At 65.1% G+C, this 112,078-nt stretch carries 110 protein-coding genes, 4 tRNA genes, 3 pseudogenes and 1 CRISPR repeat array (2 of these 118 only partly in view); of the genes and pseudogenes, 52 read left to right on the top strand and 65 right to left on the bottom strand.

Translation table 11 applies throughout. From position 1 onward, the window contains the following. Positions 1-1,043, top strand: partial view of a glycerophosphodiester phosphodiesterase family protein gene (locus ABD719_RS14945; RefSeq protein ID WP_344694174.1) — the 3' portion only. The gene continues 130 nt to the left of window position 1, outside the view; the window shows 1,043 of its 1,173 coding nt (coding positions 131-1,173); its start codon lies off the left edge, out of view; it ends in the stop codon at positions 1,041-1,043. Here the strand turns inward: ABD719_RS14945 and ABD719_RS14940 are convergent. After that, complete coding sequence (locus ABD719_RS14940) at positions 1,029-2,537, bottom strand: AMP-binding protein (protein ID WP_344694173.1); 1,509 nt, start codon at positions 2,535-2,537, stop codon at positions 1,029-1,031. The two genes, ABD719_RS14945 and ABD719_RS14940, sit on opposite strands and share 15 nt — an antisense overlap. An 82-nt stretch (positions 2,538-2,619) precedes the next feature. On the opposite strand from ABD719_RS14940, the gene ABD719_RS14935 reads away from it, so the two are divergent. Further along, on the top strand, positions 2,620-2,883 hold the full coding sequence (locus ABD719_RS14935) for an acyl carrier protein (protein ID WP_344694172.1): 264 nt from the start codon (positions 2,620-2,622) through the stop codon (positions 2,881-2,883). A 16-nt stretch (positions 2,884-2,899) separates the two neighbouring features. Here the strand turns inward: ABD719_RS14935 and trxB are convergent, their stop codons facing one another. Continuing rightward, complete coding sequence (gene trxB, locus ABD719_RS14930) at positions 2,900-3,868, bottom strand: thioredoxin-disulfide reductase (RefSeq protein WP_344694171.1); 969 nt, start codon at positions 3,866-3,868, stop codon at positions 2,900-2,902. Between the two features lie 109 nt (positions 3,869-3,977). Here trxB and ABD719_RS14925 point away from each other — a divergent pair, with 109 nt between their 5' ends. The 3 genes from ABD719_RS14925 (at position 3,978) to fdhD (ending at position 7,569) form a co-directional block, all read left to right on the top strand. Beyond that, positions 3,978-6,260 (top strand): FdhF/YdeP family oxidoreductase, encoded by a 2,283-nt coding sequence (locus ABD719_RS14925; protein WP_344694169.1) that lies wholly within the window; start codon positions 3,978-3,980, stop codon positions 6,258-6,260. Further along, entirely contained in the window at positions 6,257-6,769 is a 513-nt protein-coding gene (locus ABD719_RS14920) for a molybdenum cofactor guanylyltransferase (protein WP_344694168.1), read from the top strand. Before ABD719_RS14925 ends, ABD719_RS14920 begins: the two co-directional genes overlap by 4 nt. A gap of 62 nt (positions 6,770-6,831) precedes the next feature. Beyond that, the gene (gene fdhD / locus ABD719_RS14915; RefSeq protein ID WP_344694202.1) at positions 6,832-7,569 is read left to right on the top strand and encodes a formate dehydrogenase accessory sulfurtransferase FdhD; all 738 of its coding nucleotides are present in this window, start codon (positions 6,832-6,834) and stop codon (positions 7,567-7,569) included. Here the strand turns inward: fdhD and ABD719_RS14910 are convergent. From ABD719_RS14910 to ABD719_RS14900, 3 genes are all read right to left on the bottom strand, one after another. Continuing rightward, positions 7,548-7,624, bottom strand: a tRNA-Met gene (locus tag ABD719_RS14910). The two genes, fdhD and ABD719_RS14910, sit on opposite strands and share 22 nt — an antisense overlap. Positions 7,625-7,670: 46 nt before the next feature. Next, positions 7,671-8,174 (bottom strand): 2'-5' RNA ligase family protein, encoded by a 504-nt coding sequence (locus tag ABD719_RS14905; RefSeq protein ID WP_344694201.1) that lies wholly within the window; start codon positions 8,172-8,174, stop codon positions 7,671-7,673. Between the two features lie 20 nt (positions 8,175-8,194). Beyond that, positions 8,195-10,207, bottom strand: coding sequence for a potassium transporter Kup (locus tag ABD719_RS14900; protein WP_425567181.1), 2,013 nt, complete (start codon positions 10,205-10,207; stop codon positions 8,195-8,197). A 95-nt stretch (positions 10,208-10,302) separates the two neighbouring features. On the opposite strand from ABD719_RS14900, the gene ald reads away from it, so the two are divergent. Continuing rightward, the gene (ald, locus tag ABD719_RS14895; protein ID WP_344694167.1) at positions 10,303-11,403 is read left to right on the top strand and encodes an alanine dehydrogenase; all 1,101 of its coding nucleotides are present in this window, start codon (positions 10,303-10,305) and stop codon (positions 11,401-11,403) included. Between the two features lie 49 nt (positions 11,404-11,452). Further along, positions 11,453-11,674 (top strand): DUF3072 domain-containing protein, encoded by a 222-nt coding sequence (locus ABD719_RS14890; RefSeq protein WP_344694166.1) that lies wholly within the window; start codon positions 11,453-11,455, stop codon positions 11,672-11,674. Positions 11,675-11,686: 12 nt separating this feature from the next. Here ABD719_RS14890 and ABD719_RS14885 read toward each other — a convergent pair whose 3' ends face one another. The 26 genes from ABD719_RS14885 to ABD719_RS14760 form a co-directional block, all read right to left on the bottom strand. Beyond that, entirely contained in the window at positions 11,687-12,316 is a 630-nt protein-coding gene (locus ABD719_RS14885) for a tetratricopeptide repeat protein (RefSeq protein ID WP_344694165.1), read from the bottom strand. Further along, positions 12,316-12,714, bottom strand: coding sequence for a cytochrome c-type biogenesis protein (locus tag ABD719_RS14880; protein ID WP_344694164.1), 399 nt, complete (start codon positions 12,712-12,714; stop codon positions 12,316-12,318). Before ABD719_RS14880 ends, ABD719_RS14885 begins: the two co-directional genes overlap by 1 nt. Beyond that, the gene (locus tag ABD719_RS14875; RefSeq protein WP_344694163.1) at positions 12,711-13,238 is read right to left on the bottom strand and encodes a redoxin family protein; all 528 of its coding nucleotides are present in this window, start codon (positions 13,236-13,238) and stop codon (positions 12,711-12,713) included. The genes ABD719_RS14880 and ABD719_RS14875 overlap by 4 nt, the downstream gene beginning before the upstream one ends. Next, complete coding sequence (locus ABD719_RS14870) at positions 13,235-15,148, bottom strand: heme lyase CcmF/NrfE family subunit (RefSeq protein WP_344694162.1); 1,914 nt, start codon at positions 15,146-15,148, stop codon at positions 13,235-13,237. The genes ABD719_RS14875 and ABD719_RS14870 overlap by 4 nt, the downstream gene beginning before the upstream one ends. After that, positions 15,138-15,572 (bottom strand): cytochrome c maturation protein CcmE, encoded by a 435-nt coding sequence (ccmE, locus tag ABD719_RS14865; protein WP_344694161.1) that lies wholly within the window; start codon positions 15,570-15,572, stop codon positions 15,138-15,140. Before ccmE ends, ABD719_RS14870 begins: the two co-directional genes overlap by 11 nt. A 97-nt stretch (positions 15,573-15,669) precedes the next feature. Beyond that, a complete protein-coding gene (ccmC, locus tag ABD719_RS14860; protein ID WP_344694160.1) occupies positions 15,670-16,419 on the bottom strand; it encodes a heme ABC transporter permease CcmC in 750 nt (249 codons plus the stop codon). A gap of 63 nt (positions 16,420-16,482) precedes the next feature. Further along, positions 16,483-17,532 carry a Glu/Leu/Phe/Val family dehydrogenase gene (locus ABD719_RS14855; protein ID WP_344694159.1) on the bottom strand — a complete coding sequence of 350 codons (1,050 nt, stop codon included), beginning with the start codon at positions 17,530-17,532 and terminating at the stop codon, positions 16,483-16,485. Positions 17,533-17,553: 21 nt separating this feature from the next. Continuing rightward, positions 17,554-17,630 (bottom strand) — tRNA-His (locus ABD719_RS14850). 48 nt (positions 17,631-17,678) lie between these two features. Beyond that, entirely contained in the window at positions 17,679-18,404 is a 726-nt protein-coding gene (gspN, locus tag ABD719_RS14845) for a type II secretion system protein N (RefSeq protein WP_344694158.1), read from the bottom strand. Next, positions 18,401-18,877, bottom strand: coding sequence for a type II secretion system protein GspM (gene gspM / locus ABD719_RS14840; protein WP_344694157.1), 477 nt, complete (start codon positions 18,875-18,877; stop codon positions 18,401-18,403). The genes gspN and gspM overlap by 4 nt, the downstream gene beginning before the upstream one ends. Further along, a complete protein-coding gene (gspL, locus tag ABD719_RS14835) occupies positions 18,874-19,959 on the bottom strand; it encodes a type II secretion system protein GspL (protein WP_344694156.1) in 1,086 nt (361 codons plus the stop codon). The genes gspM and gspL overlap by 4 nt, the downstream gene beginning before the upstream one ends. Beyond that, the gene (gspK, locus tag ABD719_RS14830; protein ID WP_344694155.1) at positions 19,956-20,924 is read right to left on the bottom strand and encodes a type II secretion system minor pseudopilin GspK; all 969 of its coding nucleotides are present in this window, start codon (positions 20,922-20,924) and stop codon (positions 19,956-19,958) included. The genes gspL and gspK overlap by 4 nt, the downstream gene beginning before the upstream one ends. After that, on the bottom strand, positions 20,914-21,609 hold the full coding sequence (gene gspJ / locus ABD719_RS14825; protein ID WP_344694154.1) for a type II secretion system minor pseudopilin GspJ: 696 nt from the start codon (positions 21,607-21,609) through the stop codon (positions 20,914-20,916). Before gspJ ends, gspK begins: the two co-directional genes overlap by 11 nt. Continuing rightward, a complete protein-coding gene (gspI, locus tag ABD719_RS14820) occupies positions 21,606-21,998 on the bottom strand; it encodes a type II secretion system minor pseudopilin GspI (protein ID WP_344694153.1) in 393 nt (130 codons plus the stop codon). The genes gspJ and gspI overlap by 4 nt, the downstream gene beginning before the upstream one ends. Beyond that, a complete protein-coding gene (locus ABD719_RS14815) occupies positions 21,988-22,470 on the bottom strand; it encodes a GspH/FimT family pseudopilin (RefSeq protein WP_344694152.1) in 483 nt (160 codons plus the stop codon). The genes gspI and ABD719_RS14815 overlap by 11 nt, the downstream gene beginning before the upstream one ends. Beyond that, on the bottom strand, positions 22,445-22,885 hold the full coding sequence (gene gspG, locus ABD719_RS14810) for a type II secretion system major pseudopilin GspG (protein ID WP_344694151.1): 441 nt from the start codon (positions 22,883-22,885) through the stop codon (positions 22,445-22,447). Before gspG ends, ABD719_RS14815 begins: the two co-directional genes overlap by 26 nt. Positions 22,886-22,896: 11 nt before the next feature. Beyond that, positions 22,897-24,120, bottom strand: coding sequence for a type II secretion system inner membrane protein GspF (gene gspF, locus ABD719_RS14805; protein ID WP_344694150.1), 1,224 nt, complete (start codon positions 24,118-24,120; stop codon positions 22,897-22,899). Between the two features lie 2 nt (positions 24,121-24,122). Then, positions 24,123-25,673, bottom strand: a complete 1,551-nt coding sequence (locus tag ABD719_RS14800; protein WP_344694199.1) for a GspE/PulE family protein — start codon at positions 25,671-25,673, stop codon at positions 24,123-24,125. A 62-nt stretch (positions 25,674-25,735) separates the two neighbouring features. Beyond that, positions 25,736-27,988, bottom strand: a complete 2,253-nt coding sequence (gspD, locus tag ABD719_RS14795; RefSeq protein ID WP_344694149.1) for a type II secretion system secretin GspD — start codon at positions 27,986-27,988, stop codon at positions 25,736-25,738. Continuing rightward, positions 27,985-28,872 carry a type II secretion system protein N gene (locus ABD719_RS14790; protein WP_344694148.1) on the bottom strand — a complete coding sequence of 296 codons (888 nt, stop codon included), beginning with the start codon at positions 28,870-28,872 and terminating at the stop codon, positions 27,985-27,987. Before ABD719_RS14790 ends, gspD begins: the two co-directional genes overlap by 4 nt. Before the next feature lie 130 nt (positions 28,873-29,002). After that, entirely contained in the window at positions 29,003-31,726 is a 2,724-nt protein-coding gene (locus ABD719_RS14785; RefSeq protein ID WP_344694147.1) for a TonB-dependent receptor domain-containing protein, read from the bottom strand. 72 nt (positions 31,727-31,798) lie between these two features. Continuing rightward, entirely contained in the window at positions 31,799-33,370 is a 1,572-nt protein-coding gene (locus tag ABD719_RS14780; protein ID WP_344694146.1) for a hypothetical protein, read from the bottom strand. A gap of 213 nt (positions 33,371-33,583) precedes the next feature. Further along, the gene (locus tag ABD719_RS14775; protein ID WP_344694145.1) at positions 33,584-34,078 is read right to left on the bottom strand and encodes a JAB domain-containing protein; all 495 of its coding nucleotides are present in this window, start codon (positions 34,076-34,078) and stop codon (positions 33,584-33,586) included. A 29-nt stretch (positions 34,079-34,107) separates the two neighbouring features. Further along, positions 34,108-34,608: a hypothetical protein gene (locus tag ABD719_RS14770; protein ID WP_344694144.1), complete on the bottom strand. Its 501-nt coding sequence runs from the start codon at positions 34,606-34,608 to the stop codon at positions 34,108-34,110. A 37-nt stretch (positions 34,609-34,645) separates the two neighbouring features. Beyond that, on the bottom strand, positions 34,646-35,017 hold the full coding sequence (locus ABD719_RS14765; RefSeq protein ID WP_344694143.1) for a hypothetical protein: 372 nt from the start codon (positions 35,015-35,017) through the stop codon (positions 34,646-34,648). A gap of 60 nt (positions 35,018-35,077) precedes the next feature. Then, the gene (locus ABD719_RS14760) at positions 35,078-35,593 is read right to left on the bottom strand and encodes a helix-turn-helix domain-containing protein (RefSeq protein WP_344694142.1); all 516 of its coding nucleotides are present in this window, start codon (positions 35,591-35,593) and stop codon (positions 35,078-35,080) included. 164 nt (positions 35,594-35,757) lie between these two features. After that, positions 35,758-36,884: direct repeats of the CRISPR family, unit length 29 nt; unit sequence GGGCCTATCCCCGCGGGTGCGGGGGAACC. Between the two features lie 36 nt (positions 36,885-36,920). On the opposite strand from ABD719_RS14760, the gene ABD719_RS14755 reads away from it, so the two are divergent. Beyond that, complete coding sequence (locus ABD719_RS14755) at positions 36,921-37,430, top strand: hypothetical protein (protein WP_344694141.1); 510 nt, start codon at positions 36,921-36,923, stop codon at positions 37,428-37,430. A 61-nt stretch (positions 37,431-37,491) separates the two neighbouring features. Here ABD719_RS14755 and ABD719_RS14750 read toward each other — a convergent pair whose 3' ends face one another. The 9 genes and pseudogenes from ABD719_RS14750 to ABD719_RS14710 all read right to left on the bottom strand — a co-directional run bounded on the left by ABD719_RS14750 (position 37,492) and on the right by ABD719_RS14710 (position 44,823). Further along, a complete protein-coding gene (locus tag ABD719_RS14750) occupies positions 37,492-38,262 on the bottom strand; it encodes a type I-E CRISPR-associated protein Cas6/Cse3/CasE (RefSeq protein WP_344694140.1) in 771 nt (256 codons plus the stop codon). Beyond that, positions 38,259-38,984 carry a type I-E CRISPR-associated protein Cas5/CasD gene (gene cas5e / locus ABD719_RS14745; protein ID WP_344694139.1) on the bottom strand — a complete coding sequence of 242 codons (726 nt, stop codon included), beginning with the start codon at positions 38,982-38,984 and terminating at the stop codon, positions 38,259-38,261. The genes ABD719_RS14750 and cas5e overlap by 4 nt, the downstream gene beginning before the upstream one ends. Then, positions 38,981-40,204, bottom strand: coding sequence for a type I-E CRISPR-associated protein Cas7/Cse4/CasC (cas7e, locus tag ABD719_RS14740; RefSeq protein ID WP_344694138.1), 1,224 nt, complete (start codon positions 40,202-40,204; stop codon positions 38,981-38,983). The genes cas5e and cas7e overlap by 4 nt, the downstream gene beginning before the upstream one ends. Then, on the bottom strand, positions 40,201-40,728 hold the full coding sequence (locus tag ABD719_RS14735) for a type I-E CRISPR-associated protein Cse2/CasB (protein ID WP_344694137.1): 528 nt from the start codon (positions 40,726-40,728) through the stop codon (positions 40,201-40,203). Before ABD719_RS14735 ends, cas7e begins: the two co-directional genes overlap by 4 nt. Then, entirely contained in the window at positions 40,725-42,269 is a 1,545-nt protein-coding gene (locus ABD719_RS14730; RefSeq protein ID WP_344694136.1) for a hypothetical protein, read from the bottom strand. The genes ABD719_RS14735 and ABD719_RS14730 overlap by 4 nt, the downstream gene beginning before the upstream one ends. A 154-nt stretch (positions 42,270-42,423) precedes the next feature. After that, positions 42,424-42,508, bottom strand: a tRNA-Leu gene (locus ABD719_RS14725). Positions 42,509-42,562: 54 nt separating this feature from the next. Next, positions 42,563-42,955 (bottom strand): annotated as a pseudogene (locus ABD719_RS14720) (magnesium chelatase subunit ChlI family protein); the annotation flags it as partial. 22 nt (positions 42,956-42,977) lie between these two features. After that, on the bottom strand, positions 42,978-43,295 hold the full coding sequence (locus ABD719_RS14715; protein WP_344694135.1) for a DUF6968 family protein: 318 nt from the start codon (positions 43,293-43,295) through the stop codon (positions 42,978-42,980). Positions 43,296-43,314: 19 nt separating this feature from the next. Beyond that, positions 43,315-44,823 carry a YifB family Mg chelatase-like AAA ATPase gene (locus tag ABD719_RS14710; protein ID WP_344694134.1) on the bottom strand — a complete coding sequence of 503 codons (1,509 nt, stop codon included), beginning with the start codon at positions 44,821-44,823 and terminating at the stop codon, positions 43,315-43,317. Positions 44,824-45,024: 201 nt separating this feature from the next. Here ABD719_RS14710 and rpmH point away from each other — a divergent pair, with 201 nt between their 5' ends. From rpmH to yihA, 5 genes are read left to right on the top strand one after another with little or no spacing between them, the layout of a single operon-like run. After that, entirely contained in the window at positions 45,025-45,159 is a 135-nt protein-coding gene (gene rpmH / locus ABD719_RS14705; protein WP_192124918.1) for a 50S ribosomal protein L34, read from the top strand. Between the two features lie 5 nt (positions 45,160-45,164). Beyond that, a complete protein-coding gene (gene rnpA, locus ABD719_RS14700) occupies positions 45,165-45,545 on the top strand; it encodes a ribonuclease P protein component (protein WP_344694198.1) in 381 nt (126 codons plus the stop codon). Further along, entirely contained in the window at positions 45,542-45,754 is a 213-nt protein-coding gene (gene yidD / locus ABD719_RS14695; RefSeq protein ID WP_344694133.1) for a membrane protein insertion efficiency factor YidD, read from the top strand. Before rnpA ends, yidD begins: the two co-directional genes overlap by 4 nt. A 54-nt stretch (positions 45,755-45,808) precedes the next feature. Beyond that, positions 45,809-47,512 (top strand): membrane protein insertase YidC, encoded by a 1,704-nt coding sequence (yidC, locus tag ABD719_RS14690; protein ID WP_344694132.1) that lies wholly within the window; start codon positions 45,809-45,811, stop codon positions 47,510-47,512. Next, on the top strand, positions 47,509-48,147 hold the full coding sequence (gene yihA / locus ABD719_RS14685) for a ribosome biogenesis GTP-binding protein YihA/YsxC (RefSeq protein ID WP_344694131.1): 639 nt from the start codon (positions 47,509-47,511) through the stop codon (positions 48,145-48,147). The genes yidC and yihA overlap by 4 nt, the downstream gene beginning before the upstream one ends. A 7-nt stretch (positions 48,148-48,154) precedes the next feature. Here yihA and ABD719_RS14680 read toward each other — a convergent pair whose 3' ends face one another. Continuing rightward, on the bottom strand, positions 48,155-48,955 hold the full coding sequence (locus tag ABD719_RS14680) for a TonB family protein (protein ID WP_344694130.1): 801 nt from the start codon (positions 48,953-48,955) through the stop codon (positions 48,155-48,157). A 103-nt stretch (positions 48,956-49,058) separates the two neighbouring features. On the opposite strand from ABD719_RS14680, the gene ABD719_RS14675 reads away from it, so the two are divergent. Continuing rightward, a complete protein-coding gene (locus tag ABD719_RS14675) occupies positions 49,059-49,730 on the top strand; it encodes a glutathione S-transferase family protein (RefSeq protein ID WP_344694129.1) in 672 nt (223 codons plus the stop codon). Then, a complete protein-coding gene (gene dapE, locus ABD719_RS14670) occupies positions 49,702-50,853 on the top strand; it encodes a succinyl-diaminopimelate desuccinylase (protein ID WP_344694128.1) in 1,152 nt (383 codons plus the stop codon). The genes ABD719_RS14675 and dapE overlap by 29 nt, the downstream gene beginning before the upstream one ends. On the opposite strand, the gene ABD719_RS14665 is transcribed toward dapE, so the two are convergent. Genes ABD719_RS14665 through ABD719_RS14655 form a run of 3 tightly spaced genes read right to left on the bottom strand, consistent with a single transcriptional unit; the run spans position 50,831 to position 53,381 of the window. Then, entirely contained in the window at positions 50,831-51,352 is a 522-nt protein-coding gene (locus tag ABD719_RS14665; RefSeq protein WP_344694197.1) for a Smr/MutS family protein, read from the bottom strand. The two genes, dapE and ABD719_RS14665, sit on opposite strands and share 23 nt — an antisense overlap. 25 nt (positions 51,353-51,377) lie before the next feature. Beyond that, positions 51,378-52,688: a murein transglycosylase A gene (gene mltA, locus ABD719_RS14660; protein ID WP_425567187.1), complete on the bottom strand. Its 1,311-nt coding sequence runs from the start codon at positions 52,686-52,688 to the stop codon at positions 51,378-51,380. 45 nt (positions 52,689-52,733) lie between these two features. Further along, the gene (locus ABD719_RS14655; protein WP_344694126.1) at positions 52,734-53,381 is read right to left on the bottom strand and encodes a Tim44/TimA family putative adaptor protein; all 648 of its coding nucleotides are present in this window, start codon (positions 53,379-53,381) and stop codon (positions 52,734-52,736) included. A 192-nt stretch (positions 53,382-53,573) separates the two neighbouring features. Here ABD719_RS14655 and secB point away from each other — a divergent pair, with 192 nt between their 5' ends. From secB to trpS, 3 genes are read left to right on the top strand one after another with little or no spacing between them, the layout of a single operon-like run. Next, positions 53,574-54,077, top strand: coding sequence for a protein-export chaperone SecB (secB, locus tag ABD719_RS14650; protein ID WP_192124902.1), 504 nt, complete (start codon positions 53,574-53,576; stop codon positions 54,075-54,077). 30 nt (positions 54,078-54,107) lie between these two features. Beyond that, positions 54,108-55,673 (top strand): murein biosynthesis integral membrane protein MurJ, encoded by a 1,566-nt coding sequence (gene murJ / locus ABD719_RS14645; protein WP_344694125.1) that lies wholly within the window; start codon positions 54,108-54,110, stop codon positions 55,671-55,673. 13 nt (positions 55,674-55,686) lie between these two features. Continuing rightward, entirely contained in the window at positions 55,687-56,694 is a 1,008-nt protein-coding gene (trpS, locus tag ABD719_RS14640) for a tryptophan--tRNA ligase (protein ID WP_344694124.1), read from the top strand. 39 nt (positions 56,695-56,733) lie between these two features. Here trpS and dnaA read toward each other — a convergent pair whose 3' ends face one another. The 3 genes from dnaA to mutM form a co-directional block, all read right to left on the bottom strand. Then, on the bottom strand, positions 56,734-58,182 hold the full coding sequence (dnaA, locus tag ABD719_RS14635; RefSeq protein ID WP_425567186.1) for a chromosomal replication initiator protein DnaA: 1,449 nt from the start codon (positions 58,180-58,182) through the stop codon (positions 56,734-56,736). A 419-nt stretch (positions 58,183-58,601) separates the two neighbouring features. Next, positions 58,602-58,865, bottom strand: coding sequence for a 30S ribosomal protein S20 (gene rpsT / locus ABD719_RS14630; RefSeq protein ID WP_192124894.1), 264 nt, complete (start codon positions 58,863-58,865; stop codon positions 58,602-58,604). Between the two features lie 112 nt (positions 58,866-58,977). Continuing rightward, positions 58,978-59,793: a bifunctional DNA-formamidopyrimidine glycosylase/DNA-(apurinic or apyrimidinic site) lyase gene (gene mutM, locus ABD719_RS14625; RefSeq protein ID WP_344694122.1), complete on the bottom strand. Its 816-nt coding sequence runs from the start codon at positions 59,791-59,793 to the stop codon at positions 58,978-58,980. Between the two features lie 56 nt (positions 59,794-59,849). On the opposite strand from mutM, the gene ABD719_RS14620 reads away from it, so the two are divergent. The 8 genes from ABD719_RS14620 (at position 59,850) to ABD719_RS14585 (ending at position 66,625) form a co-directional block, all read left to right on the top strand. After that, positions 59,850-60,581 carry a class I SAM-dependent methyltransferase gene (locus ABD719_RS14620; RefSeq protein ID WP_344694121.1) on the top strand — a complete coding sequence of 244 codons (732 nt, stop codon included), beginning with the start codon at positions 59,850-59,852 and terminating at the stop codon, positions 60,579-60,581. 8 nt (positions 60,582-60,589) lie between these two features. Next, on the top strand, positions 60,590-62,125 hold the full coding sequence (ubiB, locus tag ABD719_RS14615) for a 2-polyprenylphenol 6-hydroxylase (protein ID WP_344694120.1): 1,536 nt from the start codon (positions 60,590-60,592) through the stop codon (positions 62,123-62,125). A gap of 6 nt (positions 62,126-62,131) precedes the next feature. Beyond that, positions 62,132-63,217 (top strand): hypothetical protein, encoded by a 1,086-nt coding sequence (locus tag ABD719_RS14610; protein WP_344694119.1) that lies wholly within the window; start codon positions 62,132-62,134, stop codon positions 63,215-63,217. Continuing rightward, on the top strand, positions 63,214-64,413 hold the full coding sequence (coaBC, locus tag ABD719_RS14605) for a bifunctional phosphopantothenoylcysteine decarboxylase/phosphopantothenate--cysteine ligase CoaBC (RefSeq protein ID WP_344694118.1): 1,200 nt from the start codon (positions 63,214-63,216) through the stop codon (positions 64,411-64,413). The genes ABD719_RS14610 and coaBC overlap by 4 nt, the downstream gene beginning before the upstream one ends. After that, a complete protein-coding gene (gene dut / locus ABD719_RS14600) occupies positions 64,410-64,853 on the top strand; it encodes a dUTP diphosphatase (RefSeq protein WP_344694117.1) in 444 nt (147 codons plus the stop codon). The genes coaBC and dut overlap by 4 nt, the downstream gene beginning before the upstream one ends. Next, positions 64,850-65,272: a hypothetical protein gene (locus tag ABD719_RS14595; protein ID WP_344694116.1), complete on the top strand. Its 423-nt coding sequence runs from the start codon at positions 64,850-64,852 to the stop codon at positions 65,270-65,272. Before dut ends, ABD719_RS14595 begins: the two co-directional genes overlap by 4 nt. 266 nt (positions 65,273-65,538) lie before the next feature. After that, complete coding sequence (locus tag ABD719_RS14590; RefSeq protein WP_192125116.1) at positions 65,539-65,763, top strand: hypothetical protein; 225 nt, start codon at positions 65,539-65,541, stop codon at positions 65,761-65,763. A gap of 103 nt (positions 65,764-65,866) precedes the next feature. Continuing rightward, positions 65,867-66,625, top strand: a complete 759-nt coding sequence (locus ABD719_RS14585) for a HesA/MoeB/ThiF family protein (RefSeq protein ID WP_344694115.1) — start codon at positions 65,867-65,869, stop codon at positions 66,623-66,625. On the opposite strand, the gene ABD719_RS14580 is transcribed toward ABD719_RS14585, so the two are convergent. Next, entirely contained in the window at positions 66,610-67,611 is a 1,002-nt protein-coding gene (locus tag ABD719_RS14580) for an NAD-dependent epimerase/dehydratase family protein (RefSeq protein WP_344694114.1), read from the bottom strand. The two genes, ABD719_RS14585 and ABD719_RS14580, sit on opposite strands and share 16 nt — an antisense overlap. After that, on the bottom strand, positions 67,608-68,468 hold the full coding sequence (gene galU, locus ABD719_RS14575) for a UTP--glucose-1-phosphate uridylyltransferase GalU (RefSeq protein ID WP_192124873.1): 861 nt from the start codon (positions 68,466-68,468) through the stop codon (positions 67,608-67,610). Before galU ends, ABD719_RS14580 begins: the two co-directional genes overlap by 4 nt. A 129-nt stretch (positions 68,469-68,597) precedes the next feature. On the opposite strand from galU, the gene wecB reads away from it, so the two are divergent. Both wecB and ABD719_RS14565 read left to right on the top strand, forming a co-directional pair. Beyond that, on the top strand, positions 68,598-69,713 hold the full coding sequence (gene wecB / locus ABD719_RS14570) for a non-hydrolyzing UDP-N-acetylglucosamine 2-epimerase (protein ID WP_344694113.1): 1,116 nt from the start codon (positions 68,598-68,600) through the stop codon (positions 69,711-69,713). 126 nt (positions 69,714-69,839) lie between these two features. Continuing rightward, on the top strand, positions 69,840-70,601 hold the full coding sequence (locus ABD719_RS14565; protein WP_344694112.1) for a metallophosphoesterase family protein: 762 nt from the start codon (positions 69,840-69,842) through the stop codon (positions 70,599-70,601). A 61-nt stretch (positions 70,602-70,662) separates the two neighbouring features. Here ABD719_RS14565 and ABD719_RS14560 read toward each other — a convergent pair whose 3' ends face one another. After that, positions 70,663-71,253 (bottom strand): FKBP-type peptidyl-prolyl cis-trans isomerase, encoded by a 591-nt coding sequence (locus tag ABD719_RS14560; protein WP_344694111.1) that lies wholly within the window; start codon positions 71,251-71,253, stop codon positions 70,663-70,665. 123 nt (positions 71,254-71,376) lie between these two features. Further along, positions 71,377-71,583: a 30S ribosomal protein S21 gene (gene rpsU, locus ABD719_RS14555; RefSeq protein WP_192124865.1), complete on the bottom strand. Its 207-nt coding sequence runs from the start codon at positions 71,581-71,583 to the stop codon at positions 71,377-71,379. 151 nt (positions 71,584-71,734) lie between these two features. Between rpsU and cysS the strand changes: the two genes are divergently transcribed. Then, the gene (gene cysS / locus ABD719_RS14550) at positions 71,735-73,204 is read left to right on the top strand and encodes a cysteine--tRNA ligase (RefSeq protein ID WP_344694110.1); all 1,470 of its coding nucleotides are present in this window, start codon (positions 71,735-71,737) and stop codon (positions 73,202-73,204) included. Here cysS and ABD719_RS14545 read toward each other — a convergent pair. Beyond that, positions 73,197-74,213, bottom strand: coding sequence for a M48 family metalloprotease (locus ABD719_RS14545; RefSeq protein WP_344694109.1), 1,017 nt, complete (start codon positions 74,211-74,213; stop codon positions 73,197-73,199). The genes cysS and ABD719_RS14545 overlap by 8 nt on opposite strands. Positions 74,214-74,280: 67 nt before the next feature. Between ABD719_RS14545 and ABD719_RS14540 the strand changes: the two genes are divergently transcribed. The 7 genes from ABD719_RS14540 (at position 74,281) to ABD719_RS14510 (ending at position 79,321) form a co-directional block, all read left to right on the top strand. Next, positions 74,281-74,442 carry a hypothetical protein gene (locus ABD719_RS14540; RefSeq protein ID WP_344694108.1) on the top strand — a complete coding sequence of 54 codons (162 nt, stop codon included), beginning with the start codon at positions 74,281-74,283 and terminating at the stop codon, positions 74,440-74,442. 84 nt (positions 74,443-74,526) lie between these two features. Further along, a complete protein-coding gene (locus ABD719_RS14535) occupies positions 74,527-75,828 on the top strand; it encodes a UDP-glucose dehydrogenase family protein (RefSeq protein ID WP_344694107.1) in 1,302 nt (433 codons plus the stop codon). 2 nt (positions 75,829-75,830) lie between these two features. Next, on the top strand, positions 75,831-76,769 hold the full coding sequence (locus ABD719_RS14530) for a D-2-hydroxyacid dehydrogenase (RefSeq protein WP_344694106.1): 939 nt from the start codon (positions 75,831-75,833) through the stop codon (positions 76,767-76,769). A 40-nt stretch (positions 76,770-76,809) separates the two neighbouring features. Continuing rightward, positions 76,810-77,013 carry a hypothetical protein gene (locus ABD719_RS14525; RefSeq protein WP_344694105.1) on the top strand — a complete coding sequence of 68 codons (204 nt, stop codon included), beginning with the start codon at positions 76,810-76,812 and terminating at the stop codon, positions 77,011-77,013. A gap of 103 nt (positions 77,014-77,116) precedes the next feature. After that, the gene (locus ABD719_RS14520; protein ID WP_344694104.1) at positions 77,117-78,490 is read left to right on the top strand and encodes a class II 3-deoxy-7-phosphoheptulonate synthase; all 1,374 of its coding nucleotides are present in this window, start codon (positions 77,117-77,119) and stop codon (positions 78,488-78,490) included. Between the two features lie 70 nt (positions 78,491-78,560). Next, a tRNA-Glu gene (locus tag ABD719_RS14515) sits at positions 78,561-78,635 on the top strand. 95 nt (positions 78,636-78,730) lie between these two features. Further along, positions 78,731-79,321: a DUF6538 domain-containing protein gene (locus ABD719_RS14510; protein WP_344694196.1), complete on the top strand. Its 591-nt coding sequence runs from the start codon at positions 78,731-78,733 to the stop codon at positions 79,319-79,321. On the opposite strand, the gene ABD719_RS14505 is transcribed toward ABD719_RS14510, so the two are convergent. Beyond that, a complete protein-coding gene (locus tag ABD719_RS14505; RefSeq protein WP_344694103.1) occupies positions 79,318-79,626 on the bottom strand; it encodes a hypothetical protein in 309 nt (102 codons plus the stop codon). The genes ABD719_RS14510 and ABD719_RS14505 overlap by 4 nt on opposite strands. A gap of 668 nt (positions 79,627-80,294) precedes the next feature. On the opposite strand from ABD719_RS14505, the gene ABD719_RS14500 reads away from it, so the two are divergent. The 4 genes from ABD719_RS14500 to ABD719_RS14485 all read left to right on the top strand — a co-directional run bounded on the left by ABD719_RS14500 (position 80,295) and on the right by ABD719_RS14485 (position 83,612). Continuing rightward, complete coding sequence (locus ABD719_RS14500; RefSeq protein WP_344694102.1) at positions 80,295-80,984, top strand: hypothetical protein; 690 nt, start codon at positions 80,295-80,297, stop codon at positions 80,982-80,984. A gap of 1 nt (position 80,985) precedes the next feature. Beyond that, on the top strand, positions 80,986-81,189 hold the full coding sequence (locus tag ABD719_RS14495) for a hypothetical protein (RefSeq protein ID WP_344694101.1): 204 nt from the start codon (positions 80,986-80,988) through the stop codon (positions 81,187-81,189). After that, complete coding sequence (locus ABD719_RS14490) at positions 81,186-82,544, top strand: hypothetical protein (protein WP_344694100.1); 1,359 nt, start codon at positions 81,186-81,188, stop codon at positions 82,542-82,544. Before ABD719_RS14495 ends, ABD719_RS14490 begins: the two co-directional genes overlap by 4 nt. 369 nt (positions 82,545-82,913) lie before the next feature. Next, positions 82,914-83,612, top strand: coding sequence for a YoaK family protein (locus ABD719_RS14485; protein ID WP_344694099.1), 699 nt, complete (start codon positions 82,914-82,916; stop codon positions 83,610-83,612). A 17-nt stretch (positions 83,613-83,629) separates the two neighbouring features. Here ABD719_RS14485 and ABD719_RS14480 read toward each other — a convergent pair whose 3' ends face one another. From ABD719_RS14480 to ABD719_RS14470, 3 genes are all read right to left on the bottom strand, one after another. Beyond that, positions 83,630-84,226 (bottom strand): TMEM175 family protein, encoded by a 597-nt coding sequence (locus ABD719_RS14480; protein ID WP_344694098.1) that lies wholly within the window; start codon positions 84,224-84,226, stop codon positions 83,630-83,632. 143 nt (positions 84,227-84,369) lie between these two features. Continuing rightward, the gene (yghU, locus tag ABD719_RS14475; RefSeq protein ID WP_344694097.1) at positions 84,370-85,263 is read right to left on the bottom strand and encodes a glutathione-dependent disulfide-bond oxidoreductase; all 894 of its coding nucleotides are present in this window, start codon (positions 85,261-85,263) and stop codon (positions 84,370-84,372) included. Between the two features lie 46 nt (positions 85,264-85,309). Beyond that, positions 85,310-86,326: a histone deacetylase family protein gene (locus tag ABD719_RS14470; protein ID WP_344694096.1), complete on the bottom strand. Its 1,017-nt coding sequence runs from the start codon at positions 86,324-86,326 to the stop codon at positions 85,310-85,312. 418 nt (positions 86,327-86,744) lie between these two features. Between ABD719_RS14470 and ABD719_RS14465 the strand changes: the two genes are divergently transcribed. Next, positions 86,745-87,173: a PH domain-containing protein gene (locus ABD719_RS14465; RefSeq protein ID WP_344694095.1), complete on the top strand. Its 429-nt coding sequence runs from the start codon at positions 86,745-86,747 to the stop codon at positions 87,171-87,173. Beyond that, a complete protein-coding gene (locus ABD719_RS14460; protein WP_344694094.1) occupies positions 87,170-88,648 on the top strand; it encodes a PH domain-containing protein in 1,479 nt (492 codons plus the stop codon). The genes ABD719_RS14465 and ABD719_RS14460 overlap by 4 nt, the downstream gene beginning before the upstream one ends. Positions 88,649-88,825: 177 nt before the next feature. Here the strand turns inward: ABD719_RS14460 and ABD719_RS14455 are convergent, their stop codons facing one another. Then, on the bottom strand, positions 88,826-89,566 hold the full coding sequence (locus tag ABD719_RS14455) for an SDR family NAD(P)-dependent oxidoreductase (RefSeq protein WP_344694093.1): 741 nt from the start codon (positions 89,564-89,566) through the stop codon (positions 88,826-88,828). A gap of 166 nt (positions 89,567-89,732) precedes the next feature. On the opposite strand from ABD719_RS14455, the gene ABD719_RS14450 reads away from it, so the two are divergent. Then, positions 89,733-90,317, top strand: coding sequence for a TetR/AcrR family transcriptional regulator (locus ABD719_RS14450; RefSeq protein ID WP_344694092.1), 585 nt, complete (start codon positions 89,733-89,735; stop codon positions 90,315-90,317). Between the two features lie 207 nt (positions 90,318-90,524). On the opposite strand, the gene ABD719_RS14445 is transcribed toward ABD719_RS14450, so the two are convergent. Next, positions 90,525-91,097 carry a TetR/AcrR family transcriptional regulator gene (locus ABD719_RS14445; protein WP_344694091.1) on the bottom strand — a complete coding sequence of 191 codons (573 nt, stop codon included), beginning with the start codon at positions 91,095-91,097 and terminating at the stop codon, positions 90,525-90,527. Positions 91,098-91,214: 117 nt separating this feature from the next. On the opposite strand from ABD719_RS14445, the gene ABD719_RS14440 reads away from it, so the two are divergent. Next, entirely contained in the window at positions 91,215-91,913 is a 699-nt protein-coding gene (locus ABD719_RS14440; protein ID WP_344694090.1) for a glutathione S-transferase family protein, read from the top strand. A 104-nt stretch (positions 91,914-92,017) separates the two neighbouring features. On the opposite strand, the gene ABD719_RS14435 is transcribed toward ABD719_RS14440, so the two are convergent. Next, positions 92,018-92,587, bottom strand: coding sequence for a TetR/AcrR family transcriptional regulator (locus tag ABD719_RS14435; protein ID WP_344694089.1), 570 nt, complete (start codon positions 92,585-92,587; stop codon positions 92,018-92,020). A gap of 104 nt (positions 92,588-92,691) precedes the next feature. Here ABD719_RS14435 and ABD719_RS14430 point away from each other — a divergent pair, with 104 nt between their 5' ends. Further along, positions 92,692-94,098 (top strand): amidase, encoded by a 1,407-nt coding sequence (locus ABD719_RS14430; protein ID WP_344694088.1) that lies wholly within the window; start codon positions 92,692-92,694, stop codon positions 94,096-94,098. Between the two features lie 356 nt (positions 94,099-94,454). Here ABD719_RS14430 and ABD719_RS14425 read toward each other — a convergent pair whose 3' ends face one another. Then, on the bottom strand, positions 94,455-95,309 hold the full coding sequence (locus ABD719_RS14425) for an alpha/beta hydrolase (protein WP_192129941.1): 855 nt from the start codon (positions 95,307-95,309) through the stop codon (positions 94,455-94,457). 198 nt (positions 95,310-95,507) lie between these two features. Here ABD719_RS14425 and ABD719_RS14420 point away from each other — a divergent pair, with 198 nt between their 5' ends. After that, on the top strand, positions 95,508-95,762 hold the full coding sequence (locus tag ABD719_RS14420; protein WP_192129934.1) for a hypothetical protein: 255 nt from the start codon (positions 95,508-95,510) through the stop codon (positions 95,760-95,762). 19 nt (positions 95,763-95,781) lie between these two features. Here the strand turns inward: ABD719_RS14420 and ABD719_RS14415 are convergent, their stop codons facing one another. Next, positions 95,782-96,576 (bottom strand): hypothetical protein, encoded by a 795-nt coding sequence (locus ABD719_RS14415; RefSeq protein ID WP_344694087.1) that lies wholly within the window; start codon positions 96,574-96,576, stop codon positions 95,782-95,784. A 180-nt stretch (positions 96,577-96,756) separates the two neighbouring features. Between ABD719_RS14415 and ABD719_RS14410 the strand changes: the two genes are divergently transcribed. Beyond that, positions 96,757-97,155 (top strand): VOC family protein, encoded by a 399-nt coding sequence (locus ABD719_RS14410; RefSeq protein WP_192129933.1) that lies wholly within the window; start codon positions 96,757-96,759, stop codon positions 97,153-97,155. Between the two features lie 711 nt (positions 97,156-97,866). Here ABD719_RS14410 and ABD719_RS14405 read toward each other — a convergent pair. Genes ABD719_RS14405 through ABD719_RS14395 form a run of 3 tightly spaced genes read right to left on the bottom strand, consistent with a single transcriptional unit; the run spans position 97,867 to position 101,410 of the window. After that, entirely contained in the window at positions 97,867-99,747 is a 1,881-nt protein-coding gene (locus ABD719_RS14405) for a DUF3732 domain-containing protein (RefSeq protein WP_344694086.1), read from the bottom strand. Continuing rightward, positions 99,744-100,190, bottom strand: a complete 447-nt coding sequence (locus ABD719_RS14400) for a three component ABC system middle component (RefSeq protein ID WP_344694085.1) — start codon at positions 100,188-100,190, stop codon at positions 99,744-99,746. Before ABD719_RS14400 ends, ABD719_RS14405 begins: the two co-directional genes overlap by 4 nt. Next, positions 100,187-101,410, bottom strand: a complete 1,224-nt coding sequence (locus ABD719_RS14395) for a hypothetical protein (RefSeq protein WP_344694084.1) — start codon at positions 101,408-101,410, stop codon at positions 100,187-100,189. Before ABD719_RS14395 ends, ABD719_RS14400 begins: the two co-directional genes overlap by 4 nt. A 155-nt stretch (positions 101,411-101,565) precedes the next feature. Between ABD719_RS14395 and ABD719_RS14390 the strand changes: the two are divergent. Then, positions 101,566-102,571: pseudogene (locus ABD719_RS14390) on the top strand (IS481 family transposase). A gap of 166 nt (positions 102,572-102,737) precedes the next feature. Beyond that, positions 102,738-105,446 carry a hypothetical protein gene (locus ABD719_RS14385; RefSeq protein WP_344694083.1) on the top strand — a complete coding sequence of 903 codons (2,709 nt, stop codon included), beginning with the start codon at positions 102,738-102,740 and terminating at the stop codon, positions 105,444-105,446. A 74-nt stretch (positions 105,447-105,520) separates the two neighbouring features. On the opposite strand, the gene ABD719_RS14380 is transcribed toward ABD719_RS14385, so the two are convergent. Beyond that, complete coding sequence (locus ABD719_RS14380) at positions 105,521-108,499, bottom strand: TrlF family AAA-like ATPase (protein WP_344694082.1); 2,979 nt, start codon at positions 108,497-108,499, stop codon at positions 105,521-105,523. A 575-nt stretch (positions 108,500-109,074) separates the two neighbouring features. Between ABD719_RS14380 and ABD719_RS14375 the strand changes: the two are divergent. The 3 genes and pseudogenes from ABD719_RS14375 to ABD719_RS14365 all read left to right on the top strand — a co-directional run. Then, positions 109,075-110,210, top strand: a pseudogene (locus ABD719_RS14375) (IS3 family transposase). A 138-nt stretch (positions 110,211-110,348) separates the two neighbouring features. After that, on the top strand, positions 110,349-110,654 hold the full coding sequence (locus tag ABD719_RS14370; RefSeq protein WP_344694081.1) for a hypothetical protein: 306 nt from the start codon (positions 110,349-110,351) through the stop codon (positions 110,652-110,654). Positions 110,655-110,705: 51 nt separating this feature from the next. Next, positions 110,706-112,078, top strand: the 5' portion of a protein-coding gene (locus ABD719_RS14365; protein ID WP_344694080.1) for a DUF2254 domain-containing protein. It continues 34 nt past the right edge of the window; the window shows 1,373 of its 1,407 coding nt (coding positions 1-1,373); the start codon lies at positions 110,706-110,708; the stop codon falls past the right edge of the window.

The following is a 112,078-nucleotide window of genomic DNA, read 5'->3' as shown; positions in this document are numbered from 1 at the left end:
TCGCCTCCTACACGCTGGCGATCGAACAGGGCGCGGATTTCATCGAACCCGATCTCGTCTCGACCAAGGACGGCATTCTCGTCGCGCGGCATGAGAACGAGATCGGCGGCACCACCGACGTCGCGGACCGCCCCGAATTCGCCAGCCGTCGGACGACCAAGACGATCGACGGCGTCCGCATGACCGGCTGGTTCACCGAGGATTTCACGCTCGCCGAACTGAAGACGCTGCGCGCCGAGGAACGCATCCCCGGCACCCGTCCCGGCAACACCGCCTATAACGGCCAGTTCCAGGTGCCGACCCTGCAAGAGGTGATCGATCTGGTGAAACAGAAGGAGATCGAGACGGGTCGCAAGATCGGCATCATCCCCGAAACCAAGCATCCGACCTATTTCGACCGGCTCGGCCTGTCGATGGAGGAGCCGCTGGTCGCGACGCTGAACGCCAACGGCTATACCGGCAAGGACGCCAACGTCTTCATCCAGTCGTTCGAGGTCGCCAATCTGGTCGAGCTGAACAAGCTGACCGAGGTGCCGCTGGTCCAGTTGATGACCACGCGCGGCGGACGGCCGTGGGACTTCATCGCATCGGGCGATACCCGCACCTATGGCGACCTGCTGACCACCGCCGGACTGGCCGGGGTCAAGGCCTATGCCGATGTGCTCAGCACCGACAAGAGCGTGCTGATCCCGCGCAATGCGGCCGGGCGGCTTACCAATCCCACCTCGGTGATCGCGGATGCCCATGCGGCGGGACTGCTGGTGGTGCCCTACACCTTCCGTCCGGAAAATACCTTCCTGCCGACCAACCTCAGGAACGGCACCAGCGCCAATGCCTTTGGCAACGATCAGGCGGAATTCCTCGCCTTCCTGAACGCGGGCGTCGACGGATTGTTCGCGGATGCGCCGGACCGGGCACGCGCCGCCGTCACGCTGTTCGCCTCGATGGTGCCGGAGCCATCGAGCTGGGCGATGATCCTGGGCGGCTTCGCCCTGATCGGCGGCTCCTTGCGCCGCCGCGGCCGGGCGCTAGTCCGCGCCTGACAGCGCCGCCCGGATCGCAGCGCGATCCAGCTTGCCATTGGCATTCCGGGGCAAGACCGGGTGCCAGGCGTAGCGGACGGGTTGCATGAAACCCGGCAGGTCGATGCGGAGGCGGGCGCGCAACGCCGCCTCCGCCATCGGCTCGCCGGCCAGCGCCACCGCGATCACCTGCCCCTGCCGCTCGTCGGCGACGCCGACCGCCACCGCCTCGCGCGCCTCTCCACCCGCCAGGATCGCTTCTTCCACTTCCTGCGGGCTGATGCGGTGGCCGGCGCTCTTGATCATCTCGTCATCGCGACCGACGAAGCGGAACAGGCCGTCCGCATCCTCGGTCACGGTATCGCCTGACCATACCGCGACACCTCCAGAGCGTGCAAAGGCGGGGGCGGGGCGGAATCGCTGCGCGGTCCGCGCTGCATCGCGCCAGTAACCCTGCGCCACCAGCGGCCCGGCATGGACCAGTTCACCCGACTCACCTGCCCCGGCACGCGTTCCGTCGGAACGGACCGCCATCACCTCTGCAAACGGGATCGCCCGACCGATCGAATCGGGATGTGCATCGACCAGCGCCGGATCGAGATAGGTCGATCGGAACGCCTCGGTCAGTCCGTACATCGGATAGATGCCGGCCTCGGCGAATTGCTGTCGCAGCGCCCGTATCATCCGCGGTGTCAGCGCACCGCCAGAATTGGTCAGCCGGCGCAGCCGTGCGGCGGTCTCCGCCGGCCACTCCGCCTCCAGCAATTGCGTCCATAGCGGCGGCACACCCGCCAGCGTCGTCGCGCCGGTCCGCTCGACCGCCTTTACCACGTCACGCGCGGTCAGATAGTCGAGCGGCGCCACCGCCGCCCCCGCCGCCCATGTCGAGAACAACTGGTTCTGCCCGTAATCGAACCCCAGCGGCAGGACGCCCAGCACCCGGTCCGCAGGGGTCAGCCGCAGATAATGCGCCACCGCGATCGCCCCCAGCCACAGATTGGCATGGCTGAGCATCACCCCCTTGGGCCGGCCAGTCGATCCGGACGTGTAGAGAATCGCCGCCAGCATGGCCGGATCCGCATCGGACGGCGCCATCCCCCCGCCCGCCAACGGCACCGTCGCCTCAGCGACCACGGTGCAGGTCGCCGGCACGTCGTCCGGAACAAGGGTCGCCGCCCGTGACGGCTGGGTGACGAGCAGACCCGCACCGCTGTCGGCCAAGATATGCGCGACCTGCGCCCGGCGGAGTGCGGGATTGATCGGCACATGGACCAGTCCCGCCCGCACCGCGGCGAGTGGCATCACACAGGCGGTCCGCGTCTTGGGCAGCCACGTCGCCACCCGGTCGCCCGGCGTGATGCCCTGCCGGGCCAGCCATGCCGCAGCGGCGGCGACCGCATCCTCCAGCGCCGCGTACGTCAAGACGCCCGCCCGGTCGATCAGCGCCGTCGCTTCGGGCGCACCGCGCAGCGTCAGCCGGTCGAGCGGGCGGGGAACGGGATCAGGGTCGTTCATCACCGGGGACATAGCAGGGCCGTTGCCGTTTTCATCCCCGCACGCTACCGCGCCGCGCAACGAAGCCGGGGACAGGATGACGATGCGCAACCCAATCGACGATCAGGTTCGCGGCGTGCTGGCCGATACGCTCGGCCTGTCCGCCGACCGCGTCGCCGCCTTCACGGACGACACGCCGCTGTTCGGTGCGTTACCCGAACTCGATTCGATGGCGGTCGCAGGCGTGCTGACCGAACTGGAAGACCGGATCGGTATCCTGATCGAGGATGACGAAGTCGATGGCGACATGCTGGAGACGTTCGGCTCCCTGGCCGATTTCGTCCGGCGCAAGGCCACCGTCGCCTAATGGTTCGGCGGCGGCTTCACTCCGCCGCTTGTGCCAGTTCCTCGAATTCCGCTGCCGCAAGGAAGCGCTCGGCATCCAGTGCGGCCATGCACCCGGTACCGGCGGCGGTCACCGCCTGACGGTAGATCTTGTCCGCCACATCGCCGCACGCGAACACGCCGGCCACGCTGGTCCGGGTCGATCCGGTCTCGACCGCGATATAACCGTCGTCGTCGAGCGCGAGGTGGCCACGAAACAGCTCTGTCGCGGGATGATGACCGATCGCGACGAAGCCGCCCTCGACATCGAGACGACTATGCTCGCCGGTCACGGTATCTTCCAGATCAAGCGCCACGAGGCCGGCATTGCCGCCGCCGTCGACGAATTCGCGGACTTCCTTGTTCCACAGCACCGTGATCGCGGGATGGGCGTGGAGGCGTTCCTGCAGGATGCGTTCCGCGCGCAAGGTGTCGCGGCGGTGGATCAGCGTCACGTCGTCGCTGTGGTTGGTCAGGTACAGCGCCTCCTCGACCGCGGTGTTGCCGCCGCCGATCACCGCCACCTTCTTGCCGCGATAGAAAAAACCGTCGCAGGTGGCGCAGGCGGACACGCCCTTGCCCTTCATCGCGTCCTCGCTCTCCAGCCCCAGCCACTTGGCCTGCGCCCCGGTGGCGATCACCAGCACCTCACCCTCGTACACGTCGCCACCATCACCGATCAGACGGAACGGGCGGCGCGACAGGTCGACCTCCACGATCGTGTCCCACATCAGGCGGGTGCCGACATGTTCCGCCTGCTTCTGCATCTGCTCCATTAGCCACGGGCCCTGGATCACGTCGGCGAAGCCGGGATAGTTCTCGACATCGGTCGTCGTGGTCAACTGGCCGCCGGGCTGGATGCCCTGCACCACGATCGGCGCCATTCCCGCCCGTGCGCCATAGATGGCGGCGGACAGCCCGGCGGGGCCGGAACCGAGAATCAGCATGCGCGTGGTATGGGTGGTCATCGAACGATCCTGCAATGTGGTGCCCATCTAGGCGTATCGATGGCGAATTTGAACCTGCCCCGCATCGAAACCCCGCCCCGGCGCGTTCCGCTATCAAGCGGAGGATGGCATGAGCGACGATAAAGACGTGGTAATCAAGGAATATACCGCTCCTGCCGGGGGCTGGGGATCGATGAAGGGCATGTCCAGGATACTGCCCAAGGAAGGGATCAGCCCCGACCTGCTCGACGCGCTGCGCCGTCAGAACAAACCCGAAGGCGTGATGTGCGTCAGTTGCGCGTGGGGAAAGCCCGCCAAGCCGCACATCGCCGAATTCTGCGAGAACGGCGCGAAGGCGACCGCGTGGGAACTGACGGGGTTGCGCGTGACCCCCGATTTCTTCCAGCAACACACCGTCTCCGAACTGGAAAGCTGGCCCGATTACGATCTGGAACAGGCCGGTCGGTTGACCCATCCGATGAGGTACGATGCGGCCACCGATAAATATGTCGCGGTCGGCTGGCAGGAGGCGTTCGACGCGATCGGCACCACGTTGAAGGCATGCGATCCGACCAAGGTCGTGCTCTACGCGTCCGGCCGTGCCAGCCTTGAAACGTCATTCATGTACGGGCTGTTCGCACGGATGTGGGGTCAACAGAATCTGCCCGATTCGTCGAACATGTGCCACGAGACGACCTCGGTCGGGATGAAGAACGCGATTGGATCGCCCGTCGCGACCATTCAGATGGAAGATTATGACAAGTGCGACGCGATCTTCGCGTTCGGGCAGAATGTCGGTACAAACGCGCCGCGGATGCTGCACACACTGAAGGACTGCGCGGACCGCGGGGTAGAGATCGTGACGTTCAACCCGCTGCGCGAGCGCGGGTGGGAACGGTTCGCCGATCCGCAGAACCCGGTACAGATGGCGGGGGGCAAGCCGACCCAGATATCCAGCCAGTATCACCAGGTAAAGGCCGGCGGCGACATCGCCGCGCTCCTGGGCATGTGCAAATATGTGATCGAGGCGGACGACCGCGCGGTGGCGGAGGGCGGCGCCCGCGTGCTCGACCATCATTTCATCGAGCAGCATACGGTACGCTTCGACGAGTTCGCCACTTTCTGCCGCAACGCGCACTGGGACGAGATCGTCCATGAAAGCGGTCTCAGCCGTAACGCGATCGAAGGTGCCGCACGGGTCTACGCCAAGGCGGAGCGGGTGATCGCGGTCTACGGCATGGGCATCACGCAGCACCGCTACGGCATGGACAGCCTGTACATGCTCATCAACTTCCTGCTGCTACGCGGTAATATCGGCCGCGAGGGGGCGGGACCGGGGCCGGTGCGCGGACATAGCAACGTGCAGGGCCAGCGCACTGTCGGCATCACGGAGAAGACCGAACTGGCGCCGGTCGAGCGGCTGAAGGAACTGTTCGAGTTCGAGCCACCCACCGAAAAGGGCTGGGACACGGTGGAGGCGTGCCGCGAGATCATCGCCGGCACCGCGCAGGGTTTTGTCCAGCTCGGCGGCAATTTCCTGCGCGCGACGCCCGAACATGCCGCGATGAAGAAGGCATGGGCCAATCTGCCGATCACCGTCCACATCGCCACCAAGTTGAACAAGAGCCATCTGGTACCGGGCAAGCAATCCTATATCCTCCCCTGTCTGGGCCGGATGGAGCAGGACATGCAGGCGAGTGGCCGGCAGGCGGTGTCGATGGAGGATTCGTTCAGCCATATCTACGGCTCGGTCGGCAAGGCGACGCCGGCGGCGGAGACGCTGCTGTCCGAACCCGCGATCGTCGCCGGCATCGCCAAGGCGGTGCTGCCGCCCAATCCCAATGTCGACTGGAACGCGTGGGTTGGTGACTATGGCCTCGTCCGCCATGCGATCGAGAATGTCTATCCGGACAAGTTCGCCAACTACAACGAACGTCTGTTCGAACCGGGCGGCTTCTGGAAGGGTAATCCCGCCGCACATCGCGAATGGCAGACGGAAAGTGGCAAGGCGGAGTTCAACGTACCGCGTGCGCTCAATTCCAGCGGCTTCGCGGAGAAGGATGGGCGGTTCCGGCTGGTGACGCTGCGGTCGAACGACCAATTTAACACGACCATCTATGGCTATGACGACCGTTTCCGCGGCATCAAGGGGACGCGAATGGTGGTGATGATGAACCGGGCCGATATCCTGCGGCTGGGCCGCAACGACGGTGATACGATCGCGTTGGAAAGTGATGCCGATGACGGGGTCGAACGCGTCGTGGATGGACTGCGCATCGTCGAATACAACATTCCGGAAGGAACGATCGCCGGTTATTATCCCGAGCTCAACTACCTGATCCCGCTCGAACATCATGCTCTGGAAAGCCATGTACCGGCAGCCAAGTCGGTGCCGGTACGCATCCGGACATGAGCCGGCTGCTCGGCGCCGTCCTGGCAGGCGGGCTGTCGTCGCGATTCGGATCGGACAAGGCACAGGCGATGCTGGGCGGGCAATCGCTGATCGACCATGCCGTGGCCATGCTGCGCCATCATGCCGATGACGTGATCGTTGTCGGTGCGCGCGCACGTGGATTGTCCGACCTGCCGCGAGAGGGACTAGGGCCACTCGGCGGTATCGCCGCGGCGCTCGACTATGCTGCGACCCATGGGTTCCGGTGCGTGCTGACGATCGGCTGCGACATGCCGCGCCTTCCTGAAACGCTGATCCCCGCGCTCCTCGAACGCGGCCCTGCCTATTGCGAGGATGCGCCGGTTTTGGGGCATTGGTCGGCAGCGCTCGGTGCGCATCTGCTGTCGCATATAGAGGTTGCGCCAAATCGATCGGTACGCGGCTGGGCACGCAGCGTCGGCGCGTTGCCGATCATGTCTCCCGCCCCGTTAGCCAACGTCAACACGGTCGAGGACCTGATGGCGTTGTGACTGGTGGCCGGACGCGCGACGTTACCCTGCTGAGGCCCGACGGGACGACGGCAGGGGAACGGATGATAGCGGTGGAGGCGCCGGTTTCGATCGAGGTCGACGGTCTTGGCTATGCCGTGATGATGATGACGCCGGTCGACCTGGCGGCGTTCGCGACCGGTTTCATGCTGACCGAACGGCTGGCCGACAATGCCGCAGACGTGATCGATGTCGATCCTTTCGAGACGGCCGATGGCTGGATCGTCCGAATCGCGCTGGCTGACCATTGCCGCGGTCGCATTTATGACCGAGTCCGCCATCGGACCAGCGACACCAGCTGCGGGCTATGCGGAATTGCCGGGCTGGAGCAACTTCGCCGCCCTGCCCCTGTCGCTCCCCCGCCGCGAACCACGTCAGCAGCGCTGTTCGCTGCTTTGGGGGCAGTTCGCGACCATCAGCCACTGAATGCCTCAACCGGCGCCACCCATGCCGCGGTCGCCTGCGACGCCGAAGGGCAGATCGTGGCGGCCTATGAGGATGTCGGACGCCACAACGCGCTCGACAAGCTGGTGGGCGGATTGGCGGGGACCCCGATCGACGGCTTCATCCTCGTCACCTCGCGAATCAGTTTTGAGATGGTCGACAAGGCGTTGATCGCGGGTGCGTCGCTGTTGGTCGGGGTATCCGCCCCGACGACGCTGGCGATCGATCATGCGGTAGCGCACGGCCTGACGCTGATCGCACTCGCCCGTGGCGACGCGATGCTGGTGGTCAACGATCCGTGGAAACTCTTCACAGCTGGTAGCGAAGGAGGGACTTGAACCCCCGACCCCAGGATTATGATTCCCGTGCTCTAACCAGCTGAGCTACTTCGCCACCTAGCTGTGAAGAGCGGCGCTGATAGGCAGGCATATTCCTCCCGTCAAGCGAACATATGCCGAGAAAGTGCTTCCCATGGTCCGCCGCGATACCACCACGTTGCCAGCCCGGTGAGTTCGACAGGCCGGGGGCGGAAATCCTTGCCCAGCCGGTCGAGCAGCAGCTTGGCGACGTTGGGCGTCACCTTGTTCTGGATCGTGACGTGCGGGCGCCAGCCGCCCGCATCCTGCGGGGTCAGCAGCCCGGCGAAAGCCTCAACCAGATCGGCACGGATCGCAGCGAGGCCTGGTGAATCGATGCGATAGGCGACACCGCGCCCCAGCGACATCAACCCCGCCACTCGTGCATCGGGTGCGCGGATGCCGCGCGTCGCCTGCCCCAGCCGATGCTTCAGTTCGTCCGCCGACGATGGCGGCAGGTGGTGGAACAACGTGCAATGCGCTGACAGCACATTGCGCTCGGGCGGGAAGAACTCGGTCCGCTGGGCATCGAACCAGCCCTGATCGCCCCGCCCGAACAATGCGGTCACGATGATCGGTGCCGCCATCGAGGGCGGTGCGGCGTCGGTCAAATCTCCACCTGACTGCCGAGCTCGACCACCCGGTTCGACGGCAGACGGAAGAACTCCATCGCGCTTTCCGCGTTGCGCAGCATCCACGCGAACAGCTTTTCACGCCACAGTGCCATCCCCGGCCGGTCTGATGCGATCAGCGTCTGGCGCGACAGGAAGAAACTGGTGTCCATCATCTTCACCTCGCTACCGGGACCATAGGCAGCCTTGAGCGCGGCGGGGACGTTGGGTTCCTCCATGAAGCCGAAGCGCAGCACGACGCGGTGGAAGCCATGGCCCAGTTCCTCGTGCTTCACCCGTTCCGCCTGCGGCCAGTATGGCTGATCGGCGATCGCCACGGTCAACAGGATGATACGGTCGTGCAGGACCTTGTTGTGCTTCAGGTTGTGGAGCAGCGCGTGGGGGACACCCTCTGCGGTGGAGGTCATGAACACGGCGGTGCCAGGCACCCGGCTAGCCGAGGTGGCGGCAGAGGTGATGAAGACCTTGATCGGCATCGCCGCCTCGCGCAGGCGGTCGATCATCAGCTTGCGGCCCGTGGACCAGGTCGTCAGCGCCGTGAAGACGACCGCGCCGACCAGCAGCGGGAACCAGCCGCCATCGGGCACCTTGGTCAGGTTCGACGAGAAATAGGCGCCGTCGATCATCAGGAACAAGCCAACGAACAGCCCCGATGCCCAGACCGGCCATTGCCACACCCGCCGGATCAGCACACCGACCATGAACGTGCTGATGAACATCGTGCCTGTCACTGCGATCCCGTACGCCGCGGCAAGGTTGGACGATTCGCGGAAGCCAAAGATCAGCAGCAGAACCATGATCATCAGCGCCCAGTTTACCACCGGGATATAGATCTGCCCCGCTTCCGCCGCGCTGGTATGTTCGATCCGTAGACGCGGCATCAACCCCAGTTGCACCGCCTGCTGCACGACCGAGAACGCCCCGGTGATCACCGCCTGGCTGGCGATGACGGTCGCCATCGTTGACAGGATGACCAGTGGCAGGCGCCAGTCCTCCGACGCCATCAGGAAGAACGGATTGGCCGCTGCCTCGGGCTGGTCGAGCAGCAGCGCTCCCTGCCCCAGATAGTTGATCATCAGCGCCGGGAAGACGAGATAAAGCCACGCGACCTCGATCGGGCGACGGCCGAAATGGCCCATGTCTGCATAGAGCGCCTCCGCTCCCGTCACTGCCAGCACGACCGATCCGAGAGCAAGGAAAGCGAGCATCCCGTCGGTCATCACGAAACGGACCGCCCAGCGCGGGTCGATTGCCTGCAGCACGTCGGGCCGGCCCATGATGTTGATGACGCCCAGCACCGTCAGCACGGTGAAATAGACCAGCATGATCGGGCCGAACAGTTTGCCGACGCTGCCCGTCCCGCGCGACTGGATGTAGAACAGCCCGATCAGAATCGCGACCGCGATCGGGATAACGAACGAATCGAACCCCTGCTCGACCGTCGCCAGCCCCTCCACAGCCGACAGCACCGATACGGCGGGCGTGATCATGCAATCGCCGAAGAACAGGGCGGTAGCCAGAACCCCAAGGATGACGAGGCTTGGCCCCCAACGCCCGCCGCCGGTGCGCCGCTGGATCAGCGCGAGCAGCGCCAGACTACCACCCTCGCCGTTGTTGTCCGCCCGCAGGATGACGAGGACGTATTTCAGCGTCACGATCAGCAGCAGTGACCAGAAAATCAGACTGACGACGCCGAAGATGTGGAGTTGATCGACCGTCAGCGGGTGATGACCGACGAACACCTCCTTCATCGCGTAGAGAGGGCTGGTGCCGATATCGCCATAGACGACACCGATCGCACCAAGCGCAAGCCGGGCGAGACCCTGCTTGGGATGATGTTGATAGCCGTCCGCCACCGTTCCGGCGACCGCGGCTGTCTTGCTGGTGGAGGTGCTCACCGGGGGATCGATCGATCCGCGATGGCTGCTGCCGCGTCCATGATGAACAACGTACTTTCGAGCACTGTCATGAGGCAGCGCGATTAGCATGCGCCCCGCCGGGCTGCAACGATGACATGCAGCGCGGGACAGGCAGCGCTTCCGCGCGTTATAGGGAGCGGATAAGAACACCAAGAGAGGTCATCATGAAGGTCGGCGTTCCCAAGGAAATCAAGAATCACGAATACCGGGTCGGCCTGACCCCGCCATCGGTCGCCGAACTGGTTGCCGCCGGGCATGAGGTCGCGGTGGAGACCGGTGCCGGTGCCGGCATCGATTTCGACGACGAGGCTTACCGCGCGGCAGGCGCGACGATCCTGCCGGATGCGCCGGCTGTATTCGCCGCATCCGAGATGATCGTGAAGGTCAAGGAACCCCAGGCGAGCGAGATCGCGCTGCTGGAACCACGCCACCTGTTGTTCACCTATCTTCACCTCGCGGCGGACAAACCGCAGGCGGAGGGCCTGATGGCGTCGGGCGCGACGTGCATCGCGTACGAGACGGTGACGGCTCCCGGCGGTGGCCTGCCACTGTTGAAGCCGATGAGCGAGGTCGCGGGGCGGATGTCGGTGCAGGTCGGCGCGCATTATCTGGAAAAGGAACAGGGCGGGCGCGGCGTGCTGTTGGGCGGCGTGCCGGGCGTGGCGCCGGCCAAGGTCGCAATCCTAGGCGGTGGGGTCTCCGGCATCAACGCCGCGCAGATGGCGGTCGGGATGCGCGCCGACGTGACCATCTATGATCTGAACATGAGCCGGCTCGCCGAACTGGACATGTTCTTTTCCAGCCAGATCAAGACCGCCTACGCCAGCAAGGCGGCGATCGCTGCGGCGGTGAAGAACGCGCATCTGGTGATCGGTGCCGTACTGGTGCCGGGTGCCGCTGCCCCCAAGCTGGTGACACGCGAGATGTTGAAGACGATGAAACGGGGCAGCGTGCTGGTCGATATCGCGATCGATCAGGGCGGTTGCTTCGAAACCAGCCATGCGACCACGCATGAAGATCCGGTGTTCGAAGTAGATGGCGTGATCCACTATTGCGTTGCCAACATGCCCGGCGCCGTCGCGAGGACCTCCGCCTTCGCGCTAAACAATGCGACGCTGCCGTTTGCGCTCAAGCTTGCCGGTCAGGGTGCGGAGGCGGCGATGCGGGGCGATCCGCATCTGGCCGCGGGGCTCAACGTCTCGGCCGGCAAGATTCGCCATCGCGCGGTGGCCGAGGCGCTCGATCTGCCGTTCGAGCCCGCGTGACCGGAACACAATGGGAACGGGAGTGTTGGTGGCGGGAAAGGAATTTCCCATGACTGACACTCCCAATCCCAAGGCCGAACCCTTCTCCAACGCCGAGAAGGACCCGGACGACTGGACCACCGGTGACGAACCGATGACCGGGGCACAAGCCAGCTATCTGAAGACGTTGAGCGAGGAAGCTCATGAAGAGTTTGATGACTCGCTAAGTAAGGCGGATGCATCGAAGCAGATTGATGCGCTTCAGGCCAAGACGGGACGCGGCGCTTCCTGATCGTTATGCGAATCAGGGCTGCTCGATCGCATCGATCAGGCGATCGAGCAGCCTGATGCGCTTTTCTACGTCTTCGCGATAAGGTGCATCAGGCGTAGTCAGCGTCAGTGCCTTTCGCCATGATCTCTGCGCAGAAACCGGATCGCCTTCCCGTAACCGTGCAACTCCGAAAAAGAACCATGGCCCTGGATGCCGTGGTTCAAGGCGGTGGGCATGATCGAATGCGAGGATCGCCGCCGGAGACAGACGACCGCCATCGTGCCGGGCCAGCGCATCGCCCAGTGCCGTCCACAATTGCACGCTGTCAGGCGTACCACGAATACCACCCAGCAGGGTGTCGACCTCGTATCGTGATGACCCCGCCCGTGACAGCGCATCGGCAGCGGTCAGATACGCACTTTCCGCGCCGAACCGCCCGAACATCTGCGCCCGCAGATCGGCCAACACGGGATCGACTATCCGTGTCTCAGGCTTGCCGGTTGCAGGCAGGCCGACCAGCATCGGTCGCCCCTGCAAGGCATAACCCGTCGCCCCCAACATCAAGGCCGCCCCCACCATCGACCACAGCAACCTTGGCACTCGCAACAGCGCCAGCGCGATGAAGGTAGCAATGCCGATCAGGATGAGCATCAGCCAGCCCATCAGCGTCGCCGCCGGAAGCTGCTGCGGGCGATCCAGACCCCGAGCGCAATCAGGATGACGGGGGCAGCCCATAACGGCCATGTCATGGCGTCGAGCGGGGGATCATAGGTGATATAGGTGCCGTAGCGGTCGATCAGCCAGTCCCTGATCGCAGCAGGCGATTCGCCGGTACGAATGCGCTGGCGAACAAGCGCGCGCATGTCGCCCGCCATCGTCGCATCGCTATCGGCGATCGACTGGCCTTGGCAGACCACGCAACGCAGCGTCTCCATCAATGCCTTGGCCGATGCCTCCTGCGCGGGATTTGCCAATTGCGTGTCGGCAAGGGCGGCGGGCGCGACCGTCTGTCCGGCAGCCGTGGTCGCCAGCAGCAGCAAGGGGATCGCCAGCCCCTTCATCGCAGTGCCCTGACCTCGGCGATGATCGCGTCGACCTGATCGGCACGGATGTCGCCGACATATTGGCGCACGACCCGACCATCGCCGTCGATCAGAAAAGTCTCGGGCACGCCCGACGAGCCTAGTGACAGTTGCACCGCGCTGGCCCGGTCGTCTCCGATCCTGGCATAGGGGTCACCCAGCCGGCGCAGGAAGGACTGTACCGCAGGCGCGGTATCGCGAATCGCGATTGCGTCGATCGGGATGCCGGCGGCGCGGAGTCGCATCAACTGCGGTGCTTCCGCGATGCAGGGCACGCACCAGCTGGCGAAGATGTTGAGCAGGCGCGGTCCCTGCCCCTGCATCGTCGCGCTCGTCAGGCCGGGCTTGCCGGGCACCAGTGGCGGCAGCACGAAATCGGGCAGCGGCTGACCGATCAGTGCCGACCGTATCGTGGGATCGGCCGGACGCCAGAGTCCGCCCGCGACGACCGCCAGCAGCACGAGGAATGCCGCCAATGGCAGCCAGAGAAGATGGCGGCTCATAACCACGCCTCCACCGCAGGACGGCGGCGCGGACGGAGACGACCGATGAGCGACAATGCGCCGCCCAGCGCCACCAGCACCCCACCCAGCCAGATCAACGTCACGAACGGCTTCCACCACAGGCGTAGCTGCCACCGTCCGTGCCCGTCCGCTGCACCCAGCACAGTATAGAGCTGGCCGTCCGTCAACGTCGCGATCGCCGATTCGCTGGTCATCGTAGGCGGATCGGTGAAGACGCGCGATTGGGGAAACAGCTCCCGTTTCGTACCGTCGCGTTCCACCTTCAGCCGGGCCTGCACCGCGGACCAGTTGTCCTCGACGCGCGGCGACAGCCCGTCCAGCGTCACGCGGAACGGCCCGACCCGCGTCGCCTCACCGGGGCGTAACGCGATCAATCGCTCGGTGGTGAAGGCCGCATCGCATGCCATTCCCGCCATCGACACCGCGATGCCCAAGTGCGCGATCACCATGCCCCATGTGAACAGCGGCGTACGGCGTAGATTGCGCCCCCATAATGGGGCGACACTGGCGATGGCGAGGCCCGTGGCCAGGCTGAGACCCAGCAGCGGTAACACCCCGATCGGCATGGCGAACACGACCAATGCGGCAAAGGCAAAGGCTGCGGCGGCGATCGGCCACGTCGCGCGAACGATCACCGCCTGCACATTGTCTCGCCGCCAATGCAGCAGCGGCCCCGCCGCCATCACTACCACCAGCGCCAGCGCGACCGGGCCTGCCGCCTTGTTGAAGAACGGCGGCCCGACCGACAACTGCACACCGAACCCGGCCGCGACCAGTGGATAGAGCGTGCCGATCAGCACGATGCCGAGGATCACCGACAGCAGCAGATTATTGGCGACCAGCCCACCCTCGCGGCTGACGGGATCGAACATCGTGCCCTGCCGCACCGTCCCCACCCTCGCCGCGAACAGCGTCAGCGCCCCGCCGATGTAGAGCGCTAGCAGCACGAGGATGAAGGCACCTCGCCGGGGATCGACGGCGAAGGCGTGGACACTCGTCAGGATACCCGATCGGACGAGAAAGGTGCCGAGCATGGACATCGAGAAGGCGACCACCGCCAGCATCACCGTCCAGGCGCGCAGGCCGTCGCGCGTCGCCAGCACCGTCACCGAATGAAGCAGCGCAGTCGCCGCCAGCCACGGCATCAGTGAGGCATTCTCGACCGGGTCCCAGAACCACCAGCCGCCCCAGCCCAATTCGTAATAGGCCCAGTAGCTGCCCGCCGTGATCCCCAGCGTCAGGAATATCCACGCCCCCAGCACCCAGGGACGCATCGCCCGTGCGAAATCGCGCCCGACATCTCGGGTGACGAGCGCACCCACCGCAAACGAAAAGGCCACCGACAATCCGACATAGCCCGCGTAGAGCGTTGGCGGATGAAAGGCCAAGCCGGGGTCCTGTAACAGCGGATTTAGACCCGCCCCGTCGAGCGGCGCGGGATCGAGCCGGGCGAACGGGTTGGACGCGAACAGCAGGAAGGCATAGAAACCCAGCGCGATCAGCGCCTGTGCGCCCAGGGTTGCGACCAGCGTCGGTTCCGCCAGACGTCGTTCGAACAATGCGACGGCGCCACCCGCCATCCCCAGGATCGTCACCCAGAGCAGCATTGACCCTTCGTGGTTACCCCACGCACCGGCGACCTTGTACAACCAAGGCTTGGCGGAATGGCTGTTCGCGGCGACCAGCGCGACGCTCATGTCCGATCGCCAGAAGACCGCGATCAGCATGGCCATCGCAACGATCGCCAGCGCGCCCTGCACGATCGCGACCGGGCGTACCGCCACCAGCGCATCGTCGCCACGACGCAGCGCCACAGCCGCCATTAGCAGTTGAAGCGTGGCCAGCGCTGCGGCCAGCCATAGCGCGGCAAGACCTGCCTCAGCGAGCAAGCGTCTTCGTTTCGTGCATCTTGCCCGCCAGTTCGGGGGGCATGTATTTCTCGTCATGCTTGGCGAGCAGGTTGGACGCGACGAAACTGCCGTCACGTCGGAACTCTCCTTCCGCCACCACACCCGATCGTTCGCGGAACAGATCGGGGACGATTCCGGCGAAGGTGACGGGCGTCGTCGCCCGGCCATCGGTGACGACGAAGCGGACGGTCACCCCATCCACGGCGCGCTGCACCGATCCGGCTTCGACCATGCCGCCGAGCCGTACCGCGCGGCCGAGCGGCAGACCCTGACTCACCACGTCGGACGGCGCATAGAAGAACGCCGCCTGATCCCGCAGCGCGGACAGCGCCAGCAACGCCGCCACACCCACCGCCCCCAAAGCGAGCAGGACCAATACCAGCCGCTGGCGCTTCGCCGTCATCGCTCTGCCCGTTTCATCGCGAGATAGCTGACGATCGCCAGCACGGCGGTGCCGCCCAGCGTTACCGCATAGGCGACAGCAACGAACGGCCAAGGGTTCATATCCGTGCCATCCGGCGCATCCGCGCCTCCGTCTTGGCCACCGCCAACAACCCACGCATCCGCATCAGCACAATTGCGCCGAACAGGAAACTGAACCCCGCCACCATGATCGGCAGCGGCCACAAAATCGCGCTGTCTATGGTTGATCTGGTGAGCCCGATGCTGGGTCCCTGATGCAGGGTATTCCACCAGATCACGGAATAACGGATGACCGGCAACAATACCGTGCCCGCCAACCCGAACAGCGCCGGAACCCGACCATCGCCGCCCCGATCCGCATCCGCACGGGCCAATGCCATATAGGCGCAATAGACGAAGAACAGCAGCAGCATCGAGGTCAGCCGTCCGTCCCACTGCCACCACGTTCCCCAGGTCGGCCGCCCCCAGATCGATCCGGTGACGAGGCACAATGCGGCGAACACCGCCCCAGGCAGTGCGATCGCACGCGCCGCGACGGCAGCCAGCGGATGCCGCCAGACCAGCAGCGTGATCGACGACAGCGCGATCCCGCTCCACCCGCCCATGCCCAGCCAGGCGGCAGGGACATGGATATAGAGAATTCGTACCGTTTCACCCTGAAGATAATCGGGTGGCGTTTGCGTCAGCCCGGCCCAGCAGCCGATCGCGACCAGCAGCATGCCCGTCCAGAACAGCACCGGCGTCAGCGGCCGGGCGATCTTCAGGAAGCGCGCAGGATTGGCAAGGGCATGAAGGTTGAGCAACGAGACATTCAACAAAAGAGACAAGGTTCACTATTATGGTGAAACCGTCGCCGGGTCACGCCCCACTTTCGTCGAAAACCGGGAATGTCAGCGCCCGATCAGCCCCTTGGCGATCTGGTCGGCGACATCGGCTGCGGGCAGTCCGTTGCGGTCGCTCTCGTCCCATACCTGGTTCAGGCGGGCGGGGATCTTGGCGATCCGTGCCATCACCTCCGCCTCGTCGCCATGGCCGAGATATTCCAGCCCGACATTGATGATACCCCCGGCGTTGATGACGTAATCGGGCGCATAGAGGATACCGCGCTCATGCACGCGCAGGCCATCGGCGCGGGTAGCCAACTGGTTGTTGGCGCCGCCCGCGACGACTTTAACGCGCAACTCGGCGATGGACTGTTCGGTCAGGATCGCCCCCAGCGCGTTGGGACTGAACAAGTCGACGTCCTGGATCAGGATCGCGTCGGCAGGGACGGCCGTCGCACCCAGTTCGGTGGCGAGCGATTCGGCCCGTGTCTCGTTGACATCGGCCAATGTCAGCACGGCGCCATCCTTTGCCAGCAGCCGCGCCAGACCGCCGCCGACCGAGCCCAGCCCCTGCACGGCGACGCGCACGCCCTTCATATCGGTGGCACCCAGCCCGCGCGCGGCGGCGGCCTTCACTCCCAGATAGACACCATGGGCGGTATAGGGGCCGGGATCGCCCCCCGCCGCGCCGCTGGCGACGGGCAGGCCGGAGACGTAGCGGGTCTGCCCCGCGATAATCTTCATCCGGTCTTCGGACATGCCGACATCTTCGGCCGTCACGTACCGGCCGCCGAGCGATTCGACGACGCGCCCGAATGCCTCGAGCTGTTCGGTGGTGATCGTGTCGCCGGGGTTGGCCGCCAGCACGACGCCCTTGCCGCCGCCGAGATCGAGCCCGGCCATCGCGTTCTTGAAACTCATGCCACGCGACAGGCGCAGCGCATCGGTGATGGCGCGGTCGCTGTCGGCATAGTGCCAGAAGCGGACACCGCCAGCGGCAGGCCCCAGCTTCGTGGAATGGATCGCAATGACCGCCCTCAGCCCCGACACCGGATCGGTGAACAGGTGGACGCCCTCATGGTCGTCGAAATCGGGAAAGCCCCAATCGGTGGTCATCGCGCATGTCCGGGAAGAAGGTGGGGCGACCGACGGGACTTGAACCCGCAACTTCCGGCATCACAAGCCGACGCTCTAACCAATTGAACTACGGTCGCCACGAAGAAACGCGCCCCTAGCGGCAGCGACCCATGGACGTCAAGCGGTCAGAAGCGTCCATCGACCGAAAGAACATATCCGTCACCACCGCGAACGAAGCCCGAAGCCTCCAGCCGCGTCGCGACGGTAGGGTCGGTCGGTCGGATGGAGAGGTCGGCACGGTAACGGCCGTCTCCCCCGATCCGCAACGCAATCGCTTCGGTGCCTGCCGCGCTTGCCAGCGGCACCACCAGCGCACCCGCATCACAGCGCGCCTCGCCCGACACCGATGCGGGCACGCCGATTCCCGCCACTTCGCCGGCCAGCGCGGCACGCACGCGCCCCTCCGCCGCGACACAACGGTCATCCTCGAATCGCACCGTCACCCCGTCGAGATCGAGCGAGGTGACCGGCAATGGCTGGAACGCGCGGCCGGTGGCGATCCGGGCGGTCATCCCGTCGACGCCGTAACCATGACGGCTGACAAAGGCGGTGCCGGTCATCGGCGGCGCGCCGGCGCCACCGGAACCCGCCATCGCCACCGCCGCACGGCCGGCGAGGAGCGGCAAGGGTGACAGGCGAGCCGACACGTCGCCAAGCGCGAGATCGCCGAATCTCGCCTCGCGCAGAGTCGAACCCCAGATCGTACCGGTGACGGAGCGGGCCAGCAGCCCTGCCTCCCCCGCGCGCGCCCAACCGAGCACCAGCCGCATCGGCAGGAATACGACCAAGGCGATCAGCAGCATCGCACCGAACAATGCCGCCGGACCGGTGGCGAGCCGAATCCGGCTCATGCCGCACGCCGCCGCAGCATGATCCGGCCTGCGACGGTGCGGTCGCCGTTGTCGGTCAGTGTCGCACTCTCGACGACGATCCCGGCACGCTCCAGTCGGGCCAGCCACGCCGTCAACGCCGCCCCGCGGGCGGACTGGATCGATACGCTGACGCCGTCATTGCCGGCGGGATCGAGACTGGCGAGCGGGAAACCCGCCTGCTCCGCCCGGGCCCGTACGGCATCCGCCAGCGATCCGGTCAGCAACGGCACGCGTGCCGCCCGCGCGTCGCGCAGTGCGTCCACCCGCGCCGACGTCTCGCCGTATCGCACGACTGCGGCGGCATGGCGTTCGCGCGCACCGGCCATCGCATCGCCCAGCGGCCGCAGGATCAGGCTCCAGACGATCGTGACGATCGCCAGTCCCGCCATCACCAGCAGCAGACGCTTCTCACGTGGGGAACGTCCCCCGAACCAGCTTCGCAGGGCCATCATCGCACGCTCACCGTCAATTCGCCGCTGACACGCCCGCCGGCGGACTGGAACACGCTGGCGCGAACGGTAAATCCTGCCGCCTCCAGCGCACGTTTCAGGTCGGTCGCCAACGCTTCACGCTCGGTCGATACGGTCAGCCGCAGATCGCCATTAGGGGTGAAGTCGATCGCGGTCACCTCGGCCCCCGGCACGCCGCGCACGGCAGCGAAGGCCGCGGCGACCGTGGTGGAGAAGCCCAGCCCCGGCCCGATCACCCGGCCGCTGCGTTCGCCCAACTGGCGATCGGCGTCGGTCACCGTTTCGCCACGGGGCAGGCCGGTGGCGGCGAGGGCATCGGCGCGCGCTTCCAGCGCGTCCGCCGCAAAACTGTATTTCGCCACCCGCACCAGCGAGATCGCGAACGTCACGCCCAGAATGGCGGCACCCAGCGCCGCGAGCCGCCGGATCAACCGCCAGTCGATCGCGAAGCGCCGGCGCCGGGCGAACGGCCCCTGCCGCAGATCGAGTGCCGGCGATGCCGCTGCGGCCGCCAGCGCAGCATCCAGCGGTTCACGATCGATCGGGGTCAGCGGTTCACCCCGCGTGACCAGCGCGGTCAGCGGCACCTCGTCGGCGAACCCGCTGGTCCGCCCGCGTACCAATGCCTGTCCCGCGACGGTAGCCTGGACGAACCCGTCTTCGGGCCGGGGCAGCAACAGCGGTGCAGGTACCAGTGCGACCGGATCGACGCCCGCCCGCGCCAGTATCTCCAGCCAGTCGCGCATCGCCGCCGCGCCGACCACCGCGATCGCCCGATCGCTGCCGTCGCCACGCCCTTCCGCCTCGCCGACCGCGACGTGAAGTTCGCCGGGCGGGGCGGCGCTCGCCTCCGTCGCCAGGATACGAGCGGCAGCGGCGGCCTGCGCAGTGGAGCGTGCAGGCAGATCGGCCCAGTGCAGCGTCACCGCATCGCCGGGCACGACCGCGACCACCGGCTCGTCACCGGCAGGAATCCCCTCGCCACGCGCCAGCAATCCTGCGTCACCGAAGCGCATCCAGCGGAAACCGGCATCACCGGCAGGAAGAAACAACAAGGTGGTCACGTGTCTTCCCCCCATTGCCGTGCCACGAGCCGTACGGGAAGAGTGGTTGCGTCGATCAATGCACGTTCTTCCAGTTGAGCGCCGGGAATATCCACGTCGATCGCCAGAGCGAACCAGCTGGTGCTGCTGCTCGTCTGGCTGATGGCATCGGCCGGTTGTGCCACCCCCTGCCACAGTTGGGCGGGATTACCCCATCCCTGGGGCGGCCGGCGCAGCAGTAATTGCCGGGCAGCATCGACCGACAGGATATCGGGGGCCATCATCGCCAGCAGCGGCGCCTGTTCGGGGAGCAGCGTGTTGACGTTGATCGTCGAGGGCCGCGGGATCGGCAATGTGCAGACCCAGGGCCGGAGCTGTGTGTAGATATCCGGCGTCATCCCCGCGATGGCGCGCAACTCGCTGGGATCGGCCATCAGCGTGCCCGAAGTGCGGTACCCGACCTGCTGCCCGGTGTAGGCCCCATCCTCCGCCCCGTTGCCCTGCTGGTCGCCGTCACTGTCGATCCAGTCGGAGGCGCCGGCGGCGACCTGTTCGGCAACTTGCGGCGGAATACCCGTCAATTGCATTAAGCGGACGAATTGCACGCGCTGCATCGGGTAGCTGGCATAGACGCCGGGCGCGACTTGCGTAACGAGCCCGTTGAGATTGAAGCAGTTGCCGCCATCGCTGACGCGCGCGGTGGCGATCCCGCCGCCGGGCAGGGGAAGGCCGAACGGCCGCCCGCTCCACCCGCCGGCCAGCGTCACGCGCTGGCGGCTGGCCGACAGCAGTCCACCGATCTTCACCGCCGCCATCGCCTCCGCCGCCACCGCATAGGCACGTGCCTGTTCGGTGGCGGCGGCGTTACCGGCCAGGCGCGTCGACAGGCGCAGCTTTTCCAGCCCCGTCCCCGCCATCACCGCGATCACCGCGACCAGCATCAGGACGGTGAGCAACGCCGCGCCGCGTTCGCGATCAGCGCGCATTGGGGGTCGGTGTCGGACTGGGGGTGGCGGTACCGCTCGGCGAAGGATCGGGCTGCAGGGTGGCGCCATAACCTGTTCCCACGAGGAACATCGTGCGCCAACTGACGCCGTTCGCCCGGTCGATCGTCATTTCCACTGCCTGCGGCAAGGGCACGCCCCCCGCCCCGTCCCACCGGTCGCTCCATGCACCGGCATAACGATAGCGCAGACGAAGCGCCTGCACGCCAGCCAGCATCGGCACCGGCGGCAACGGCGCGGCCCCGTCGATCTGGGGGTAGCCGCTGCGTACCAAGGCGTTGTCGACGATCTGCCAGCCGACCTTCTGTTCGGTCGCGCGCGGGGCGGCATCGATATTGGTCCAGCCACCGCGTACCAGCATGAGCGTGCCAGCCTCACCGATAAAGGCGGGGCGCAGCGTACCGCCCTCGTCGCGGGCGGCACGTGGCATTGCCTGAGCCAAGTCAGCCGACAGCGCCGATACCGTCCGGGCCAGCGCCGATCCGTCGTCGAGTCGCGCAGCGGTGGCAGCTTGCGCACGGATGCTGAACGACAGGATCGCGACACCCGCCGCCGCGATCATGCCGAAGATCATCAGCGCGACCATCACCTCCACCAGCGTAAAGCCGTGTTCGCCGGAACGCTTGGAAGGGACCACGTCATGCCCGAAGGAACGTGACCGGGTCATGATGCCACCCCCACGACCGTCGCCGCACTGGGCGGGCGGACCATCATCACCCGGCCGACGATCTGTCCACGGCGATTGGCGACCGCCACGTCGATACGTACTACCGTCGCCTCGCCGGTCGACGATATCTGCCGGGTCCATTGCCAGGTGCGGCCACCGTTCACCTCAGTGCCGTTGCTACGGCCGGGTACCGGTGGCTGAGCCTCGGTCAGGGCATCGAGCGCCACGTTGCGGGCGACCATCTGGGCGGCCGTCGTCTCGTCGATCAGTCCGGCTCCGCGCACCGTCGCGCTTTCCAGCCGAACAAGCGCCAGCACCGCGAGGCTGAATACCGCCAGCGCGACCATGATCTCGATCAGGGTGAAGCCCCGCGCTGTGCTACTGCGCATCGGCACGCACCTCGCCGTCGGCGCCGATCCGGACCAGCGCACCCGCACCGCGCCGCGACAGACGGATATCGATGCTGCGATCGGCCACCCCGGTCGGGTCGAACGTCACCCGTGTCCGTCCACCGGCATCGGGCAGGACCGCACGCGTCTGATCCGACCAGCGCTCCACGCGCAACGGCTTATCCGCCACCGGCGTCCACGCCCCGCCAATGCGCCGGTCGAAACCATAGCCGCCACCGGTCACCCACAGGCTGACCGGCCGCGCCTCGACGATCGCGATGTCACGGGCGGCGCGGACGCGGGCGGCAAAGCGCAGCCCCTCGTCCAGCACCCGCCCACGCGGATCGGGCATCGCGAAGGCCACCACAGCGGATGCCAGACCGATGATCGTGATGACGACCATCAGCTCGACCAGCGTGAAGCCGGCCGTTCCTAAGGGATGCCGGCTATTGCCAGCTGCCGATATCGGCATTGGTCCCCTCGCCGCCTTCCTTGCCGTCCGCGCCGTAAGTCCAGACATCGGCTTCGCCATGCTGGCCGGGCGAGGCATACAGATATGGTCGGCCCCACGGGTCGTCGGGCAGCCGCTTCAGGTAACCGCCCTGCTGATAACGCGACGGATCGGCAAGCCCGGATGGCGCGGTGACCAGCGCCTGCAACCCCTGGGTCGTGGTCGGGAAATTGACGTTCTGCAGCTTGAACAGCTCCAGCCCGCCCTCGATCTGCGCGATATCCGCCTTCGCCTTCTGGATGCGGGCGGTGTCGCCCGAAGGCAATACGTTGAGCGCGACGATCGTCGCCAGCAGGCCGATGATGACGATGACGACCATCAGTTCCACCAGCGTGAAGCCGTTCCGGATTGGCCGTTTCTTGTGATGGGTACGCATGAATTTCCTCTTCAACCTCCGGCCAGCGTGTTCAGCTGGAGGATGGGCAACAGGATAGATAGCACGATCGTGGCGACGATGCCGCCCATCACCACGATAATTGCAGGTTCCAGCAGCGACAGCGCGGTCGCGGTGAACCGGTCGAACTCGCGTTCCAGGTAGTCGGCGGCACGTTCCAGCATTTCGTCCAGTCGCCCCGCCGCTTCGCCCGAAGCGGCCAGATAGGTGAGCAGCGGTGGAAACACCCCGGCCCGGCGCATGGCGGCGGACAGGCTGCCACCACCCCGGATCGCATCGACGATATCATCGGAGGCGACACGCAACCGCCGGTTGTGGATCGTCCCGGCGGTCAGCGTCAGCCCGTCGAGGAGCGGCAGGCGGCTGGCCACCATCGTTCCCAACGTACGTGCCATCCGGGCCGCGTGAAGATCACGCAGCAACCGCCCGACCAGCGGCAGCTTCAACAACCGGGTGTCGAACGACAGCCGGATCGACGGCTCCTTGAGCAATCGCCACGTCGCGACCGCCGCCAGCACGATCGCGAGCAGCATCACCCACCACCAGCCGACGAGGAAATCGGACAGTGCGATCACCATCCGGGTCAACAGCGGCAATTCCTGTCCGACGGTATCGAACTGCTCCACCACCTGCGGCACGACAAACATCATCAGCGCGGTGACGACGCCGAGCGCCACCACCGCAAGGATGGCGGGATAGGCGAGTGCAGTGATGAGCTTGCCGCGAATTTCCGCCTGCCGTTCCAGCAGCGCGGCCAGCCGGTCGAGGATCGTCGGCAGCGTCCCCGAGCTTTCACCCGCCGCCACCATCGCACGGTATAGCGCCGGAAAGCTCTTCGGCTCGCGCGCCATCGAATCGGCGAGGCGCCGGCCCTCGACCACGCCGGCATGGACCAGCGCCACGATGCCGCGGACGCTTTCCTGCTCGGTCTGCTTGGTGATCGTGCGCAGCGACTCCTCCAGCGGCGACACGCGGTTAAGCGTCGCAAGCTGGCGGGTGAACAGCGTCAGCTGCTTCACGTTCATCTTTGCGCGGCCGATCTGGAGCCCGAACAGCGGCCGGCCCCGCGCGACCGGTGGCGATCCCGGCTCGATCCGCACCACGTACAGCTTCTGCCGGTCGAGCGCGGTACGCGCCGCATCGATATCCATAGCCGCGACATGGCCGCGCTTTTCCGCGCCGCGCGTATCGATCGCGATATAGTCGAAATCGGCCATGGTCAGGCGTGGGTCGCCATCGTCGGTTCGGTTAACGGCAGCGGCTCGACATCGGTCGCGTCACGTCGCGAAACCCGCACCGCTTCCTCGGGCGTGGTTAGCCCGGCGCGGACAAGATCACGCGCGGCCGTGGCCAGATCAGGATTGCGGCGGAACGCATGCGTCGCGATCGCGTGTTCGTCGCCGCCTTCGTTGATGAGGCGCCGAATCGTATCATCCACCCGCACCGCCTCGTACACGCCGATCCGGCCCTTGAAGCCGCTATGCCCGCATAGGTCGCAGCCTACGGGTGCGTAGACGATATCCGTCGGCGCTATCCCCATCAGCGAGGCGACACCACCTGCCGCCGGCACCGGCTTGCGGCACGACGGACACAGTCGCCGCACCAGTCGCTGGGCGACAACGGCGCGGAGCGTCGAGGCGAGCAGGAACGGCTCCACCTTCATGTCGCGCATTCGGGTGATCGCGCCGATCGCGTCGTTGGTATGGACGGTCGACAGCACCAGATGCCCGGTCAGCGACGCCTGCACTGCGATCTCCGCCGTCTCGCGATCGCGGATTTCGCCGACCATCACCACGTCGGGATCCTGACGCAGGATCGCGCGCAGCCCAGCGGCAAAGGTCAGCCCGACCTTGGGGTTCACCTGCGTCTGGCCGACGCCGTCCACCGCATATTCGACCGGGTCCTCCACGGTCAGGATATTACGACTGCCGTCGTTCAGCAGGCGAAGCGAGGCATAGAGGCTGGTCGTCTTGCCCGAGCCGGTCGGCCCGGTGACGAGGACGATGCCGTTGGGTTCAGCCAGCACCTCCTGCCAGATCGCCAACATGGCGGGCGGCATCCCCAGCGCATCGAGATCGATGCCGGCATTGTCCTTGTCGAGGATACGCAACACCACCCGCTCGCCCGCGCGGCTCGGCAGGGTCGAGACACGTACGTCGAGCAACTTGCCCCCCAGGGTCAGCCCCATCCGTCCGTCCTGCGGTACGCGGCGTTCGGCGATGTCGAGGCGCGCCATCACCTTGATACGGCTGACGACGACGGGGGCGACGTGCGGCGGCATCCTCATCGTCTCGCGCAGCACGCCGTCGATCCGCATCCGCACCACGAGGCCGCTTTCATACGGCTCGACATGGATGTCGGACACGCCGTTGCGCGTAGCGTCGGCGATGATGCCGTTGATGAGGCGGATCGCGGGGGCATCGTCGGCGGTATCGAGCAGATCCTCCGCCGTCGGCAGATCGCCCGCCAGCAGGTCGAGTTCGTCACCCATGCCGACCGCGGCCAGCGCGGTCGCCTGCCCGTCCATCGCATAGGCATCGGAAAGCAGCCGGTCGAACGCCGGCGCCTCGACCGCGACCACGTCGAACGGCCGCGCCAGATAACGCCGTACCTCCAGCAATGCCTTGGGATCGGCACCCTGCCGCAACGCCACCGTCAGCGGCCCCTCCGGTCCAGTCGACTGAACCACCACACCGAATTTACGCGCGAACCCGTAAGGCAGTGTCAGCTGTGGTACGACAACATCGCTCGCGCCCGTCGCTGTCGCCAGAACGGCCTCGGGCACGACGGGATCAACCGCCACCTGCTCCAGTTCGTTTCCCTGACGGATAATCACTTCCGTTCCGGCCGGATCGACATGGTGGATTGCGACTGCATGGGCACCGCGATCTTCGGGTCCTCAATATTGCCCGGCATCGGTGACGACGGGATCGGCGGCGCGGCATTCATGTAATCACGCACGAGCTGATCGATCGAAGGTTCCACGCCCGGTTGAGCATAACCCTGCACCGCGCGCAGATAGCCGTAACGCTGTTCGGTCACACGCCGGCTGTCGGCGGCGGTGCGCAGGATGGTCGGACGGATGAAGACCATCAGATTGGTCTTGGTCCGGCTACGCGCCTTCGACCGGAACAACGCGCCGATCCCGGGAATGTCGCCGAGCAGCGGAATCTTCTCGATCGTGCGCCGCTCATTGTCGTCCAGCAACCCGCCGATCACGGTGATCTGTCCGTCGTCGGGCGTAAAGACGTTCTCGAACGCGCGCTTGTTGAGGATCAGCTCGGAATTGCTGGCAGACACCGGTCCCGCGATCGAGCTTACCTCCAGCCGGACATAGAGTTTCAGCGAACCGCCTGCGTTCACCTGTGGCTTCACGTCGAGCTGGATGCCGACATTCTGGCGTTGCACGGTACGGAACGCATTGTCAAAATTGTTCGACAATGCCTGGCCCGTCGTCACCGGGATTTCCTGACCCACCAGGCTGTGCGCCTGCTGGTTGTCGAGGGTGATGATATGCGGCACCTGCAACAGGTTCGACGTGTTGTCGGATTTTACCGCATTGATGATCGCACCGAAGATGGTGTCGCCGATCTGCCCGCCCCAGCCGGCAAACCCGCCACTGGCGCCCAGGATCGAACTGATCGCAGACTGGGTCAACGCCGCCGACGCCGGGTCGGGCGTGCGCGTCGTGGTCCGGGTGCCGTCGCTGCCGACCACCGTCGTCTCGGTGCCACCGATGCTCCGCGATCCGATCGCACCGGCGATCGACAGGATGTTGGGCGCGGTATTGGTGAAGGTGGATGCCCCGAACGCCCCGCCCGACAGGCTGCCGACCAGAAACTGCGCGCCCAGCCGCTTCACCGTCGCGTCGGATACCTCGGCGATGATCGCCTCGATCAGCACCTGTTCGCGGCGCGTATCGAGCTGGCGGACCACCTCTGACAGCTGGCGCTGGATGTCGGAGGGTGCGGCGATGACGATCGCGTTGGCGCCCGTGAACCGCGTAACGACCGCCTGCACCCGACTGGCGGCGGAGGAGATCGGCGCCTGCTGCCCACCTGCGGTGGTCGAGCCACCGCCCCCGCCGCCCGATATCTGCGTCGGCGGCTGGATCGGCTGCGACCGCTGGCTGGTGAACCCGGAGCCGCCATTGCCGCCGTTGCTGTTGCTCTGCTGGAAATTGCCGCGCGACAGTGTGGTTTCCTGCACCGGATCGGGAGTCTGCCCGATAAGCTGCTGCAGCACGGGCAGAAGCTGCTCGGCATCGGCGTTTTCGAGGAACACGACACGGATGTCGGTGCCGTTGCGCGCCCTGCCGTCCAGGTCGATCGCCACCTGCGCCAGCCGCCCGACACTGGTGGGATCACCACGGAGTGCGACCGAGTTCGAGCTTTCGATCGCCACGACCGACACATTGCCGCCGCCGCCACCCGCGGGAACATTGCCACCCCCGCCGCCCGCCCCGACACCGCCACCCGCCAGCGATTGCAAGGCGGTGGCGATTTCGCGCGCGCTGGCGTTGCGCAGCGCGACCACGCGGGTCGCGGCGCTGTCGGTATCGATCCGGCGCAAGACCTCGCGTACGCGACGGATATTGTCGGCGAAGTCGACCACGACCAGGCTGTTGCCGCCGCGATTGGCGGTGACCGACCCTTGGGCACTGACCAGCGGCCGGACCGTCTCCACCGCACTCGCCGCGTCGATCGAGCGCAGGCGGACGATCTCGGTCACGAAACTGTTGCGCGCCGCACCCGCCGCGCCGATCCGGCTGGGTTGCGAGGCGGCATTGTCGATCGGCTGGATGCGCAGCGCACCGTTGCCCGTCGGCACCGCGACGAGCCCGTTGGCGCGCAACGTAGACAGGAATGCCTCGAAATATTCGGAACGCGACAACGGTCGGTCGGTGACTACCGTCACCTTGCCGGTCACCCTGGCATCGATGATGAAGGTGCGGCCAGTGACGCGCGCGGCATCGGCAATAAAAGCCCGGATATCCGCATCACGGACATTGAGCGTCGTCTGCGCCGCCACCGGAGCAGCAGCCACAGCGATCAGGGCGACGGGGGCAAGCGAGAAAGACTTCATCGGGATGGGGCCGCTATGGTGATGGCGAGCGGCAGCGTATTCTGGCCGCGCTCGACGGTGATGGGGATATTGCCGCCCCCGGAAAAATCGGAGGCGATCCGGTCCAGATCGCCCGGTCCCGATACGGGCCGCCCGGCGATCGAGGTGACGACATCGCCATCGCGCAGGCCGGCCTGTCGAAACAATTGCCCGCTACCCTGCGATCGGACGGTCAGCCCGCTGATCCGACCGCCGTCCAGTCGCGGAATGAAGCCAATCTCCTGACGAAGCTGCGCGACTGGTACGCTGCGGGCGCCTGCACCCGGTGGCGGCGGAGGGCCTTCCCTCCCCCGCCCCGGCATCGACGGACGGTCCATCGGAAGTCCGCTGCCGGCAGGCGATCCAGTACCCGACGACACGGACGAACTTGGCCCGGACTGGTCGAGAAACAGGTCTTCGTCGGCGCCACCCCGGTCGAGGGTGATATGGTCGAATGCCACCGCCTTCAGCCGGACGCCGGGCTGAATCTCGTCTCCAACCGCCACACTCTGTTGAACGCCATCCGGCCCGGCAACGATCGCCGAGCCACGCCCCGTCGCTTCGTCCAGCCGGATACCGAACAACGTCAATTGCAGCGCGGTAACCGTCGCCGGTCCGGTTGCGGTCTGTTGCAGACGGAAAAAGGGATCGAAACTGGTCAGCAGTGCGAGCGGCGATCCCGGAACCGTCACCCCCGCCGGCCGCCAGTCACCTAGCGGGCCGACCGGTGTCGCCAGCACCCACAACAGCCGGGCGGACTGGACTGCCAGCCCGGCCATCAGCGCAAGCTCCGCCACCGAGTAGACGTTCACCACGGACAGGCGACGCAATAGCCGCCGCGCGCGCGCATCGAGCTTCAATCGCATTGCTCGATCACCCTGCTGCCCACCCGCTCGCCATCAACCCGGTATCTAGCAGCGAACATGCATCATGCCGACAAAAAAGACACTTGCCGGCGACACGGACGGCGCAGCGGGGCGAACGTGATGCCGGTATCTAGAACTGGATGCTGGCACCCAGGCTGAACACCCGACCCAGACGGTAGCGATTGATGTCGACCTGCGCCCCGTCGAAGGACTGGAATTCGCGATAACCGGTTCCGGTCAGGTTTCGCGCCTCCGCCTTCAGTTCGACCTGCCGGTTCCCGATCGCGATGCCCTGGCGTGCGACCAGATCCAGCCGAATACCCGGCCGCTCGATCAGATCCGGCTGACGGATGCCGCCGCCGCCAGCGACCGGCCCCCGGTTGGTGACCCGGTTCGAGGCATAGTTGAACAACAGGGTCAGCTGGCTCAGGCTTTCCTTGTCCTCGATCCCCAGTTGCAGATTGACGAGGTGATCCGATTGCCCGGTCAATGGCGCTCCATCGCGGAACAACAGGTTGGATGGCAGCAGGACGGGGCTGAGTGCGCTCGACAACGGGCTGGCAACCGATTGGCTGTTCGCGCTGATTTCCGAATGCGTGTAGGTATAATTGACGATCGCGACGAGGCGTCGGGTCGCAAAAAAATCACCGCCGAACGTGTCGAGCGGCACGTATTTCAGGAACTCGACCTCACCGCCATACAAATTGGCGCGGGGCGCGTTGGCAAATCCGGTCTGAAGCGTGCTGCCGCCTGCCGGGAAGAACGCGACCGCCTCGATCGGATCGTCGATCCGCTTATAGAAGCCGGCCAGATTGAATCGCTGATCCTTGGCGAAATACCATTCGTAGCGCAACTCGCCGTTATATAGCTGGGAGTCTTTCAAAAACGGATTGCCGAAGAACAACCGGTCGCTCTCGAAATCCTGATAGAGCTGCGGCGCCAGTTCGCGAAATTGCGGGCGAGCCAGCGTCTTGGACATGTGTCCACGCAACTGCATGTCGGATGCGAAGTTCCAGGTGATCGTGACCGCAGGCAGCCAATAGGTGTTGTTCAACCGGGTCGAGGCAAGCGCCCCCACCGATTGGACCCGCTCGTTCGCCTTTTCCCAACGAATACCGGTCGTGGCGCGTAACCCGTCAACGATCTCGCCTTCGACCTGCGCATAGGCGCCATGGACCCGCAGGCTGGCATCATAGGCCGCCGCACCCTGCGCGGTCGACGTGTTCTGTAACGTTATCCCGTAAGTCTGGATCGCGAAATCGGAAAGCAGATAGTCCGGGCGCAACTGGATCGCCGGACCACTCAGCGCGCCGTTGTTGGGGCCGACGAAGCGGAACGTATATCGGCTCGAATCGCGGGTGGTATCCGTATAGGCATAGCCGATCGACAGGGCGAAGGGGCGGTCGAAATCAGCGTTCCAGGTCAGGTTCGCCTGCCCCGACAGCTGCCGCTCGTCCAGTTCGCTGAAGGCGATATCGGCGGTCTGCGGATTGCCACCGAGATTGTTGACGTAATCGCTGACGATCGGCGAATACTGGTAGGTGAAACCCCGTTCATAAGGGGAGTCGCGGCGAGTCTTTGCATAGGCGCCACGCGCATCGAGCGCGAACTGGTCGGACAGCTTGAATTCACCGACCAACTGCGTGTCGAACAGTTCACGTTCGAACCAGCTGGTGTTTTGCCGCATGATCTCCGGCACGCCACTGGGACCGGGAATGCCGAAATTGGCAAGGTTGCCGGCAGACAGGCGGCCCTGCTTGACGGTGTCGTGCAGATATAGGTTGGTCCAGCGGACCTTGTTCTCGCCCCATTCCGCCCCGAACCCCAACAGACCGTTCACGATCGCCCGGTTGTCGGTCAGTACCGTCTGAAAATCGCTGACCAGGCCACCATCGACGTCGTCGCTCAGCTGCTGGCGGATATCGCGGGTGCGCCAGCTATTGCTCATCGCTGCGGCGGCGATCACGCCGACGCGCACGCTGCCCAGATCGGCGGAGGTGCCGAAGCTGGCTTCCGCCGACCAGTTGGCCGGCAGCTGGTTGTTCTGCTGAAGCAGCGTCGTCTGCGCGTTGTTAAGTCCCGTGATCTGCGAGGAGGACGGCGAAGTGCCGTTGACACCCGCCTGACGGATGAAGCCGGGAACCTTGCGGACGCCGCTGTCGAACCCGGTCCAGTCGCGGCTGCCGCCGTCATAGACATAACCCAATTCGGACGTGGTCACCGTGTCCGCTGCCAGCGAGCCGCCGACCTGGAAAAACGTTTCCTTGGGGACGGCGCGCGTGGTGAGATTGATGACGCCACCGCCGAATTCGCCGCTGTAATTGACCGAATAGCTCTTCTGCACCAGCGCCGAGGCGACGACATTGGTCGGGAAGATGTCGAGGGGGACGACGCGACGCAGCGGCTCCGGGGAGGGCAGCGGCGAACCGTTCAGGAGGGACGAGGAATAACGATCACCCAGCCCGCGGACATAGACGAAGCCGTTGCCCACCACCGACAGGCCCGGCACGCGGGCCAGCGCACCGGCGATGTCACCCTCTCCCGTTCGCGCGATATCGGCGGTCGACAGCACGTTGACCACATCCGGCGTGGCCCGGACAATGTCGGGTATGTTGCGGCCGACGACGACGATGTCTTCGCTGTCCGCGCCGCCGGGCGTGGAGATTTCGATCGGCGGTGTGTTGTTGCCGCCGGGGGTGGCGCTGCGCAGGTCGGCGTCGTCGACCGGCTTGCCTGCCTGCGGCGACACGACGCCGCCCGATGGCGGTGAACCGGCCGGTGCCGACTGGGCCGCGACGGCAGCGGGCATCAGCATCGTCGTGCCGAGCAGGATGGTGGTAAAGGTCTTGGTCATGGCTGCCCCGGCAGTAAGAATGAGGGGCGGGCGGCCTCCCCCGGCCGCCCGCTGATCGTCACGGCAAGGATATCAGCCGGTCGGCAGCGCGGTACAGCTGCCGCTGGCCGAACCGAAGCTCGCGCGGTTGGAATTGCAGGTCCAGCCGGAGAACGCCGTGTCGCTCGGCCCACTGACCGCCCCGATGAAGGTCGTGTTGACGAAGAACGGATTGATCGTCGCCGCTGCGAACGCCGTCGTCGTCAGGGCGACACCAGCCGGCAGATAGCCGCTGGCGAGGACGCCGGTCGCCCGCGCCACGTTGTTGGTGCCGGCGTTGAAGATCGCCTCCTGCTCGGCGACCGTCACCGTCACGTCGTTGACGGTCGTGGTCGCGAACGGATTGGCACAGCTCATGACCACCGAATTGAAGACGGGGGCACCGAGATCGTCGAGTGCCGTGTTCGCCGGCCGGATCGTTGATTTGCCCTGACTGTCCAGACCGGCAACGATGTTGAGGCAGGCGGTCGGGCCGGTGACGATGCCGTTGATGAAGCGTGCGTCAGCACCGCCACGCAGGCGGATCACGGCATTGGTGGCGCCGGTCGTCGATACGAAGGTGAAGTTGGAGATGTTGTACCGCTGGCGGGGCAGCGCATCCTCGTTGTTGTTCGAGTCGATCTCGGTCGCGTAATTGTCGGTCTGGGTGCTGTTGGGCTTTTGCACGGCCAGCACGAACTGGGCGTAACCCTGCCAACCCACATCCGTGTCGAATGCGTCGTCATCAGCGCCGGTCATCGCCAGATATTTCAGGTTCGTACGACCACCGAAGATTTCGATGCCGTCGTCCGACGAATTGTGAATCTGCACGTGATCGATCGTCGTGCCCGAACCGGTACCACCCAGCGTCAGACCCTGCAGTTCGTTGTTCGCACTGATGACCGTACCCGAATAGCGGATCTGGACGTAGCGAACGGTACCCGAATTGTCGTCGGCGGTCGCACCACCGTACAGGGCGGTCGTGGTGCCTTCCACGATGTTCTCGCAACCGGCCGATCCGCCAGCGATCGTCTGGTTGCAGTTCGAGATCGGTGCACGGCCGGCCATGATGATCCCGCCCCACAGGCCCTGCGACTCGTCCGTCACGGTGCCGGTAAGATTGCCTTGCGCCGTAAAGATGATGGGCTGTGTCGCGGTGCCGACCGCGTTCATCTTCGAGCCACGGTTGACGACCAGGAAATCATTGCTGGCGTTGTCGGTATTGGCATAGACGATGACGCCGGGCTCGACCGTCAGCGTCGCGGCGGTGCCGCCCTGACGCTGGCCGTTGCCGCCGACGTCGATACCGACATCGACCTGGCCGTTAATCTCATAGGCGACGCCGGTCAGCTTGCGCAGGGTCAGGTCCGACGAGATGACGCGCGGCAGGCGACAAGCGCGGAATGCCCCCACGACGCCGCCATCGGCCAGCCCGGTCGGGCAGGATGCCGCGGGCGTACCCGGTGCTGTCGGCGTGCCGGTGGGGCTGCCGGTCGGCGTGGGCACGGGCACGACAGGAAAAGTCCCCTCGCCCGGCGAGGCGACGCTGTCGGCGCCGTCGCACGATGCGAGCAACATGCAGGCGGTGCCCGCCATCAGGATACGGCTCGCCTTGAAGCTGGCCATCGAATGAACTCCCTGTCGATCGTTGATTTGGCTGGGCGTGTGCCCGGGATCGACCTGGAACAGCCGCCGATCTCGCAACGCCGGTTAGGCGCGGTTCATGACGGTTGGATGCGACTTTCACGACTGATCGGTGACAATGAAATGACGATTCGGTGACGATCGTCGAAGGTCGACCCGTAACGGGACGAAACGACACGAATCCTCCGAAATGGATCAATCAACCATGGCGACGTCGATCCGGTGATGGCCGTCACGCGCGACGATCAGGTGGTCGTGAACTTCGATACCCAGACATTCCGCCGCCAGCGTCAGCCGGCGGGTGAAGCGTCGGTCGGCGGCACTCGGGGTCGGGTCGCCGCCGGGATGGTTGTGGACCAGCACGATCCCCGCCGCCGCCAGCGCCAGTGCCCGCACGATCACCACCCGGGGCTCCACAGCGATCGCCGCCGGACCGCCACGGGCCAGCACCTCCTCCGCAATCAGTTCGCGGCGGGCGTTGACGAAGAAGACCCGCAGTGCCTCCTCGCCATCGAACGCCATGCATTGGTGCAGATAGTGCAGCAGATCGTAGCGCGTCGCCACGATCGGCCGCCGCACCGCCCGCTCGCGCAGGGCCGCTAGCGCCGCCTGGCGATGCGCCACGATCAACGCCACCGCGCGGTCGTTACCCCGGACCAACGGCAGCAGCCGGGCAGGCGTTGCCGCCATCGTCGGTGCAATGCCACCGAACGCCGCGATCAGACGATATGCCCAATCCGCCGCGGCCGCGGGATCGACCAGCGCCAGAAGTTCGACCAGGATGGATCGTGCCCGTCCTGCCGCAGCCGCATCCGATGCCAGCGCGTCGCCAGCATCAACAGGATCAGCCCCGGATAGGCCGAGAAGAGATGCGCCGCCTGATACACGTTGGGCAGGATATCCGGCGCGATCGCCTTCGCCAGATGCCCGACGACGCCAAAGGCGTGCAACGCCGTCATCCATAACGGCCAGAACCGATCTGCACATAACGCGATGGCCATGAGCGCCGCCACGAGCAGACCATCGATGACGAGTACGCCATATTCGACTCCGATGAACCGCCCCGCCCTGCTGCCGCCCAAACCGATCGCCATTATCCAGGTGGCGACAGTCGCGACGATCAGCGCGGCGGCGGTCAGGCGTTCCGGCCCCCCGCCCCGCCATGCCGCATAGAGGCAGGCGACACCGAGCAGGCCATAAAAGAACAGAATGTGGATCATGGCCGACGATCGACCCACCGAGCGTCAGCCAGCCCCATCAGGCGGCGGCTACCAGCCGGACCACGTCCGATGCAGCCTGATCGCCCAGTCCCTTGACGAAATCGTGGCATTCGAACTGATCGCCATAGGCCAGGGTCAGCCCCTGTTCCTTGGCATAGGCGAGCAGCAGGCCGTGTGCCCGTGCCACCTTGCCGCGCGCATCGACCAACGCGGTGAAGGTCGCCGCCGCGGCATCCAGCACCCGCTGCGCCGCGATCGGCGAAGCACCGGCGCGAGCCAGTTCGTCGAGCAGATCGGCGGGAAGCCGGGCGCTCGACCGGGCGGCAAGGTCGATCTCCTGCTCCAGGCTGGTCAGTCGTGTCGCGATCTTGAAGGCAGCGGCAGGCGCAATGGTCATGGCGGTGGTCATGCGTGAAAAGCTCCGGTCCGGCACCCGCGAAGGACGGGGCCGATGAAGAATGCCGGCGCATCAGAACTTCAGCCCCCGGCTCGCTTCGACGAAGAAGCCAACCGCCGCGATCAGCAGAACGGTCAGCATCACCATCAGGGCGAGCCGCGCCGCGATCCCCAGATCGTTCCGCTGCCCCCTTCGGGTCGGGAACGGCAGCGGCATCCCCGCCTCGCGATCGAACGACAGGTCGCTCGCATCGGCAAGGCCGGTATCCGCCGGCTTTCCCGACTGGCCCGCAGTCTCCACACCAAGATACGATCGATCCCCTACCCTGCCCGGCGTACTAGTGCCCCAAGTACCAGCTGATGCCGGGTTTTCTTCCGGCGCCGGCGCGGCATCGCGCGCCACGACCAGCCGCGCCGCATCGATCGATCGCGCCACTCCCAGTGCGGCACGCGCGGCAGATAGATGATTCTTGACCGTCAGATCGGAAATACCGAGTTCGCGTCCGATCTCCTTTGCCTCCCACCCCCGCGCGACGAGGCGGAGACATTGCAATTGTCGGGGGCTCAGGCCGGCTGACCGGTCATCCATCGGGTAAATGCTCATCGGGCGGAAGCCGCCGCATAACCTCACCATAGTGGATGTGAGTATCGAGATTCGGTCCATTTCGGCGGGATACGGAAATGAAAGAGGGAGGTGTCGGTCCGCGGGTGCGGGGGAACCCGATCGGGTGGGCGTGGCGGCCGGCATGTGGAGGGCCTATCCCCGCGGGTGCGGGGGAACCAGGCACGGGTGATCGAGGCCAGCCTTGGCACGGGGCCTATCCCCGCGGGTGCGGGGGAACCTCGGCGCGCTCAACCAGGATGGTCGATATTGGGGGCCTATCCCCGCGGGTGCGGGGGAACCCCTCACATTCCGGGAAGGGTGGCAGTCATCGCGGGCCTATCCCCGCGGGTGCGGGGGAACCCCGATACACGCGGCCCCGACGGCCGGTGTGGTGGGCCTATCCCCGCGGGTGCGGGGGAACCAGGCCGGCGACGCCTTCGCTGCTGCCGATCAAGGGCCTATCCCCGCGGGTGCGGGGGAACCTCCGTGGCCTCAAATTCTCGCTTGCCCCGGAAGGGCCTATCCCCGCGGGTGCGGGGGAACCGCACCGATCGCCCGCACCAATTCCTCCAGGGCGGGCCTATCCCCGCGGGTGCGGGGGAACCCGCGCCTCAATGACCTCGCTTTCGTCGAGATAGGGCCTATCCCCGCGGGTGCGGGGGAACCGCAACGTCACGCTCGTCCTCATGCCCCTCCGCGGGCCTATCCCCGCGGGTGCGGGGGAACCTACGCTTCCCTGACCATGGCGGCGATGTGGAAGGGCCTATCCCCGCGGGTGCGGGGGAACCATGGCGTAATTCAGCGTCACCGCCGCGAAACCGGGCCTATCCCCGCGGGTGCGGGGGAACCGCCACGCCGCCGAGTGCCGGCAACGCGCTCGGGGGCCTATCCCCGCGGGTGCGGGGGAACCCAGAAACTCAACCATATCGGGGCTGATGCCTCGGGCCTATCCCCGCGGGTGCGGGGGAACCTTCAGTAATCTGATGCGGTGACAGCCCTGCTAGGGCCTATCCCCGCGGGTGCGGGGGAACCTAATGCAATCCTTTTCAAATAAGTAGGGAGATGGGCCTATCCCCGCGGGTGCGGGGGAACCGCTTGCGTACCATGTAGATACAGGTCGACGATCGGCCTATCCCCGCGGGTGCGGGGGAACCGGCACGGGCTTATTCCCAAGCACGCCAACCACGGGCCTATCCCCGCGGGTGCGGGGGAACCCGATTTTTGTGGCACACGCCGAGATCGCAGATGGGCCTATCCCCGCGGGTGCGGGGGAACCCGCGACGGACGCCGCGGCGGTCATCGCCGATCCGGCATGGTTGATCGCCTGATTGGCAAGATCGCTGCCTTCCGGATTTTCGCGATCGTAGCGCCGGCCGGACCATTGAACGCCGTGCCGTTCGGCCGCGGCCAAATAGGCCCGCTTGATCCGCGCCCCCTCCTGCCCGCGCAGGACCGCGATGTCGCGGGTACGCACGATCTCGCCGAAGCGCATCGCATACATCGCCCGCGCCGTCTCCATTCTGAGCTTGAGATCGGCCCAGCGCGTTACCTGCGCCCGGGCCAGCGCCGAACTGTCGGGCATCAGCGGCGGCGCGGTGTAGAAGCGCACCGCCCCCTCCCCGATCGCCGCCAGCGCGCAGCTATGGCGGGCGAGCAGCCGCAGCGCGTCGTGCGTCACGCTCGATCCCGGCCCCAGCAGGATGATCGAGATCGCCTGATGAGGAATCTGGTAATCGCCCGCCGCCAGTTGCCCGCCACCGGCGGTGACGAAGCGCAGACACCCGTTCTCGACCTCCAGCCGGCCGCGATCGAGCCACACTAGCCCCTGCCGGTCCGCGTGCGGGATGCGTGCCCGCTCCAGCCCGAGACGGCCGGACAGCATCCTAGCCGCTCCGTGCCGGTGGTGACAGCAGCAGCATGCCATAGCCGAACGCGGCATGCCGCCCCACCCCACGGGCCAGCAGATGCGCGAACGCCTGCGCATCCGCCACGACCAGTGTGCCGGCGAGCAGTGCCTCTGGCCCCTCCACCCGGCCGCGTCCCGGTCGGCCGTGCGCCGACCGACGGGCGCGCACCCGACGGAATTGAACCAGTTCCACCCCCGCCTCCAGCGTCGCCGACCCCGACAGCCTTGTCGCCAACCATGCCGCATAGGCGGCATCGCGGGTCAGATCGGGATCACCATCCGGCCGGGTGCGGGCGGCGATCCACGCATCCACCTCGCCCGCGCGTGCCCACCAATTCTCCCCCGTCTTCGCCGCATCGGAGCCGGCGCGCTCCGCCTTGCGACGGGCGCCGAACCGAACGACCGGGCGGGTACGAACGGAAAAGCCGTATCGCACACCTTCACGCCACGTCGCCGGCATCGCGCGCCATTGCGGCGCGGCAGTGAAGACGGCATCGAGCAACGGCAAGGGGGCGGGAATATCGGCCATCTCGGTCAGCGCTGCGGGATCGCTTGAGTAACCCAGCAGATAGGCCGGCTCGGGCCCGTCGGCGAACAGGCGGAAGGGTTGCGGCCCCGCCTCTCCGAACCGTCGACGCAGCGCAAGGTGAAGCGCATAGCCGCCATCGTCATCGCTCGCTCCGTTCGCGACCGCAAAGGCCGCCAGCGCCTGCAGGTCGATCGGCAGCCGCACAAGATGAAGCGTCACGCCCCCGCCTCCGGCCGGGTGATGTCGCCTTCCGCCACGCGGCGCAGCCCGGCATGAACGCCGGCGGGCCAATGACGCTCATCAGTCAGTTCCTCTTCGCGGGCATTGCCGGCCAGCCCCTCCGCGCGCGGCCATTGCGCGCGCACCGGCCCGTCGTCGTCCGGCCTGTCCGTCAGCAACGCCAGTCCCGCGATCAACGCCTCGCGGATCGTGTCAGCTTCCATGAAGCCCAGCCGGACCGGCCGAGACGGCAGGAAAGGCTTGCGGCCCAGAAACAGGGGGCGCTCCGGCCGGTCCAGCGCTTCGGCGAGCGTGTCTAGCGTAGGTTCCTCCTTGCCATGGCCAAGATACAACGCGATCAGCACCCGCGCGTCGGCATCGGCTTCGCGGTAACGGATATGGGGGGACAGATAGGTGGCCGCCCCGCCCGTCCGGCCTTCGACCCGGCCGCGCGTCGTCCAGCCGCTGTCTTTAGCGCCTAGTTTCGCAGTCTGGAAATCGCGGACACGCCGCCCCTCCCCGGCTCGCGCGGACCCCATCACCAGTCGCTCCTGCAAACGGGCATGGGCATCCGCGTCATGCCGTTCCCAGCCCAGTGCGTTGGCAAGCAGCCCCGCCACCATCGACTTGGCCGGAAAGTCGCGCACCACACCATAGGCATCGACCATGTCGCCGCCGAAGCTCATCAGCGGCGCATCGAGGTCCAGCAGCAGATGCCTCACGCAGGCTCGCCCTGATCCGCGCCAGTCGAGGCTGAGCGGACGACACCGCCGGCCCATGCAGCAAGGTCCGCCAGATTGGCATGATCGACCCCGGTCAGCCGCAGGTCGGGCAGCGCCATGTGGCGGCGCGCTTCTCCGGTCGCATAGACGTCGTCCATCGCCGACAGATGTCCGAGCAGCGTCTCGGCGGTACGGAACCCCAGCCCACGGTTCGAGGCGGGATCGGTCAGCAGCACCGGATCGCGAAACGCGTTGGCCAGCGTGCGCGGCTGACGGTCGCCGACCTCCACCAGCACCAGTTCGGCGCGGCTGTAGGGCGCGGTGGAGCCCTTCTTAGCCCCCGGTGAGATTTCCGCGACGAGATGAACAAGGTTCTCGACGACCCGCGCCGCCAGATCGCGGTCATGATCCCCCGTCCAGTCGCGCCGCGCGCATCCTGTCAGATTCGACACCAGCAGCGGCACGTCGACCACGACATAACCGTAATAGAGGCCGGATGTCAGTTCGGTGTCGAACACGCCGGCCGCGCCCGAATCGTCACCCAGCGACCGATCGCTCAGATCGTCGACGACGGTGAAATAATCGAGTTCCGGTTGCTCCTCGTGCACGGTGAAGGCATGGGCGACGTGGATCGCGGCATCGGTGTTGGCCCGCGGATCGCTGGTCACCATGCGGCCGAACAGCGCCGCCTCCAGACTGGCGCTGAGTGCGGCCTGATCGCGCAACTGGTTGAGATTGTTCTTCTCTTCCTTGATCCAGATATCCGCCGCCGCCTTCACCGCGGTGGCGCTGCCACCTTCCGCCAGCAGTCGCTCCGCCTCGCCGCGCATCCAGTCGATCTCCGGCCGGCCGAACAACAGCGCCTGACGTTGCTGCTTGTCCTTGGCGTTCTTGCCGTAGAACTTGGTCAGGAACGCCAGTTCCACCGCATCCACCGCCTCCTTGTCGAAGCGCGCGCGCAGCGGCCCCGTCACCGCGCGTTCGATGGTGATCTTCGATCGCACGCCCTCGACCCCCTTTTCGGTGGCCAGCATGTGCAGCGCGCGTGGGTCGTCCGCCTTGCGCCAGTGGCGCTTCAGGCATTGCGACGAGATACGGGTGCGCGTCGCGCCACCGAACGGCAGCCGCTTGGCAAGTCCGGCATCGTCGCGGTTGAGCAAGGCGCCCGGCCAGGCGGCGAGGAAATGGATCTGGATGAACTTGGGCGTCACGAACGTCACTGGGAGTTCCCCTCTGACCGCGCGGCGGCGGCATAATAATCCTGGGCGATGCGAATGCGGGCTTCCTCCGCCCTGACCGGATCGCGGCCGGCAAGGTGGAAGAGGGTCCACAGGTTGATCGATGCCTCGCCCCGCTGCGCCAGCATCCGCGCGGCCCGGACGATCTGGCCGTGCAATGCCGCCCCGCGCGCGGCGGTGAGCCGCAGCAACCGGTTCTCTGAAAAGCCGATCGCCTGCAACGCGCTGCCGACCCGCCGGGCGGGCGCGTGCGCGTGCCCGCCGCCGGTACCCGACAGCAGCGCGGCGACATGCGCCAGCAATCGCCAAGGCGCGATCGTCTCCGCCGACAACGGCATGGTGACGCCGGCACGGTAGAGCAGCCCGATCACCACGCCGTCCGCCTGGTGCGATTGGGTCAGGTAGAGCCGCCGCAGCGCGGCCCGATCGCCGGTGGAGATCTTCGCGATCTGCGCGGCGATCGAGGCGATCACGTCCTTCGGCTTGTCATCCGGCGCATCCGTCATGCCGCCACCTCCTTCAACCAGTTCGTCATCTGTCCGTCGAGCATCGAGCGGCCGCGCGCGATCGCCCGGACGCGCCGCATTGCCGTCCGCGGTGCCGCCGCCGCCGCCTCGGTGAAGACATCGCCCGCCAGCGCGCGCAGCTGCTGCCGCCATGCCAGCCGGTGGTCATCGGGGACCTCGGCTCCGCCCGCCCGGGTCGCCGCCGCGGCTGTCCAGAAGTCATCCCCGAAGAAGCGCCGGTCGATGATGGCGTCGAACCGCTTCACCCAGGGGTCAACCTTACGCCCCGCCGAATCATCGTCGAGCCGCGCCTGATCGGGGCCGCCCTGCATCATCAGGATCAACGCCCGCCGCAGCCGGCGGCCCGCCTCGTACCCATCGTCGGCACGGACGCTGGCGACGTGACCGATCACGTCCAGCACCTTGACCGGATCGAACTGCCCGCCGTCTTCGATCCGGCCGGTCAGGATGCGGCGACGGTGCAGCCCCTCCGTCTTCCCCTGTCCCCGGACCAGTGCCGAGGCGACGAAGGCAAGGCCGCTAACATCGTCATCTTCATGCAGATGCGCCAACAGGGGCGCCGTCACCTTGCGGGGGTCCAGCAACCGGGCCATCTGCCGATAGCCGAAGCCATTGGCACCGGGGGAGACGCTGATCGGCTTGCCGAAGGTGTCGCGACCCTTCTTTGTGTCGATGACGGTGGGCGCCCAGGGATCGCCCGTATTGCCTCCCAGCGCATCGCCCGCAACCCGCGCGACCTTCGATCCCGCCGCCAGCCCCTCCACCCCCTCGGCAACGTGCCGAAGGCGGACGCGGCGGCAGATCTCGACATAGAGTTCGTCGAGGTCATCGAACGCCAGCGAGCGGGTGCCGTCCCACGGTTCGACCCACACCAGGCCGATCCCGGTGCGGCGATCGGGCCGGTGGCGGGCATCGGCGAGGAGGCGGCGGACGTCGCGGCGGAACGCCCCGGCCGCACCGCCGCCGGAGGGGCGGACGCCCAGGCTCATGCGCGTCGCGAACCCGCCGTTCATCCGGGAGATGCCGTAATTGCCGGCGCCCAGAAACCCCTCGGTGGTCTGGAGGGTGACCAGCGCGAAGAGCCATTCCTCCTCGCCTGCCGCTACCATCCTCTCCTGTTTTACGTCGTGATTTCGAGAGGTTACGAGCATATCCAGCGCATCGGGCGTCGCCAGCCGGCTTTTGTAGTCGGCGCGGTTCGCATCCCCGACCAATGGCGGTTGCAGCAGCGCCGGTTTCGACCAGTCGTCCACCACCAGCGCCCATGCCTCGCCGTCCGGCTGATCGGGGGTGAGCGCGATCAGCAGGTCGTGCCACGTCGTCTCCTCACCGGGCAGGTCGTCCCGCCCCGCCCGGATCAACGCCAGCGCCGCGACCTGCACGGTAAAGGCATGCCAGGGCTCGCGCTGATGTGGCCTGAGGGCGGCAAAACTCCATGCGTCGCCGCGCGCCAGAGCCGCGAAGACGCCGAACAGCGAATCCCGGTGCAACCCGCCATCGCCATCCCGCCAACCGATCATGCGCCCCTCGTTTCGCTGATTGAGGACAGCAGCGCATCGCTCGTCAAGCGCAATGCGCGGTATCATTCATTTCGGATATTTTTCCTGCCGGCGCACCGGCATATCCCGGCTGCAAATCACGGCGACGGCCGACGCGACGGCCGGATCGAAAATTTGGTGCCCCTGGCCGGACTTGAACCAGCATGCCTTGCGGCGTTCGATTTTGAGTCGAATGCGTCTACCAATTTCGCCACAGGGGCAGCGAGGGTGCGTCGCTAGACGAGGCGGGCGCGGATCGCAAGCGGGTTGCGCCGTCAGTTGCGCGGCGGCTGGCGGCGATAGCTCAGGGCTTCGGCAAGATGGATGCGGCCGATCGTGTCATGCCCGGCCAGATCGGCGATCGTCCGCGCCACCCGCAGGATGCGGGTATAGCCACGCGCGGTCAGCTTCATCGCGACCGCCGCCTGCGCCAGCAATTGCCGGCCGGACTCGTCGGGGGTGGCGACCGCGTCGAGCAGCGGCCCCTCCGCCTCCGCATTGGTGCGGGCGGCATGATCGCGGTACCGCGCGGTCTGGACCGCGCGGGCCGCTGCGACCCGCGCCGCCACCTCGGCCGATCCTTCGGCGGGCGGCGGCAGCACCAGTTCCGCCGCGGTCACCGCCGCGACGTCGACATGCAGGTCGATCCGGTCGAGGATGGCACCAGTTTTCAAGTCGCGAGAGCGCCCCTCAAAGGCGGTTTTCTGAGTCCCAATCGGCGATGCTCTTCGCGAGCGGCAACCCAAGACTTCGGTCATTGAGGTAGGAAACCTGCCGCCCGTCCATCTCGCGAGCGGCAAGCAAGTCGGCGTGCGCCAATTGCATCGCAAGAAGCAGCGCCTGCACCTCATCGACACCAAAGGCGTGCTTTGAGCGCGTCTTCTCCGGCCAGTCGATTTCGAGGTCACACCTGTAGTCGCCTCTGTCCGCAACGGGCCTGTAGAAACGCGCTTCTACCATTTCTCCGTCAACCTCGAACTGGCGTCGGACGAACGGCACCTCGATCATCTTGCATTCCCTTTATCGGTTAGTTCGTAGGTGGCCGCCGACGATAGCTCAACGCCTCGGCCACATGAATGCGCCCGATATTCTCACCACCCGCGAGGTCGGCGATCGTCCGCGAAACCCGGATCACGCGATGATAGCCTCGGGCCGAAAGCCGCATTGCTTCCGCCGCTTGCGCAAGGATTTTGCGCGCCGGTTCGTCAAGAATGGCGACACGTTCCAGCAAGTCACCGTCGGCTTCGGCGTTGGTTCGCACGTTCATTCCCGCGTAGCGATCGCGCTGAACGGCTCGCGCAGCGGCAACACGGGAGGCGACTTCCGCTGATCCCTCGGCGGGCGGCGGGAGAACCAGATCGGCAGCGCTTACGGCGGCAACATCCACCGCCAAATCTATTCTGTCGAGCAACGGCCCGGACACCTTCGCCTGATAGTCCGCCGCGCAGCGGGGCGCGCGGGCGCAGGCGAGGCCGGGATCGCCCAGATGCCCGCACCGGCACGGGTTCATCGCCGCGATCAACTGCACCCGTGCGGGAAAGGTGACGTGCGCGTTGGCGCGCGCGACGCTGACCGTGCCCGTCTCCAGCGGCTGGCGCAGCGAATCGAGGACGGCACGCTGGAATTCCGGCAGTTCGTCAAGGAACAGCACGCCCAGATGCGCGAGGCTGACCTCGCCCGGCTTCACCTTCAGTCCGCCGCCGGTCAGCGCCGCCATCGAGGCGGAATGATGCGGGGCGCGGAACGGCCGCGTCCGGGTGAGCCGGCCACTGGCCAGCGTGCCCGCCACCGACTGCACCATCGACACTTCCAGCGCCTCCGCCGGATCGAGCGGGGGCAGGATGCCGGGCAGGCACGCCGCCATCAGCGACTTGCCCGCCCCCGGCGGCCCGCAAAGCAGCAGGTTGTGGCCACCCGCCGCCGCAATCTCCAGCGCGCGCTTGGCGGTTTCCTGCCCCTTCACCTGACGCAGGTCGGGGCCGGTGAAGGCTGCCTCCACCTCGCCCGGTTGCGGCATCGCCAGCAGGCCGTGGCCCTTGAAATGGTTGATGAGCGCCAGCAGATCGGGCGCGGCAATCACCTCGACCGATCCCGCCCATGCCGCCTCCGGCCCCTGCGCGGCAGGACAGACGAGGCCCTTGCCCTCGGCCCCCGCATGAAGTGCCGCCAACAGCACGCCCGGCGACGGCGCGATCCGTGCGTCGAGGCCCAGTTCGCCGACGACCACGTACTCCGCCAGCGTCTCGACATCGACGACACCCATCGCGCCGAGCAGCGCCAGCGCGATCGGCAGGTCGAAATGCGACCCCTCCTTGGGCAGGTCGGCGGGGCTGAGATTCACTGCGATCCGCTTGGGCGGCAAGGCGAGGCCCATCGCGGCGATCGCGCCGCGCACCCGCTCCCGGCTTTCCCCCACCGCCTTGTCGCCGAGACCGACGACGTTGAAGGCGGGCAGGCCCAGGATCAACTGCACCTGCACCTCGACGGCGCGCGCCTCCAGCCCCAGATACGCCACCGTCGACACGATCGTCGCCATCGTCATTCCCCGCCCCGCCCCGTGGCGGGTTCCATACCGGTTTTGTGCGGGCGGGAAACAGGATATGGCGACATCGGCCATATCGCCCCGGCGGGCGGCGGCAGATTGACTTGGCGCGGGTGTGTCAGTATGCGCCCCCCAGCAAGGCCGTCCTTCGGGCGGCCGTTTTTCGTTACGATGAATTTGTTTGAGGAATGAACGATGAAGCGCACCTTCCAGCCGAGCAACCTGGTGCGGGCACGTCGGCACGGCTTCCGCTCGCGGATGGCGACCGTGGGCGGCCGTGCGGTGATCCGGGCGCGCCGGTCACGCGGCCGCAAGAAGCTGTCGGCATAATCATGATGCAGCGCCGCCAGGATTTCCTGGCGGCGAATGCAGGGCGGCGCGCGCCGATGCCGGGATTCGTCCTGCTGGTGCGTGACCGTGCCGATGGCGATCCGACCAAGCGGGTCGGTTTCACCGTCACCAAGAAAATCGGCAACGCGGTGGTCCGCAACCGGATGAAACGCCGGCTGCGAATGCTGGCGCGTGACCTGTTGCCGACCGGCGGTGTCGCCGGTGCCGACCATGTGCTGATCGGGCGCGACGGCGGTATCGAGCGCGACTATGCCCTGCTGCGGGTGGAACTCGACAAGGCGCTGCGCAAGATCGCCAGCCCCGATTACCGTGCGCCCCCGCCCCGCCCGCCGCGCAAACCCGGTCGAAAGCCGTCGGGGCGATGATCGCCAGGCTGCTCGTCCTGCTCGTGCGCGGATGGCAGATCGGCCCTTCGGCGATCCTGCCGCCCACCTGCCGGTACGATCCCAGCTGTTCGGCCTATGCAATTACCGCGCTTGCCCGCTATGGCGCGCTGAAGGGGGGCTGGCTGGCGATGAAGCGCATCGCCCGTTGCCATCCCTGGGGCGGGTATGGGCCGGACCCGGTGCCCTGATGACGCACCCGTGAACGTCCCCGTTCGAATACCCAAGATGGGAAGCATGACGCCGTGAAAGACGATCGCCAGAATTTCGTGCTGTTCGCGGTGTTCGCGGCGCTGATCCTGTTCGGCTGGCCGCTGATCCAGAACCGGTTCTTCCCCACCGCCAATCCACCCGCGACCAGGATCGAGGGCGGCAAGCAGGTGGCGGTGCCGAACCCGGCAGCCGATCCCACCGCCGACAGCCCCGCCGCCGTCCGCGACCGTCAACAGGTACTGGCGGAGACGCCACGGGTGCGGATCGAGGCGCCGTTGCTGCGCGGATCGATCAACCTGCGCGGGCCGCGGATCGATGATCTGGTCCTGCTCCGCTATAACGAGACGGTCGCGAAGAACTCCGCGCCGATCCGCCTGCTGTCGCCCGCCGGTGCGCCCGAGGCGTATTTCGCGGGCTTCGGCTGGCGCGCGGACGGGCTGACCCCACCCGCCGCCGATGCGGTGTGGACCGCCTCTGCCCCCGTCCTCAGCCCGGGCAAGCCGGTCACGCTGGAAGCCGCGAACGCCACCGGTCAGCGGTTCCGTATCACGGTCGCGATCGACCAGGATTACCTGTTCACGATCCGCCAGACCGTGTTGAACGGTGGTACGCAGCCGGTGACCGTCGCACCCTATGGCTATATCAACCGCGTGGGCGTGTCGAAGGACCCGGACAGCTGGACGATCCACACCGGCCCGATGTCGGTGAACAACGGCGCCGCCAATTACGAGCCCAATTTCAGCAAGGTTGACGAGGGCGTACAGCGGTTCACCACCAAGGCGGGCTGGCTCGGCTTCACCGACAAATACTGGCTGACGGCGCTGGTGCCCGACGCGGCGCAGACGTTCGACGGCCAATTCCGCGCTGGCGCCAACAAGTCCTATCAGGCCGATTACACGGTTCAGCCGCGGATCGTGCAGCCGGGTCAGGCACTCGGTCAGAACAGCCGGTTCTTCGCCGGCGCCAAGGAAGTCCGCCTGCTCGATCGCTACACCGACGACGGCATCGTGACGAAGCTGGATTACGCGATCGACTGGGGGTATTTTCGCCTCGTCGAGAAGCCGATCTTCTATTATCTCGACTGGCTGTTCCGGATGGTCGGCAATTTCGGCGTCGCGATCATCCTGCTGACGCTGACGATCCGTCTGGTCCTGTTCCCGATCGCACAACGCCAGTTCGCCTCGATGGCGGCGGTGCGGGCGATCCAGCCCAAGATGAAGGCGCTGCAGGAACGCCACAAGGACGACAAGCAACGCCTGCAACAGGAGGTCATGGCCCTCTACAAGCAGGAGAAGGTCAATCCGCTGGCGGGTTGCCTACCGACGCTGATCCAGATCCCGATCTTCTACGCGCTGTACAAGGTGCTGCTGCTGACGATCGAGATGCGTCATCAACCGTTCGTGCTGTGGATCAAGGATCTGTCCGCGCCCGATCCGCTGACCCCGGTCAACCTGTTCGGCCTGCTCGCCTTCACGCCGCCGCACTGGCTGGGCATCGGCGTGGTGCCGATCCTGCTCGGCATCTCGATGTACTTCCAGTTCAAGCTGAACCCGCAGGCGATGGACGAGACGCAGAAGCAGGTCTTCGCCTTCCTGCCATGGGTCCTGATGTTCGTGATGGCGCCGTTCGCGGTCGGGTTGCAGGTGTACTGGATCACGACCAACTGCGTGTCGATCCTGCAGCAGAAGCTGCTCTACGCCCGCCATCCCGGCCTGAAGCAGGCGCCGGTCAAGTGAGCTTCACCGACGACGAGATCGAGATCGCCCGGCGTATCTTCGCCGGGCCGATCGCCTTCCTGAAATCGGCGCCGAAGCTGGAGCATCTGCCCGCGCCGGTAGTGCCGGAGGTGGCGTTCGCGGGCCGTTCCAATGTCGGCAAGTCGTCGCTGCTCAACGCGCTGGCCAATCGCAACGCGCTGGCCCGCACGTCGAACACGCCGGGGCGGACGCAGGAACTGAACTTCTTCGACGTGGGCGATCCGCTGGCGTTCCGGCTGGTCGACATGCCGGGATACGGTTTCGCCAAGGCACCGAAGGATATGGTCCGGCAGTGGCGGTATCTGGTCAACGACTTCCTGCGGGGCCGCGACGTGCTAAAGCGCGCGCTGGTGCTGATCGATTCGCGCCACGGCATCAAGGAGGTCGATCGCGACATCCTGGGGATGCTCGACAAGGCGGCGGTCAGCTATCGCATCGTGCTGACCAAGGCGGACAAGGTGAAAGCGACCGACCTCGCCGCGGTGACCGAGCAGACGGTGGAGGAGGCCCGCAAGCGCCCCGCTGCGCATCCGGAGATCATCGCCACCTCCAGCGAAGGCGGCATGGGCATCGCCGAATTGCGCGCCGCGGTGATGGAGGCGGTGACCGGCTGACTGCCGATCAGTTCGCCGGCACGGGCAACCTGATCTCGATCGGCACGTCGAAGGTGATCGGTACGATCACCGGCAGGTTCTGGACCTCTGCTCCACGGGTCACCGGCTGGATCCTGAACAATCTGGACAATCGCATCGCCGAGGCGCCGAAGCCGAGGTTCCTCGGATATTCGGACACCACCCGGCAGCGGCGTGGCGGGCCGGGGCGCGGGACGATGCACGACAACATCACCCGACCCGACACCCGGTTCCGCCGTGCGCGCTCGGGCCAATGGGCCTCGAACTGCCGTGGCGACGGTATGCTGATCCACAATGCCTTCGCCAGCTCGGCGCGACCGGCCCCCGACCCGGTGCCATCGCCGCGACCACGACCGCCCTCGCCGTCCCCCGATCCGGCACCCGGACCCATCGACGATGGTGCCGCCGCCGCCAGTCCCGGCAAAGGAATCTGTCCCTGTGGGGCTTGGGCCGGCAAAGGCTCTGCCATCAGGTCGGCGATACGGGCCGGTGCGTCGAAGGAGACGGAGGGGGCCGGTCGCGCCCGATCGGGTGATCCACCGTCACGTAAGGTGGGTCGCACCGGCTGAGGCGGTACCGGCGGCGGCGGCGGCACAACGTCGGGCGGTAGCGGTGGCGGCACGACGTCGAAGACACGGAGGCCGGCGGACGGCGATACCGGATCGGGCGATGGGCCCCGCCCCCACAGGATCAGGAGCAACAGCAGGACGTGAACGAACAAGGTCGCGACGACCGCGCCACCGCGTCGTCGCGTCACGCCATCGCCCCTATATCCGATCGCCACCGCCATGCGCCGCTTTCCTTCGCCGGCGATGCTAGGGCTGCCGGCGATCGATCGTAAACCCCCGACGCCGATGGTTGCCCCCGCCGGGGACCTCGCCTAGTCGGTGGGTATGAAACTCATCATCGGCAACAAGGCCTATTCCTCGTGGTCGCTGCGCGGCTGGCTCGCCGCCAAACAGGCGGGGCTGGCCTTCGAGGAGGTCGTCGTGCCCCTCTACGACGCGGAATGGGACCGGCGGCGGCAGGGCGACGAGTTCGCGCCTTCTTCGGGCAAGGTGCCGATCCTTTGGGATGGCGAGGCGGTGGTGTGGGACAGCCTGGCGATCATCGAATATCTGGCGGACAAGGTCGGCCGCGACCGGTTCTGGCCGATCGACGATACCGCGCGTGCGATGGCGCGGTCGATGGCGGCGGAAATGCATTCGTCGTTCCAGCATCTGCGCCGCAAACACCCCATGAACATCCGGCAGATATTTCCTGCGCAGCGGCCCGACGACGACGTCATCGCCGAACTGGCGCGAATCATGGAATTATGGGCGCAGGCACGGGCCCGGTTCGGATCGGACGGCGCCTTCCTCTTCGGCGCGTTCGGCGCGGTCGACATCATGTTCGCGCCGGTGGTGACACGGATCGTGACCTATCAGCTGCCCGTCGCTCGGTTCGCGACCGGCTATATGGAGGCGGTGCTGAACCACCGCTGGATGCAGGACTGGATCGCCGGCGCGCAGGAGGAGGATTGGGTCCTCCAGCAATATGAACAGCCCGCAGCCAGCCCCCGGTGAGCCATTGAAGGTGACGATCGATCCGGTCGAACTGGCGGCGGACCTGATCCGGGCCGACAGCGTGACGCCCGCACACGGCGCGGTGTTCGACATACTGGCGACGGCGTTGGCGGCGACCGGGTTCGAGGTCGACCGCTTCGTCGTCGGCGACGCCCCGGACGGGCCGGTCGAGAATCTGCTCGCGATACGCGGTGACCGGGGCCGGCATCTCGCCTTTGCCGGTCATGTCGATGTCGTGCCGCCGGGCGACGGATGGACCGACTCACCCTGGTCGGGCACGGTGCGCGGCGGCCTGCTGTACGGACGCGGCGCGGTGGACATGAAGGGGGCGGTGGCGGCGTTCGTCGCCGCGGCCGCTCGCGAGGCGGGTGACACGGTGAGCCTGATCGTGACCGGCGACGAAGAAGGGCCGGCCACCTACGGCACCGTGGCGTTGATCGAGCGGATGGCCGCGCGTGGGATGCGCCCCGACTGGTGTCTGGTCGGCGAACCCACCTCCGCCGCGCGGCTGGGCGATACGATCAAGGTCGGGCGGCGTGGATCGGTGAACATCTGGATCGAGGTCGCCGGGCGGCAGGGGCATGTCGCCTATCCCCATCTCGCCGACAATCCGATCCCCCGGCTGATCGCGATGCTGGCCGAGATCGAGGCGATTCGGCTGGACGATGGCAACCGCTGGTTCCAGCCGTCCAACATCGAGATCACCGATCTGCAGGTCGGCAACGGCGCGACCAACGTGATCCCGGCACTGGCCACCGCCCGCCTGTCGATCCGGTTCAACGACCTTCACCGTGGCGGGGAACTGGCCGACCGGATCGCCGCCATCGCGGCGCGCCATGGCGGTACCGCCACCGCCCGCATCTCCGGCGAGGCATTCCTGACCCCGCCCGGCCCGCTATCTGATGTAGTGACGGCGGCGATCGGGGACGTGACGGGTATCGAGCCGGAACTATCCACCACCGGTGGCACGTCCGACGCGCGTTTCCTGTCGCGGCTGTGCCCGACCGTGGAGTTCGGCCTGCTCAACGCGACGATGCACAAGGTGGACGAGGCGGTGGCGGTCGACGACTTGTACCGGCTGACCGATATCTATGCGGGTATCATCCGACGCGCGGCCGCCTGAACACCAGATAGAGCGCCCCCTGCCCGCCATGGCGCGGATGCGCGCCGCGTACCGCCGCAATCGCATCGGCATGGCGCGAACCGGCCAGCCAGTCGGACACCGCTGCCCGGATCGCGCCGCGGGCATGCGGTCGCTCGCTTTCGGGTCGGGGTGGCTTGCCGGTGACGAGCAGCAAGACCCGGTCGCCGCGACGGATGGCCCGGTCCAGCCCCTGATCGAGCAGCGCATGGGCGGACGCCAGCGTATGCCCGTGCAGATCGAGCGAGCTGTCCGGAGTCACCGCGCCGCGCCCCAGCTTTCGATCCCATGACGCATCCAGCGTGTTCTGTGTGGTACGGACGGCGGGTTTGGGTACGGGGCGTGGCGGAACAGCAGGTGCGACCGACACGGCGCGTCGCGCCGCCAGCGATTTGGCCAGTGCCACTGCGGGCTTGCCGGCCACGACCGTTACCGAGGGCCGCGGCATCGGAGCAATGCGCAACGGCTTCACCGTCGCCATCACCCGGTGCCACGCCGCCGCTTCCTCAGGGTCGAGGTGACGCACCTGCCGCCCCCGCGATCGATGCCGGTGGTGCTGCCACAGGAGCCACGGATGCCAGCCGCGCCATCGTACCGATCGGCAGCAGCAGGAACGCAGTGCCCCGCGCCGCCATGCCCCCCGCCGTCGCTTCCGCGCCGGCGCCCGCCCCCCAGAAGGTGTCGATGCGATTCGCGCCCTTGATCGCCCCGCCCGTATCCTGCGCGACCCACAGCCCCGTCGCGTCCGCGCGATCGACCGACAGGAACAGCGGCGCGCCCAGCGGCATGAATTTCGGATCGGCGGCGGCGCTGACCTGTCCGGTCACGGCATAGCCCATCGCCCCCTGCGGTGGCCCGTCGAGTTCGCGGAAGAAGACGAAGCTCTTGTTCTCGCGCATCAACGCCGCGCCCTGTTCGGGGTTGGCATGGAGCCAGGCGACGATACCCTGCATCGATGCCTGTCCCGGCTGGAGCAGGTTGCGCTGACGCATCAGGCTGCCGATCCCGGTATAGTCACGGCCGTTCTGCGTATCGTAGCCGATCCGCAGCACCGATCCGTCGGGCAGCCTGAGCCGGCCCGAACCCTGGATCTGGAGGAAAAAGATCTCGACCGGATCGGCGGCCCAGGCAATGATCGGCGCCCGCCCGGACAGTGCACCCTGTTCGATCTGAGTCCGATCGAAATAGGGGACGAGCGACTTGCCCTCCACGCGGCCACGGACCCGTTTTCCCTTCAGGTCGGTCGAGAATTGTCCGAGATCGACATCGACCAGATCGGTCGGTCGCCCGTAGACCGGCACCGCATAGCCGGGTCGCTGATCGAGCGATCCGCGGATTTCGGGTTCATAATAGCCGGTGGCGAATGCCTTGCCGTCGCCGACCTGTACCGCTTCGAACCAGGTGGCGAAGAAGGTGCGGGCATCCCCCGGCTGGCGGGCGGCGGTGCAGGCACCCTGCCAGTCCGTCCCCCGCGTCAATCCCGAGCCATCGGTCCGACGCATCAGGCCGGGGCAGGACAAGGCAAACGCGGTGCGTGCCGCCACGGCCTGCGCATCGGTGATCGGCAGGGCGGCGACCGGGGGGCCGGCGACGATGCCGGCCAGCTGTGCGGTCGCGGCACCCGTTGGCACCACCACCGGCTGCGGTGCGATCGGCAGGGCGGCGACGATCCGGCCATCCGCCTGCCGTATATTGACCGGTGCCGTGTCGCGAACCGGATGGTGGGTGGTTTTGCCCCCCGCCCCGCCGGGCGGACGGGCCACCGGTATCGATGACGGAGCGGGCGGCACGATGGCGCCGCTGCACGCTCCCAGCATCAGCGTGAGTGCGACCCCACCGAATTGCCTGCTCACGCCGCAACCTTATGCTTCATCGGTATCAACGAGCTTCCAGTTGGGATCGCCACTTTTCAGCGTCCGCATGAACGTCCAGACATCGTGCGTCTCGACCGCGTCGGTCAACGATCCGGCAATTACCTGACCCTCGGCATTCCGGGTGATGGCGGCGATATCCGCATCGAAGCGCACCGTGATCCGTGCATCGCGCCCGACAAGCTGCGCATCGGCGATCACCGCGCGCTCGATCGTGACCAGCCGGTTATCGAGTGTTTCGCCCGCCTCGCGACGCTGTGCGATCGCTTCGCCGAACGCCGCATGGACATCGGGCCCGGACAGATCGGCCAGTGCCACCTCGTCACCCTGCCAGAACGCTTCGAGTACCATGCGGTACGCGCCTTTCGCCCCTTGCAGGAACTGGCCGACATCGAAGCCCGGCTCACCGGCCACGATCGCGCGCAGGCCCGCCTCTGCCTTCGGTTCGATATGACGGTTGGCAGCCTCGCGCGGTTCGGCCGTCACGTCGACTGCACGGGGGACGGCAGGCAGCGCACCACGTTCCTCGGCGGCGCGCGGCAGGGGCTGTTGTTCATGCCCCGTCCGCTTGCCCAAAACGCCATAAAGGCGCAGCGCCAGGAAAGCGGCTATCATCGCGAACACAATTACGTAGAGCACCGGGCCTCCGATCTTCGACAATGACATAGGCGTTATCCGCCGGTGATTCAAATGCACGGCCGGCATCGGGGAGAAGCAGGCAACCCCGCCGTTGAAACGGGGGGTTCGCGCTGCTACGCGACGAACACCGGATCGAACGCGCGGTCTGCCCGCTTCGCTCCACCGCCACGCTCATCGCATAAGGAAAACGACATGGACGATCAGGACAACGGCGCGTCCGGCCAGCCGATTGCCAACGGCACCGACACCGCACCCGCCGCCGGCATGATCTCGCAATATGTGAAGGACCTGTCGTTCGAGAACCCGAACGCACCCGCGATCTTCCAGTCGCAGACACCGCCGGCAATCGACGTGCAGTTCAACATCGGCGCCACCCAGGTGGCCGACGAGGTTCATGAGGTCGTCCTGAAGATCGACGTGCGGGCCGATGTCGACGGCCAGACCGCGTTCATCGTCGACCTGTCGTTCGCCGGTCTGTTCGGCTTCCGCAATGTCCCCGTCGACCAGATCCAGCCATTCATGCTGGGCGAGGCACCGCGCCTGCTGTTCCCGTTCGCCCGCCGCGTGCTGGCCGATGCGGTCCGCGACGGCGGCTTTCCCCCGCTGCTGCTGGAGCCGATCGACTTCGGCCAGCTGTACCTCCAGCAGGCGGCCCAGCAGGGCCAGCCGACCACCACCGAGGTCGGCCACGCCTGATCCAATCCGTCCGAACCGGGACGAACGGCCATGAACCTCACCCGGGCGCTGGGCTCGATCGGCGGGCTCACGCTCGCCAGTCGGGTACTGGGACTGGTGCGGGACGGGCTGTTCGCCCGGTTCGTCGGAGCCGGTTTCGCGTCGGATGCGTTTCTGATCGCGTTCCGCCTGCCCAACATGTTCCGGGCGCTGTTCGCGGAGGGCGCGTTTTCCGCCGCGTTCATCCCGATGTTCAACCGCAAGGTGGCGGACAAGGACGGGCGCGGCCTGCCCGATGGCGTCGCCTTCGCCCAGGACGCGCTGTCGGTGCTGCTGCCGATCCTGATCCTGATGACCGCCATCGTCGAGATCGCGGCATGGCCGGTGACGTGGGTGCTGACCTTCGGGTTCAAGGATGCCTCGCCCGACCAGTTCGCCTTCGTCGTGCAGCTGTGCCGGCTTACCTTTCCCTATCTGCTGTTCATCAGCATCGTCTCCCTGCTCGGCGGCATTCTCAATTCGCTGCAACGTTTCTGGGTTGCGGCGGCGGCGCCGATCCTGCTGAACATCACTCTCATTGTCGCGCTGCTCGTCTTCCATGCCGAATCGCCGATGTTGACCGCCCGCAATCAGGCGATCGCGGTCACGGTGGCGGGCGTGCTGCAACTGGCATGGCTATGGTGGGCGTGCCGCCGCGCCGGAGTCCGGCTGCGGATCGGCCGGCCGCGGATCAGCCCGGATGTGAAGCGGATGCTGTCGCTGGTCTGGCCGGCCGCCGCAGGCACGGGCGCGGTGCAGATCAATCTCGTGGTATCGACGGCACTGGCCGCCAAGCTGCTGCCCCACGGCTCGGTCACCTATATCTACATGGCGGATCGGCTGAACCAGCTGCCGCTCGGGCTGGTCGGGATCGGGCTGGGCACCGTTCTCCTGCCCACTATCTCGCGCCTGTTGGGCAAGGGGGACGAGGCGGCGGCGATGGAGACGCAGAACCGGGGGATGGAGCTGGCGCTGTTCCTCACCCTGCCCGCCACCGCCGCGCTGATATTGTGCGGCGTGCCGATCACCGCCGCGTTGTTCCAGCATGGCAAGTTCGGGGTGGAGGACACGCTGTTCACCGCGCAGGCGCTGGCCGCCTTCTCGATCGGGTTGCCGTCGTACATCCTCGTGAAGGTGCTGACGCCGGGCTATTATGCTCGTTCCGATACGCGCACGCCGGTGCGTTATGCGACGATCTCGATGGTCGTGAACCTCGTCCTCAACCTCGCGCTAATCGTGCCGCTCCAGCATATGGGGCCGCCGCTGGCGACGGCGATCGCGAGCACGGTGAACGTCGCGTTGCTGTACCGCACGCTGGCGAAGCGCGGTCAGTTCGTCCCCGATATGCAATTGCGCCGCCGCGCGCCGCGCCTGCTGGTCGCGGCGCTGGCGATGGGGGCTACGATGTTCTTCCTCAACGACCTGTTCACCCCCTATGTCACCGGATCGACCGTCGAGCGCTGGGGCGCGCTGGTCGTGCTGGTCGGCACCGGCGGGCTGGTCTATGCCGCCGCCACCGTGCTGACCGGCGCGGTTCGTCCGGCCGATCTGAAGCGACTGATCCGCCGCCCCGCCTGAAGGAACCCGTTCGTTGCGCATCGTCTCCGGCATCCAGACCACCGGCAATCTCCACCTCGGCAATTATCTGGGCGCGATCCGCCAATGGGTCGCGATGCAGGACGACATGCAGGCGGAGGGCGGCGAGGCGCTGTTCTTCCTTGCCGACCTCCATTCGCTGACGGTGGCGATCGACCCGGCCGAACGCGCGGCCACCACGATCGAGATGGCGGCGACGCTGCTGGCCGCCGGGATCGATCCCGACCGGTCGATCCTGTTCAACCAGGCGCGCGTCTCTGCCCATGCCGAGCTGTGCTGGGTGTTGCAGGGTACCGCGCGGATGGGCTGGCTCGGCCGGATGACGCAGTGGAAGGACAAGGCCGGCAAGAACCGCGACGGCGCCTCGGTCGGCCTGTTCACCTATCCGGTGCTGCAGGCCGCCGACATCCTCGTCTATCGCGGCACGCACGTGCCCGTGGGCGACGACCAGAAACAGCATCTGGAACTGGCGCGCGACATCGCGGTCAAGTTCAACGCCGATTTCGGCGTCGACCTGTTCGTGCCCCCCGAACCCTTCATCTCCCCCGCTGCGCCCCGAATCATGAGCCTGCGCGACGGCACCGCCAAGATGTCGAAGTCGGACCCCTCCGATGCGTCGCGGATCAACCTGACCGATTCGGACGACGCGATCGCGCAGAAGATGCGCAAGGCGCGGACCGATCCCGGCCAGTTGCCCGAGACGATGGCCGAACTGGTGGACCGGCCCGAGGCGCGCAACCTCGTCACCATCTATGCCGCGCTGGCCGGGATCGGCACCGATGCGGTGCTGGCGGAACATGCCGGCCAAGGGTTTGGAGCGTTCAAGCCGGCGCTGGCCGACCTGACGGTGTCCGTCCTCGGCCCGATTCGCGAACGACTGGTCCGGCTGCTGGACGATCGCGCCGCCGTGGGTGTCGCGCTGGAACGGGGCGCCGACAAGGCTCGCGCCCTGGCGGAGCCGACCTTGCGGGCCGCGCAACGGGCGACGGGGTTGCAGGTCTAGCCCGACCGGTGCCGACCGGGGGGAAGCAATCGCTTCCCTTCAGGCTTCCAATTCCCGCATCAGCACGCGCACCGCGCCATCGATATCGCGGTCGGTGTCGCGGAGCTCCTCGATCTTGCGGACCGCGTGGATCACGGTGGAATGGTCGCGCCCACCGAACTTGCGGCCGATTTCCGGTAGCGAGCGCGTGGTCAACCGTTTCGACAGGTACATGGCGATCTGGCGTGGGCGCGCTACGGCACGCGAGCGGCGGGCGGAAACGAGATCGAGCGGCTTCAGCTCGAAGTGCTGGCTGACCAGCTTCTGGATTTCCTCGATCGTTACCCGACGTTCCGCGCCGCGGAACACGTCGCCCAGCGTCTGGCGGGCAAAATCGAGATCGATCGCCTCGCCGGTCAACTGCGCATAGGCGGCGACGCGGTTCAGCGCCCCCTCCACTTCGCGTACGCTGGTGTGGACGCGGGCCGCGATCATGTCGAGTACCTCGGGCGGCATCACCGTACCCGGCAGCTCGGCGGCCTTCCGTTCCAGGATCGCACGGCGCAGCGCCAAGTCGGGCGCCTTGATATCGGCGACCAGCCCTGCCCCCAGCCGGCTGATGATGCGCGGCTCGACCCCGTCCAGCGCCTGGGGCGGGCGATCGGCGGCAATCACCAGCCGCTTGCCCGCACCGACGATCTCGTTGATCGTGTGGAAGAACTCCTCCTGCGTGGCATCCTTGCCGGCGATGAACTGAAGGTCGTCAATCAGCAGCAGATCGGCAGACCGCAGCCGGGTCTTGAAAGAGAAGGTATCGCGCGCGCGCATCGCGGCAACGAAATCGAACATGAACCGCTCGGCCGACATGCAGATCACCACCGCATGCGGCACCGCCGCGCGGAAGGCGTGGCCGATCGCGTGCATCAGGTGGGTCTTGCCCTGCCCCGTCGTCGAATGGATGAAAAGCGGCGAGAACCGCGGGATACCGGGTTCGGCCAGCAATCGGGCGGCGTTGAAGGACACGCGGTTGGACTGGTCGACCACGAATCGATCGAAGGTCAGCCGCGGATCGAGCAACGGCCGCTCGCCGGGTTCCGCCACCGCGACGGGCGCCGCGGCGGCAGGCGCCATCGCCGGAACCGATTCGCGAATCACCGGCGATGCTTCCAGCCCGGCATCCGCCACCGGCTCCGCCGCCATCATCACCGGCATCCGCGACGGCGGCCGGGTTTCCAGCTTCACATCGCGGACATGCGGCAGGAGGCGCCGGAATTCGAACTGGAGCCGGTCGGCGTAATGGCTGCGTACCCAGTTCGCCAGGAAGGCGGATGGCAGCGCCAGCCGGACGATATCGTCCTCATCCGGATCGGCCTCGACCAGTTCGATCGGCTTCAGCCACTGGTCGAACAGCCGGACGCCGGCGGACTCGCGCAGTGAGGCGCGGATCTGCGCCCAGGCTTGCGCCTGCTCGCTCACCGTATCTCCCTGCCACTCGTTCACGCGCACAATTCTCCCGCCGGCAAAAGCACATCGCTTTGCCGTCGTTAATTACATCCGGACAAAAGCCCCCCATTGGGTACCGATACGATACCCGGGCTTCGCTGATCTGGTTCTGACGCCGCAATGGTCATTGCCGGCGTGGAAGTGATTATGAAGGGCTGGGAGGTACGATCAAGACCGGGTCCGGCCACAAATCTGAAATAAACCGGATTGACACGTCACGGTTGGCGGAAATGCGTCAAACTTTCTTACAAGTCGTTGATTTTGCTACATTTTACTTAGAAAAACGACGATCTTGCTCGAGATCAAGCCCGCTGAATCAGTGCATTGCGCCACCTCGGCGGTAGTTCCTCGGATCGTCGCAAAATGGCACGAAAAAACCCGCCGGGAATTACCCGGCGGGTCGTCATTTCGTCCTCCTGAACGGATCAGGCGAGCGCGGTGACCGCCTTGGTCAAACGCGAGAACTTGCGGCTGGCGGTGTTGCGATGAAGCACGCCGCGCGCGACGCCACGCGCCAGTTCCGGCTGCACCGCCGAGAGGGCCGCAGCCGCCGCAACCTTGTCGCCCGACTCCAGTGCCGATTCGACCTTCTTCACGAAAGTGCGGATGCGGCCGACGCGTGCGCCGTTCACATCGGCGCGGCGCTGGTTGCGACGGATACGCTTCTTGGCTTGCGGCGTGTTCGCCATGCTGGATCGGTCCTTGAATTCGGTTCGAAGAATTGGAAGCGTCGGGAACACCCGATGCTTGGAAGCCGCCGCCCTTAGCCGCCACGCACCGAGGCGTCAACACATGGCGCGTTCAGTTGCGCTGGCAACGCGGGCACCAGAAGGTGGATCGTCCCGCCTGCGTCTGCCGATGTACCGGCCCGCCACAGGCACAGGCTTCGCCCTCGCGACCATAGACCAGAAACTGTTTGGAAAAATAACCCAGCTCACCGTCCGGCGCCGCGAAATCCCGCAGCGTGGAACCCCCCGCCTCGATCGCCGCGAGCAATACCGTGCGGATCGCCGGAACCAGCCGTTCGAGTCGCCCCAGTGAAATCTGTCCCGCCGCCCGCGACGGCGCGATCCCTGCCATGTGCAGCGCCTCGCACACATAGATGTTGCCCAGCCCCGCCACGATCCGCTGGTCGAGCAGCATCGCCTTGATGGGGGCGGACCGCCCTTCCAGCGCGCGCATCAGCCCGGCGGCGGTCAGGTCATCACCCAGCGGTTCCGGTCCCATCGCCGCAAAAGCGGCATAGGCGGGCAGTTCCGCGGTCGGCAGCAGGTCCAGAAAACCGAATCGCCGCGGGTCGTTCAGCGCGAGCCGCCGCCCCACCGCTGTCTCGATCAACAGGTGGTCATGCACCAGCAGATCGGCCGGATCAACCCGCCAGCGCCCCGACATACCCAGATGGAAGATCATCGTATCGCCGCGATCGGTGTCGATCATGCCGTATTTGGCGCGGCGACCCAATCCGGTGACGACCGCCCCCTGCATCCGTTGACGCAGATCGACGGGGATCGCCTTGCGCAGATCAGCGCGGCGCGGCTCGACCAGCGTCAGGCGCTGGCCGTGGAGAACGGGGGTCAGCCCGCGAACGGTGGTTTCGACTTCGGGAAGTTCTGGCACTCCATGGAGCTAGGTTGCGTTTGCCCCCGCCACAAGCGCCCGCTAGGGCGTTGCCCATGAACGAAACCGTCTCCTTCGGCTATGAAGATGTCGCTCCGGCGGAAAAGACCCAGCGGGTCGGCGGCGTCTTCACCAGCGTCGCCTCCAGCTACGACCTGATGAACGACGCGATGTCGGGCGGGATGCACCGGTTGTGGAAGGACCGGTTCGTCCGCCGCGTGAAGCCGCGCGACGGCGAACAGATCCTCGACATGGCGGGCGGCACCGGCGACATCGCGTTCCGCATGGCCCCGTCGGGCGCGGCGATCACGGTGGCGGACATCAACCCCGCGATGCTCGACGTCGGCATGGGTCGCGCCGCCAAGCGCGGTATCGACGGCCTGGTCTGGACGGAAGCGAATGCCGAGACGCTGACCTTCCCCGACCGGTTCTTCGATGCCTATACGATCGCATTCGGCATCCGGAACGTCACCGATATCCCCAGGGCATTGCGCGAGGCGCACCGGGTGCTGCGCCGCGGCGGGCGATTCTTCTGCCTCGAATTCTCGACCGTCGAATGGCCGGGTTTCGCGGAGGTGTACGACGCTTATTCGCACCGGCTGGTGCCGAAGCTGGGGCAGTTGCTGGCGCGCGACGCCGACAGCTATCGCTATCTGATCGAATCGATCCGGCGCTTTCCGCCGATGCCGACGTTCAAGGCGATGATCGGCGAGGCGGGGTTCGTGAATACGAAGGTCGAACCGATCATGGGCGGCCTGGTCGCGATCCACAGCGGCTGGAAGATCTGAGCCGCCCCGTGACCGGTTCCGCCACCCATATCTGGCGGCTCCTGAAATGGGGTCGCATCCTCGCTCGCCACGGCGCGCTGCGCGGGATCGAGCGCGATCCCAATACTCCCGCCGCGGTACGCCGGATCGTGCGGATCGCCCGGATCGGCGCGCGCGTGCCGGCGGTGCCGCGCTATGCCGATGCGTTCCAGGCGATCGGCCCCGCCGCGATCAAGCTGGGCCAGTCGCTCGCGACCCGTCCCGACATCGTCGGCGACGATGCCGCGCACGACCTGCTGCGATTGCAGGACCGCTTGCCCGCCATCCCGTACGAGACGATTCACGAGGCGTTGCGCGCCGGGCTGGGCCGCGACCCGGCGGTGCTGTTCACCCAGATTCAGGAGACGCCGGTCGGCGCCGCCTCGATCGCGCAGGTCCATCGCGCCGTCACCACCGATGGCCGGCAGGTCGCGGTGAAGGTGCTGCGGCCCGGCGTGGAGGACGATTTCGGTCGCGCGATCGACACCTATCAATGGGCGGCGGCGCAATTGGAAGCGCTCAGCCCCGAAGCCCGCCGACTGCGCCCGCGCCTGACGATCGAGAATTTCCGCCGCTGGACGCTGCGCGAACTCAATTTCCGGCGCGAGGCGGCCTCCGCCTCCGAACTGGCCGAGGCGATGACCGCCGAGCCGGATTTCGTCGTGCCTGCGATCGACTGGCAACGATCGACCGCAAAAATCCTGACGACCGAGTGGATCGACGGGATCAAGCTGTCGGACCGGCCCGCGCTGGTCGCCGCCGGCTATGATCTGCCGCGCCTGGCCGAAACGCTGGTGCGGGCCTTCCTGCGACAGGCGATCGCGGAAGGGTTCTTCCATGCCGACATGCATCAGGGCAATCTGTTCGCGATGCCGGGTAACCGCATCGCCGCGATCGATTTCGGCATCATGGGCCGGATCGACCGGCGCGCCCGCGTATGGCTGGCCGAAATTCTCTACGGCCTCATCACCGGCAACTACAAACGCGTCGCGGAAATCCATTTCGAAGCCGGCTATGTCCCCGCACATCACAACGTCGCCGAATTCGCGACCGCGCTGCGGGCAGTAGGCGAACCGATGCGCGGCCTGCCGGTGAAGGACATGTCGATCGGCATGATGCTCGACGGGCTGTTCTCGATCACCCGCGATTTCGACATGGTGACGCAGCCGCACCTGCTGCTGCTGCAGAAGACGATGGTGATGGTGGAGGGGGTCGCGACCAGCCTCGACCCCGATATCAATCTGTGGGATTCCGCCGCGCCCTTCGTGCGCGAATGGATTCGTACCGAGCTAGGGCCGGAGGCGGCGATCGCCGACCGGCTGATCCTCGATTTCCGGACGCTGGCCGGATTGCCCGAGCTCGTCCGCCGGATCGAGGCGCGTTATCCGGCGCCGGGGGGCGAGCCGCCTGCCCTGCCCCTGCAGGAGGTCGATATCGTCCGGATCGGTGGTGGCTGGCGTTACGCCCTGGTGGCGGCACTGGCCGCGGCAGGGGGCGCCGCCGCCACGATCGCGCTGCTCCACTAGGCGCCGATGCGCGACCCGCTGCGCCGCCGCCCGTCGCGCCCGCTGCTGCTGGCCGCCCCGACCCGCGCCGCCACGCTGTCGCGGCCCCCTGCCCGGTGGTGGCTGGCGCTGATCGTGCTGGCAACAGTCCTGCTGCTGGCGATGGCGGCGTCGCCGATCGATGCAGGGCCGGTGCTGGCCCGCGACACCGGACTGGTCGAGCGATTGCGCCATGGCGGCGGTTTCTATCCCATCGCCGCCGATACGCTGCGCAGCGGTGGCGAATCGCTGCGACCCGCGCTCGGCTTCCCCCTGCCCGCACTGCCTGTGATCATCGCCGCCCTGCCGCCGATCATGGTGGTGGCGATGATGATCCTGCTCGCCGCGGTGGTGGCGATGGCGTGGCAGGCGCGAATGGTGGCGGTATGCGATGGAGCGGCGGGACAGGTCGTGCTGCTCGTCCTGCTGATCGCCGGCCTGGTACCCGCGGGGCAGCCGGACCTGACCGCCGTGCCCGAGACATGGGCCGGATTGCTGATCGCCCTGTCGCTGGCGCGCCGCCATCCCCGCCGGTGGATGGAGGCGGTGGGCTTCGGCCTCGCTGCGGCGCTGACGGCGGGGGTCGCCGCGCTGTACCTGGTGGTGATGGCCGCCTGCGCCTGGCGGGAAGGTTACGGCAAGGAAGCCGCCGGATGGTCGGGTGCGTTGCTGGTGCTGGTCGTAGTGCTGGGCTTTCACCTCCACGGGGTGGCGGGTGTGCTTCATCCGCTGGATATGGCGGCGGCAATGACGAACGGGCCGGGATGGAGCGCGGGCTTCGCCACCGTCGCGACGACGACGGCGGCGTTGTTGCTGCCGGTATCCGCCGGGGCGGTGATGGTACTGCTGGCGACGATCGGGTGGACGGCGTGGCGCGACCCGCTGGCGATCCGCGCCGGGGGTACGATGCTGGCGGTACTGCTGGTACTGGCGACGGGCGTGCCCGCAATGGGTGGCCTGCTGGTCGCACCGGTCGCCCTCGTCGGACTGGTCTTCATTCCGGACCTGTTGCGCGATCTGCTCGCCGGCGCGCTCGACAACCGGCGTATCACCGTGAGAAGGAGCGTGCGATGAAGCGTATCCTCCTGATCGTGGGTGGCGGGATCGCCGCCTATAAATCATGCGAACTGATCCGCCTGCTGCGCGGTCGCGGCCATATGGTACGCTGTGTGCTGACGGAGGGGGGCAGCCATTTCGTCACGCCGATGACGCTGGCCGCCCTGTCCGAACAGCCCGTCCACACCAGCCTGTGGGACCTGAAGGACGAGGCGGAGATGGGCCATATCCAGCTCAGTCGCCAGGCCGATCTGGTCGTCGTCGCACCCGCCACTGCCGATCTGCTCGCCCGGATGGCGGCGGGGCTGGCGGACGATCTGGCAACCACGCTGCTGCTCGCCACCGACAAGCCGGTACTGGCCGCGCCGGCGATGAACGTGCGGATGTGGACACATCCCGCCACCATGCGCAACGTTGCCCGCCTGCGCGCCGACGGCATCACCGTGCTCAATCCCGACGACGGCGCGATGGCGTGCGGGGAATACGGCCCCGGCCGGCTGCCCGAACCAGCCGCGATCCTCGCCGCGATCGAATCGGCGCTGGACGTGTCGGCGCCGGGTGTCGCCGATCGGCCGCTGGCGGGGCGGCATGTACTGGTCACCGCCGGGCCGACGCATGAGCCGATCGATCCGGTCCGTTATCTGGCCAACAGGTCGTCCGGGCGACAGGGGTTCGCGATCGCCCGCGCCGCCGCGACCCTCGGCGCCCGCGTCACGCTGGTCGCCGGGCCGGTGACGCTGCCGACGCCCGCCGGCGTCGACCGGGTCGACGTGCAGACCGCGCGAGAAATGGCGGCGGCGGTCGCCGGGGCGATGCCCGCCGACGTGGCGGTGATGGTCGCCGCCGTGGCCGACTGGCATGTCGCGCCGCTGGATCAGAAGCTGAAGAAGACGGGCTCGCCACCCGCGCTGACGCTGATCGAGAACCCGGATATCCTCGCCCGGCTGTCCGTGGGGGCCGACCGTCCGCGCCTCGTCGTCGGCTTCGCCGCGGAAACCGAACGGGTAATCGATCATGCCGTCGCCAAACGGGGCCGCAAGGGTTGCGACTGGATCGTGGCCAACGATGTATCGGGTGATGTGATGGGCGGCGCCGACAACAGCGTCCACCTCGTGACCGCAACCGGCGTGGAAAGCTGGGAAACGATGACGAAGGATGAGGTCGCCATCCGGCTGGTACGGCGCATCGCCGACGAACTGCGGGAGCGGCCATGAATCCGATCACGATCAGCATCCGGCGCCTGCCCCATGGCGAGGGCCTGCCGCTTCCCGCCTATGCGACGGCAGGAGCGGCGGGGATGGACGTCGTCGCCGCTGAGACGATGACACTCGACCCCGGCGCCCGCGCGGCGGTGGCGACCGGTTTCGCGCTGGCGATACCCGAGGGCTACGAGGTGCAGGTCCGCCCCCGATCCGGTCTGGGGCTGCGCCACGGCATCACCTGCCTCAATACGCCGGGCACGATCGACCATGATTATCGGGGCGAGGTGAAGGTGATCCTCGTCAACTTGGGGCAGGCGCCCTTCGCGGTGATGCGTGGCGAGCGGATCGCGCAGCTGGTGCCCGCCCCCGTCCAGCACGCAAGGCTGGTGGAGGTCGCGGCGCTCGACGACACCGTCCGGGGCGAAGGTGGTTTCGGATCGACCGGACGATGATCGCTGCAGTCGCTCTTGCGGTGATGGTGCAGCTATCGCCGGACCCGGAGCCCTCTCCCGGTGCGCCGCCCGCGATACTCGTACCCCCGCCGGTGGCGGAATGGCCGATGCTGCCGACCTATCCCCTGCCCCGCACGGCCAGCATCGCCGACGGCGTCGGCTTCGTCAGGGACGAGGTGGAAGCCGGTCGATGTCATCCACAATTGCCCCCGCCCGAAGACGAAAACCTGCAATTGCCCGTCGCGATTCTGGTCGGGCGGGCCGGACAGGTACGCCAGATCGTACCCCGGGCGATCGGCTGCCCTTCCGTCGAACAATATGTCGTGGGCTATCTATTGTCGCTGACCCGGACGGGGATAGAATCGTCCGTATCGCTGCCCGCCGGTTGGTATCAACTGACGGCAGGTTACCGGTGGTGAGGGGCGTAAAAGAAGTTTTCGCCTGATCGCATTCCCCACGGTTTTCGGCGCGAAACCTGCAAAACCGATCGAACCTGCCTTTCGCAGCCTGTGATAGTTGGGCTACAGCATGCTCGCTGCAGCATGATCGAGTGTTGCAGTGCTGCATCGCCGCAGAACGTTTCTGCGACGGGCAGTGTTGTCGGGTTGCCTTGCGTATTCTTGTATGCAAGGGAATGGGGCGACGAACACTAAGGGAGTTCAATATGCGTCTTGGGAAGTATCTCATGGCCGCCGCTGCCGCCACGCTGGCAGTTGCGCCTGCCGTAGCAGCTCCGGCCAACTCGGCAGCGAGCCTGTCGGTTGCGAAGTCGGCTCGCGCCGGTTCGCACTCGGCGAAGAAGAATGAGCTGGCCGGCGGCGGCATCATCGTTGCGGTCATCGCAGCGGCTGCCGTTGTCGCGGGCATCGTCATCGTCGCCGACGAAGACGACGACGCGGACAGCAACTGAGCTTCACGCTCGGTTACGAGAGAATAGCGGCCTTCGGGCCGCTATTTTTTTGTCCGCGGCAGATCGGCTTGCGGGATGGTCGACCGGAACTATAGCGGCCACCATGTTGTCGGACGCGGAACTGGAGCGCTACGCAAGACACATCGTCCTGCGCGAGATCGGCGGTACCGGCCAGATGCGGCTGAAGGCGGCATCGGTGGTGGTGATCGGTGCCGGCGGGATCGGGTCGCCCGCGATCCAGTATCTGGCGGGTGCGGGTATCGGCCGGCTACGGCTGATCGACGACGATGTCGTCGAACCCTCCAATCTCCAGCGGCAGACGATCTTCGCCACGACGGATCGCGGCCGGGCGAAGGTCGATGCCGCCTCCAACCGCGCCCACGCCATCAACCCGCATGTCGAGATCGTTGCGAGTCGACAGCGCATCGATGCGGAAGACGTGGCCATGACGATCGCCGGCGCCGATGTAGTGCTCGACGGCTGCGATAATTTCACGACCCGGCTGGCCGTCGCCGATGCCGCGCTTCATGCCCGTATTCCGCTGGTGTCGGCGGCGGTCGACCAGTTCGAGGGGCAGCTTGGCGTCTATCGCGGATGGCAGGCCGACCTGCCCTGCTATCGCTGCTTCGTCGGCGACGCACCCGCGCGGCCCGACCGAAGCTGCGCGGATGTCGGCATCCTGGGGCCGGTGACCGGTATTCTGGGCAGCATGGCGGCGCTGGAGGTGATCCGCGCGATCGTGCCGTTCGGCGACGATCCCGCCGGCAGCCTGTTGCTGGCCGACCTGCTGTCGCTGCGGTTCCGCACGCTGCGGCTGCCCAAGGACCCCGGCTGCCGCGCCTGCGGTCAGCGGCCCGTATAGCGCCGATACCAGTCGACAAAGCGCGGTACGCCGGCTTCGAGACCGGTCGTGGGGGTGAAGCCCAGATCGCGCGCCGCATCGGTGATGTCGGCGAAGGTGGCGGGGACATCGCCCGGCTGCATCGGCTGGAGATCGCGAATCGCGGTACGACCGCTTGCCCGTTCGATCAGGTCGATCAACCGACCCAGCGGTTCGGCACGGTTGTTCCCGATATTGTAGATCGCATGCGGACTGCGACTGCCGCCCGGTTTCACCATGCCGTCATCCATGGGCGCACGGTCGAGCGCGGCGACGATGCCGGTCACGGCGTCGTCGATATAGGTGAAATCGCGCTGCATCCGGCCTTCGTTGAAAACGCGGATGGGCCGCCCGGCCAGCACCGCGTCCGTGAACAGCCAGATCGCCATGTCGGGACGCCCCCACGGTCCATAGACGGTGAAGAAGCGCAGCCCCGTCAGCGGCAGGCGATACAGATGCGCGTAGCTTTCGCTCATCAATTCGTCCGCCCGCTTGGTCGCCGCATAGAGCGATACGGGATGGTCGACGGGATCGCCGACCCGGAACGGTAGCGAGGTGTTGCCGCCATAGACGGACGACGACGACGCATAGACCATGGGCAAGCCGTTCCGTGACCGCGCCAGTTCCAGCATGGTGAGGTGGCCGATCAGATTGGCGCGGGCATAGGCATGGGGATGCTCGATCGAGTATCGCACCCCGGCCTGCGCGCCGAGATGGACGATCCGGTCGAACGCCTCGCCATCCAGCGCCCGGCGCAACCCCGCCTCGTCGGCGAAATCGGTTTCGACGAAGCGTATGGCATCGCCGTGGCGTACCGCCAGTTCGGCGAGCCGCGCACGCTTCAGCGCGGGGTCGTAATAGGCGTTGAGATCGTCGATCCCCACCACCCGGTTACCCCGCGCGGCCAGCCGGTCGGCGACGTGGAACCCGATGAACCCCGCCACGCCCGTCACCAATATCGTGGTCACCCCAGCAGCGTCCGGGCGAATTCGCGGACCGCGGGACCGATATCGTCGCGCGCCAGCGCCAGCGCGAGATTGGCCTGGATATACCCGGTCTTGTCGCCGCAATCGTACCGCTTGCCGTCGAAGGTGAAGCCGTGGAACGGCTGCGTGCCGATCAGCTTCGCCATCGCATCGGTCAGCTGGATCTCGCCACCCGCACCCGGCTCCTGCGCGTCGAGGATATCCATCACCTCCGGCTGGAGGATGTAGCGGCCGGGGATCATCAGGTTGGACGGCGCCTTGCCCTTCGGCTTTTCGACCAGCGCGGTTACCTCGGTCAGGCGGCCATCGGTGCGGCCGGGCGAGATGATGCCGTATTTGTCGGTTTCGCTGTCGGGCACTTCCAGCGCGCCGATCACGTTGCCGCCGACCTTCTCATACGCAGCGACCATCTGCTTCAGGAAGCCGCCGACCATCAGCTCGTCGGGCAGCAGCACCGCGAACGGCTCGTCGCCGACGATCTCGCGCGCGCACCATACCGCGTGGCCGAGGCCCAGTGGTTCCTGCTGGCGGACATAGACCGGGCTGCCCGGCTTCTGGCGGATGCCCTCGATCAGCGCCATCGACTTGCCGCGCGCCTTCATCGTCGCCTCGAGTTCGTAGGAGACGTCGAAATGGTCTTCCAGCGCGCCCTTGCCGCGGCCGGTGACGAAGATGATCTGTTCGATCCCCGCCTCCAGCGCCTCCTCGACCGCATATTGGATCAGCGGCTTGTCGACGACGGTCAGCATCTCCTTGGGCATCGCCTTGGTCGCCGGCAGGAACCGGGTGCCGAGACCGGCAACGGGGAATACCGCCTTGCGTACGCGCTTGATCGTCATTGCCGTGTCTCCGGTCCCAGTATCGCGGTGGTCATATCGCGGTGCAGCACTTATCCGCCACTGGCATTTGCTGCAAACTGCGTATGAAACGGGTTTGTGGAAAGGTGATGTCGGTGCCGGGGGGAATCGATGACGCGGATCATGGTGGTGTTCGGGACCCGGCCGGAGGCGATCAAGCTGTTTCCGGTGATCCGGGCATTGCAACGGCAGGCGGGGATCACCGTGCGGACCTGCGCAACGGGACAGCATCGCGGCCTGCTCGACCAGGTGCTGGACGTGGCGGAATTGGTGCCCGACATCGATCTCGACCTGATGGAACCGGGCCAGTCGCTGGATCGACTGACGGCACGGCTGCTGACCGGACTGGGAGCGGTGCTGGACCGCGAACGGCCCGACCGGGTGCTGGTGCAGGGCGACACGACCACCGCCTTCGCCGCTGCGCTCGCCGCCTTTTATCGGCGCATCCCGGTCGGCCATGTCGAGGCGGGGCTGCGGACGGGCGATCTCGATCAGCCCTGGCCGGAGGAGGGCAACCGGCGGATGATCGCGCCGATCATCGACCTGCACTTCGCGCCGACCGCGACGGCAGCGGCGGCGCTGCACCGGGAATCCGTGGTCGCCGGCGTGCATGTGACGGGAAATACGGTGATCGATGCGCTGTACTGGACCCGTGATCGCCTGATGGCGAAACCGGCACTGACGGCGGCGCTCGATCCGGTGATCGCGCGGTGCGGCGGGCGCCGGGTCATCCTGGTGACGGCGCATCGGCGCGAGAATGCCGGGGCGGGACTCGCGGGCATCGCCGCGGCGGTGATGCGACTGGCGGCGCGGGGCGATGTCGCGATCCTGTGGCCGACGCATCCCAATCCCGCCGTCACGACGGCCCTGACGGCGGTGGATCATCCTGCCGTGATCCGCATCGCGCCGCTCGACTACCCGTCGTTCGTCCGGGCGCTGGCGCGCTGCCATCTGGTGTTGACCGATTCGGGCGGGGTGCAGGAAGAGGCGCCCGCCTTCGGCAAGCCGGTGCTGGTGATGCGCGATACGACCGAGCGGCCCGAGGCCGTGGCGGCGGGTACCGCGATGCTGGTCGGCACCGAACCGGATCGCATCGTGGCGGCGACGACACGGCTGCTGGATGACGAGGTGGCCTATGCGGCGATGGCGCGGGCACACCATCCGTTCGGCGACGGGCGGGCGGCAACGCGGATCGCCGCCATCGTCGGCGCCGCCCATCACGGCTGATCCGATCCGTTCCGTTCAGGCGAGGATCATCCGCCGAGGTGCTGGGAGAAGGATCGGCATTGCCCCCGCCCGCCGTGGCGGGATACAGGCCGGCCCTGCCCCATCGGAACCCGATACCATCCCTTCATGATCGCCAAGCTTTTTTCCCGCCGTCAGGCCACCCTCCGCGCGACCGCGATGCCGGAGGGCGTGCGCGCCTATGCCATCGGCGACGTGCATGGCCGGATCGACCTGCTCGATACGCTGCTCGACCGGATCGAGGCGGACGACCGGGCGCGGGGTGGCGAACCGGCGACGATCATCCTGCTGGGCGACCTGATCGATCGCGGACCGGCATCGGCGCAGGTGATCGACCGGCTGATCGCGCTGAAGGCGGCGCGGCCGGACACCAGGCTGTTGCTGGGCAATCACGAAGAGGTGTTCCTGAAGGCGATGGACGGCGACCGGCAGACGCTGCGGCTGTTCACCCGGATCGGCGGGATCGAGACGATCCTGAGTTACGGTATCGATCGCGCCACCTATGACGCCGCCGATTACGACGAACTGCTGGCGATGATGCGGGAGCGGGTGCCGCCGGCGCATATCGATTTCCTGAACGGGTTCGAGGATATCATCGAGCTGGGCGATTACGTGTTCGTCCATGCCGGTATCCGGCCGGAACAGCCGCTGTCGGCGCAGCGCCCCAGCGACCTGCGCTGGATCCGCGAGGAGTTCCTGCGCTTCAAGGGGCCGCACGAAAAGATGGTGGTCCATGGCCACAGCATCGCGGCCGAGGTGGAGCAATTGCCCAACCGGATCGGGCTGGATACCGGTGCCTATTCGACCGGGAAGCTGAGTGCGATGGGCTTCGAGGGAAGCGAGCGCTGGCTGATCCAGACGGGAGGCTGATCCGGACGGAGGGGTGATCCGCCCCCGCCCAGATCAGCCCTCCGTCCGGATCAGGGGACGATCAACGTCCGCCCGGACCGGCCGGACCACCGGGGGCTCCGCCCGGCATACCACCCGGCATTCCGCCCTGCATCATCATCTGCTGCTGCTGCATCTGACGCACGGTCGCCTCGGGCAGGAAGTCGACCAGTTCCACGTCGAAGATCAGGGTCGAATTCGCCGGGATCGCCGAGCCGGCCGGTTTGTCGCCATACCCGAGCGCCGGCTTGAGCCATGCCCGATACTTCGCGCCCTTCGGCATCAGCTTCAGCAGTTCGGAGAAACCGGGGACGACCTGTGTGACGGGCAGCGGCGTCGGCTGCTGCGACTTGTCGAAGGTGGTGCCGTCGAGCAGCTTGCCCTCGTAATTCACCAGCGCGACATCGGCGTCGGTCGGCTTCGCGGCGTCCTTCTGGCCCGGCTCCAGCACCTTGTACTGGAGGCCGGACGCGGTCGTCATCACGCCGCGCGCACGGGCGTTGCGGGTCAGCACGTCGTCCCCCTGCGTGGCGAGGGCCACCGCGGCGACGACCGCGAGTACCAGCCCCACGATCAGATAGACGATGTAACTGCGCTTGACCGGCAGAAGCGGCACGGCGGTGACGGTCGACATGGAAACACCCGTAGCTGGAGATGCCGGCCCGGTCGCCGCCACCGGTTGAAAAGTCACGATCGGAAAGTCACTAAAGTCGCATCCTACACACATGCATGGGCATGTGCGCGGCGCGCCCGTGACTTACCGGGCGCCGTCGCGTTCCGCGCGCTTGCGCTCAAGCTTGCGCGAACGGCGAACCGCCGCCGCCCGCTCACGCGCACGCTTCTCCGACGGCTTTTCGTAGTGACGGCGCAGCTTCATCTCGCGATACACGCCCTCGCGCTGCAACTTCTTCTTGAGCGCGCGGAGAGCCTGGTCGACATTATTTTCGCGAACGATGATCTGCATAAACCGAATCGGCCCCAAATGGATATAGCGACCGCAGGCAGCAGCCTCAGTCGTGTTACGGGGCGCCTAGCATCCATTATCGGGATTGACAACCGCCAACGGGGTGTCGAGCGGGGTCTGCGGCGCCGCGGCGGCCCAGGAAACGGCCCGCATGGCCGCCCCCTTGGCGGGCATGGCCAGACGCGGCTACACACCCGCCATGTCCACCCTCACCCTGTTCAACAGCCTGTCGCGCGCGGCCGAGCCGTTCGTGCCGATCGATCCCGCCAATGTCCGCGTCTATTCGTGCGGGCCGACCGTCTACAACTATGCCCATATCGGCAATCTGCGCGCCTATGTCTTTACCGACACGCTGGTGCGGGTGCTGCGGTGGAAGGGCTGGCCGGTCACGCATGTCATCAACATCACCGATGTCGGCCACCTGACGTCCGACGCGGATGCGGGCGACGACAAGATGGAGGCGGCGGCGCGGGCCAGCGGCCAGGATATCTGGGCGATCGCACGGCATTACACCGATGCCTTCAAGCAGAACCTGAAGGACCTGCACATCCGCGAACCCGACCGGTTCCCGCTGGCGACCGACCATATCGACGGGATGATCGCCTGGGGTGAGGCGATCGCGGACCGGCATTGCTATCGCCTGCCCGACGGCCTGTATTTCGATACCGCCACCGTGCCCGATTACGGGCGGCTGGCGCGCGCGGGGATGGAAGAACGCGAGGGGCGGATCGAGGCGGTGGCGGGCAAGCGCCAGCCGGAGGACTTCGCGATCTGGCGCACCTCCGCGCCGGGCGAGAACCGGCAGATGGAATGGGATTCGCCATGGGGCCGCGGCGCGCCGGGATGGCATCTGGAATGTTCGGTGATGAGCGAGCGCTATCTGGGCGCACGGTTCGACATCCATACCGGCGGGATCGACCACCGCGAAATCCACCACCCCAACGAGATCGCGCAGAACCAGGCGCATAGCGGCACCGCCGACACCGGCGCGACCTATTGGCTGCACAACAACTTCCTGGTCGAGCGCGACGCCAAGATGTCGAAATCGTCAGGCCAGTTCACGCGGTTGCAGACGCTGGTCGATCGCGGTTTCCATCCCCTGTCCTACCGGCTGATGTGCCTGCAGGCGCAGTACCGGTCGGAGATGGAGTTTTCGTGGGAGGGACTGGCGGCGGCGCAGACGCGGCTGAAGCGGCTGGTGCAGGCGGTGGAGACGCTGAAGGCGCGGCCGGCGATGCCCTCGACCGGCAGCGCCGCCGCCCATGCCGAACGGCTGGACGACGCGGTATCCGACGATCTGGGCACGCCGCGCGCGCTGATCGCGCTGGACGAGATGCTGGCGGACAAGAAGGTGTCGCCGGGCGACCGGCTGGCGATGCTGACCGAATTCGACGCGGTGCTGGGGCTGGACCTTGCCACGCTGACACGGGCCGACCTGCGGGTGCGACCCGCATCGGCGACGATCGACGAAGCGGGGATCGCCGGGCGACTGGCGGAACGGCGCGCGGCGCGGGCGGACAAGGACTTTCCCCGATCCGATGCGATCCGCGACGAACTGGCGGCAGCGGGGGTCGAGGTGATGGACGGCGATCCGCTGGGCTGGGACTGGCGGATCAGTTGAGCGGCTGGTCGCGCGTGGCGATCAGCGGCGGGCGATAGAAGACGGTGCGGTCGGCGGGCATCGTCGCGATCTCGGCGGCGATGGCGTCGGCGCGCGCGCGGGACGACGGATGCGTGCGGCTGCGGAACAGGCCGCCATCGACATCGCCGCTATGGTCGCGCCAGAACGCGACTGCCGCCGCCGGATCGTAGCCGGCATTGCGCATCAGGCCGGCGCCGAGCAGATCGGCCTCCGTCTCGGTGCGGCGGAACAGGCGGCCGTTGCGGCCGAATTCGGAGAGCATCCCCCACTTCACCCCCGCCGCCTCCAGCCGGGCGCGATGCCGCAGGACGGTGTGCGCCAGTTCGTGCGCGACGACGGCGGCGACCTGTTCGTCGGTATAGCGTTCGAAGAAGCGGACGCCGATCTGGACGGTGGCGCCATCCGACGAGGCGGCCATCGCCGGCCCCAGCAGCACCTCGAACGCGGCGCGGCAACCGGCGGGCGCATCGATCGTCAGCGTGCGCGTGGCGCCGGCGCGATCGATCACCCAGGGCGTCGGGCCGGTCGGCGCGGCGGCGAGGATCGCGGCGGCGGCATCGCGGGTGGCGCTGGTTGCGCCGCCCGCCTTGGGACCGGAGCGGGGCGCGGGCATCGGCCGTCGGTCGATCGAGACCACGCCGTCGTCCGCGACCAGCCCGGCGCGGTCGGCCGCGCCGCCGGGAACGACCGCCTCGACCGAGACGGGCCGGACGAACCCGAACACCTGCCGGACGACGGCGCGCGTATCGGGATCATATTGGTCGATCGCATGGAGGACGACGCCGGGCGCGGGCTGTTGCCGGTCGCACAGGCGGGCGTTGGCGGTGACGAGACGGTGCGCGATCGTCGCCATGCGCAGGTCGATCGCGCGCAGGGCACGATAGCCATCGGCATCGATTGCGGCGGCGGGCGCGGCGGCGGGCGCGGAGGGCGTCGGCACGGGGGCAGCGGCGGCGAGCAGCAGGGCGATGGCGATCGGGCGGGGCATCGGCGCCCTATATCGTTGCTTTCCCGAGAGGGACAGACGGTGCCGACGCTTGACGGACCCGGGCCGGGTGGGCATCCGGGCTCGGGTGGAAACCCGTCACCTCATCGCCTACGGCCTGATCGTCGCCGTCGCCGTGATCGGCAGCATCGTCGGCCTGGTCACCTGGAAACGTCGTGCCGCGCGCCGGCGGCGGATGCGCGGCATCAAGGACTATAACAAGGGAGCGTGACGGCGGCCGCCGAGATCGTTGCCGGGGCCGGGCGGGCATCGTAAGGCGAGCGCCCTGCCCTGTCAGCGGAAAGTATAGGCGACCATGCGTATCGTGATGATCGGATCGGGCTATGTCGGCCTGGTATCGGGGGCGTGCTTCGCCGATTTCGGGCATGACGTGGTGTGCGTCGACAAGGATGCCGGCAAGATCGCCTCGCTCAGGGCGGGGCGGATGCCGATCTACGAACCGGGGCTCGAACAGCTGGTCGCCGGCAACGTGGCGGCCGGGCGGCTGTCGTTCACCACCGACCTGACCACCGCGGTGGCCGGGGCGGACGCGATCTTCATCGGCGTCGGCACGCCGTCCCGGCGCGGCGACGGCCATGCCGACCTGTCCTATGTCTATGCCGCCACGCGCGAGATCGCCGGCGCGGTGACCGGCCCGACCGTGGTCGTCACCAAGTCGACCGTTCCGGTCGGCACCGGCGACGAGGTGGAGCGCATCCTGCGCGAGGCGCGGCCGGAGATGGACATCGCGGTCGTCTCCAACCCCGAATTCCTGCGCGAGGGCGCGGCGATCGGCGACTTCAAGCGTCCCGACCGCGTCGTGATCGGCACCGACGACGAGCGTGCCCGCGGCGTGATGCGCGAGGTGTATCGCCCGCTCTACATCAACGACAATCCGATCCTGTTCACCAGCCGGCGCACGTCGGAACTGACCAAATACGCCGCCAACGCGTTCCTCGCGACCAAGATCACCTTCATCAACGAGATCGCCGACCTGTGCGAGGCGGTGGGCGCCGACGTGCAGGACGTGTCGCGCGGCATCGGGCTGGACAACCGCATCGGCCGCAAGTTCCTGCATGCCGGGCCGGGCTATGGCGGGTCGTGCTTCCCCAAGGACACGCTGGCGCTGCTGAAGACCGCCGAGGATTTCGAGAGCCCGGTCCATATCGTCGAGGCGGTGGTGAAGGTGAACGAGGCCCGCAAGCGCGCGATGGGGCGCAAGGTGCTGGCGGCACTGGGGGGAGAGGCGCGCGGCAAGACGGTCGCGCTGCTGGGCCTGACGTTCAAGCCCAACACCGACGACATGCGCGATGCACCCAGCGTCGCGATCGCCACCGCGCTGGCGGATGCCGGCGTCACCGTGCGCGCACACGATCCCGAGGGAACCGAACAGGCCAAGGCGCTGATGCCCGACCTGATCTATTGCGCCGACCCGTATGACGCGGCGACCGGCGCGGACGCGGTGGTGATCGTGACCGAATGGGACGCGTTCCGCGCGATCGACCTGAAGCGGCTGAAGGCGGCGATGGCCGGCGACGTGCTGGTCGACCTGCGCAACATCTATCGTCGCGAAGCGGCCGAAGCCGTCGGCTTCACCTATGCCGGCATCGGCCGCTGAGGATGCGGGCGGTGCTGCCCGCCATCGCCCGGCCGCTGCTGGCGCCGCATCTGCCCGCCGATCTGGCGGTGACGTGGTTCGCCACGGTCGAGGAGGCGAAGGCGGGGATCGCGGATGCCGACATCGCCTGGGTCGACATGCAGCCGCCGCAACTGACCGGTGAGGTGATGGCGGCGGCGGGACCGCGGGTGCGCTGGATATCGACGATCTATGCCGGGCTGGACACCTTCCCCCTCGCCTTGCTGCGCGACCGGGATATCGCGCTGACCAACGGTGCGGGCATCAACGCGGTGACGGTGGCGGAATATGCGGTGCTGGGCATCCTGACCGCCGCCAAGCGGCTGGACGAGGTGGTGCGCGCGCACGACCGCCGCGACTGGCTGGCGGATGCGCCGGGCAAGCGCGAACTGGACGGCAGTCGGGCGCTGGTGATCGGCTATGGCACGATCGGGCGGCTGATCGGCGCGCGGCTGGCGGCGTTCGGGGTGGCGGTGACCGGCGTCACCCGGTCGGGCCGCGACGGCACGCTGGGGCCGGACGACTGGCGGGCGCGGCTGGGCGAGATGGACTGGGTGGTGCTCGTCGCCCCCTCCACCACCGCCACGCGGGCGATGATCGGCACGGCCGAACTGGCAGCGATGAAGGACGATGCGTGGCTGGTGAACATGGCGCGCGGCGACATGGTCGATCAGGACGCGCTGCTCGCGGCGCTGGACGCGGGGACGATCGGCGGCGCGTTCCTCGACCCCACCGATCCCGAACCGCTGCCGGCCGATCACCCGCTGTGGCGGGCACCCAATACGCTGGTGACGATGCATCTGTCGGGGCGCAGCCAGACGACGATGTTCCGGCGCGGCGCCGACCTGTTCCTCGCCAATCTGGCGGCGTTCGTGGCGGGTCAGCCCTTGCGCAACCAGGTCGACCTGCACGCGGGATATTGAACGCGGCCCGTGCGCCGTATCGATTGAGGGAGATCACGTCATGCATCGCATTTCCGGCATCCTGGACCAGCCGCTGTCGATCGAATCGGACACGGAGGTCAGCGGCATCGTGAACGGCAGCATCACCGTGCGGGCGGGTTGCCACCTGCTGTTGAGCGGCATGGTGGAAGGCGACATCATCGTCGAACCGGGCGCACGGCTGGACGTGACGGGCATGGTCAGCGGCCGCATCGTCAACAGTTGATCGCCGCCGCCCCTGAAAGATGCGGTTGCCCGCCCGATAGCGGTCGGCAATTGCGGAAAGGGCCGGAGTGGCGCATGAGCCCCCGCGACAAAGCGAGGACATTATGGCTGCCAACTGGGCCCCCGATAGCTGGACCACTGCCGAGGCACGCCAGCTGCCCGACTATCCCGACGCCGCGGCGCTGAAGAGCGCGACCGACACGCTGTCGACCTATCCCCCGCTGGTGTTCGCGGGCGAGGCGCGCAGCCTGACGCGCGAGCTGGCCGAGGTCGCCGAGGGTCGTGGCTTCCTGTTGCAGGGCGGCGATTGCGCGGAAAGTTTCGCCGAGCATAGCGCGAACAACATCCGCGACACGTTTCGCGTCATCCTGCAGATGGCGGTGGTGCTGACCTGGGCATCGAAGCTGCCGGTGGTGAAGGTCGGCCGGATGGCGGGCCAGTTCGCCAAGCCGCGCTCCACCCCGACCGAGACGATCGACGGTGTCGAGCTGCCCTCGTATCGCGGCGACAACGTCAACGACATCGCCTTCACGCCCGAGGCGCGGCACCCCGATCCGCAGCGGATGATCCGCGCCTATGCGCAAGGGGCGGCGACGCTGAACCTGCTGCGCGCCTTCGCGCAGGGCGGCTATGCCAACCTGCATCAGGTGCATCGCTGGACGCACGACTTCATGGGCCGCAGCCCGTGGACGAAGAAATATGCCGAAACCGCCGACCGGATCGGCGAGGCGCTGGAATTCATGGCGGCGTGCGGGATCGACCCGGAAACGGTGCCGCAACTGGCGCAGACGCATTTCTACACCAGCCACGAAGCGCTGCTGCTGCCGTTCGAACAGGCGCTGACCCGGCAGGATTCGCTGACCGGCGACTGGTACGACACCTCCGCGCATTTCCTGTGGATCGGCGATCGCACCCGGTTCGAGGGATCGTCGCATGTCGAGTTCCTGCGCGGCATCGGCAACCCGATCGGCGTGAAGTGCGGCCCCAGCCTGGAGCCGGACGCGCTGCTGCGGATGCTCGACACGCTCAATCCGGGCCGGGTGCCGGGCCGGATGACGCTCATCACCCGCTACGGCTACGACAAGATCGAGGCGCATCTGCCCAAGCTGGTGCGCGCGGTGACGCGCGAGGGGCATCCTGTGGTGTGGAGCTGCGACCCGATGCATGGCAACACGGTGAAGGCGACGACCGGCTACAAGACCCGGCCGTTCGACCGCATCCTGGCGGAAGTGCGAGGCTTCTTCGCGGTCCACCGCGCCGAGGGCACGCATGCGGGCGGCATCCATGCCGAGATGACCGGTCAGAACGTGACCGAATGCACCGGCGGCGCGGTCGACGTGACCGAACAGTCGCTCGCCGACCGCTATCACACGCATTGCGACCCGCGCCTGAACGCTGGGCAAAGCCTGGAACTGGCGTTCCTGCTGGCCGAGATGCTGAACGCGGAAATGGCGGAACGCCGGCTGGTCGCCGCCTGACCGGTTTTCCTGGCGGGGACGGCTTGACGCCGCCCCCGCCCCCGGATACATGCCCGCCTCCACCGGATACGGCCCCTTCGTCTAGCGGTTAGGACGTCGCCCTCTCACGGCGAAAACACGAGTTCGATTCTCGTAGGGGTCACCAGCATCTGCCCAAGTGGCGGAAAAGCGCGATTTCTTAGGTTTTCACGGACGCTTTACCCATCCTTGTGTACAAAGGATGCGTACAAAGTGATCCGTATGGCTGCTCCGTTCAAAGATCCTCGCACCGGCATTTTCCACTTCCGCCGCTTCATCCCGGTCGCACTCCGCCCGTTCTTCGACGGCGGCGCGAGCGAGTATAAGCGGACGCTCGACACCCGCGATCCCGAGGAAGCCCGCCAGCGCTATCATCCGCATGCCGTCGTCTATGAGCAGAAGCTTATGGCCGCGCGTCGCAGCCTTGCCAGCAAGCAGCTCCGCTCAGCCCGGACCATGGTCGACGCCTATCTCGACGGCGTCAGCGACCAACAACTGCAGGGTATGGCTCAGAAGCTGGCGTCGCTCGAACTGGGCGCGTTCCGGCATTTCCATGGCCTGACGGACCATGACCCCGGTGCCCGCTATGATTTCGGCAGTCCGCCGGAACGGACCGACCTGCAGAACTTCGGCGACCGCAAGGCCATGCTCGAGGCGATCCCGGACTTCAGCCCCCTGCCGTGGCTCGAGACGCTACAACGGATTTCCGCCCTTCCGTCGTTGCATCCCGTCGACTGGGCCATCCTCGCGGTCGCGCACAACGGTGGTATTGCCCATCCGATCGAGGCGGCGCTTTACGAGGCGATCGGCTAGGCCATTCTCGACCGGCTATGCGCGGCCTGCGCGCTGAAGATCGATCCGGCCCGCACACGCATCCTGCCATCGCCGATCCTGTTCGAGGGAACGCCGGGTTCGCCGCACGCGGCCACGACCGTGCAGCCGCCGGAAACGTCATCGAAGGTGCCCACACCGACCATCACCAGGGTCTTCGAGGACTGGGCTATGTTCCAGCCTCGAGAGCCCAAACTCGTCGACGAATGGCGCACCGCCATCGCCCGGTTCGCTCGCCTGCATGACGATCCGCCGGTCGACACGATCACCGCGTCGATGGTCCGCATCTACCGCCGAACCTGCGCGGGGCTGCCCGCCCGAGCGGGCAAGGCCATCACCGCCCTGCCCCTTCTCAAACAGGTCGAGCTCGCCGAGGCGCAGGGATTGAAGACGCTCTCGCCTGCGACCGTTAACAAAGCGCTATCCGCCATTCGCGTCATGCTCGATCACGCCGTGGAGGAACTCGAGGTGATCAGCGAGAATGTGGCCAAGACCGTCAAGTCTCTCGCCAAAACGACAATCGAAGACGCCCGTCCGCCCTTTGAACCGCAGGACCTGGTCAAGATCTTCACGTCGGGTCTACCTGAGAAGAGCGGGGCTTCGTCCAGCACATTCGCATGGACGCTGCTTCTCGCCCCCTTCACCGGGTGCCGACTGGAGGAACTGGGCAAGCTGCGTCCCGGCAATGTCAGAACTTACGACGGCATCCCCTATATCGCGATCGAACTCGACCGATTGCGGGTGCGCGAAGAACAGGACGGCCTAGCCAAGCGGGTAAAGACCGCGAGCGCCAAGCGCGACATCCCCTTGCATCCGATCCTCATCGAAGCAGACTTTCTCGACCTGGTCGCCAAGCGACGGGACGAGGGCGCGGACTGGCTGTTTCCGGAGCTCGACACCAACAAGTACGGCAGCCGCACAGCACGCCTCTCGCGGGTAATGAACGACTTTCTGGATGACACCGGCCTGTCCGATCCGGAGCTGGTCTTCCACTCGTTCCGCCACACTGGCAAGCGAGCGATCCGGGGCAAGGCACCCGCTGACATCGTCGACCTGTTATTCGGCCACCCTCGTCATCGTCGCCGACAGCGCCGCCGAGCTTCGGCGTCAGTACCGCGCGGCGGACAAGCGCCGTGGCGGCCCGGGATCGCCCGACGCCCGCAAATATGCGCTTGGCTCCGCTCTCGTCATAGTCGGGCTGGACGGCGTCAGCGACACGGCGCTCGTCGGACTGTTCTCGCATCCGGCACGCATGGCACGCTGGATGAACGCCGCCATCGCGGCGGGTGCAGGCCCGATGATCGGCGACATCATCGGCTCGATCTTCGCCGATCCCGCCCGGCTCGCCTGGTGCGAGCAGTGGGGCCGTATCCTGCAGTGGCGCCGCCGCAAGGCGCTCTACGACCAGGAGGTCGAGCGCTTCCTCAAGACCGGGCCAACCGATCCGAAGGCATCGTGGCGGACCCGGCCGATCAGCATCGGCCAGGCGGGGCTGGTTGCGACGCTCTGCGAGCTGCTCGCCGTGCCCACTCCCGACTTCAAGAACCGCGGCGCCGCCTTCGAATGGCTCCGCCTGCACAACGGCAATCCGAATTACTGGCGCGAGCCTTCGCTCCCGCCCAACCTGGAGGACGACAATGGATGACATGACCACGATCGACGAGGATCTCGCCGTGTACAGGCAGCTCGCCGATGAATATGACAATGCGGCTCAGCGCTACAATGCCGCGGTGGAAGCGGGCCAGATCGGCGTCGAAGCCTTTTCTCACATGGCCGCGCTCGGCGAAAAGCTCGCCCGGGTGGCCGACGAACTGAAGGGCCGCATCGACGCGGCACAGCGTGCCCTGTGAAGGCGGCCTTTCGCAACCACCTCGGGGCCAACGGGCGCAAGACCGATGTGTCGAGCCTGCTCGGCGGCTTGCTGGCGAGCGACGGCGATCCCGTCGGTTTGGTCCGTGACATGCACGCGCGGATTTATTCCGGTGGCATCGGCGAGGACCAGTTCGACCGGCTCCTTTTCAGCCCGTCGACCGCCGACATCCGCACGCTGCCGTCGGCGATCCTCGATACGAAGGAAGCCCTGGTGCCGCTGGACCTCATCCCGGCGAGCAGCCACGATCTCTACCAATTCCTGCGGCGCATGATGGTGGCGACGGCGCGAGATTTCGAACCCTCTCAGTTGGTTGGGGACTGGTTCGGAGATCGGCCGCCCGTGTGCGCCTTCGACGACCACGTCGATCGGCTTTGGCAGTTGAGTGCCGAGAAGCCCTGTCTTTACACCGCGCTGGTCGGCGGGCGTTTCGGTTCCGTCGTCCGTCATCTCCAGCAATGCAAAGCGATGAACGACGCGACCCGGCACCTGCGCGACCTGTTGGTCGGGCAAGCGCTGATCTGGTGCGCCCATGACGTCCAGCTGGTCGTCGCACGGCTGACCAGAACGCCGGACTATGGTTTCCTGCTCCCGGGCAACCGCTCGCTCGAGGGTTCGCTAAACGATCTGCGCGACCGCCGGGGCACGCTGGATACGGTGCTCGACCTGTTCTTCGGCTCGGACGAATGGCGCGAGCGTGAGATCGAGGCGGTTTGGGCAGGTACGAACATGCCGCTGACCCAGCACACCGATCCCATCATCCGACGCGTCGCCAAGCACGTCGGACGAGCTGATCGGAACGTCGACACCAGACTGTCGCCAACGGACGTCACCGCCATGATGCAGCGGATCGCGGCGCAGCTTCGCGCCGATCCCTTCCTGGTCCGCACGGCAACGCCGCGGACCAGCAATGTCGACGCCAAGGCCTATGCCACCGATTGGTACGGCTTGCCGCGCTTGGCGGCCATGAGCGTCGCCATCCGCCGCCTGATCCAGGCCGAGCATCAGTTACCGGCCATGATCGATGCGGTGATCGCCGGGAGGGCGCCGCCCGCGACGACGATCCTGCGGCCACTGCCCACCTATCGCCGCGCGAAGTTGGGCCGCTTGTCCGTCGCGCGACAGGTTGAACTCCTCGCCTTCTACCGCGGTGCCGTGCTGGCCGATGGCAACAACAATTCGTCGAACCCCTGGAAGGCCATCGAGGCGTCCCGAGACTTCCTGCGTAAACGAAGCAGGCGCCATTCGGTCGATCATCACGGTCCAGCGGGCGATCCGCGGCGTGCCTTCTACCTTCTCGACGTCATTCCCGAACATCGGTTCGCGATCGGCTGACGCCGTTTGGCAATCCACCTGTTTCGACGGCCCGACAGCTATCTTTAGCCAGCTCTTGCTTCTCAACCTCGACACTCGTTCGTAGGTTCATCGTCAGTGGCGCGGCATTATCAGGCCGCCGTTCAGGAGAAGGCCGATGTCGAAGGAGGATCCCATTGTCACGCAGCATGGCATCCAGATCACAATCAGAGGCCGCTCTCCGGTGAATCAAAGGGGCGCGGTCGATATCGTTGATCGGATCGAGCACGTGCTGACGTCAGTGGTACGGGGTGAGGGGCAGGAGCCGCGCAGCACGAGGTGAGTATGGCTCTGCCAAGACGATCGGCCTTCTGGGGGTCGAGGCGAATTTCCGTTTCTGAAGGAATACCCATGACCGTCATGAAGAACCCGGACCCGCGCGTGCCGCTCCTGCTGCTCCTGTCGGTGACGACCGGGCTGGTGGACGCGGCGAGCGTCCTCGGACTGGGCCGGGTGTTCACCGCGAACATGACCGGCAACGTCGTCTTCCTGGGGTTCGCCGCGAGTGGCGCTCCCGGCTTCAGGGTCGCACCCTATCTGATCGGCATCGCCTTCTTCCTGACCGGCGCGCTGATCGGCGGACGGGCCGGGCGGTTGCAGGCCGGCGGCTCCGAGCGGCGCTGGCTGATGAGCGCCGCGGTGTTCGAGACGTTGCTGCTGTGGATCGCGGCCGGCGTGGCGATCGGCTACGATCATCAAGCGATGGCGCCCGAGTGGCGCATGTTCGCGATCATCGCCCTGACCGCGGTGGCGATGGGGTTTCGCAACGCGACCATCCGCCAGCTCAAGGTCACCGACCTCACCACGACCGTATTGACGCTGACCCTGACCGGGCTGGGCGCGGATTCGATCGCGGCGGGTGGCGGCAACCCGAATTGGGGGCGTCGGATCGCCGCGGTCCTCGCCATCTTCCTCGGCGCGGCGATCGGTGCCGCCCTGCTGTTCCGCTTCGGAGTCGTCGCGCCGCTGACCCTGGCCGGAGCGCTCATCCTCATCGGCACGGCCGCTTGCGCCATGCGTCTCGCGCCCGGCCCGCGCGGGCTCGAATAGCACGCCATCGCACACGGTCAGGCTTCGTCCTCGGACAACACCCGCTCGACCCGGCGGTCGGGGATAAACCAGAAAAGCGCGACGGCCACGTACGCGCCAAGCCCGATGTCCGGCCATACCAGCGACAGGACGACGCCAAGCGCGTAGAAGACGATCGAGAGCCAGCCCTTGCGATCATGCCCGATCGCCCTCCCCAGTCGCGAACCCTGACCGTCGTGGCGCGCGAGCATGGCTGCAAGGATCTGGTAGGCGATCGCCGTCATCAGCAGGACGATACCATAGCTGGCGACCGGCGCCACGGCATCGCGGGTCTCGCCGATCCAGCTGGTGACGAACGGGATCAACGACATCCAGAACAGTAGATGCAGATTGGCCCACATAATTGGCCCGGTTACGCCGCGCGCCGCCTGGAAAAGGTGATGATGGTTGTTCCAGTAGATACCGACGTAGACGAAGCTGAGCGCGTAGCTCAGCAACACCGGCACCGTCGGCAACAGATCGGCGAAGGCGGTCCCATGCGGCACCTTCAGCTCCAGCACCATGATCGTGATGATGATCGCTATGACGCCATCGCTGAACGCCTCGATCCGCCCCTTGCCGATTGTGCTGATCACCGTCATTTCCTTGTGGACACCCCCTTTAGTTCAATAGATGCAGGGTATCTACGCAGCTCATTGCAATCTGACCCACATCCGGTCATTCTTAGCTTGTTTTCCGCTTCCCAACTTCAGTCGCTAGCCTGTGCGGCCTCGGGGGGTCATCGCGTCCGGCTTTCCGCCGCCGCTCCTTCGAGCTTGTCCTGCGTCCGGGTATCGAAGTCACCCGCATGATGGCGTTCGTGGAGCTGGCTGGCGGGATCGCCCATAATCCGGTTCACCATCCGGCCACGCCGGACCGCCGGCCGCGCGCCGACCAAGTCGGTCCAGCGCAGCACGTTCTTATATGCGTCCACCTGCAGGAACTCGGCGGCATCATATACCTGGCCGGTCACGAGCGCGCCGTACCAGGGCCACACCGCCATGTCGGCGATCGAATACGCATCGCCCCCGACATATTCGCTCTCGCCCAAGCGCCGGTCTAGGACGTCGAGCTGGCGCTTCACTTCCATCGCGAAACGGTCGATCGCATATTCGATCTTCACGGGGGCATAGGCGTAGAAATGCCCGAAGCCGCCACCCAGCATCGGCCCGGCACCCATCTGCCAGAATAGCCACGACAGGACCTCGGCGCGCTTTGCGGGATCGGTCGGAAGGAACGCGCCGAACTTCTCAGCGAGATAGACAAGGATCGATCCCGATTCGAACACGCGCACGGGTTCCGCGCCGCTGCGATCGACCAAGGCGGGAATCTTTGAGTTGGGATTGGCATCGACAAAGCCACTGCCGAACTGGTCTCCCTCCATGATCCTGATCAGCCAGGCATCATATTCGGCGCCCATATGGCCGGCGGCGAGCAACTCTTCGAGCATCACGGTCACCTTCACGCCGTTGGGGGTCGCGAGCGAATAGAGCTGTAGCGGGTGCTTGCCGACCGGTAGCTCCTTGTCGTGCGTGGCACCGGCGATCGGGCGGTTTATGCTGGAAAAGCGGCCCCCACTTGACTTGTCCCAAGTCCAGACCTTGGGTGGTGCGTATTCAACGATCTCGTTCATCAGGCTTCTCCGTAATCTTTACTCTACTCCACCGACACGACCCGCATCAGCCGTTTGATGATAGGCCGGCTAGGAATGCGGCGACATTGTCCCCGAGTTCGGCTGCAGCGTATCCGCCTTCCATGACGGTGACGGTCGGCAGGCCCGCTGCCGCGATATGCCTGCCCAGTGCCGCGAAGTCGTCGCGCTCCAGGGCGAAGTGCGAGATTGGGTCGCCGGCATAGGTATCCGCGCCGAAGGACAGGACCAGAAACCGCGTGCCGAAGTCTGCGATCGCCGCCAGGGCACGGTTGAGTGCGGGGCGATAGGCCGCCCAACTTGTTCCCCGCGGCAGCGGCAGATTGAGTGTGGCATCACGCCCCGCCCCTTCCCCGTCCTCGTCGGCATGCCCCCAGTAGAAGGGATAATCAGTGACCGGATCGGCGTGGATTGAGACGAACAGAATGGATGAATCGCACCGGAAGATGTCCTGCGTGCCGTTGCCGTGATGATAGTCGACGTCGAGGATCGCGACCGGACCCAGTCCCCGCCGGTGCGCCTCGGCTGCGACGATGGCGGCGCTGTTGAGGAAGCAATAGCCTCCGCAGTAATCCCGGCCGGCGTGATGGCCTGGCGGACGGCACAAGGCGAAGGCGCCGGAAGCGCCCTCGGCGACCGCATCGAGCGCGGTCAGCGCAGACTGCGCCGACCAATAGGCCGCATCCCAGGTGCCGGCGGCGATTGGCGTCACCGCGTCGTAGCCGTAACGGCCGAGCCGCGCGTCGATCCGGGTCAGGTTGACCGGACGGCGCCCGACGATAGGCCAGGCATAGCCGATCGCATCGCCCATGCGCCCGGCGGCCCGCCAGTCGGCATGTGCGATCTTCAGGAAATCGAGATAGGCGGCATCGTGCACCGCTAGCAACGGGTCCATGCCGAAGTCCCGCGCGGGTTCGGCCGGACCGATCGCCGCTAAGATTGCCTCGGCACGCGCGGGCGTTTCCTGAAAGGCGGTCCAGTCGCCGTTGTGCATTTCGCGGGCTGGGGCGTGCGCAAGCTGGCGGGAGTCAAACACGATCTTCATCATCATTGCCTAACGCGCTAATCCGGCTCGAGGCACCATGGCACGTCACCTGCGCGTCCGCCGCCTGCGCTTTACCTGCCGTCATTCGGCACGGCGTGGCGACCCACAACCAGACATTCGCAGTACTTTCTTCGCTGTCCAGCTTCTGCCAGTCATTCATATTTCTGGAGGGGAATTTTTTGGGTGCAGTCGAGGGCTGAAGTTGTCACCGCAACTACAGGGACGACTCGCTCGGAATGCCTCCGGTGGCTTGCAGTCAGGACGATGATGATGACCTCGACTTCGATATCCCCCCATCAACTATATTGACGTGGAACGAAAGCACGGCTTGAGTCCGCCTGAAGGCTGCTTCCATAAGGTAGAAATGAAACCAGTACCTGTCGCTCTGAGCCGCCTGGAACCTGGGCAGCGAGCCGTGATGCACGTCGGAGCACTTGTTCCCTCGTTAATCGTGGGTGGCGGTATTTCAACGCTCGGTGCAGTCGCGAACGATCAGTTGGGATGGCCGAGCTGGCCGGGCTTTGCCATCGGGGCTCTATTGGCGCTGTGGTTGGCGGTGATCACACCTCGGCGGCGCTGGCGCGCTTGGGGCTGGGCGCTAGCACCTGATGAACTTCACGTAGCGCACGGAACCTGGACGCAGGTCCATACCGTGGTTCCCCTCTCGCGAGTTCAACATATCGACGTCTCGCAAGGCCCGGTCGAACGTGCCTTTGGCGTCGCCCGCCTGATCCTGCATACCGCGGGCACGTCGCATGCCGTCGTCGTTCTGCCCGGACTGTCACGCGTCAAAGCTGAAGAACTGCGTGACTCGATCCGTGTTCGCATCCGCCCGGAGGCCTGGTGAGCAAGGCCGATACTCCGTCACGTCTCGGTGAAGCGCCGCGTCGGCTGCACCCCGCCTCGATGATCATCTCCGTCATCCGCAAGGCACCGTCGACGCTGCTCGGTATCCCAGCCCTGCTCGCGGTAGTGGCACGTGCTGATTGGTGGATGGTGGTGACTGGCGGCATTACCGCCGCCCTCGCCGTGGCCCTGGTCCGCCTTTTGACATGGTACCGTTTTACGTACGCGCTTGCCGCCGACGCGATCGTCATCGAGAGCGGTGTGTTTAGCCGCAATCGTCGCACCATACCTTATGAGCGCCTTGCCGACATCGGCATCGAGCGTGGCCCGCTGCAACGCGTGTTCGCGCTCGCCAAGGTAACATTAGAAACCGGAGGCTCCGGTATCGACGAGGGTTCGCTGGACAGCGTATCGTGCGCGGAGGCTGAAAGGCTCCGCGCTGCTCTGCAGCGCCGACGCACTGTTACGCTCGAAAATCCAAGTGACGGTGCCGAAAAGGCTGCAACTGTTCCTGTCGCCGAAACACCGCTCTTTGCGATGAGCACAAGACGTGTGCTGCTCTGGGGATTTTTCAACTTCTCGCTGGTCTGGATCGCGATAGGGCTCGGCGCTCTTCAGTATCTCGCCGGACTGCTGAACGTGGATCGCAGCGCGCTCTTGAAAACGGTTGCGGCGAGCACCGACACCGTTCGGTCGTTGCCGGTGCTTGCCTGGGTAGGCGCTCTTGCCGCTGGCACTATGGTCGTGCTGACGATCGGCCTTACGGCAGGAATCGGACGTACAATGCTGCGCGACCACGCCTTCAAACTCATAAACGAAGAAGGACGCTTACGGCGCATGCGCGGACTATTCACGCGCAGCGAGACGATCATCTCTCTTCCTCGCGTACAACTCGCCGTCATTGATGACGGGCTGCTACGCCGCCATTTCGGCTGGTCGCGCCTGCGAACGCAACTGCTCGGCGGCGAAGGCGCCGAAGGACTTCAGGATTTGGCCCCACTGGCCCATACAGCCGAAGTCGACCGCCTCCTCATCGAACTGCGACTGCCAAGAAGAAGGCCAGACGCCTTATGTGCCGTTGCCCGCGGCCATGTGTGGCGCGCGCTCCTGAGACGCACGGCGATACCCACACTGCTCATCCTCGGCGCTTCGTGGTTCTATCCCCCCACGCTGCTTGCGTTGGCGCTGCTCGGACCGTTGTGCGGGCTGTCCCTGCTTGAGCGCCGCCATCACCGCTACGGCTTCACACCTGGGCTATTGCAGGTACAACGCGGCGTTCTCACTCGTCACACCTGGGTCATTCCAGTCTCGCGTATTCAAACGGTGACGCTGCGACAGACCTGGATCCAACGGCGACTGAGGCTGACCAGTATCTTCATCGACACGGCGGGGGCCAACCGCTTCTATGGCCCTAATATCCATGATGTTTACGAGGCAGACGGATGGATGCTAATCGGTCATCTGTCTGAGATTTGAGGTCAAAAACAACGCTGCAAGCCGACGGAGATATATGCTGTTGGCCGATTTTCAAGTCTGACCCAATTATCGACATTCAGCTCATATCACGGGCTTCCACATAGCAGACGCTCGTTCTTATCACCCTTGAGTACGGCATGAGTGCTCCCGATAGCACCCATGCCGCCTTCATTAGCTTCAGGCAGTCTGTCCGCCATCAACGTTCAGGATGGCCCCGGTCACATGGCGGGCCGCCGGGCTAGCCAGAAACACCACGGCTGCCGCCACGTCTTCCGAGGTACCGTAGCGGCCCAGCGGACTAAGGCTACGCTGGAAGTCGGCATATTCCCCTGCCGCGGGGTTCATATCCGTGTCTGTCGAACCCGGCTGCACCAGATTTGCGGTGATATCGCGAGGGCCAAGCTCCTGCGCCAAGCCGCGGGTGAACGACTGCAATGCCGACTTGGTCATGAAATACACTGTGCCCGTCGCGCCGACGATCCGATCCGCTCCTGCGGACCCGACCGTGATGATGCGGCTGCCCGAAGCCAGGTGTGGGATCGCAGCCTGAGCCGCAAGCACGGGAGCGCGCACGTTCACTGCGAGCAGAGCATCGATGTCTTCGATCTTGAAGTCCTCTATCGTGCCGTAAAGCGCGATCGCGGCATTGTTGACGAGGATGTCCAATCCCCCCAGCGCCGCCACAGCCTCATCGACCGATCGTTTGATGGCGGCGGGATCAGCGCTATCGGCCTGGATGGCGACGCCACGTCGTCCTTCCGCCTCGATACCTCGCACGACCTCTGCCGCCCGGTTCGTGGAACGCTCGAAGGTAACGGCAACATCGGCTCCCTTGCCCGCTAGGGCGAAAGCGATGGCGGCGCCGATGCCACGTGATCCACCGGTCACAAGTGCACGTTTGCCAGTCAGATCGGTCATCATCATATCTTTCTGTATCGTTCAATACAGATTAGCTAGGATCGTTGTCTTCCGACGTCAATGAATTATATGTCGATTGATGCAGAAATCAGATCGACATGGTGAGGCGACAAGGTCTGGCACAGGGGTACGTGGCCGGCCCCGTGCATTCGACCGTGACACGGCTTTGGAACAGGCCACCCGGCTGTTCTGGAGCAAGGGGTATGAAGCGACATCGCTGACGGACCTCACAAAGGCGATGGGGATCGGGTCGCCGAGCCTCTACGCCGCGTTCGGCTCGAAGGAGGCCCTCTACGCTGAGGCGTTGCGGCATTATGCCGAAACCAATGAGCATCACGTCTGGGCCGCTTTCCAGGCTGCAGATACCGCACGAGACGCCGTCCAGTCCCTCCTGATGGATTCATCTGCGGCGCTGACTGGCTGTATTGCCGACATGCCCCGCGGCTGCATGGTGACACTCTCGTCAGTTGGCAGTGAGGGCCATGCCAGTCTTGGCGAGATCGTCAAAGCCGCACGCGCGCTCACACTCGAGCGGCTGCAAACGCGTCTTGAGCACGCCGTGAAGAGCGGCGAAATTCCCGAAGGGGCCGACACGCATGCCCTTGCCCGGTTCGTGCAGGCGGTGCAGGCTGGCATGTCGATCCTCGCACGCGATGGTGCCAGCCGATCGGAGCTGGAAGCCATGACGTCGGTCGCGATGGCCGGATGGGACGCTCGCACTCACACGGGCGGAAAGAAGGTCTTGGGCTAGCTATTCCGCTTCTCGCGCAAAGACTCAAATTCGGCGACGGGGAGCTCATCTACCAAAAACCAACAGCGGACACATGTTCAGGTTGCCTAGAGGTATTCCTAACTATTCGCGGCTCCCTCTTCCAGAGGCGGAAGATCGCCACGCAGTCCGGAACTTCCAATTAACGCCGCACACCTGTCCCTCGACCGGTCGAGCTTCCAAAATCCTCTAAGTCAGAAGCGGCCCTGCCTTACAGTAACTTTCGATCAGGGCATCGAAGACAGCCACGTCAGACCTGCTTCGTGCCAGGATCTGGGCACCAGCGACCGCACCGTAGATCGCGCGCGCTCTACCATCCACGCTGTCGGGATCACCGAGTCCTGCCGCGACGAGCTGACGGCTCAGCCATGCGACATTGACGTCGGCGAAGGCCTGGACCTCCTTTAGGACCGGCGCGGGAAGCCCATCATGCTCTGCCGCCATGAAGCTGCTCAGGCACATTCGGTTGCCACGCTCCAGAGATGCCCGAAATATGCCAGGATATTGCCGCAACGCTTCCGCAGGCGACTTGGCCTTCTCTGAGATCTCCTCGAGATCGCGGGCGATGTCCTCCCAATAACGACGTGCCACCGCCTCGCCGAGCAGCGCCTTGTTGGCGAAGTAATAGTTGATGCTGGCCGCCTTGATGCCAACCGTCGCCGCCAGATCGCGAAAATTGATGCCGCCGTAGCCGCGAGCCATCGCCGCCTCGCGCGCAGCCAGCAGGATCGCTTCTCTCGCATTTTCCTTGGTTGTTGCCATTATCAAGCCTCCACCTGTCATATGACAGGCAGGGGTTGACAGCGCAAGTTCTTGCACGCAAATAGATACCTGTCATCTGGCAGGCAGGTGATAGATACGACGAAAGCGAGACACCTGATGACTGACAAGCTGACGCTCTTCACCTCCCCCTCAGCCTTCCCCAATCCACAGCGGCTGCGCATCTTCATGCATGAGAAGGGCATCGCCGACCGGTTCGCCGAGACGGTGTACGACATGTCGCCCGTTGGCGAGCAGCGTGGGTGGCAGCATCTGAAGATGAACCCTTGGGGCGAGACGCCGACGCTGGCGCTGGCCGACGGCTCGTTCCTGAGCGAAACCTCCGCCATCGCACGCTACCTCGACGACAGCTTCGAGGGTCGCAAGATCATGGGTGATACGGCGCACGAGCGTGGCCTCGACCAGATGTGGGACAACCGGGTCTGGGTCCATATCCTCTATCCGATCGTCACTGCATTCCACGTGCTTCACCAAGGCCTCGGTCCCAAGCTGGAGCTGACGCACAACCCCGCATGGGGCGAGCATTCGCGCAAGGTGGCGCTGGCGCATGCTGCGCTGGTCGACCGGCATCTCGCGGACGGGCGCGCATGGCTGATCGGCGGGGATCAGCCGACTTTCTCGGACATCACGCTGGCGACGGCGATCGCCTTCTCCAAGTTCCCGGTCAACGCCACCCCGCTGGATGAGCGCTTCGAGCATATCGACGCCTTCTGGCGACGCTGGCAAACCCGGCCGACCTTCCTGGCCGCTTATGCGGATGGCGAGAGTGGTGTTCCAGAACTCGACGCTCGCGCCTGAGCTAAGGAGCTGCCGAGAGCAGGTCGGCGGGGAGCCATGCCCTCCGACGACCTGCGTTGCGCCCGGTGCTGTTCAGCATTCCATCACGCCAGCAGGGCAAGACGTCACGCGGGCAGAAGACCTGCCTCTCGGTAGGCGTCGACAAGGCTATCGAACAAACCGATGTCGGATCGGCTTCTGGCCATTAGCTGCGCGCCAGTAATCGACGCAAAAATGGCACGTGCCCGCGCTTCTGCCGCTACAGTCGAGCTCACGATCTTGGCGGACACGAGCATACGGCTGAGCCAGGCGACGTTAACGTCGGCGAAGGCGTGGACCTCGTTCATGACGACCTTTGGCAGATCGTCATGCTCCGCCGACATGAAGCTGCCGAGGCACAGCCGGTTCTCGCTCTCGAGCGACCGACGAAACACCTCTGGATACCGCTGCAACGCTGCCCTGGGGTCTTCCTCCTCAGCGTGGATCGCTTCAAGATTGGCTACGGCATCCTCCCAATATCGCTTGGCGACAGCAGCCCCCAAGTCGGCCTTGCTGGCGAAATGATGGTAGATGCTCGCCGGCTTGATGCCGACGCGGTCGGCCAGCTCGCGAAAATTCATGCCGCTGTAGCCATGTGCCTGCGCGATCCGCCGGGCCTCCGTGAGGATCACCTCCTTCACGCTCGTCGCCGCCATCGTCTCTACTCCATGCTTAATCTAACGACCGTTAGTTAGCCGTTGACGGGCCTGTTGTGAAGACCTAGAGGTCATAGCCTAACGAACGTTAGACAGGATAATCTATGAGCGACGACATCATCTTTTTCGACGCAACCAGACTTGCCGAGCTGATCCGCACAAAGGCGGTGTCTCCCGTGGAAGTGGTGCAAAAGCACCTCGACCGGATCGAGGCCACGAACCCGGCGATCAATGCGATCGTGACAATTGCCGGTGGCGCCATTGCGGCAGCGACGGCAGCGGAGAAGGCGGTGCTGGCTGGTGATGACATTGGTCCGCTGCACGGCGTGCCGTTCACCGTGAAGGACTCGATCGATACGGCGGGCGTGTTGACGCAGCGTGGTTCGCCAATCTTCAAAGGCCGGCTCCCCGGTGTCGACGCGACCAGCGTTGCACGCATGAAGGCCACCGGCGGGATCCTGCTCGGCAAGACCAACCTGCCCGAGTTCTCCTACTGGATCGAGAGCGACAACCTGCTCTCCGGCCGATCGAACAATCCGTGGGATGTGACCCGCACACCGGGCGGATCGAGCGGCGGAGAGTCTGCTGCGATCGCAGCAGGTATGTCGCCGATCGGGCTCGGTACCGATCTCGCGATCTCTGTTCGCGGTCCAGCTGCACAGACCGGCATTACCTCGATGAAGGCGACGCATGGCCGGGTGCCGATGACCGGCATCTGGCCGCGTGCCCCCCGTCGCTTCTGGCATGTCGGCCCGATGGCGCGGTCGGTACGTGACATCGCGCTCGCCTTCGCACAGCTTGCAGGTCCCGATGGCTATGACGGCTTCGCGACCAGCACCGTGCAGTTCGACGCCGGCATCGGGCGCCAGCCTGATCGCCCACTGCGCGTTGGCTGGATGGTCGGCCCGGGTTTTGGTCCAGTCGATGCCGAAGTAGCTGCCACGGTAAAGGCCGCAGCGGAGGCGCTGAAGGATCTCGGCATCCATGTCGAGCAGGTCGGCATCCCGGCACTGGAGCGCGATTTCGCGCTGGACGTCTTCAACCGGCTGCACGTGATGGAGATGAAACCAGCCTTCCGCGAGGCGATCGCAGGTCACGAAGAGCAAACGTACAAGATGGCCAAGACGATGCTGTCCCTGCCCGACACCTCGATGGCTGATTTCATCGACGCCGAGCAGGCTGCCGAGCGCATCCGTGACGGCTATGCGGAATACTTCCGCGGCTTCGACGCCCTCATCACCCATGTGCTGCCGATCCCGGCGCATAAGCATGGTGTCGAGAAGTTCGTCATCGACGGGCACACCGTCGACGCTACGTACCTCCAAGGCGCAACCGTGCCGCTCAACGTCACCGGACTACCCGGGATATCCATGCGGTTTGGCACGAGCAGGGAGGGCCTGCCTATCAATGTGCAGGTCGTTGGTAGCTGGCTTGCCGAGTCCACGATCCTGCACGTGGCCTCGCTTCTGGAGAGCGTCAGTCCTGTGCGATATCTGCACCCTAAGCTGTGACGGTAAAGTGCCCCCGGTTGATTTCTCCGGGGGTGCCGCCCTGCTCTCGCTGCCCAGTATGTGACTGGCTTCGAATTTGGCTTAAGCATGAAATCCTTGAGCGTATTTCCGCCGAGAGGACCGCCAGCGAGCGATACGGCAAGACCGGCCTGCGGACAGCTTTTCACCGCTGAGACCCACAATCAGACGTTCCCGGCAACCCTTCGACTATCTGACTTCAGACATTCGTTCATGTCGTCGCAAAAGCGCAACAGGAGAGTGGAACCAAGGTTCACGCCTGACTAAGAGACGTCGAGTTTGAGACTGCCTATCGACTGAGCATTTCACCTGTATCGAGCAGCGTCCAAGACGTACGATCATTTTACCTTGCGTACGAAGCTGGTGACATCCTCGAGTACCGGTGCCCTGCTCCTAAATGGACGCGCTAGCGCCAGGAGCAGGCCGACATGGCCCATTTTTGGATAGGACCGGAGGTCCACCGAAACGCCAGCCGCACGCAATCTCGCGCCGAGCGCTTTACTGTTACGCGGGCGGACAATAGTGTCGCCCGCTCCAACGAGCAGCAGCGCTGGTGGATCTCCGGTCCCGGCCCACGTGATGGGCTGCGTGTCCTTGGGCCGGGGCCACCCACCGAATGCGGCACGGCTGGCGTCGACATCGAAAGGAGCAAAGTCATAGGGGCCAGCCATTCCTATGAAGCCTCTGACCGCCCGCCGATCGTCCTGTAGCCAACGATCGTCTACCGCTAGCATCGCGGCGATATAGGCGCCCGCCGAATGACCCATCAGCACGAGCCGAGCCGGGTCCCCGCCGAACTCCGCAGCATGTGCCTCGGTCCAGCGCACAGCTGCTGCGCCATCCTCAACGAAGGATGGATAGCGAACCGTAGGCACGAGCCGATAGTCGGGGATAACGACAACGAACCCCTTTGCCGCCAACGCTCTGCCGACGAAGGCATACCCTGAGCGCGATCCGCTGTTCCAGCTTCCGCCATAGAAGAACACCACCACCGGTCGCCGGCCGATCGATTGCGGCCGCGGTGCATAAACGTCCAGCCTCTGACGTGGATCGTTACCATATGCGACGGCGGTTGCGACCTTTCCCGCACCTCGATCTTTAGGCACCAGCGTGTCGAACACGCCTAGCGGCGAGCAGCCAGCGGCGAAGAGGCTAGCCAGGACCGTGAGGCGAGCGCGAAGGGTCGTGGTCATGCTGTGCAACTTCCTCTTTCCGTCTCTGCAATGATGCGATCGATCATCAACGTGGGTGGACGCATGTTCGACCTTGTGGATCGCTCTTGTCTCCACTCCGTGGCGCCGACGCGGACGGTACATCGCCATGGTCCACGGCATGACCAGCGAACCCCGCAGACTTTGCATCGAAACCGCTGCACCCGCCGTATCTCGAGCATGAACCCTGAGCCCGACCTCTCCTCAGATACTGCAGCTTCGGTCGAAGCGGGCTCGGAAGGTCGCCACCGACGCATCCTCAATATGACGGCTGCACTCAGGGCAATGTTCGGTGATGCAGCTTTAGCTATCGCCGATGGTCAACCCGGCACCTTCGACGTCGGCGGGAGGAGCGGCATTCGGTGGCAGGACCTGGCGGACGAACTACGTGCCGCCAAGCTGCCCCGCACAGTAACCTTCACCCTGACGCCGTGACCTCGCGCCAAACGAATGATTACATGGGCGGCGTGATCCCGTCCTTGCCGATCGCGACGAACTTGGCTCCGGGCGCGCTCGCGTCAGTGACGACGAAAACCTTCTGACCTTTCGCTAGCACTGACCGCTGCGTCGGCTCGAAGCGGACCACCGGCGTGCCGGCCGGCACGAGAACTTTGGTCTTTCCGCCCTTGTAGGAGACGGTCAGCGTCGTCTCGCCGGGCTTGCCCGCACCCTCTGTCACCGTGCCGTTGGTCATGGCACTCTGTTGCTCGACGGTGCCGTTGGTCATCGCGCTTTGCTGCTCAACCGTGCCATTGGTCATGGCGCTTGATCCGCTCGTGTCGCCACCAGCCGCGGCGACAACGCCGGGAACGTCCCAGTCATAATGACCCTCGCCTGTCCCGCGCATCGATTCCGGGAAAATGACCAGTTCGACTGCGCGCACTGCGTCTCCGGTCCCTGTCGTTGCCGTGCCGATGAAATCGCCGTCCTTAAGCGTGGCCAGACTGGCACCAACCACCCACGCGAAGCCGGTCTTGGTGTCGAGCGCCACGGACACAGCACGACCATCATAGGTCTGCACCGCAAGCGCATTTGCACCAACGGATTGCACGACGCCGCGGACGCGGGTCGCGGTCGTTGCCGGACCCGCCGCCGCTGTCCCATTTGCCTCGGTCGACTTCGGGCCACTGCAACCGCCCAGGGCGATGATTGCACTGCCGAGCAGCGCCAAAGCTTTCATGGTCATCGTGTCGCATCCCTGGATCGACGCGAAGCAGGATGTCCGCGCCAAGATGCCCTGCACCGTCATGCGTCATTTGTCTCCAGGCAACGTCGAAGCATCGTCGCTATTGCTGCGCCCGCAAGACCACGTGCCTTTGCCAGCCTCCGGCGATGTCGATGACGAACGAGGCGTGACTGCGCGTCTGTCTCGGCTATGGGACACCTACAGGCGCCTTGCATCAGGCAGCCATCTGTCAGGAGAGAGACCATGCTGTTTCATACGATGGTAGGTTCAAACGATATCGAGCGTTCCAAGCGCTTCTACGACGAAGTGCTGGGCGTCCTCGGCGTGAGCGAGGCCACGCTCAATATCGCAGGCAGCGGCCATACGCGCCTGTTCTACCGCAACGAGAACGGCACCAATTTCGTCGTCACCGAGCCTATCAACGATGAGCCCGCGACCGTGGCGAACGGCAGCACCGTTGCATTTTCGTGCAATTCGCCCGAGCAAGTGAAGGAGTTCCACGACGTAGCCATCGCAAACGGCGGCACGTCCGTTGAAGCGCCACCGGGACCGCGAATGAGCCCCTCAATGGGCCCGATTCAACTAGCCTATTTCCGCGATCCCGATGGCAACAAGCTTTGCGGCATCCACTTTCCCACATGACCGACTTTGGGTCGAGCTCGCTAGTCACGTTGCCGGCGAGCTCAATCCAGACAGTCGCGGTCCCTTTCCTACTTCCAAGCTTCGGCCGCTTGTTGCTTTCGCTTAGCAAGCGCCCGGAGCCGCCGCGGAGCGGTGTTACGCTTCAAAGTATCGTTCGATCTCATCCAACCGGAGCGTGATCGCCCTGCTGGGCAAATGGATAGTTAGTCTTTGCCGTTCATCGTTCGTGAAACGAGCGGCTTTGATCAGCAAATCACGGATGGCTGCCCTACCGACGACCCTGTCGCCTCCCAGCCAGCCACTGCCAAGCGCGATCTCAGGTGCCAGGATGAGGAGGCCATAAGCGTCGGATGCCAAATGCTCGGTTATGACGATGATGCCCTTCTGCCGTGATCGCGGCTTGACTTTAAACAGAGGATCTCGGCTTGGCGATTGGCCGGCGTTTGACCCACAACACGACATTCAGCGCTCGTTTCGTGCTCCCCAAATTCAGACATCCATTCATGTTCGCCCGACGCCTCGACCGGCGATGGTGGAATTGCCGAGATGTGAGACATTCCTGCCGATCGCCGATACCAATGGAAATGGCCGGCTACGTCCAGACCGGTCAATCGTCGATCGCCGGAAGTTCTCGCTGCACTGTCAGGGCCTGCGAACGACCCCGAACGGCAGCTTCACAGCCGCATAGACCGGATAGTGGACAGCCCTACTTTAGCTGCTAGCTTGCGCGCCTTGAATTAGCGCATTGCCGTCCCGGAATATCTCTACGAGATGGAAATTCTCAAGACCTTCCCAGTATTTTGGGTTGATGTGTTCGAACAGGATGATTTGAAATTCCCTGTCCAAGCTGTTCGCTTGAGAAATGAAATGGTCGAGGAGTTTGAGGGCAGTATGGACCTTGGCAACGTCGCTTTCTTTAACGTCCCGATCCTGTTCATCAGATTGCTCACTCTTCGCGCCGCCGTTCTCGTCATCTCCCCAGTAGGGCCTAGAAAACTGGTCGATGATTAGAAATGGCGCCACATGTTGGCCTTCGTTGGCCATAATGACCTCGTGCAATCCGAGGAAAAGAAACAGGTGAAGGAACATGTGGTTTGAGCTGCTACCAACGTTTTCGATAAACGCAGTCTTTGGCTTTCTTAAGTGAAGTTTCTTTTCTTTATAATCAAATGAAGAGCGATATTTCCCATAATTACCCAGGGCTACGTTGGATAACCCGATATACTCTTGAATTGTCTCCTCAAGGACGTTGGTGAAATGCTTCCTACGATCGTCTGATGACGGGACAGTGAGTTCGCCGATTTGCCTTTCTAGACTTGCAATATCAGCTTCGAGATTAAGCGGACTTTTCTGATCCGTTCCCACGAACATCTCAAGCTTGGCCTTCGTCTCACCAATGAAGATATATCGCTCTTTTTCATTTTCGAAGACTGCGCTATCCGACGGCAGCGCCTGGAGTTCTCTCTGCAGCTGCTCGCGTTGACCTTCCAGTTCTTTGATTAGTTCACCGACATTGCCCTCGAGAGGGTTTTTCTTAGATATCTCTACCTTGATCTCGTGCAAGCCCTCTTCCAGGCGTTCGAGAATTTCGGAGAAAACGGAAGTTCGAACGGTATCCGCGTGATTGCCTTTGAGATAGGCGATCGGCTTCAGACTGTCGGCAGTCTCTGACAGCACGTTCTTGTGCGTGGTATATTCGCCCAAAAACTTGCGAAGACCCTTGATCTTTCTTGAAACGCGATAGAGTTCAACAGAGATATCCTCGTATCGCCTCGAGACAAACAAACCCGGACCCGCCTCCCTTTCCGCTACCATCCGCTGCAAAGTTGCCACCGCTTGCTCGGCATCGGAATCGTCGGCGATGAGGTCGTAGGACATTGCGCGGGCGGTCGTCTCCGCAAGTTCGCTGTAGAACGCCTCGCGATTTTCATCTGTTTTTGCCGATTGTTTCTGCAGGCGCGTCAAGCGCTTTTCAAGCTGCGCGCGCTTATCGCGCTTAAGGATATTTTCGACAGAGTCGATCCCTACAGCGATGTCGAATATGCGCGGCAACGCTTCCCGGGAGCGGGGCTGATCCTGTTTGTCGAAAAACTGCTCGCTGTGGGTGATGATGTCCTGCGAAATTGTGTTGAACAGCAGGAAATAGCGAAGCGATATACGCGATCCCGTCCGCAAAACTTGCCCGCCGAATGGGATTTTGACATCCTGATCAATACCGAAATCGGCACCGAGCAGCACCTTTAGGGCCGGCTCCCGGATGTTTGCCTCCGGGGCTTCATCGGGGATCTTGCCGGTGGACGAGAAATAATAGTCACTGGAGATAGCTCCGCCGCTAGGTGCCCTTCTTGCCAGCGTATAGACCTTGTCGTTCACATGAATTTTCAACCCATACCAGAGGGTGCTTTCGTTGATGATGCTTTCTGAAATACGGTGCCGACTGGCGAAGAAGCAGTAATCAAATATATCAAGGATTGCGGTCTTACCCGTGTGGCTGGCGCCGGTGATCACGTTCACTTTGTTTGGAAGGAACGACAGAGTCCGTGTTACGCCACTGGCCAGCCAGAGATGAAGGCTTTCGATATGGAATTTCACAGTTCGATCCTCGCATTGAGGTAGAAAACGTCTGCGCTGCCCGCAATGAGGGTGGCAATATTAGACGAGGCGCGATGAATCCGTTCGGCCCGGCTACCCATGGCCGCAGTGATCGGCATTGGCGCGGCAATGGCAGCGCCGTCTGTGCGAAAATCAAGGGAGCCAATCTCGTTTAACAGCTGAAGCGCATTGATGGTCGGCGCCAGACAAGCGTGATAACGATCGGCAAAGTTGTAGAAGTATCTAGTTTGCTCGATGAAGTACTGTTCAAAACTAATGATACGGAATTTACCGTTGGCGAGATGCCTTACCATAGCTCGATGTGCGACAATCGGCAGGATCAACATTAATCGAGGAAACGTCAGAAATTCTGCCTTCTCCAAGACGGTTGAGATCGCAAAAGCATCGATGCCCAGATTGTTATAGAAGCTGCTCAGGTTCAATGGTAACGATCTTTCCAGTTGTGCAGCCAGCCCATTACGGGCCGATCAGATAATTCGTAGAAACCTCCGTTGCTCATTCTGATGGGCAGTTCCTGCGAGGCGAGGGGAATTTTAACTTTACGGAGGTCCTGAACGATACCTCGCGCGGCTGTCGCGGCTGTCGCCTCGTCCGGTGGTGGTCGACGCCCGGGATACTGCGCGGAGAACGTGTTATCCCAATGAGCGTCGGCCTCTTGCTCAAGGTCATAGATATCGGTCTGCGTTATGTCGCCATCCTGAATCCATTGTTCGATATTATCTCGGAAATTCAACCGCATGGTGGTAAATTTCATCAAGATTTCGACGTCATCCGCCGCAATATCGTCGATATCCACGAGCTGCTTGATGAAGGTCTGGTCCGAAAGATTTGCAGGCAGGGCTGGGATAAGATTTCTTATCACGAACCCCGCACTCCTCGCCTTATCAAAATCTCGCCGGTATTCGACGTTGAATTGCTCAAAGTTAAAGCTGATTTTTCCTCCTGCTTTCACCGTCGCAAAGGATTTCGCTCGGAGCTTGGAATCCACGGCGTGAAAAACGTCATCAACCCTAGTGGGGTGGATTTGTTTTTCCAAAATCGAGGCTTTGCACCGGGCAATGATCTCATCGAGGTCCAGTCCGAACGATAAATTCCGAAGGAATGCCGCTGACACACCAAGGTCAAGGCCTAAGAGATCGTCGATATATCCTTGAATGGTCTCGTTTTTGGTTTCGGCCTTGAGCGCGTCGATATCTGATATGAAATCCGCGTGCGATTTGGTGCCGTTTGAAACCTCGTCAATCGAAGACAATACCGAGTTCCCGGCATTGCTAGACTTATTAGATACTAGCAAAAAAGAGGTATTGCCCAAAAATGCCAGTTGATCGACTACAGTTGCACGCCCGTCTGCTGGGTCGGCAATCACTTTGCACCAGTTTGATATCGACTTCCAGAGGTCGGCGTCGAGCTTGGTGAGGTTTATAGGGTCGCCTTGCGAGTTTGTCTGGACGGTGTGTTTCAATTGGACGAGCAACGTTTTGCCGTCCGCGAGCTCGATATGAACATCATCCAGAACTTCGTACCCTGCAGTTTGGCCACTCTTCAGGTTCAAAAGCTCATTCAGGAAATAATAATACTGGTAGTCGAACCCGATTGACTTGTCTTCTGCACTTGTCTTTTCGATGCGCGACCTCTCGTTCATACCCCACCTCTCGAACGTGCAGGAACTCAATCCCCTCTCGAACTTTGAAAAGCCTAGCATTTCAATGGTAGCAGTCAATCAGTCGCCCCTGCCGTTAGGTGTTTGATCCCACGGTTTGATGGTGCGATCCATTCGTTGGAATGGAAGGAAGCCGCATGGGACAGGTTCGTCATGGGTGCGCCACGCCTGTCCTGAGCCTGTCGAAGGGACCACGTACGCCGTCCGAGCAGCAATACAGCGATCGCAAGCTTCGCTCTCGACGCTGAGCCGGGAGCTGGGGATGAACCCCAAGACCGTGGCGAAGTGGCGCAAGAGGATAACCGTCGAGGATCTGAAGACCGGGCTGAAGGCCCCTCATTCGACGACCCTGACTGAAGCCGAGGAGGCAATGGTTGTGGCGTTCCGGCGCCACACGTTACTGCCGCTCGATGACTGCCTTTACGCTCTGCAGCCATCGATCCCGCACCTGACGCGCTCAGCGCTGCACCGATGCCTACAGCGGCATGGTATCTCCCGCCTGCCGGACATCGAAGGTGACAAGCCAAAGCGTAAGCTCTTCAAGCGCTATCCCATTGGCTTCTTCCATATGGATATCCCCGAGGTGCAGACTGCCGAAGGCAAACTTTACCTGTTCGTCGGCATCGACCGCGCCAGCAAATTCGCGGTCACCCAACTCGTCGACAAGGCTGATCGACGGACAGCGTGGGAGTTCCTCGAACACCTGCTGAAAGCCGTACCCTACCGGATCCACACGATCCTCACCGACAATGGCATCCAGTTCGCCGAGCAGCCGCGTAACCGGAACACCGCCTGGTCGCGCCAGATGCGCTTCGACATGATCTGCGAGGCAAACAATATCGAGCACCGGCTCACCAAGCCGAACCACCCGTGGACCAACGGGCAGAGCCTGCCCCGGCGGAGGCCGGGGTCGAGCGGATGAACCGCACCATCAAGGAGGCGACCGTCAAACGCTTTCACTACGACAGCCACGACCAGCTGCGGACGCACCTCTCCGACTTCATGGCCGCCTACAACTTCGCCCGCCGGCTCAAGACGCTCAGCGGGCTCACACCCTACGAATACATCGCCAGGATCTGGACGTCAGAGCCAGACCGGTTCATCGTCAATCCGATCCACCAGATGCCCGGACTAAACACCTAGCAGCATCGTCACCTGACGTTGAAAGAACCGTCATAGCCGATGCCGACCAGGACGCTTGTCATCGCGAGTCCGGGGTGATCGAAGGGAGCCTTCCGACCGCAGCTCCCGGTCGAGCCCGGCCAACGGCCGCTCTTCCAGAATGGCTGGTTTGCGCCATAAGGGGCCCATGAACCCGCATTCACGACGACTGATAGTCCAACGCCTGACCATCGCCATCGGGGCGATCGGACCTGAGTTCGAGGCGTTTGGCGGGACGTTTCTTGACTTCGTGCTGACAACACCCCTCGACCATAGCGGGATCAATAGCGGCGATCTGCCGATTAGCCGCGTGCTCGACAGTACCAGCGACGACGGCACGATCGTCGCCCAATACTCCGCCGAAGGAGGGTACTTCACTAAGGGCATGCCAAAAGCGCTCGGCGATATTGACAAAACGCTGAAACGCCGCCCAGGCGTCAAGCGCATCCTGCTGCTCGCTAACGAGCCGCGCAAGCCGATCATCGCCGACAATTTCAAGCGGGACATGCTCAAGCGTCCCGACATGAACGGACGGCAGCTCGGCATCCTTGGATCGGACCAGATCGCCCGCGTCATCGTGCGCAAGCTGCTCTTCAACGACGCGGCGCTCGAAGCGCTCGCCATCTACCTCCCCGATCTTGCCGACATCCGGGATCAGGCGGCACGTGATCGGCTGTTTCCAGGGCCGTCTCAAGGGCATCGGCCCCGAGCCGATATCGATGCAGAAATCGCGCGCCGCCTCGCGCTGTCGCCCTGCCTTCTGGTCTCGGGGATTGGCGGGAGCGGAAAGTCCGCAGCCGCCGCCGCATACGGGGAGGGCCCCTCGGGCTACGATCTCACGATCTGGCTCGACGGAGATGAATTCAAGAATGCTGCCGGATTGCTGGCCACGCCGCTGGTGCGGGGTGGCGACAAGCGGAACATCGCGAGCATGCTCCGATCCGGTCGATGCTTGCTCGTAATCGACGATCCGGCAACCCCGATCGTGCCGAGCGAGCTCGCGGCTCTGTGCGGCGCGGGATCGCACGTCATCGTCACGACGCGCGATCGGCAGGCGGACGACTATCTGCTTCCCGACCTCGCGATGGGAGAAGCGCGCGCCCTTCTGGACACGGCGCCTGCGCCGGCTTGTCCGGACGACGTCTTCGCGACGATCTGGATAACCGTCGGGGGTCATCCGCTCAGTCTCGCCCTGATGAACGCAGCTGTGCGTGCGGGCGCGCCGTGGACTGACATTGCGCTCGACTGCGACGCGGTCGGGCAATTATCCGACAGCACGCAGCCACTCGCGGACCGGCTTCTCGCGCGGTATCGGACGGTGCTGACCGACGCACTGTCGGTGTTCGAGTGGATCGGCCAGCCCGAATGCGATATCGGCTTCCTGCGCTACGCGATAAAGCCCGCCGGCATTCGCAATCTACGGGACCGCGCGCTGACGGCGGCGGACCTCCCCTCCGCAGTGCGCCTCCATGATGTGATCTTCGCGAGCCTTTCGAGCCTTGCCTGGTGGACCGACTATCGCCGGGCAGCGCTCACGACGATGCTCGCCGCCTATCTGGAGACGGCTGCGGCCGCCAATGATTTGAGCCTGTGGGCTGCCAGCATGAGCTTTCGCGAACGGCTCCGCTCCCTCGTCGATGCGGGCGACCGCCGCCCCGCCTTCCTGCTGGCGCTGTTGAATGTGACTCAGCCCGACGCATCCGCATCGATCCTGCCCGACGACCCGGTGAAATCGGCGGCAGCGCATGTCGCGTCTGAAAGGCCTATCTCGTCGATCGACTTCAGCCTCCTCATCGAGAGTTTCGAATGGCTTTATCGGCAGAAAAAAGCCGTTTCGGGAGACGAGGCTCAAATCTATGCGGAGGCCGGCCTCGCGCTGTTCGATCATCTCGAAACGCTCGTCGGACTTACGCCTCGCCAACGCTCCGAGATTGGGCATCATCGCGGCAAGGCGTTGCAATGGCTCCAGCGCCATGCGGAGGCGCGTGTCGTTTTCGAGGCCGTGATGTCCAGCGATCACCCACTCTGGGCAACCGGGGTCCAGCTTATCCGATCGTACAAGGTCGAACGAGCTTATCCCGAGGCAACTACGCTTGGCCTGTCCATTGTCGAGGCCGCTGAGGGCGGCGAGCACGTCTCCCCATCTGTGCTCCTCGCTACGATCCAAGACATGCCTTGGCAGATCGAAGCGACCCGCAAAGCAGTGCTGTGGCCGCGTAGCGACTTTATCGAACGCACAATCATAAATCTCGCCAAGGCCGGTTATGTGCAGGCCTACAAGACGCTCGCTTCGGTCGCCCGTTTCTGGTCGGCGGAAGCCCCCGAGCTGCTTGCGAGAGTGTTGTCAACGATCCCGCTGCCCGACTCCGACCAGATTGAGGACGACGAGGTACGCACAAGCCTTGCCGACCTCCTACTCGAATTCTCACTAACCCAAGCGGGGGCGGATGCTGCTCATACACGCGAAACCGCGCTGTCGCTGTTCGAGGCCGCGCGAAATCCCAAGGCCTTCCACACCCAGCGCAAGGCGGAGCTGCTGATCACGATGGGCAGGCCCGCTATTGCCGAACCGGTCCTGCGGGGCCTTCCGCACAGCTGCTGGGTCGACCGACTGCTCGCGCGGGCGTTGCTCGATCAGGGTGAGCCGAGGAAAGCGCTCGTCCTCATCGACGCGGCCCTAGCTGATCCAAAAGGTGAAAGCCGATTTCACGAATTTCACGAACTGCGCCACGGGATCCGTATGGCGCTTGACGATCCCAATGCGATCGACAGCCTCAAGGAGGCTGTGCGGCTGTCACCGGAAGGGGCGCAGCGCGAACGTCTTGTCAGCAAGTTATCGATCTTCCTGCCCAATTAGACTGTCGGAACGGACGAGAAGCGGCCCAACAGGTCTGCGGCTCCATATCGGTGAATGCGATGTCCGCCGAGACGCTACCGGTCGAGATGGACCCGCAATCGGCGTGCGCGCTCCTTAAACGCTCGCTCTCCGCCTTCCAGGATGTCGCACACATGATCGCGCATGGCAGCATTCTCGAGGCCGCCGCTGATATAGGTGATCGGCGGAAGCTCGCCCGGCGCGTGCGTTCCGGCCGTGGCAACGATGATCTGATCCGCATCGGTGTTCACCACCAGGTTCGCGTTGTGCGTCACCATGATGACCTGCCGTGTTTTCTTTGCTTCGATAAACAGTGAGACTAACTCGTTGAAGATGGACTTCGGATCGAGATTCTCCTCTGGCTGATCAATAATAAGTGGTCGGTCATCCGCATCATCGAGCGACAGGTATAGCAGCAACAGGACAATGCCGCGTGTTCCGGGCGACAGCTTCCGGATGTCTGTCCCCTCATAGTCGATGCTGTAGGAGATCGTGATGTGGTCGGTGCCATAAAGCCACTTAGCGAAACGCTTGAGCCAGGATCGGTAATCGGCCTGTTGAGATTTCGGCACCTCCGAGAGTTCGAGCAACTCAGTCGCATGCGCCTGCCGAAAGCCACTCATCGCCGCGACAACGGCATCGGCATCACCACTCGTCCATGCCCGTTGAAGGAGGCCCTCCGCCCACCCCCTCAAGGTTCCCACGCCTTTGAACGGTCCGGTACGGCGCTTGTCGAAAAGCCCCTCCCCTTCTCGCGCCCATCGATCGATGTCGGCAGAGCGCATGACGGAAAAAGAGAGCTTGTTTAATGTGCCCGATGCGGACGCGAGGCGGTCCATCAGCGGGCCGTAAAGCGTGTGGAGGGCCTGCTCCTCTCCGGCGATCGATTGGAAGATTCGCCGATATGCGTCCTCTCGATCCACCTGTAGCAGTTTAACCCGCGCATCCGCTCCTTTTGCGTCCTCCAATGCATCGCGAAGCCGCTTCAGAGCCGCGTTCTCATCGCCGATCTTTGTCGTAAGCGCGCGCAACCGGCTGGCGGTATCTGTATCGATATTGATGAGGCGCTGGAGACGGGAAATTTCGGCTTCTAGAACGCCAAGCGCGGCCTTTTTCGGGTCCTCGCCCTCGCCAAGATACGACAGCTTGTCATTGGCCAACGCAGCAGGCGTCGCTCCGCGCCACAGCTCGACTTGCCGCATGGCCTTGACCAATTTGACCTGGAGGGTTCCATCGACATCGCCCGTGTAGGTTTGTCGGAAAAGCTCCCAATCGGTCTCCTCGAGCTTCGCGCCTGAGAACGAATGCTTCGCACTGCGCAGCGCCAGGGGAGCTCGGTTTTTCCGAAAATCGCCGACGTCATTGCTAAGCGAGAGGAGGGTCTGGCTCTGTTGGGCCCATACGCGAATTTGCGTCCGGACGTGGTCAGCAGCGTCCGATAACTCGTTCAGTCTTGCAATGCGTTCCGGGGCACCACCGACGACCATAGCATCGCGGGCCTTCACATAGCCGGAGACGAGCAACTCCTTTTGCTTAATCTGCGATCCCAGAGTGCCAATCTGACTTTGCTTCTCCCGCTCAGACCCGATCAAGTCGGACAGGTTCCAGACCGCCTCTTCGTCGCGCTCGCGGTTGTCGCGCAGCACCGACGTGCGCAGATCCAGCAGCTCGTCAAAGTCGGTCGACCCATCGCGCTCTAGTGTGTCGTGGGCTTCGAAGATCACACGCTCGATCTCAGCGAGCAGCTCGTCCTTCATGCCGTCGGAGGAACACAGCTCCTCCACAAATTTCTGTGAGAGATAGCTCGCTCGAGGATACATGGAAGGGTCCCGACTGCCGACCACAAGTTCGCGCTCATCCTCGTCACCGCTCTCCCAGGTTAGTTTGACCCCGGCCCCGTCGAGATGCTCGCTTGCTCGGACGATGAAGGAGGCGTTGCTCAACCGATCGACGGTCGCATCGCACCCTGTAGCGATCGCGTCGGCGAGCGCAGTTTTGCCAGATCCGCGCGCGCCGATGATAGCGATAAGGCCCGGATTGAGCGCGAGCCGCGGGCTCTTGGCCCAATCCGCGTCAAGCATTTCGACGCCAGCAATGACGCGCGCGGGTGTGGCGCGAAAGGGCGGCTGGTTACCGACAAAGGCGCGCCCAGCTGGGTCGATACAGGCTTGACGCAGCGCATCGAATTCCAAGCCGCCCTTGATCCAGGAAAATCGATCTCCGAATGGCTTGCCGACAGTGTCCTGGTCATGGGCGTCGCTCCCATGCAGGCATGGCTTGCATCCGTTATAGCGATCTCGCAGCGCTTCCTCTGGAAGCCCCTTTTTCCCTAACCAGAAATCCCGTTGCGCGGCGCTGCTTGCGAAGATGATATGGGCAAAGGCCTCGATCTCCGCTCTCAACGTCGTATCGCTGGCATCACGAATGCCGGAAGTACCGTCGGTTTCGGCCCCGGCCACTGCGATCAGGATGTTTGCCTGCGCCCAATCGCTTTGGCCATACTCCTGTCTGAGCTGCCGAAAATTGACCTTAAACTGCGACGCACCGTGCTTCAGCGCGGCACCATCATCGACAATTTCTGGTTTCGCGCGCTTGCCCAGCTTGATGAGATCATCGCGATGGCAGCAAAAATCATCGCCATGCGCATTGAACCGCAGCCGGCCCAGAAAGCGCTCGGTTTCGGCGACGTGGTCCGGATCCTCCGGACTGATCAATAAATGAAGATTGGTCCACCGTTCCTTAACCGTTGCAACGTCCAAGCGCACTTCGACATTTGCGAAGATCAGATCGACCGCCGACAGCCGCTCATCACTCGCGGCCCTCGCTTTGACCTGCTGATAGGTATCGAGACGATAGTAGTCGGTGACCGCGATGGCGCGAATGGCCGGAGACGCTTCTTCGATATGGCGAAAATATTCGCCCCATACATCCGCGCCCCTGAACTGATCATTGAAAAGTGTGCCAGGCGCATGGATGTGTGGCTCCCATCGGTGCCACAACGAGCCCGCGTTGTTCTGGTCTGCCTTCATCGTCATCGTTGACCCGTTGCCCGCCTAAAGCCCCAATGTCTAACCGATCTTGGCCATGAGTCGACCAGCGGCTTCCTGCTCTGCAGCGAGGTTTCGATCGTCATCACGTTATCCATCCCGAAATATATCTCCCTCGCGTCGCTTACTGTGATCTCCGCCCGAAAGCGGGCAGGCCGCTATCCACCACCGACAGGCGTTTGACGCCCGTGCCCGGCCACATGAACGAATGGCAGCTTTCGCTCGGGGCTTCTCGAAAGCGGCCAGTCAGCAATCCACCAAAGTTGGACTTGACGGATGGCGAATAGTGAACTCATAACATAGTACACACAGGTACACGCCGTGTGTACAAACCGATGGGTAAGCAGCTCACGAAACCCGCAGAAATGCGTGCTTTTCAGCTGGAAGAACGCCTCTCGTAGGGGTCACCATGCTAGTCTTTCCAATGACTTAGCCGGTGCTGAAAGAGATTTGCCTCACACCGATTTGCCCGCGCGATGGTCTAAAATTGGTTTCGCGATGCCATGACCTGCTCCCCAGAAATCATGCCATTGGTAAGTTAGCTCGTCAGATGGAGACGAGTGATGCGGCGAGGCCGATTTACCGAGGATCAGATCATTGGGGTACTGCGAGAACATGAAGCTGGCGTGAAGACGGCCGAGTTGTGCCGGAAGCACGGGATCAGCGATGCGACGTTCTACAACTGGAAGGCGAAGTACGGCGGGATGACCGTGTCGGAAGCGGCGCGGTTGCGGGCGCTGGAGGACGAGAACCGCCGGCTGAAGAAGCTGCTGGCGGAATCGATGTTGGACGTGTCGGCGCTGAAGGATCTGCTGGGAAAAAACTGACCCGGTCTGTGGATCGCTACGCTGCGGTGGAGAAGCTGATGGCCGACCACGGCTTCTCCGAGCGTCGCGCCTGCAGGCTGATCGGGGTCAACCGGTCGGCATGGCAATATGAGCCGCTTCGCGGGAAGGACGAAGCTGTCCGTGAGCGGATGCGTGAGATCGCCAACGAGCGCCGCCGGTTCGGCTATCGCCGGCTGGCGATCCTGCTCAGGCGCGAGGGGAAAGGCATGAACCTGAAGAAGGTGTATCGGCTGTATCGCGAGGAGTGGCTGACGGTGCGCAAGCGCGGTGGCCGCAAGCGCGCGCCTGGCACGCAGGCGCCGATGGCGATCCCGCAGGAACCCAACCAGCGCTGGTCTCTCGACTTCGTGTCGGACTCATTGGCCTGCGGCCGGCGGTTCCGTATGCTCAACGTCATCGACGATGACAGCCGGGAGTGCTTGGCGTGCATCGCCGACACCTCGTTGTCAGGTCGGCGCGTGATGCGCGAACTCACCGCCATCGCCGAACGCCGCGGGCTGCCGTGCATGGTGGTCAGCGACAACGGCACCGAGTTGACCAGTCATGCCGTCCTCGCCTGGTGTCAGGACACCGGGGTCGAGTGGCACTACATCGCCCCGGGGAAGCCGCAGCAGAATGGCTTTGCGGAATCGTTCAATGGTCGCTTGCGCGACGTGTAACCGCATGCGGTTACACTGAACGAACACCTGTTCCCCTCGTTGGCTGCGGCGAGACGGATCATCGAGGCATGGCGGACTGACTACAACACTGTGCGTCCGCACAGCAGCCTTGGCGGGTTGGCACCCGCCGAGTTTACCAACCGCCCCCGCCAGGGGCATATGGACACCGAAGCTAACTTATCGACGGCCTGAAAACAGGGAGCAGGTCAACGGCAGACAGAGTTGATCCAGATTTGGAACCGCTGTGGTTGTTCCTCTGTTGACCCATACCGGACTGTGCGCTCGGCGCGCTTGGAAAACATCCTGGCGCTTTACGTCAGGAGAGATGCTGTGAGATCGATCATTACCCTGGTGGCACTTGCTGCCGTGCTTCCACTGGCGGCATGCAACAAGAGCCCGTCCGACAAGCTCGCCGATCGCGTTGAGAATGCAGCCGACACCCGTGCCGACGCGATGGAAGCAAACGCCGACATACTCCGCAATCAGGCCGCTCAGCTCGACAGTCGTGCCGAGAAGGCGCGCGACACCGGCGAGGCTCGTTCGGATGCCATTGAGGCAGCCGACATGAACGTTGCCGGCCTGAGCCAGGATCAGCGCGACGCCATTGTCGCCAATCAGGCCGCAGCCGTCCGCTAATCCTTCGCCCGGCCGGCAATCCGGCCGGGCGCCAGTCGAAAGCCTTGCCTCATGAATGCCGGCTTTCGCCGTCTGGCCGATTATCTCGGCTCCAGCTACTGGTTCGTCCCGACCATCATGGCCATTGCAGCGGTGCTGCTGGCAGGCGCTATGGTCGCCCTGGACACGATGGTCGGTTCGTCCTGGATGGACAACTATGTCTGGCTGTACGCGTCGCGGCCTGACGGGGCGCGGCAGGTGCTGTCGTCGGTCGGTGGGTCGATGATTACCGTGGCTGGTACGGTGTTCTCGGTGACCATCGCCGCTGTCGTCTACGCATCGGGCCAGTACGGGCCCCGTCTGCTGACGAACTTCATGCGCGATCGCGGCAATCAGGTGACGCTCGGCACCTTTATTGCGACCTTCCTCTACTGCCTGCTGGTGCTGCGCACGATCCACTCGGCCGAAGAGTCCGGCGGCTACGGCTTCGTGCCCAACCTTGCGCTGCTGGTCGGGGTGCTGCTGGCGCTCTGCTCGATCGCCGTGCTGATCTACTTCATCCACCACGTACCCAGCAAAATCCATATCAACAGCGTAATCGAGGATGTCGGCGATCGCCTGCTGCGCGGTATCGACGATCGCTTCCCTCGCTTCGTCGGCAACTCGCCTGACGATCATGCCGCGACCAAAGCAAACATTCCCGCCACCTTCCGCGCCGATGCCAGCGAAGGCGTTGCCCAACAGCGGCGGATCGTTGCGGCCAGGGATACCGGCTATATCCAGTTCCTCGATGATGAGGCAGTCCTACGGCTGGCCACCAAGCATGATCTCGTTTTGCGCCTGCAATATCAGCCCGGTGACTTCGTTCATGTCGGCCGGGCGCTGATAGAGGTTTGGCCGCCTGAGAAGTGCGACGATGCCTGTGCGGACGATCTACGCAACACGGTTGGAGTTGGCTCGCGACGCTCGGCGTTGCAGGATTTGCGCTTTCTCGTCGATGAACTGGTCGAGATCGCGGCACGGGCACTGTCGCCCGGCGTCAACGATCCCTTCACGGCCGTGACCTGCCTCGACTGGTTGAGCGCAGCCATGTCCGACCTCGCCGGACGATCGCTCCCGTCACACCTTCGCGTCGATGACGAAGGTGTCCTCCGCGTCATCGCCCATCCAACCACCTTCGCGTCCCTGATGGACCGCTCGTTCGGCGCTCTGGCGCAGTATTGCGCGGCCGACATGGTGGCGAGCCTGCGCTACCTCAATGCGCTGGGCGAGGTATCGCTCGACTGTGACGAGCCTGACCGGCTAACCACGATCCGCCTTTATGCCGACAGGCTGGAGGAACTGGCCGCCGAGGCGCTGAAGGGCTTTAATCTCGCCCGCGTTCGTACTCGCACGGTCGAACTCCGCACTGCACTCGATCAACCCGACTACAAACGTCGCCTGCG

The sequence above is a fragment of the Sphingomonas cynarae genome (assembly GCF_039537815.1).
Taxonomy (GTDB): domain Bacteria; phylum Pseudomonadota; class Alphaproteobacteria; order Sphingomonadales; family Sphingomonadaceae; genus Sphingomonas; species Sphingomonas cynarae.
Note: the sequence above shows the minus strand (reverse complement) of the source record. Positions and strands in the feature narration are given on the sequence as shown.

What these genes read in the sequence shown, in the direction of transcription:
- ABD719_RS14940 (WP_344694173.1), bottom strand. Translation starts at nt 2,537, where the DNA reads ATGAACGACCCTGATCCCGTTCCCCGCCCGCTCGACCGGCTGACGCTG.
- ABD719_RS14935 (WP_344694172.1), top strand. Translation starts at nt 2,620, where the DNA reads ATGCGCAACCCAATCGACGATCAGGTTCGCGGCGTGCTGGCCGATACG.
- trxB (WP_344694171.1), bottom strand. Translation starts at nt 3,868, where the DNA reads ATGACCACCCATACCACGCGCATGCTGATTCTCGGTTCCGGCCCCGCC.
- ABD719_RS14925 (WP_344694169.1), top strand. Translation starts at nt 3,978, where the DNA reads ATGAGCGACGATAAAGACGTGGTAATCAAGGAATATACCGCTCCTGCC.
- ABD719_RS14920 (WP_344694168.1), top strand. Translation starts at nt 6,257, where the DNA reads ATGAGCCGGCTGCTCGGCGCCGTCCTGGCAGGCGGGCTGTCGTCGCGA.
- fdhD (WP_344694202.1), top strand. Translation starts at nt 6,832, where the DNA reads ATGATAGCGGTGGAGGCGCCGGTTTCGATCGAGGTCGACGGTCTTGGC.
- ABD719_RS14905 (WP_344694201.1), bottom strand. Translation starts at nt 8,174, where the DNA reads ATGGCGGCACCGATCATCGTGACCGCATTGTTCGGGCGGGGCGATCAG.
- ABD719_RS14900 (WP_425567181.1), bottom strand. Translation starts at nt 10,207, where the DNA reads ATGCTAATCGCGCTGCCTCATGACAGTGCTCGAAAGTACGTTGTTCAT.
- ald (WP_344694167.1), top strand. Translation starts at nt 10,303, where the DNA reads ATGAAGGTCGGCGTTCCCAAGGAAATCAAGAATCACGAATACCGGGTC.
- ABD719_RS14890 (WP_344694166.1), top strand. Translation starts at nt 11,453, where the DNA reads ATGACTGACACTCCCAATCCCAAGGCCGAACCCTTCTCCAACGCCGAG.
- ABD719_RS14885 (WP_344694165.1), bottom strand. Translation starts at nt 12,316, where the DNA reads ATGGGCTGGCTGATGCTCATCCTGATCGGCATTGCTACCTTCATCGCG.
- ABD719_RS14880 (WP_344694164.1), bottom strand. Translation starts at nt 12,714, where the DNA reads ATGAAGGGGCTGGCGATCCCCTTGCTGCTGCTGGCGACCACGGCTGCC.
- ABD719_RS14875 (WP_344694163.1), bottom strand. Translation starts at nt 13,238, where the DNA reads ATGAGCCGCCATCTTCTCTGGCTGCCATTGGCGGCATTCCTCGTGCTG.
- ccmE (WP_344694161.1), bottom strand. Translation starts at nt 15,572, where the DNA reads ATGACGGCGAAGCGCCAGCGGCTGGTATTGGTCCTGCTCGCTTTGGGG.
- ABD719_RS14855 (WP_344694159.1), bottom strand. Translation starts at nt 17,532, where the DNA reads ATGACCACCGATTGGGGCTTTCCCGATTTCGACGACCATGAGGGCGTC.
- gspN (WP_344694158.1), bottom strand. Translation starts at nt 18,404, where the DNA reads ATGAGCCGGATTCGGCTCGCCACCGGTCCGGCGGCATTGTTCGGTGCG.
- gspM (WP_344694157.1), bottom strand. Translation starts at nt 18,877, where the DNA reads ATGATGGCCCTGCGAAGCTGGTTCGGGGGACGTTCCCCACGTGAGAAG.
- gspK (WP_344694155.1), bottom strand. Translation starts at nt 20,924, where the DNA reads ATGCGCGCTGATCGCGAACGCGGCGCGGCGTTGCTCACCGTCCTGATG.
- gspJ (WP_344694154.1), bottom strand. Translation starts at nt 21,609, where the DNA reads ATGACCCGGTCACGTTCCTTCGGGCATGACGTGGTCCCTTCCAAGCGT.
- gspI (WP_344694153.1), bottom strand. Translation starts at nt 21,998, where the DNA reads ATGCGCAGTAGCACAGCGCGGGGCTTCACCCTGATCGAGATCATGGTC.
- ABD719_RS14815 (WP_344694152.1), bottom strand. Translation starts at nt 22,470, where the DNA reads ATGCCGATATCGGCAGCTGGCAATAGCCGGCATCCCTTAGGAACGGCC.
- gspG (WP_344694151.1), bottom strand. Translation starts at nt 22,885, where the DNA reads ATGCGTACCCATCACAAGAAACGGCCAATCCGGAACGGCTTCACGCTG.
- gspF (WP_344694150.1), bottom strand. Translation starts at nt 24,120, where the DNA reads ATGGCCGATTTCGACTATATCGCGATCGATACGCGCGGCGCGGAAAAG.
- gspD (WP_344694149.1), bottom strand. Translation starts at nt 27,988, where the DNA reads ATGAAGTCTTTCTCGCTTGCCCCCGTCGCCCTGATCGCTGTGGCTGCT.
- ABD719_RS14790 (WP_344694148.1), bottom strand. Translation starts at nt 28,872, where the DNA reads ATGCGATTGAAGCTCGATGCGCGCGCGCGGCGGCTATTGCGTCGCCTG.
- ABD719_RS14785 (WP_344694147.1), bottom strand. Translation starts at nt 31,726, where the DNA reads ATGACCAAGACCTTTACCACCATCCTGCTCGGCACGACGATGCTGATG.
- ABD719_RS14780 (WP_344694146.1), bottom strand. Translation starts at nt 33,370, where the DNA reads ATGGCCAGCTTCAAGGCGAGCCGTATCCTGATGGCGGGCACCGCCTGC.
- ABD719_RS14775 (WP_344694145.1), bottom strand. Translation starts at nt 34,078, where the DNA reads ATGGCGGCAACGCCTGCCCGGCTGCTGCCGTTGGTCCGGGGTAACGAC.
- ABD719_RS14770 (WP_344694144.1), bottom strand. Translation starts at nt 34,608, where the DNA reads ATGATCCACATTCTGTTCTTTTATGGCCTGCTCGGTGTCGCCTGCCTC.
- ABD719_RS14765 (WP_344694143.1), bottom strand. Translation starts at nt 35,017, where the DNA reads ATGACCACCGCCATGACCATTGCGCCTGCCGCTGCCTTCAAGATCGCG.
- ABD719_RS14760 (WP_344694142.1), bottom strand. Translation starts at nt 35,593, where the DNA reads ATGGATGACCGGTCAGCCGGCCTGAGCCCCCGACAATTGCAATGTCTC.
- ABD719_RS14755 (WP_344694141.1), top strand. Translation starts at nt 36,921, where the DNA reads ATGGTTGATCGCCTGATTGGCAAGATCGCTGCCTTCCGGATTTTCGCG.
- ABD719_RS14735 (WP_344694137.1), bottom strand. Translation starts at nt 40,728, where the DNA reads ATGACGGATGCGCCGGATGACAAGCCGAAGGACGTGATCGCCTCGATC.
- ABD719_RS14730 (WP_344694136.1), bottom strand. Translation starts at nt 42,269, where the DNA reads ATGATCGGTTGGCGGGATGGCGATGGCGGGTTGCACCGGGATTCGCTG.
- ABD719_RS14715 (WP_344694135.1), bottom strand. Translation starts at nt 43,295, where the DNA reads ATGATCGAGGTGCCGTTCGTCCGACGCCAGTTCGAGGTTGACGGAGAA.
- ABD719_RS14710 (WP_344694134.1), bottom strand. Translation starts at nt 44,823, where the DNA reads ATGGCGACGATCGTGTCGACGGTGGCGTATCTGGGGCTGGAGGCGCGC.
- rpmH (WP_192124918.1), top strand. Translation starts at nt 45,025, where the DNA reads ATGAAGCGCACCTTCCAGCCGAGCAACCTGGTGCGGGCACGTCGGCAC.
- rnpA (WP_344694198.1), top strand. Translation starts at nt 45,165, where the DNA reads ATGCAGCGCCGCCAGGATTTCCTGGCGGCGAATGCAGGGCGGCGCGCG.
- yidD (WP_344694133.1), top strand. Translation starts at nt 45,542, where the DNA reads ATGATCGCCAGGCTGCTCGTCCTGCTCGTGCGCGGATGGCAGATCGGC.
- ABD719_RS14680 (WP_344694130.1), bottom strand. Translation starts at nt 48,955, where the DNA reads ATGGCGGTGGCGATCGGATATAGGGGCGATGGCGTGACGCGACGACGC.
- ABD719_RS14675 (WP_344694129.1), top strand. Translation starts at nt 49,059, where the DNA reads ATGAAACTCATCATCGGCAACAAGGCCTATTCCTCGTGGTCGCTGCGC.
- dapE (WP_344694128.1), top strand. Translation starts at nt 49,702, where the DNA reads ATGAACAGCCCGCAGCCAGCCCCCGGTGAGCCATTGAAGGTGACGATC.
- ABD719_RS14665 (WP_344694197.1), bottom strand. Translation starts at nt 51,352, where the DNA reads ATGGCGACGGTGAAGCCGTTGCGCATTGCTCCGATGCCGCGGCCCTCG.
- mltA (WP_425567187.1), bottom strand. Translation starts at nt 52,688, where the DNA reads ATGCTGGGAGCGTGCAGCGGCGCCATCGTGCCGCCCGCTCCGTCATCG.
- secB (WP_192124902.1), top strand. Translation starts at nt 53,574, where the DNA reads ATGGACGATCAGGACAACGGCGCGTCCGGCCAGCCGATTGCCAACGGC.
- murJ (WP_344694125.1), top strand. Translation starts at nt 54,108, where the DNA reads ATGAACCTCACCCGGGCGCTGGGCTCGATCGGCGGGCTCACGCTCGCC.
- rpsT (WP_192124894.1), bottom strand. Translation starts at nt 58,865, where the DNA reads ATGGCGAACACGCCGCAAGCCAAGAAGCGTATCCGTCGCAACCAGCGC.
- ABD719_RS14620 (WP_344694121.1), top strand. Translation starts at nt 59,850, where the DNA reads ATGAACGAAACCGTCTCCTTCGGCTATGAAGATGTCGCTCCGGCGGAA.
- ABD719_RS14610 (WP_344694119.1), top strand. Translation starts at nt 62,132, where the DNA reads ATGCGCGACCCGCTGCGCCGCCGCCCGTCGCGCCCGCTGCTGCTGGCC.
- coaBC (WP_344694118.1), top strand. Translation starts at nt 63,214, where the DNA reads ATGAAGCGTATCCTCCTGATCGTGGGTGGCGGGATCGCCGCCTATAAA.
- dut (WP_344694117.1), top strand. Translation starts at nt 64,410, where the DNA reads ATGAATCCGATCACGATCAGCATCCGGCGCCTGCCCCATGGCGAGGGC.
- ABD719_RS14595 (WP_344694116.1), top strand. Translation starts at nt 64,850, where the DNA reads ATGATCGCTGCAGTCGCTCTTGCGGTGATGGTGCAGCTATCGCCGGAC.
- ABD719_RS14590 (WP_192125116.1), top strand. Translation starts at nt 65,539, where the DNA reads ATGGCCGCCGCTGCCGCCACGCTGGCAGTTGCGCCTGCCGTAGCAGCT.
- ABD719_RS14585 (WP_344694115.1), top strand. Translation starts at nt 65,867, where the DNA reads ATGTTGTCGGACGCGGAACTGGAGCGCTACGCAAGACACATCGTCCTG.
- galU (WP_192124873.1), bottom strand. Translation starts at nt 68,468, where the DNA reads ATGACGATCAAGCGCGTACGCAAGGCGGTATTCCCCGTTGCCGGTCTC.
- wecB (WP_344694113.1), top strand. Translation starts at nt 68,598, where the DNA reads ATGACGCGGATCATGGTGGTGTTCGGGACCCGGCCGGAGGCGATCAAG.
- ABD719_RS14565 (WP_344694112.1), top strand. Translation starts at nt 69,840, where the DNA reads ATGATCGCCAAGCTTTTTTCCCGCCGTCAGGCCACCCTCCGCGCGACC.
- ABD719_RS14560 (WP_344694111.1), bottom strand. Translation starts at nt 71,253, where the DNA reads ATGTCGACCGTCACCGCCGTGCCGCTTCTGCCGGTCAAGCGCAGTTAC.
- rpsU (WP_192124865.1), bottom strand. Translation starts at nt 71,583, where the DNA reads ATGCAGATCATCGTTCGCGAAAATAATGTCGACCAGGCTCTCCGCGCG.
- cysS (WP_344694110.1), top strand. Translation starts at nt 71,735, where the DNA reads ATGGCCGCCCCCTTGGCGGGCATGGCCAGACGCGGCTACACACCCGCC.
- ABD719_RS14545 (WP_344694109.1), bottom strand. Translation starts at nt 74,213, where the DNA reads ATGCCCCGCCCGATCGCCATCGCCCTGCTGCTCGCCGCCGCTGCCCCC.
- ABD719_RS14535 (WP_344694107.1), top strand. Translation starts at nt 74,527, where the DNA reads ATGCGTATCGTGATGATCGGATCGGGCTATGTCGGCCTGGTATCGGGG.
- ABD719_RS14530 (WP_344694106.1), top strand. Translation starts at nt 75,831, where the DNA reads ATGCGGGCGGTGCTGCCCGCCATCGCCCGGCCGCTGCTGGCGCCGCAT.
- ABD719_RS14525 (WP_344694105.1), top strand. Translation starts at nt 76,810, where the DNA reads ATGCATCGCATTTCCGGCATCCTGGACCAGCCGCTGTCGATCGAATCG.
- ABD719_RS14520 (WP_344694104.1), top strand. Translation starts at nt 77,117, where the DNA reads ATGGCTGCCAACTGGGCCCCCGATAGCTGGACCACTGCCGAGGCACGC.
- ABD719_RS14510 (WP_344694196.1), top strand. Translation starts at nt 78,731, where the DNA reads ATGGCTGCTCCGTTCAAAGATCCTCGCACCGGCATTTTCCACTTCCGC.
- ABD719_RS14505 (WP_344694103.1), bottom strand. Translation starts at nt 79,626, where the DNA reads ATGCGGACCATCGACGCGGTGATCGTGTCGACCGGCGGATCGTCATGC.
- ABD719_RS14500 (WP_344694102.1), top strand. Translation starts at nt 80,295, where the DNA reads ATGACACCGGCCTGTCCGATCCGGAGCTGGTCTTCCACTCGTTCCGCC.
- ABD719_RS14495 (WP_344694101.1), top strand. Translation starts at nt 80,986, where the DNA reads ATGACCACGATCGACGAGGATCTCGCCGTGTACAGGCAGCTCGCCGAT.
- ABD719_RS14485 (WP_344694099.1), top strand. Translation starts at nt 82,914, where the DNA reads ATGACCGTCATGAAGAACCCGGACCCGCGCGTGCCGCTCCTGCTGCTC.
- yghU (WP_344694097.1), bottom strand. Translation starts at nt 85,263, where the DNA reads ATGAACGAGATCGTTGAATACGCACCACCCAAGGTCTGGACTTGGGAC.
- ABD719_RS14470 (WP_344694096.1), bottom strand. Translation starts at nt 86,326, where the DNA reads ATGAAGATCGTGTTTGACTCCCGCCAGCTTGCGCACGCCCCAGCCCGC.
- ABD719_RS14465 (WP_344694095.1), top strand. Translation starts at nt 86,745, where the DNA reads ATGCACGTCGGAGCACTTGTTCCCTCGTTAATCGTGGGTGGCGGTATT.
- ABD719_RS14455 (WP_344694093.1), bottom strand. Translation starts at nt 89,566, where the DNA reads ATGACCGATCTGACTGGCAAACGTGCACTTGTGACCGGTGGATCACGT.
- ABD719_RS14445 (WP_344694091.1), bottom strand. Translation starts at nt 91,097, where the DNA reads ATGGCAACAACCAAGGAAAATGCGAGAGAAGCGATCCTGCTGGCTGCG.
- ABD719_RS14440 (WP_344694090.1), top strand. Translation starts at nt 91,215, where the DNA reads ATGACTGACAAGCTGACGCTCTTCACCTCCCCCTCAGCCTTCCCCAAT.
- ABD719_RS14435 (WP_344694089.1), bottom strand. Translation starts at nt 92,587, where the DNA reads ATGGCGGCGACGAGCGTGAAGGAGGTGATCCTCACGGAGGCCCGGCGG.
- ABD719_RS14430 (WP_344694088.1), top strand. Translation starts at nt 92,692, where the DNA reads ATGAGCGACGACATCATCTTTTTCGACGCAACCAGACTTGCCGAGCTG.
- ABD719_RS14425 (WP_192129941.1), bottom strand. Translation starts at nt 95,309, where the DNA reads ATGACCACGACCCTTCGCGCTCGCCTCACGGTCCTGGCTAGCCTCTTC.
- ABD719_RS14420 (WP_192129934.1), top strand. Translation starts at nt 95,508, where the DNA reads ATGAACCCTGAGCCCGACCTCTCCTCAGATACTGCAGCTTCGGTCGAA.
- ABD719_RS14415 (WP_344694087.1), bottom strand. Translation starts at nt 96,576, where the DNA reads ATGACGGTGCAGGGCATCTTGGCGCGGACATCCTGCTTCGCGTCGATC.
- ABD719_RS14410 (WP_192129933.1), top strand. Translation starts at nt 96,757, where the DNA reads ATGCTGTTTCATACGATGGTAGGTTCAAACGATATCGAGCGTTCCAAG.
- ABD719_RS14395 (WP_344694084.1), bottom strand. Translation starts at nt 101,410, where the DNA reads ATGAACGAGAGGTCGCGCATCGAAAAGACAAGTGCAGAAGACAAGTCA.
- ABD719_RS14385 (WP_344694083.1), top strand. Translation starts at nt 102,738, where the DNA reads ATGAACCCGCATTCACGACGACTGATAGTCCAACGCCTGACCATCGCC.
- ABD719_RS14380 (WP_344694082.1), bottom strand. Translation starts at nt 108,499, where the DNA reads ATGACGATGAAGGCAGACCAGAACAACGCGGGCTCGTTGTGGCACCGA.